Source organism: Stakelama marina, from assembly GCF_018122655.1.
In the GTDB taxonomy this organism is placed as follows: domain Bacteria; phylum Pseudomonadota; class Alphaproteobacteria; order Sphingomonadales; family Sphingomonadaceae; genus Sphingomonas; species Sphingomonas marina.
This window is the reverse complement of sequence record NZ_JAGRQC010000001.1, coordinates 792,868-908,210: the sequence shown is the minus strand read 5'-3', so window position 1 is coordinate 908,210 and position 115,343 is coordinate 792,868. Positions and strand designations below refer to the sequence as shown.

General features: G+C 64.6%; 95 protein-coding genes and 4 tRNA genes (2 of these 99 only partly in view). 41 read left to right on the top strand and 58 right to left on the bottom strand.

From position 1 onward, the window contains the following. The 7 genes in view from J7S20_RS04260 to trxA are tightly spaced (at most 50 nt apart) and all read left to right on the top strand, a layout consistent with a single transcriptional unit that may run on beyond the window. On the top strand, positions 1-334 hold the end of the coding sequence (locus J7S20_RS04260; RefSeq protein ID WP_430980900.1) for a sensor histidine kinase. It extends 2,015 nt beyond the left edge of the window; only the last 334 of its 2,349 coding nucleotides appear in the window; its start codon lies off the left edge, out of view; the stop codon is at positions 332-334. Continuing rightward, entirely contained in the window at positions 331-774 is a 444-nt protein-coding gene (gene tsaE, locus J7S20_RS04255; RefSeq protein WP_284052978.1) for a tRNA (adenosine(37)-N6)-threonylcarbamoyltransferase complex ATPase subunit type 1 TsaE, read from the top strand. The genes J7S20_RS04260 and tsaE overlap by 4 nt, the downstream gene beginning before the upstream one ends. Then, positions 771-1,742 carry an aminoglycoside phosphotransferase family protein gene (locus J7S20_RS04250; RefSeq protein ID WP_284053395.1) on the top strand — a complete coding sequence of 324 codons (972 nt, stop codon included), beginning with the start codon at positions 771-773 and terminating at the stop codon, positions 1,740-1,742. The genes tsaE and J7S20_RS04250 overlap by 4 nt, the downstream gene beginning before the upstream one ends. After that, on the top strand, positions 1,739-2,500 hold the full coding sequence (locus tag J7S20_RS04245; RefSeq protein ID WP_284052977.1) for a nucleotidyltransferase family protein: 762 nt from the start codon (positions 1,739-1,741) through the stop codon (positions 2,498-2,500). Before J7S20_RS04250 ends, J7S20_RS04245 begins: the two co-directional genes overlap by 4 nt. Next, entirely contained in the window at positions 2,493-5,459 is a 2,967-nt protein-coding gene (gene addB / locus J7S20_RS04240) for a double-strand break repair protein AddB (RefSeq protein ID WP_284052976.1), read from the top strand. The genes J7S20_RS04245 and addB overlap by 8 nt, the downstream gene beginning before the upstream one ends. Further along, positions 5,446-8,883, top strand: coding sequence for a double-strand break repair helicase AddA (addA, locus tag J7S20_RS04235; protein ID WP_430980899.1), 3,438 nt, complete (start codon positions 5,446-5,448; stop codon positions 8,881-8,883). Before addB ends, addA begins: the two co-directional genes overlap by 14 nt. 50 nt (positions 8,884-8,933) lie before the next feature. Beyond that, positions 8,934-9,257, top strand: coding sequence for a thioredoxin TrxA (gene trxA / locus J7S20_RS04230; protein WP_284052974.1), 324 nt, complete (start codon positions 8,934-8,936; stop codon positions 9,255-9,257). 45 nt (positions 9,258-9,302) lie between these two features. Here trxA and argJ read toward each other — a convergent pair whose 3' ends face one another. Next, positions 9,303-10,532 (bottom strand): bifunctional glutamate N-acetyltransferase/amino-acid acetyltransferase ArgJ, encoded by a 1,230-nt coding sequence (gene argJ / locus J7S20_RS04225; protein WP_284052973.1) that lies wholly within the window; start codon positions 10,530-10,532, stop codon positions 9,303-9,305. A gap of 49 nt (positions 10,533-10,581) precedes the next feature. Here argJ and J7S20_RS04220 point away from each other — a divergent pair, with 49 nt between their 5' ends. The 3 genes from J7S20_RS04220 to secA all read left to right on the top strand — a co-directional run bounded on the left by J7S20_RS04220 (position 10,582) and on the right by secA (position 14,444). Further along, positions 10,582-11,175, top strand: coding sequence for an energy transducer TonB (locus tag J7S20_RS04220; RefSeq protein ID WP_284052972.1), 594 nt, complete (start codon positions 10,582-10,584; stop codon positions 11,173-11,175). Positions 11,176-11,288: 113 nt separating this feature from the next. Then, on the top strand, positions 11,289-11,570 hold the full coding sequence (locus tag J7S20_RS04215; protein ID WP_284052971.1) for a hypothetical protein: 282 nt from the start codon (positions 11,289-11,291) through the stop codon (positions 11,568-11,570). 123 nt (positions 11,571-11,693) lie between these two features. After that, positions 11,694-14,444: a preprotein translocase subunit SecA gene (secA, locus tag J7S20_RS04210; protein ID WP_284052970.1), complete on the top strand. Its 2,751-nt coding sequence runs from the start codon at positions 11,694-11,696 to the stop codon at positions 14,442-14,444. An 88-nt stretch (positions 14,445-14,532) separates the two neighbouring features. Here secA and J7S20_RS04205 read toward each other — a convergent pair whose 3' ends face one another. Beyond that, positions 14,533-15,111 carry a CC0125/CC1285 family lipoprotein gene (locus tag J7S20_RS04205; protein WP_284052969.1) on the bottom strand — a complete coding sequence of 193 codons (579 nt, stop codon included), beginning with the start codon at positions 15,109-15,111 and terminating at the stop codon, positions 14,533-14,535. Between the two features lie 245 nt (positions 15,112-15,356). On the opposite strand from J7S20_RS04205, the gene J7S20_RS04200 reads away from it, so the two are divergent. Next, positions 15,357-16,022, top strand: a complete 666-nt coding sequence (locus tag J7S20_RS04200; protein WP_347709220.1) for a DUF6629 family protein — start codon at positions 15,357-15,359, stop codon at positions 16,020-16,022. Positions 16,023-16,068: 46 nt separating this feature from the next. Here J7S20_RS04200 and J7S20_RS04195 read toward each other — a convergent pair. The 4 genes from J7S20_RS04195 to moaA all read right to left on the bottom strand — a co-directional run bounded on the left by J7S20_RS04195 (position 16,069) and on the right by moaA (position 18,080). Continuing rightward, positions 16,069-16,143 (bottom strand) — tRNA-Asn (locus J7S20_RS04195). Positions 16,144-16,183: 40 nt separating this feature from the next. Beyond that, positions 16,184-16,258: transfer RNA gene (locus J7S20_RS04190), tRNA-Asn, on the bottom strand. A gap of 50 nt (positions 16,259-16,308) precedes the next feature. Next, the gene (locus J7S20_RS04185; protein ID WP_284052967.1) at positions 16,309-17,085 is read right to left on the bottom strand and encodes an NAD kinase; all 777 of its coding nucleotides are present in this window, start codon (positions 17,083-17,085) and stop codon (positions 16,309-16,311) included. Then, positions 17,082-18,080 (bottom strand): GTP 3',8-cyclase MoaA, encoded by a 999-nt coding sequence (moaA, locus tag J7S20_RS04180; RefSeq protein WP_284052966.1) that lies wholly within the window; start codon positions 18,078-18,080, stop codon positions 17,082-17,084. Before moaA ends, J7S20_RS04185 begins: the two co-directional genes overlap by 4 nt. Before the next feature lie 122 nt (positions 18,081-18,202). On the opposite strand from moaA, the gene J7S20_RS04175 reads away from it, so the two are divergent. Then, positions 18,203-20,197 carry a putative bifunctional diguanylate cyclase/phosphodiesterase gene (locus tag J7S20_RS04175; RefSeq protein ID WP_284052965.1) on the top strand — a complete coding sequence of 665 codons (1,995 nt, stop codon included), beginning with the start codon at positions 18,203-18,205 and terminating at the stop codon, positions 20,195-20,197. Continuing rightward, positions 20,194-20,649, top strand: coding sequence for a YybH family protein (locus J7S20_RS04170; RefSeq protein ID WP_284052964.1), 456 nt, complete (start codon positions 20,194-20,196; stop codon positions 20,647-20,649). The genes J7S20_RS04175 and J7S20_RS04170 overlap by 4 nt, the downstream gene beginning before the upstream one ends. Positions 20,650-20,787: 138 nt before the next feature. On the opposite strand, the gene mfd is transcribed toward J7S20_RS04170, so the two are convergent. The 7 genes from mfd to J7S20_RS04135 all read right to left on the bottom strand — a co-directional run bounded on the left by mfd (position 20,788) and on the right by J7S20_RS04135 (position 30,078). After that, on the bottom strand, positions 20,788-24,240 hold the full coding sequence (mfd, locus tag J7S20_RS04165; protein ID WP_284052963.1) for a transcription-repair coupling factor: 3,453 nt from the start codon (positions 24,238-24,240) through the stop codon (positions 20,788-20,790). Between the two features lie 117 nt (positions 24,241-24,357). After that, positions 24,358-24,624, bottom strand: a complete 267-nt coding sequence (locus J7S20_RS04160) for an FAD assembly factor SdhE (RefSeq protein WP_284052962.1) — start codon at positions 24,622-24,624, stop codon at positions 24,358-24,360. 234 nt (positions 24,625-24,858) lie between these two features. Further along, positions 24,859-24,934 (bottom strand) — tRNA-Glu (locus J7S20_RS04155). A 25-nt stretch (positions 24,935-24,959) separates the two neighbouring features. Further along, positions 24,960-26,489 carry an efflux transporter outer membrane subunit gene (locus J7S20_RS04150; RefSeq protein WP_284052961.1) on the bottom strand — a complete coding sequence of 510 codons (1,530 nt, stop codon included), beginning with the start codon at positions 26,487-26,489 and terminating at the stop codon, positions 24,960-24,962. Beyond that, complete coding sequence (locus tag J7S20_RS04145) at positions 26,489-28,093, bottom strand: DHA2 family efflux MFS transporter permease subunit (protein ID WP_284052960.1); 1,605 nt, start codon at positions 28,091-28,093, stop codon at positions 26,489-26,491. Before J7S20_RS04145 ends, J7S20_RS04150 begins: the two co-directional genes overlap by 1 nt. 4 nt (positions 28,094-28,097) lie before the next feature. After that, positions 28,098-29,246 (bottom strand): HlyD family secretion protein, encoded by a 1,149-nt coding sequence (locus tag J7S20_RS04140; protein ID WP_284052959.1) that lies wholly within the window; start codon positions 29,244-29,246, stop codon positions 28,098-28,100. A 175-nt stretch (positions 29,247-29,421) separates the two neighbouring features. After that, entirely contained in the window at positions 29,422-30,078 is a 657-nt protein-coding gene (locus J7S20_RS04135) for a hypothetical protein (protein WP_284052958.1), read from the bottom strand. Positions 30,079-30,286: 208 nt separating this feature from the next. Here J7S20_RS04135 and J7S20_RS04130 point away from each other — a divergent pair, with 208 nt between their 5' ends. After that, positions 30,287-30,859, top strand: coding sequence for an MFS transporter (locus J7S20_RS04130; RefSeq protein WP_284052957.1), 573 nt, complete (start codon positions 30,287-30,289; stop codon positions 30,857-30,859). Between the two features lie 24 nt (positions 30,860-30,883). Here the strand turns inward: J7S20_RS04130 and J7S20_RS04125 are convergent, their stop codons facing one another. From J7S20_RS04125 to J7S20_RS04100, 6 genes are all read right to left on the bottom strand, one after another. After that, positions 30,884-32,473 (bottom strand): class II 3-deoxy-7-phosphoheptulonate synthase, encoded by a 1,590-nt coding sequence (locus J7S20_RS04125; protein WP_284052956.1) that lies wholly within the window; start codon positions 32,471-32,473, stop codon positions 30,884-30,886. 172 nt (positions 32,474-32,645) lie between these two features. Continuing rightward, positions 32,646-33,581, bottom strand: a complete 936-nt coding sequence (locus J7S20_RS04120; protein WP_284052955.1) for a D-2-hydroxyacid dehydrogenase — start codon at positions 33,579-33,581, stop codon at positions 32,646-32,648. 49 nt (positions 33,582-33,630) lie between these two features. Continuing rightward, positions 33,631-34,755, bottom strand: coding sequence for a helix-turn-helix transcriptional regulator (locus J7S20_RS04115; protein WP_284052954.1), 1,125 nt, complete (start codon positions 34,753-34,755; stop codon positions 33,631-33,633). Between the two features lie 339 nt (positions 34,756-35,094). Next, entirely contained in the window at positions 35,095-36,552 is a 1,458-nt protein-coding gene (cysS, locus tag J7S20_RS04110) for a cysteine--tRNA ligase (protein ID WP_284052953.1), read from the bottom strand. 42 nt (positions 36,553-36,594) lie between these two features. Then, entirely contained in the window at positions 36,595-36,888 is a 294-nt protein-coding gene (locus J7S20_RS04105) for a hypothetical protein (protein ID WP_284052952.1), read from the bottom strand. 102 nt (positions 36,889-36,990) lie between these two features. Beyond that, positions 36,991-38,598, bottom strand: coding sequence for a phytoene desaturase family protein (locus tag J7S20_RS04100; RefSeq protein WP_284052951.1), 1,608 nt, complete (start codon positions 38,596-38,598; stop codon positions 36,991-36,993). An 84-nt stretch (positions 38,599-38,682) separates the two neighbouring features. Here J7S20_RS04100 and J7S20_RS04095 point away from each other — a divergent pair, with 84 nt between their 5' ends. The 3 genes from J7S20_RS04095 to J7S20_RS04085 all read left to right on the top strand — a co-directional run bounded on the left by J7S20_RS04095 (position 38,683) and on the right by J7S20_RS04085 (position 40,948). Beyond that, positions 38,683-38,856 carry a hypothetical protein gene (locus tag J7S20_RS04095; RefSeq protein WP_284052950.1) on the top strand — a complete coding sequence of 58 codons (174 nt, stop codon included), beginning with the start codon at positions 38,683-38,685 and terminating at the stop codon, positions 38,854-38,856. Between the two features lie 15 nt (positions 38,857-38,871). Continuing rightward, on the top strand, positions 38,872-39,252 hold the full coding sequence (locus J7S20_RS04090) for a YidH family protein (protein ID WP_284052949.1): 381 nt from the start codon (positions 38,872-38,874) through the stop codon (positions 39,250-39,252). Positions 39,253-39,319: 67 nt separating this feature from the next. Then, the gene (locus tag J7S20_RS04085; protein WP_430980898.1) at positions 39,320-40,948 is read left to right on the top strand and encodes an FMN-binding glutamate synthase family protein; all 1,629 of its coding nucleotides are present in this window, start codon (positions 39,320-39,322) and stop codon (positions 40,946-40,948) included. Positions 40,949-41,015: 67 nt separating this feature from the next. On the opposite strand, the gene J7S20_RS04080 is transcribed toward J7S20_RS04085, so the two are convergent. The 7 genes from J7S20_RS04080 to J7S20_RS04050 form a co-directional block, all read right to left on the bottom strand. Then, positions 41,016-43,010, bottom strand: a complete 1,995-nt coding sequence (locus J7S20_RS04080) for an acetyl-CoA carboxylase biotin carboxylase subunit (protein ID WP_284052948.1) — start codon at positions 43,008-43,010, stop codon at positions 41,016-41,018. Between the two features lie 260 nt (positions 43,011-43,270). Further along, the gene (gene bioB / locus J7S20_RS04075) at positions 43,271-44,407 is read right to left on the bottom strand and encodes a biotin synthase BioB (RefSeq protein WP_284052947.1); all 1,137 of its coding nucleotides are present in this window, start codon (positions 44,405-44,407) and stop codon (positions 43,271-43,273) included. Further along, entirely contained in the window at positions 44,404-46,536 is a 2,133-nt protein-coding gene (gene scpA, locus J7S20_RS04070) for a methylmalonyl-CoA mutase (protein ID WP_284052946.1), read from the bottom strand. Before scpA ends, bioB begins: the two co-directional genes overlap by 4 nt. A gap of 1 nt (position 46,537) precedes the next feature. Continuing rightward, the gene (gene mce / locus J7S20_RS04065) at positions 46,538-46,957 is read right to left on the bottom strand and encodes a methylmalonyl-CoA epimerase (RefSeq protein WP_284052945.1); all 420 of its coding nucleotides are present in this window, start codon (positions 46,955-46,957) and stop codon (positions 46,538-46,540) included. Next, complete coding sequence (locus J7S20_RS04060) at positions 46,951-47,757, bottom strand: hypothetical protein (RefSeq protein WP_284052944.1); 807 nt, start codon at positions 47,755-47,757, stop codon at positions 46,951-46,953. The genes mce and J7S20_RS04060 overlap by 7 nt, the downstream gene beginning before the upstream one ends. Before the next feature lie 2 nt (positions 47,758-47,759). Next, entirely contained in the window at positions 47,760-48,182 is a 423-nt protein-coding gene (locus J7S20_RS04055) for a hypothetical protein (protein WP_284052943.1), read from the bottom strand. Between the two features lie 6 nt (positions 48,183-48,188). Next, a complete protein-coding gene (locus tag J7S20_RS04050; RefSeq protein ID WP_284052942.1) occupies positions 48,189-49,721 on the bottom strand; it encodes an acyl-CoA carboxylase subunit beta in 1,533 nt (510 codons plus the stop codon). Positions 49,722-49,821: 100 nt separating this feature from the next. Here J7S20_RS04050 and J7S20_RS04045 point away from each other — a divergent pair, with 100 nt between their 5' ends. Then, entirely contained in the window at positions 49,822-51,246 is a 1,425-nt protein-coding gene (locus tag J7S20_RS04045) for a helix-turn-helix domain-containing protein (RefSeq protein ID WP_284052941.1), read from the top strand. A gap of 218 nt (positions 51,247-51,464) precedes the next feature. On the opposite strand, the gene J7S20_RS04040 is transcribed toward J7S20_RS04045, so the two are convergent. The 13 genes from J7S20_RS04040 to J7S20_RS03980 form a co-directional block, all read right to left on the bottom strand. Further along, positions 51,465-54,428 carry a bifunctional YncE family protein/alkaline phosphatase family protein gene (locus J7S20_RS04040; protein WP_284052940.1) on the bottom strand — a complete coding sequence of 988 codons (2,964 nt, stop codon included), beginning with the start codon at positions 54,426-54,428 and terminating at the stop codon, positions 51,465-51,467. Then, positions 54,425-55,072 carry a type 2 periplasmic-binding domain-containing protein gene (locus tag J7S20_RS04035; RefSeq protein ID WP_284052939.1) on the bottom strand — a complete coding sequence of 216 codons (648 nt, stop codon included), beginning with the start codon at positions 55,070-55,072 and terminating at the stop codon, positions 54,425-54,427. Before J7S20_RS04035 ends, J7S20_RS04040 begins: the two co-directional genes overlap by 4 nt. Beyond that, on the bottom strand, positions 55,069-57,114 hold the full coding sequence (locus tag J7S20_RS04030) for a phospholipase C (RefSeq protein WP_284052938.1): 2,046 nt from the start codon (positions 57,112-57,114) through the stop codon (positions 55,069-55,071). The genes J7S20_RS04035 and J7S20_RS04030 overlap by 4 nt, the downstream gene beginning before the upstream one ends. A gap of 222 nt (positions 57,115-57,336) precedes the next feature. Continuing rightward, the gene (locus J7S20_RS04025) at positions 57,337-59,778 is read right to left on the bottom strand and encodes a TonB-dependent receptor domain-containing protein (RefSeq protein WP_284052937.1); all 2,442 of its coding nucleotides are present in this window, start codon (positions 59,776-59,778) and stop codon (positions 57,337-57,339) included. A 245-nt stretch (positions 59,779-60,023) separates the two neighbouring features. Beyond that, entirely contained in the window at positions 60,024-62,075 is a 2,052-nt protein-coding gene (locus tag J7S20_RS04020) for a phosphocholine-specific phospholipase C (protein ID WP_284052936.1), read from the bottom strand. A gap of 182 nt (positions 62,076-62,257) precedes the next feature. Next, the gene (locus J7S20_RS04015; RefSeq protein ID WP_284052935.1) at positions 62,258-64,468 is read right to left on the bottom strand and encodes a protein-disulfide reductase DsbD family protein; all 2,211 of its coding nucleotides are present in this window, start codon (positions 64,466-64,468) and stop codon (positions 62,258-62,260) included. Positions 64,469-64,488: 20 nt separating this feature from the next. Continuing rightward, complete coding sequence (locus tag J7S20_RS04010; protein WP_284052934.1) at positions 64,489-65,199, bottom strand: DsbA family protein; 711 nt, start codon at positions 65,197-65,199, stop codon at positions 64,489-64,491. Positions 65,200-65,546: 347 nt separating this feature from the next. After that, positions 65,547-65,622: transfer RNA gene (locus J7S20_RS04005), tRNA-Glu, on the bottom strand. A 68-nt stretch (positions 65,623-65,690) separates the two neighbouring features. Next, positions 65,691-67,454 carry a single-stranded-DNA-specific exonuclease RecJ gene (gene recJ / locus J7S20_RS04000; protein ID WP_284052933.1) on the bottom strand — a complete coding sequence of 588 codons (1,764 nt, stop codon included), beginning with the start codon at positions 67,452-67,454 and terminating at the stop codon, positions 65,691-65,693. Positions 67,455-67,464: 10 nt separating this feature from the next. After that, a complete protein-coding gene (locus J7S20_RS03995; RefSeq protein WP_284052932.1) occupies positions 67,465-68,139 on the bottom strand; it encodes a prolyl hydroxylase family protein in 675 nt (224 codons plus the stop codon). A 90-nt stretch (positions 68,140-68,229) separates the two neighbouring features. Continuing rightward, on the bottom strand, positions 68,230-69,078 hold the full coding sequence (locus J7S20_RS03990; RefSeq protein WP_284052931.1) for an RcnB family protein: 849 nt from the start codon (positions 69,076-69,078) through the stop codon (positions 68,230-68,232). A 103-nt stretch (positions 69,079-69,181) separates the two neighbouring features. Then, positions 69,182-69,724 carry a (2Fe-2S)-binding protein gene (locus J7S20_RS03985; protein WP_284052930.1) on the bottom strand — a complete coding sequence of 181 codons (543 nt, stop codon included), beginning with the start codon at positions 69,722-69,724 and terminating at the stop codon, positions 69,182-69,184. Positions 69,725-69,755: 31 nt separating this feature from the next. Next, positions 69,756-70,517 (bottom strand): class II aldolase/adducin family protein, encoded by a 762-nt coding sequence (locus J7S20_RS03980; protein WP_284052929.1) that lies wholly within the window; start codon positions 70,515-70,517, stop codon positions 69,756-69,758. Positions 70,518-70,585: 68 nt separating this feature from the next. Here J7S20_RS03980 and J7S20_RS03975 point away from each other — a divergent pair, with 68 nt between their 5' ends. From J7S20_RS03975 to J7S20_RS03960, 4 genes are all read left to right on the top strand, one after another. Beyond that, entirely contained in the window at positions 70,586-71,371 is a 786-nt protein-coding gene (locus J7S20_RS03975) for an enoyl-CoA hydratase-related protein (protein WP_284052928.1), read from the top strand. Between the two features lie 236 nt (positions 71,372-71,607). Beyond that, on the top strand, positions 71,608-72,807 hold the full coding sequence (locus J7S20_RS03970) for an efflux RND transporter periplasmic adaptor subunit (RefSeq protein WP_284052927.1): 1,200 nt from the start codon (positions 71,608-71,610) through the stop codon (positions 72,805-72,807). Positions 72,808-72,813: 6 nt separating this feature from the next. After that, positions 72,814-76,008, top strand: coding sequence for an efflux RND transporter permease subunit (locus tag J7S20_RS03965; RefSeq protein WP_284052926.1), 3,195 nt, complete (start codon positions 72,814-72,816; stop codon positions 76,006-76,008). Next, the gene (locus J7S20_RS03960) at positions 76,005-77,519 is read left to right on the top strand and encodes an efflux transporter outer membrane subunit (RefSeq protein WP_284052925.1); all 1,515 of its coding nucleotides are present in this window, start codon (positions 76,005-76,007) and stop codon (positions 77,517-77,519) included. The genes J7S20_RS03965 and J7S20_RS03960 overlap by 4 nt, the downstream gene beginning before the upstream one ends. On the opposite strand, the gene J7S20_RS03955 is transcribed toward J7S20_RS03960, so the two are convergent. Together J7S20_RS03955 and J7S20_RS03950 are read right to left on the bottom strand one after the other, a co-directional pair. After that, on the bottom strand, positions 77,513-78,181 hold the full coding sequence (locus tag J7S20_RS03955) for a nitroreductase (protein WP_284052924.1): 669 nt from the start codon (positions 78,179-78,181) through the stop codon (positions 77,513-77,515). The two genes, J7S20_RS03960 and J7S20_RS03955, sit on opposite strands and share 7 nt — an antisense overlap. A 10-nt stretch (positions 78,182-78,191) precedes the next feature. Beyond that, positions 78,192-79,367, bottom strand: coding sequence for an acetyl-CoA C-acetyltransferase (locus J7S20_RS03950; RefSeq protein ID WP_284052923.1), 1,176 nt, complete (start codon positions 79,365-79,367; stop codon positions 78,192-78,194). A 145-nt stretch (positions 79,368-79,512) separates the two neighbouring features. Between J7S20_RS03950 and J7S20_RS03945 the strand changes: the two genes are divergently transcribed. The 7 genes from J7S20_RS03945 to J7S20_RS03915 are packed head-to-tail and all read left to right on the top strand — an operon-like array spanning position 79,513 to position 86,940. Beyond that, positions 79,513-80,739 (top strand): NAD(P)/FAD-dependent oxidoreductase, encoded by a 1,227-nt coding sequence (locus J7S20_RS03945; protein WP_284052922.1) that lies wholly within the window; start codon positions 79,513-79,515, stop codon positions 80,737-80,739. Positions 80,740-80,792: 53 nt separating this feature from the next. After that, positions 80,793-81,524 carry an enoyl-CoA hydratase/isomerase family protein gene (locus tag J7S20_RS03940; RefSeq protein WP_284052921.1) on the top strand — a complete coding sequence of 244 codons (732 nt, stop codon included), beginning with the start codon at positions 80,793-80,795 and terminating at the stop codon, positions 81,522-81,524. Beyond that, the gene (locus J7S20_RS03935; protein WP_284052920.1) at positions 81,521-82,255 is read left to right on the top strand and encodes an N-formylglutamate amidohydrolase; all 735 of its coding nucleotides are present in this window, start codon (positions 81,521-81,523) and stop codon (positions 82,253-82,255) included. The genes J7S20_RS03940 and J7S20_RS03935 overlap by 4 nt, the downstream gene beginning before the upstream one ends. Positions 82,256-82,264: 9 nt before the next feature. Beyond that, positions 82,265-83,986, top strand: a complete 1,722-nt coding sequence (gene ilvD / locus J7S20_RS03930) for a dihydroxy-acid dehydratase (protein WP_284052919.1) — start codon at positions 82,265-82,267, stop codon at positions 83,984-83,986. Further along, a complete protein-coding gene (locus J7S20_RS03925; RefSeq protein WP_284052918.1) occupies positions 83,967-84,344 on the top strand; it encodes a hypothetical protein in 378 nt (125 codons plus the stop codon). Before ilvD ends, J7S20_RS03925 begins: the two co-directional genes overlap by 20 nt. Beyond that, entirely contained in the window at positions 84,341-85,744 is a 1,404-nt protein-coding gene (locus J7S20_RS03920) for an NAD(P)H-hydrate dehydratase (RefSeq protein WP_284052917.1), read from the top strand. The genes J7S20_RS03925 and J7S20_RS03920 overlap by 4 nt, the downstream gene beginning before the upstream one ends. Continuing rightward, a complete protein-coding gene (locus J7S20_RS03915; protein WP_284052916.1) occupies positions 85,741-86,940 on the top strand; it encodes a class I SAM-dependent RNA methyltransferase in 1,200 nt (399 codons plus the stop codon). The genes J7S20_RS03920 and J7S20_RS03915 overlap by 4 nt, the downstream gene beginning before the upstream one ends. Here the strand turns inward: J7S20_RS03915 and truA are convergent. Continuing rightward, positions 86,930-87,685 carry a tRNA pseudouridine(38-40) synthase TruA gene (gene truA / locus J7S20_RS03910; RefSeq protein WP_284052915.1) on the bottom strand — a complete coding sequence of 252 codons (756 nt, stop codon included), beginning with the start codon at positions 87,683-87,685 and terminating at the stop codon, positions 86,930-86,932. The genes J7S20_RS03915 and truA overlap by 11 nt on opposite strands. Then, positions 87,682-88,584, bottom strand: a complete 903-nt coding sequence (gene fmt / locus J7S20_RS03905) for a methionyl-tRNA formyltransferase (RefSeq protein WP_284052914.1) — start codon at positions 88,582-88,584, stop codon at positions 87,682-87,684. The genes truA and fmt overlap by 4 nt, the downstream gene beginning before the upstream one ends. A gap of 58 nt (positions 88,585-88,642) precedes the next feature. Between fmt and recR the strand changes: the two genes are divergently transcribed. The 3 genes from recR (at position 88,643) to J7S20_RS03890 (ending at position 91,348) form a co-directional block, all read left to right on the top strand. Beyond that, positions 88,643-89,239, top strand: a complete 597-nt coding sequence (gene recR / locus J7S20_RS03900; RefSeq protein WP_284052913.1) for a recombination mediator RecR — start codon at positions 88,643-88,645, stop codon at positions 89,237-89,239. 31 nt (positions 89,240-89,270) lie between these two features. Further along, positions 89,271-89,798, top strand: coding sequence for a peptide deformylase (gene def / locus J7S20_RS03895; protein WP_284052912.1), 528 nt, complete (start codon positions 89,271-89,273; stop codon positions 89,796-89,798). A gap of 152 nt (positions 89,799-89,950) precedes the next feature. Further along, complete coding sequence (locus J7S20_RS03890) at positions 89,951-91,348, top strand: DNA recombination protein RmuC (protein ID WP_284052911.1); 1,398 nt, start codon at positions 89,951-89,953, stop codon at positions 91,346-91,348. Positions 91,349-91,351: 3 nt separating this feature from the next. Here J7S20_RS03890 and J7S20_RS03885 read toward each other — a convergent pair whose 3' ends face one another. The 8 genes from J7S20_RS03885 to J7S20_RS03850 form a co-directional block, all read right to left on the bottom strand. Then, entirely contained in the window at positions 91,352-91,795 is a 444-nt protein-coding gene (locus J7S20_RS03885; RefSeq protein WP_284052910.1) for an META domain-containing protein, read from the bottom strand. A gap of 77 nt (positions 91,796-91,872) precedes the next feature. After that, positions 91,873-92,676 (bottom strand): TrmH family RNA methyltransferase, encoded by an 804-nt coding sequence (locus tag J7S20_RS03880; protein WP_284052909.1) that lies wholly within the window; start codon positions 92,674-92,676, stop codon positions 91,873-91,875. Between the two features lie 13 nt (positions 92,677-92,689). Then, positions 92,690-92,962 carry an HPr family phosphocarrier protein gene (locus tag J7S20_RS03875; protein ID WP_284052908.1) on the bottom strand — a complete coding sequence of 91 codons (273 nt, stop codon included), beginning with the start codon at positions 92,960-92,962 and terminating at the stop codon, positions 92,690-92,692. Next, complete coding sequence (locus tag J7S20_RS03870; protein ID WP_284052907.1) at positions 92,959-93,366, bottom strand: PTS sugar transporter subunit IIA; 408 nt, start codon at positions 93,364-93,366, stop codon at positions 92,959-92,961. Before J7S20_RS03870 ends, J7S20_RS03875 begins: the two co-directional genes overlap by 4 nt. A gap of 22 nt (positions 93,367-93,388) precedes the next feature. Further along, positions 93,389-94,303, bottom strand: a complete 915-nt coding sequence (gene rapZ / locus J7S20_RS03865) for an RNase adapter RapZ (RefSeq protein ID WP_284052906.1) — start codon at positions 94,301-94,303, stop codon at positions 93,389-93,391. Between the two features lie 2 nt (positions 94,304-94,305). After that, entirely contained in the window at positions 94,306-94,746 is a 441-nt protein-coding gene (locus tag J7S20_RS03860) for an HPr kinase/phosphorylase (protein WP_284052905.1), read from the bottom strand. Between the two features lie 10 nt (positions 94,747-94,756). Continuing rightward, positions 94,757-96,319 carry a sensor histidine kinase gene (locus J7S20_RS03855; RefSeq protein WP_284053393.1) on the bottom strand — a complete coding sequence of 521 codons (1,563 nt, stop codon included), beginning with the start codon at positions 96,317-96,319 and terminating at the stop codon, positions 94,757-94,759. Further along, positions 96,300-97,007 (bottom strand): response regulator transcription factor, encoded by a 708-nt coding sequence (locus J7S20_RS03850; RefSeq protein WP_284052904.1) that lies wholly within the window; start codon positions 97,005-97,007, stop codon positions 96,300-96,302. The genes J7S20_RS03855 and J7S20_RS03850 overlap by 20 nt, the downstream gene beginning before the upstream one ends. A gap of 158 nt (positions 97,008-97,165) precedes the next feature. Between J7S20_RS03850 and J7S20_RS03845 the strand changes: the two genes are divergently transcribed. Next, positions 97,166-98,830, top strand: a complete 1,665-nt coding sequence (locus J7S20_RS03845) for a phosphoenolpyruvate carboxykinase (protein ID WP_430980897.1) — start codon at positions 97,166-97,168, stop codon at positions 98,828-98,830. 72 nt (positions 98,831-98,902) lie between these two features. After that, positions 98,903-100,090, top strand: coding sequence for a mechanosensitive ion channel family protein (locus J7S20_RS03840; protein WP_284052902.1), 1,188 nt, complete (start codon positions 98,903-98,905; stop codon positions 100,088-100,090). 17 nt (positions 100,091-100,107) lie between these two features. Here J7S20_RS03840 and J7S20_RS03835 read toward each other — a convergent pair whose 3' ends face one another. Genes J7S20_RS03835 through J7S20_RS03825 form a run of 3 tightly spaced genes read right to left on the bottom strand, consistent with a single transcriptional unit; the run spans position 100,108 to position 103,402 of the window. Further along, entirely contained in the window at positions 100,108-101,928 is a 1,821-nt protein-coding gene (locus J7S20_RS03835) for a DUF885 domain-containing protein (RefSeq protein WP_284052901.1), read from the bottom strand. 24 nt (positions 101,929-101,952) lie between these two features. Then, positions 101,953-102,417 carry an NfeD family protein gene (locus J7S20_RS03830; RefSeq protein WP_284052900.1) on the bottom strand — a complete coding sequence of 155 codons (465 nt, stop codon included), beginning with the start codon at positions 102,415-102,417 and terminating at the stop codon, positions 101,953-101,955. A gap of 4 nt (positions 102,418-102,421) precedes the next feature. Then, positions 102,422-103,402 (bottom strand): SPFH domain-containing protein, encoded by a 981-nt coding sequence (locus J7S20_RS03825; protein WP_284052899.1) that lies wholly within the window; start codon positions 103,400-103,402, stop codon positions 102,422-102,424. Between the two features lie 47 nt (positions 103,403-103,449). Between J7S20_RS03825 and J7S20_RS03820 the strand changes: the two genes are divergently transcribed. From J7S20_RS03820 to J7S20_RS03805, 4 genes are all read left to right on the top strand, one after another. Continuing rightward, entirely contained in the window at positions 103,450-104,268 is an 819-nt protein-coding gene (locus J7S20_RS03820; RefSeq protein ID WP_284052898.1) for an HpcH/HpaI aldolase/citrate lyase family protein, read from the top strand. Between the two features lie 66 nt (positions 104,269-104,334). Further along, positions 104,335-105,792, top strand: a complete 1,458-nt coding sequence (guaB, locus tag J7S20_RS03815) for an IMP dehydrogenase (RefSeq protein WP_284052897.1) — start codon at positions 104,335-104,337, stop codon at positions 105,790-105,792. 4 nt (positions 105,793-105,796) lie between these two features. Continuing rightward, positions 105,797-106,984, top strand: coding sequence for an RsmB/NOP family class I SAM-dependent RNA methyltransferase (locus tag J7S20_RS03810; protein ID WP_284052896.1), 1,188 nt, complete (start codon positions 105,797-105,799; stop codon positions 106,982-106,984). A gap of 32 nt (positions 106,985-107,016) precedes the next feature. Next, on the top strand, positions 107,017-107,532 hold the full coding sequence (locus J7S20_RS03805) for a tetratricopeptide repeat protein (RefSeq protein ID WP_284052895.1): 516 nt from the start codon (positions 107,017-107,019) through the stop codon (positions 107,530-107,532). 3 nt (positions 107,533-107,535) lie between these two features. On the opposite strand, the gene rsmA is transcribed toward J7S20_RS03805, so the two are convergent. The 4 genes from rsmA to J7S20_RS03785 all read right to left on the bottom strand — a co-directional run bounded on the left by rsmA (position 107,536) and on the right by J7S20_RS03785 (position 113,074). Next, positions 107,536-108,369: a 16S rRNA (adenine(1518)-N(6)/adenine(1519)-N(6))-dimethyltransferase RsmA gene (rsmA, locus tag J7S20_RS03800; RefSeq protein WP_284052894.1), complete on the bottom strand. Its 834-nt coding sequence runs from the start codon at positions 108,367-108,369 to the stop codon at positions 107,536-107,538. Beyond that, positions 108,366-109,376: a 4-hydroxythreonine-4-phosphate dehydrogenase PdxA gene (pdxA, locus tag J7S20_RS03795; protein ID WP_284052893.1), complete on the bottom strand. Its 1,011-nt coding sequence runs from the start codon at positions 109,374-109,376 to the stop codon at positions 108,366-108,368. Before pdxA ends, rsmA begins: the two co-directional genes overlap by 4 nt. Before the next feature lie 13 nt (positions 109,377-109,389). Beyond that, complete coding sequence (locus J7S20_RS03790) at positions 109,390-110,742, bottom strand: peptidylprolyl isomerase (RefSeq protein ID WP_284052892.1); 1,353 nt, start codon at positions 110,740-110,742, stop codon at positions 109,390-109,392. 82 nt (positions 110,743-110,824) lie between these two features. Beyond that, entirely contained in the window at positions 110,825-113,074 is a 2,250-nt protein-coding gene (locus J7S20_RS03785; RefSeq protein ID WP_284052891.1) for an LPS-assembly protein LptD, read from the bottom strand. Between the two features lie 168 nt (positions 113,075-113,242). Between J7S20_RS03785 and J7S20_RS03780 the strand changes: the two genes are divergently transcribed. From J7S20_RS03780 to ndk, 3 genes are all read left to right on the top strand, one after another. Further along, positions 113,243-114,718: a leucyl aminopeptidase gene (locus J7S20_RS03780; protein WP_284052890.1), complete on the top strand. Its 1,476-nt coding sequence runs from the start codon at positions 113,243-113,245 to the stop codon at positions 114,716-114,718. A 7-nt stretch (positions 114,719-114,725) separates the two neighbouring features. Then, positions 114,726-115,166 carry a DNA polymerase III subunit chi gene (locus J7S20_RS03775; protein WP_284052889.1) on the top strand — a complete coding sequence of 147 codons (441 nt, stop codon included), beginning with the start codon at positions 114,726-114,728 and terminating at the stop codon, positions 115,164-115,166. 80 nt (positions 115,167-115,246) lie between these two features. Further along, positions 115,247-115,343, top strand: the 5' portion of a protein-coding gene (gene ndk / locus J7S20_RS03770) for a nucleoside-diphosphate kinase (protein WP_284052888.1). It continues 326 nt past the right edge of the window; the window shows 97 of its 423 coding nt (coding positions 1-97); the start codon lies at positions 115,247-115,249; its stop codon lies beyond the right edge, outside the window.

Genomic DNA, 115,343 nt, shown 5'->3' with positions numbered 1-115,343 from the left:
CGATCAGCGACGGTTGCGCGAAGCCGTCGAGCATTTGCTGCGCCACTCGGTCAATTCGCTGAGTGAGGGCGGTCGCGTACTACTGCATGTCGACGGCGATGAGGAAAAGGCGCGGATCATCGTGTCCGACGACGGGCCGGGAATGGACAGCCGGACCGCGGAACGGGCGTTCGACCAGTTCGCACAGGTGGGGATCATGCCCGATGGCCAGCGCGCGCTGGGCCTCGACCTGCCGCTGGCGAAGCGCTTCGTCGAAGCGCATGGTGGAACGATCGGGCTGGTTTCGGAACCGGGCGAGGGTGCGCTGATCACGATCGAGTTGCCGCGCGGATGATCCTCGATTCACCAGAGGCGAGCGATGCGCTCGGCCGGCGGCTCGCCGACGTCGTGCAGCCGGGCGATGTCGTCGCGCTTTCGGGGCCGTTGGGCGCGGGTAAGACGAGCATCGCGCGGGGGCTGCTCTCGGCGCTCGGCCTCGCCGGTGAAGCGCCGTCGCCGAGCTTTGCGATCGTCCAGCCCTATGACCCGCCCGAGGTGCGGTTGCCGGTGCTCCACGTCGATCTCTACCGGATAGAGGATGATCACGAGCTGGACGAACTCGGGCTGGACGATGCGCGCCACGATGCGGTGATCGTCGTCGAATGGCCCGAGCGGGTCGACAACAATTATTGGCACGATGCGCTGTGGCTCACGCTGGAAATGCAACCGGACGGCACGCGCGCCTTGACAGCGCGGGTGCCGCAGGCATGGAAGGGGCGATGGCCGCTGACCTGAATCCCCCGCCCGCCGCTCCGCAATTCCTAGACCGCGCCGGATGGGGCGACGGGCAGATCCTGCCGCTGGCGGGCGATGCCTCGTTCCGGCGATATTTCCGTATCGCAGCGCCCGGACGCAGTGCGATCCTGATGGATGCTCCGCCCCCGCATGAGGACCCGAAGCCCTTTATCGACATCGCCGAATGGCTGGTCGAACATGGCTTTGCCGCGCCGCGTATCCTGGCGCGCGATCTGGATCGCGGGCTGGTGTTGCTTCAGGATTTCGGTGACGCGCGGATGCGCGAAACGGTCGATGGGGCGCCCGAAAGCGAGTTGCGACTGTACGAGGCAGCGGTTGATCTGCTGGTGAGGCTGCACAAAGCGCCGGCTGCGGATGTGCCGCCCTATGATCGCGCGGTGTACCAGCGCGAGGCGGGGCTGCTGACCGAGTGGTACTGCCCGGCGATCGGCATCGATGCCGATGTCGAGGGCTATGCGGCGGCTTGGGACGAAGTGCTCGCGCCGGTACTCGACGCGCCCGCGGTGACCGTGCTGCGCGACTATCATGCCGAGAACATCATGCTGATCGAGGGCAGCGAAGCGCTGGGCCTGCTAGACTTTCAGGACGCGCTTGCCGGGCATGCCGCCTATGATCTCGTTTCGCTGTTGCAGGATGCGCGCCGCGATGTACCACGTGATCTTGAGAATGCGATGCTCGACCGCTATCGCCGGATTACCGGCGCGAGCGACGATTTCGATACCGCCTATCACGTGCTCGGAGCGCAGCGGAACGCGAAGATCATCGGTATCTTCACACGGTTGTGGCAGCGCGACGGCAAGCCCCGCTACCCAGCGCTGTGTCCGCGGGTCTGGCGCTATCTGGAACATGATCTGAATCACCCGGCGCTCGCTCCCGTGGCGCGGTGGTTCGACGCCAACATACCGCCCGAAATGCGCGGCGACCCGATGGAGATCGCGAAGCCATGACGACCAAGCGCACGCTCGCGATACGGCCTGATCCCGGGGTTGCCGTCCCCGAAACCGCGATGGTGATGGCAGCGGGGCTCGGCAAGCGGATGCGGCCGCTGACCGCAACGCGTCCCAAGCCGCTGATCAAGGTGGCGGGCAAGCCGCTGATCGACCATGTCTTCGATCGATTGCGCGCGGCCGGCGTCAAGCGCGCGGTGGTCAATGTCCATTACCTCGCCGACGCGCTGGAGGCGCATCTGAAGCACCAGATCGACGGGATCGACATCGCGATCTCCGACGAGCGTGCGAAGCTGATGGAGACGGGCGGCGGGCTGGTCCAGGCGCGCGAGTTGATCGGCGATAAACCGTTCTTGTGCGTCAACAGCGACAATCTTTGGATCGACGGGCCGACCGACGCGATCCGTGCGCTGGCGGCGGAGTGGGACGACGAGCGGATGGATGCTCTGCTGCTGCTCGTGCCGCTGGCGCGCGCGAACAACCATCGCGGGCAGGGCGATTTCCACATCGACAGCTTCGGCCGGATCACGAAGCGGCGGATGCCGGGGCGGCTCGCGCCGTATGTCTTCACCGGCGTCCAGATGCTGTCGCCGCGCGTGATCGCCGACTGGCCCGAGGGACCGTTTTCGACCAACCTGTTCTGGGAGCGGGCGATCGCGGCGGGACGCGCCTACGGGCTGGTCCACGAGGGTCTGTGGTTCGACGTCGGCACGCCGCAAGCGATCGGAGCGACCGAGGCGATGCTCGCCGATGGCTGAGGCCGCGCGGCCCAGCCTCTATACGATCCCGGCGCACCGGGCCTTTGCCGATGCGCTGGTGGCCGGGTTGCTCAAGCGCTTCGGCGACGACCGGCTGGCGTTCGCGCGCGGCGTCGTGCTGCTCCCCAACAACCGCGCCAAGCGCACCATCACCGATGCGTTCGTGCGGGCGAGCGGTGGCGGATTGCTGCTGCCGCGCATGGTCGCGATCGGTGATCCCGAGCTCGACGAGGCGGCGGGGCCGCTGATCGACCCCGCAGGCGATGCCGATCCGATCCCGCCCGCAGTCGAGCCGCTGCAAAGGCGGATGATCCTCGCGCGGCTGGTGAGCGAGGAGCGGCAGCGCGCCGGGCAACCGGTCGACGCGTCGGAGGCGGTTCGGCTGGCGGGCGATCTGGCGCGGACGCTCGATCAGTTGCTCGTCGAGGAAGTGCCGCCCCGCGCGCTGCGCGATCTCGCGGTCGAGGAAGGGCTGTCGGCACATTGGCAGCGATCGCTGGCGCTGTTCGGGATCGTCCTCGATCGCTGGCCGGAGGAGTTGAAGAAGCTTGGCCGGATCGACCTTGCCGAGCGACGCAGCCGATTGCTCGCGCGGGTCGCGAGGCACTGGCGCGAACGGCCGCCGGCGGGGTTCGTCTGCGCCGCGGGTATCACCACTTCGGCGCCGTCGGTCGCGAAATTGCTGCGCAGCATTTCCGAGCTGCGGAACGGCATGGTCGTGCTTCCCGCGCTAGCGACCGAAATGGACGAGGCGGAGTGGCAGGCGCTCGGACCGCACGAACCCGACCCAAATACCGGCCGCCGTCCGCGCAGTATCGAGACGCACCCGCAATTTCACCTCAAGCTGCTCCTCGACCGGATGGGCGTGAACCGCGGCGAGTTCGCGACCTGGCGCGGCGGCAGCGATCTCGACGCACCACCCGCGCGACGCAAGGCGATCGACAATGCGCTGGCGCCCGCCGACTTCACGCATGGCTGGACCGACCTGCCGAGCAGCGAACGGCGGCTGAGCGGGGTGAGGGCGCTCAGCGTGGCGATCCCGGCGGAGGAAGCGCAGGCGATCGCCATCGCGCTACGCCAGGTGCTCGAGGAGGACGGCAAGACCGCGGCGCTGGTCACGCCCGACCGCGCGCTGGCGCGGCGCGTGGCGGCGCATCTGTCGCGCTGGGGCGTCGCGATCGACGATTCGGCGGGGCAGCCGCTGTCGGTGTTGCCGCCGGGGACGCTGCTGCTGGCGCTTGCCGATGCGGCGGCGCAGGATTTCGCGCCGGTGCCGCTTCTGGCGCTGCTCAAGCATCCGCTGGTGCAATCGGGCGATGCGCGCGCGCCGTGGTTGTCGGGCGCGCGTTCGCTCGACCGCGCGTTGCGCGGGCCGCGTCCGGCGGCGGGGCTGGAGGGGCTCGCGGCATATCTGCGAGAGGCCGATATTCGCGATGCAGCGATCCGCGAACGTGCGCTGAGTTGGTGGGAGCCGGTCAGCGCGTGGTTCGCGCCGCTGGCGAAGGTCTTCGGCGCGGATGCGCGGCCGCTCGGCGAGTTCGTCGCGGCGCTGCGCGAGACGGCGACGCTGCTGTGCGGCGACGCGCTGTGGTCGCGGCCGGAGGGACGCGCGGCGGCGGAACTGCTCGACGATCTGGAGCATCGCGCGGTCGACGGGCCGGCGCTGGTGTCGCCCGATTCGATCGCGCCGATGCTGCGGACGCTGATGGACGAACAGGCGGTTCGACCGCCGCAGGGCGGGCATCCGCGGCTTGCCATCTACGGCCTGCTCGAGGCGCGGTTACAGACCGCCGACCTGATGATCCTCGGCGGGTTGAACGAAGGCGTATGGCCGGGCTTGCCCGCGCCCGATCCGTGGCTCGCGCCGCGTATCCGCAGCGAGATCGGCCTTCCGGGGCTCGAACGGCGGATCGGGCTGTCGGCGCACGACTTCGCGGATGCGCTCGGCGCGCCCGAGGTGCTGCTGACGCGCGCGAGGCGGGACAGCAGCGCGCCGACGATCGCCTCGCGCTTCTGGCTGCGGCTCGAGGCGTTGTCGGGCGGGCTGGCGCAGGCCGAAAAACTTGCCGGCTGGTCGCATGCGCTCGACGCGCCGGGCGAGTATGCGCCGGTCGATCGGCCCGAGCCTGCGCCGCCGGTGGAGACGCGGCCGCGGCGGATTTCGGTGACCGAGGTCGACCGGCTGAAGGCCGATCCATATGCCTTTTACGCGCGACGCCAGTTGAAGCTGATGCCGCTCGATGCGGTCGATGCCGATGCGAGCGCGGCGTGGCGCGGGACCGAGGTCCACCGCGTGCTCGAGGTGTGGGCGCGCGAGGACGAATGCGACACGGCGAAGTTGCACGCCCGCGCGGCGGCGATGCTAGCCGATGCCCATCCGCTGTTGCGCGCGCTATGGGCGCCGCGGCTGATGGAGGCGATAGACTGGATCGCGCTGCAGATGGTGCAGCAGGAGGGCGAGGGGCGCCGCGTGCTCGGCGTCGAGCGCTCGGGGAAGATCGACATCGAAGGGGTCGAGCTGCGCGGGACGTTCGACCGGATCGACCGGTTGCCCGACGGAATGCTCGGCATCGTCGATTACAAGACCGGCAAGCCGCCATCGGCGAGGGCGGTGCGCGCTGGGTTCAGCTTGCAGCTCGGGCTGCTCGGCCTGATTGCAGAGCGTGGCGGATTCGAGGGAATTTCGGGCACCGCGCGCTGCTTCGAATACTGGTCGCTGTCGCGCAACCGCGATGGCGGCTTCGGCTATGTCGAATCGCCGGTCGATCCGAAGAAGCGCGAGCCGATCCCCGCGGAGGATTTCGTTGCCATCGCCGCTGACAATTTCCGCACCGAGGCGGCGAAATATCTGACCGGTGTCGAGCCGTTCATCGCCAAGCTGCATCCCGAATATGCGCCCTATGCCGATTACGACCAGCTGATGCGGCGCGACGAATGGTATGGTCGTGAGCGGAGCTAGGCCCGGCAACCTTCCGCCGCTGGCGGACACGCAGCGCGACGCGAGCGATCCGCGACGTCATGTCTGGCTGTCGGCGTCTGCCGGCACGGGCAAGACGCAGGTTCTGACGGCGCGCGTGTTCCGCCTGTTGCTGCGCGGCGTCGATCCGGGCGCGATATTGTGCCTGACCTTTACCAAGGCGGGCGCGGCGGAGATGGCGTCGCGGATCAGCGACCGGCTCGCGCGCTGGGTGCGGCTGCCCGAGAACGACCTGAAAAAAGACCTGTTCGCGCTGGGCGAGGATGCGAACGACGAGCGGTTGCGCGCACGGGCGCGGACGCTGTTCGCCAAGTTGCTCGATGCGCCGGGCGGAGGCATCCGCATCCAGACGATCCACAGTTTCTGCCAGACGCTGTTGTCGGCCTTTCCGGTCGAGGCGGAGCTGGTGCCGGGGTTTCGTCCGCTCGAAGCGCGCGAGGAAGCGGTCATGGCGCGCGAGGCGCTTGCCGAACTGCTGAGCGACGAGGCGGTGCGCGGCGAACGGTACTTCGCGGACGCGATCGGTGCGCTGAGCCTGCGGCTGGGCGAGGGGCAAGCCGAGGCGTTTCTTCAGACCTGTGCGCGGGCGCAGGACGCGATGGCGGCGCTGCCATCTGGAATCGAGCCGTATCTACGCCGCCAGCTCGATTTGCCGAGCGGCGACATCGAGGCCGAGATCGAGAATTGCTGCGGCGATGCTGCGTTCGATGTCGCAGCACTCAGGCGCATAGCCGACGCCAATCGCACATGGGGGACGGCGACGGGAACGGGCCATGCCGAAATCGTTGAGCGTTGGCTGGCAGCGGGCGGTGCCGACCGTGTCGAACAGCTGGCGACGCTGCGTAGCGTTTTTCACACCGGCAAGGGCGAACCGCGCAAATATTCGGCGAAGCTGAGCGCTGCCGATCCGGATTATGCAGAACTCGCCGGGGAGCTGGGCGCGCGCTGTGCCGAGCTGCTGTCGATACGGGCGCGGACGGAATATGCGGAACTGCTGGCGAAGGGTCTGGAGGCCGGGCGCGCCTATTCCGCGGCCTATGCGCTGGCCAAGCGGCGGGCAGGGGCGGTCGATTTCGATGACTTGATTCACCGTGCGCTGGCGCTGCTCCAGCAGCCGGGGATGGGCGACTGGGTTCGCTTCAAGCTCGACCAGGCGACCGAGCATGTCCTGATCGACGAGGCGCAGGACACCAATTGGGACCAGTGGTCGATCGTGCGTGCGATGGCCGATGAGTTTTTCGCCGGCGAAGGCGCGCCGCATGGCGGCATCCGCACGCTGTTCACGGTCGGTGACTACAAGCAGGCGATCTTCGGCTTTCAGGGTACCGATCCCTTTTATTTTGCGCTGGCGCATCGGCATTTCGAGCGACTGGCGGGCAATCCTCCGATTGATGCGGAGGCGCGACCGCTCGACACGATGTCGCTGACGGCGAGCTATCGCTCGACGCGGCCGGTGCTCGAATTCGTCGATGCAGCGATCGGTGCGCTGCCCGAACCGGGCATGGGTGCGTACAGCGATGCCGAGGCGCATGCGAGCGAGGTCGCCGGGCCGGGCCGGGTCGAACTGTGGCCGCCGGTGGTCGAGGGTGGCGACAGCGACGCGGACGAAGAAGCCTGGGTCGACGATGCGACGCGCGAGGTGGCGAAACGGATCGCCAGGCAAGTCCGGCGGTGGCTCGACGACGGGCTGATGCTCGAAAGCAAGGGCAGGGCGATCAGGCCAGAGGATGTAATGATCCTCGTCAAGCGGCGCGGTGAACTTGCCTCGTTGCTGGTCGCGCGACTTTATGCCGAGGGGGTGCCGGTGGCCGGTGTCGACCGGTTGCGGCTCAACGCGCCGCTCGCGGTGCAGGACCTGCTCGCGGCGGTGCGCTTCGTGCTGCAGCCCGAGGACGATCTGTCGCTGGCGAGCCTGCTCGTCTCGCCGCTGATCGGCTGGACGCAGGACGAGCTGATGGTTGCCGCGCCGCGCAAGCATGGCAGCCTCTGGAAGCACCTGCAGGATACGCAGCCGGGCGAGCGGCTGGAGCCGCTGCGCGCGATGCTGCGGCGCGCGGACATCGCGACGCCTTATCGCTTCCTTGAGGAAATCCTGTCGGGTCCGCTTGACGGACGGCGCAAGCTGATCCGGCGGCTGGGCGAGGAAGCGCGCGATCCAGTGGCCGAGCTGCTGAGCGCCGCGCTCGATTTCGAGCGGCTGGCAACGCCGTCGCTGCAACGCTTTCTCGACTGGTTCGACCGCGGCGAGGTGGAGATCGTCCGCGATCCCTCTCAGCCACGCGACGCGGTGCGGGTGATGACCGCGCACGGGGCCAAGGGCTTGCAGGCACCGGTGGTGATCCTCGCCGACGCGACGGTCGATCCGACCAACAACCGCCGCGACATATTGATGTGGAAGCAGGACGAGCTGGGCGATGTTCGCCTGCCGATCTTTCGCCCGCGCGGCGAGGAACGCGGCGGTCCGCTCGACGCGGTGCTGACGCAGGCCGATGCGCGCGAACTGGAAGAGCATTGGCGGCTGTTCTACGTGGCGGCCACGCGCGCCGAGGAACGGTTGCTGATTACCGGTGCGCTCGGCCCGCGCAGCAAGGGCGAAGTGCCGACGATGAGCTGGCATGCCGTTGCCGGGCTGGCGCTCGATGGTCTCGGTGTTCCGAAAGTCGAAGACGGGCCGCGCATATTCGAGGGGCGCGTTCCGCAGCGTCCAGTGGCGAAACAGGCGCGGGTGTCGCGCGAGAAGGCGGGCGTGATCGATCTTCCAACATGGCTGCGCAAGCCGGCCCCGGTCGAGGCGCGGCCGCCGCGTCCGCTGGCGCCGTCGTCGCTTGGCGAGGATGCGGTGGCCGATCCGCCGCCTTCCCCGGCGATGCGCGATGCCGCCGAGCGCGGGCGGATGCTGCACGGGTTGTTCGAACGCTTGCCGGCTGTGGCGGAAAGCGACCGGCCTGCGGCGGCACTGCGGTGGCTCGAACAGGCGCGGGGCGTCGCGGACGAGAAGCGGCGCGAGGACATTGCCGAGGCGGCGCTGGCGGTGATCGGCGATCCGCGCTTCGCCGAGCTGTTCGGGCCGGACTCGCTTGCCGAGGCACCGATCGTCGCGGTGGTCGAGGGCGAGGTCGTGTCGGGAACGGTCGACCGGCTGCTCGTCACCAACACGGCCGTGCGCGTGATCGACTTCAAGACCGGCAGGCGCGCGCCGTCGTCGCTGGAAGCGGTACCCGACTATCATTTGCGGCAGATGGCGGCCTATGCGGCGGCGCTCGGCGTCATCTTTCCCGATCGCGAGGTCGAGGCGGCGCTGCTCTATACCGCGACGCCGGTTCTGTTCACGCTGCCGCCCGAGTTGCTCGCGCGTCACAAGCCGGGGTTGCAGGAAGGCGAACAAAGCTTGGCATCGGAAGGTTGAGCCAGCGTTCAAGGCTTCATAGATAGAGGGTCAATCACAGGAGATTTGACATGGGTACGACCGCAATTACCGACGACAGCTTCGAAAACGACGTCATCAGCGCCGACAAGCCGGTGCTGGTCGATTTCTGGGCGGAATGGTGCGGCCCATGCAAGATGATCGGCCCCGCGCTCGAGGAAATCTCCGACGAACTCGGCGACAAGGTGACGATCACCAAGATCAATATCGACGAGAATCCCGAGGCGCCGGGCAAGTACGGCGTGCGCGGCATTCCGACGATGATCCTGTTCAAGGACGGCCAGATCGCCGCGACCAAGGTCGGCGCCGAGCCGAAGAGCCAGCTCAAGGCGTGGCTCGAAAGCGAGCTGGGATGATCCGCTGGGGCGGCATCGCGATCGTGATCGCGGCGGCGCTGACACTCAGCTCCGATAGTCGGCGTTGATCGAGATATAGCCATGGGTGAGGTCGCACGTCCAAACGGTCGCGCGGCCGTCGCCTAGGCCGAGATCGACGCCGATCTCTATTTCGCTTCCCTTTAGATGCGCGGCGACGGGGGCTTCGTCATAGCCCTCGACCGCCAGACCGTCGCGCGCGACCTGTGTCGTGCCAAAGCGGATGGCGAGTTTGTCGCGTTCGGCGGGCTCGCCGGCTTTGCCCACCGCCATGACGATGCGACCCCAGTTCGCGTCCTCGCCGGCGATGGCGGTCTTCACGAGTGGCGAGTTGGCGATCGACAGCGCCACGCGGTGGGCGCTCTCGTCGCTCTCGGCACCCTCGACATCGATGCGGATGAATTTCGATGCGCCTTCGCCGTCGCGCACGACGAGGTGGGCGAGTTGCAGGCAAAGGTCTGACAGCGCCGCGCGGAAGGCGTCGGCGCCGTCGCTGTCGTCATCCTCGAGCGGCGCATTGTCCGCGGCACCGGTGGCGAAGGCGAGCACGGTGTCGCTGGTCGAGGTGTCGCTGTCGACGGTGATGCAGGAGAAGCTGGCCTTGTTGGCGTCGTTCAGCGCGTGCTGAAGAAAGCCCGGCTCGACTGCGGCATCGGTGAAGATAAAGCCGAGCATCGTCGCCATGTCGGGCGCAATCATCCCCGACCCCTTGATGATGCCGACCAGATTGACTGTTTTGCCATCGACGACCGCGCTGGTGGTCGCGGCCTTGGCGAAGGTGTCGGTCGTCATGATCGTCGCAGCGGCGTCTTCCCAGTTACAGGGCGATGCTTCGAACGCGGCGACGAGGCCCGCTTCGGCCTTGTCGATTGGCAGTGGCACGCCGATCACCCCGGTCGAGGACACGAATACGTCCGACGGCTCGCAGTCGAGACGGCGCGCTACCTGAGCGGCAATAGTCTCCACCGCTTCACGTCCGCGATTGCCGGTAAAGGCGTTCGAATTACCCGCATTGACGACGAGCGCCCGCGCGGAGCCCAGGGGCAGCGCCCGGCGGCACCATTCGACCTCGGGCGAGGGGCATTTGCTTTGCGTCGTCACGCCTGCGACGGTGGTGCCGGGGTCGAGCGTGACGAACGTCAGGTCGCAGCGATCCCAGTCCTTGTACCGCGCGCGAGCGACGCGCGGGGTGACGCCAGCGATGGAAGGTAGTTCGGGAAAGCCATCCGGCGCGAGCGGGGAACGATCAGTGGACATGATTGCGGCTATAGTTATGGTTGTCGATCAACGGAATAGGGGGGATGGAATGTTCGTGATGGCGTTGGCCGTGATGGTGGCGATGCTGCAGGATGCGGTCACGGAGCCGGAACCCGTCAATCCGGCTGTCTGGGTGAGTGACAATGACTATCCGGCAGAGGCCAAACGTGCCGGCTGGACCGGGGCGGTCGAATTCAAGCTTGCCGTGTCACCAGAGGGCACGGTGTCCGAATGCACGATCGTCAAGTCCTCGGGGCATCAGTTGCTCGACGACCGGGCATGCGAAGTTATCAGCGAACGGGCGAAATTCAAACCGGCGCATGATGCTGCGGGACGTGCCGTCGCGTCAACCTGGTCGAGCAAATTCCGGTGGCAGTTGGATGATGTGAACCCGGGGCCTTTCGAACTCGGTGAGCCACCGGTTGGCCCGGTCTACTGGAAGTTTGACGTTCTCGTTGATGTGGATGGAACTCCGCTCAGTTGTGTTGCAAAGGATGCCGACGGCAACGTCATTCCGGGGGATCGCGGCCTTTGTCCGAGCGCGCTCAAGCACAAGGAACCCAAAGTCACAAAGGACGGCGAACCGATCCGATACCATGTGATCAGAACATTTCAGCAGACGGTGAAGCCGGATGATAATTAGGTCTGCCAGCCAATGTGGATAACATCTGCCGCTATTATCATTAGACGAACCGCCATCGCATCACTATGTCGTGCGCGTTCCGGCGTGTCCGGGGCACCGCTCAACGAACGGGGATGAACTTGCGTCTGCTGTTGCTCCTTACCGCGCTTCTGACCGGATTTTCCGGTGCGGCTGCGGCTGAGCGGACGGCGCAGCCGGTACAGATCGAACGGTCGAACCTCGCTGCCGCAGTGTACCTTCTGTCCGAAGCGCGGACCGCGCCGGCGGCGCATCGGATGTTTGTGGCGGAGCGGCACCATTCGCTCGTCACTCTTGCTACGTCGCCGGTTTTTGTAACGCCCGACAGCCGTCCGCTCGCTTCGCTGGCACCGGTCGACGAGCGCCGGCTGGAATAAGCCGTTCGCTGCTGCTTTTGCGGCGGCCTTTCACGTTTTTCGAGCCCCACCGGGCCATTCGGTTGCGCCGCGGCTTTACCCGCGCGGCGAGCCAAAGCGTCATCAGTTTCACAGGAAGAAAACATGTTCGGCAATCTCGCCAAATCGCTCTTCGGTTCGTCCAACGACCGCTATGTCCGGTCGCTGCAGCCGATCATCAGGAAGATCAACGCGCTCGAGCCCGATTGCCAGGCGATGAGCGACGAGCAGCTCGCGCACCAGACGGTCAAGTTTCGCGAACAGCTGGCGAATGGTGCGACGCTCGACGATCTGCTGCCCGAAGCGTTCGCAACGGTGCGCGAAGCGTCGGTACGTGTGCTGGGCATGCGCCATTTCGACGTGCAGCTTGTTGGCGGTATCGCGCTTCACCGCGGCGAAATCGCAGAGATGCGGACGGGTGAGGGCAAGACGCTGGTCGCAACGCTCGCCACCTATCTGAACGCGCTCGCGGAAAAGGGCGTCCACGTCATCACGGTGAACGACTATCTCGCCTCGCGCGATGCCGAATGGATGGGGCAGATCTATCGCTTCCTCGGGCTGACTGTTGGCGTCATCATCCCCGACCTGACCGACCAGCAACGCCGCGATGCATATAATTCGGACATCACGTACGGCACGAACAACGAATTCGGCTTTGACTATCTGCGCGACAACATGAAGTCGGATCGTGCGTCGATGGTCCAGCGTCCGTTCAACATGGCGCTGATCGACGAGGTCGATTCGGTGCTGATCGACGAAGCGCGGACGCCGCTCATCATCTCCGGCCCGACCGATGACCGATCCGAGCTATACATGGCGGTCGACAAGATCGTGAAGCAGCTCGGCGAGGACGATTACGAAAAGGACGAGAAGCAGAAGTCGATCGTGCTGACCGAGGACGGCACCGAGAAAGTCGAACGGATGCTGGAGGATGCGGGGCTGCTCGAAGGCTCCAACCTCTATGATTTCGAGAACACGCAGGTCGTCCACCACGTCAACCAGAGCCTGCGCGCGAACAAGATGTTCAAGCGCGACATCGATTACATCGTCAAGGAAGACAAGGTCGTCATCATCGACGAGTTCACCGGCCGCATGATGGATGGCCGGCGCTGGTCGGACGGGCTTCACCAGGCGGTCGAGGCGAAAGAGGGCGTCAAGATCGAGCCTGAGAACCAGACGCTCGCCTCGATCACCTTCCAGAACTATTTCCGCATGTATCCAAAGCTTGCCGGCATGACCGGTACCGCGGCGACCGAGGCGGCCGAATTCTACGACATCTACAAGATGAACGTCGTTACCATCCCGACCAACGTTCCGGTGCAGCGGATCGACAATGACGACGAGTTCTACAAGACGCTGAACGACAAGTTCATCGCCATCGCCCGCGCGATCAAGGAACATGCCGAGCGCGGGCAGCCGGTGCTGGTCGGCACGGTGTCGATCGAAAAGTCCGAGCTGCTGAGCGAATTCCTCGAGCGCGAAAAGGTGCCGCACAAGGTTCTCAATGCGCGCTATCACGAGATGGAGGCGCATATCGTGGCGCAGGCGGGCCGTCTGGGCGCGGTGACGATCGCCACCAACATGGCCGGTCGCGGTACCGACATTCAGCTTGGCGGTAACCTGGAATTCCGCGTCAACGACGAATTGGGCGATATGCCCGAAGGTCCCGAGCGCGATGCCGCGATCGAGCGCATCAAGCAGGAGATCGTCGAGGAAAAGCAGAAGGTGCTCGATGCCGGCGGCCTGTTCGTGCTGGGCACCGAACGGCACGAAAGCCGTCGCATCGACAACCAGCTCCGCGGTCGTTCCGGGCGCCAGGGCGACCCCGGCCTGTCGCGCTTCTATCTGAGCCTTGACGACGACCTGCTGCGCATTTTCGGCCCGGACACGCTGTTCGCGAAGATGATGCGCAACAATATCGGCGATGGCGAAGCGATCGGGTCGAAATGGCTGACCAAGGCGATCGAGACCGCGCAGAAAAAGGTCGAGGCGCGCAACTACGACATCCGCAAGCAGGTCGTTGAGTATGACGACGTGATGAACGACCAGCGCAAGGTGATCTACGAACAGCGCTCGGACATCATGGACGCCGATGCCAAGGACATCAGCGACATGGTCGTCGATATGCGGACTGAGGTCGTCAATGCGCTCGTCGCCGAGGCGTGCCCGCCGAACACCTATCCCGAACAATGGGATGTGGCCGGGCTGATGGAGCGCGCGCAGGAATATCTGAATGTCGAGGTTCACGTCGACCAGTGGATCCGCGAAGAGGAAGCGATCGAAGTCGAAATTCTGGAAGAGCGTATCCAGAAGGCGGCTGACGAGGTCGTCGACAAGAAGGCCGAAGAGCTGAACGACGCCGACACCTGGAGCCAGGTGGAGAAGTCGATCCTGCTGCAAAATCTCGACCATCACTGGAAAGAGCATCTTGCGATGCTTGATGCGCTGAGATCGATCATCCATCTGCGCGCCTATGCGCAGAAAACCCCGATCAACGAGTATAAGCAGGAAGCCTTTGCTCTGTTCGAGCGGATGCTCGAGGCGATTCGCGAGGATGTGACGCGCACGCTGGCGCATGCGCAGTTCAACATGGCACCGCCGCCGCTGCCCGAGGTTCCCGACTTCATCACGTCGCATTTCGACCCGCTGACCGGTGAGGACGACACCAACGATATCGATGCCGGCGCTTTCGCCTTTGCGCCGCAGACGATGCCGCCGTTCCAGACTGCCGAGCAGGGCGCATCCGATCTGGGCGACGATCCTGAACAGTGGAAGGGCAAGGTCAGCCGCAACGCGCCGTGCCCGTGCGGTTCGGGCCGCAAGTACAAGCACTGCCACGGTGCGCTGACCGCCTGACCGGTCAGCCTATCCACTCTGCACAAAGAAAGGGCCTCTCCGAGCGGATCGGAGAGGCCCTTTCACTTTTGGTGTCGATGTCGTCCGTTCAGCGGCGCGGCATCTCGATGGTCGGGCCGAGATGATCGACGACCGAGCGGGCATCGAAGGCGCGAAGATTGTCCTTGGGCTTCGGTCCCTTACCCATCACGATTTCCGCCATAGCCTGATATTTATCGACCGTGCGAACGTCGATGTCGCGGCCGAAGGGATCGCCATACGGTCCCCATGCGCCCCATCCCCAGGCCGGGCTGTAATAGCGCCAATAGGGATGCCAATAGCCATAGGGGCCGCCCCATGGATCGGCGCTGGCATAGGTGCGCGACTGTTTTTCCGTGTCGCGGTTTGACAGGATGAAATAGTCATAACCCTGCTGCAGGGTCAGTTCGGCGGCGCGGTAGAGCAGGTAGCGCTCGACCGTCTCGCGCGAGGTGACGCTGTTGCCCGAAAAGCTGACCTGATAGCGGTTCGCTTCGATCTGCTGGTCGGCATAGCCGGTCTGGTTGAAGCCATAGCCGGTCGCGGGGCGATACGGCGTTGGCGTGGCGCACCCGGCGGTCAGCAGCGCGCCGACAAGCGCGGTACCGATCAAGCCCTTTTTCAGGCGGTTGGTTCGGCGGTGGGACATGTGTTTCTCCAGTTGTCGGCGTGGATCGCAGGAATCGCGCCGACATGCTCGCAAGTCAAACGGATTGATTCGGAAACATTCCCGAACCCGTTGCGACGAACTGTGCCGGATCGAGGCTTGACGGAGCCTGAACAGAAGGGGATCATCGGAAAAATCGATGGGAGCACAGCAGTTTCGGCGATTGGCGAGCAATTTCGGCGGTAACTCGTTTCCAGCACGAGCGCTGAACCAAAAGGGGGCATGGCATCTGCTTTTCGGCAACCGCTAATTTCATCGCCTCAGCCGGAATAGGCGGTGTCGGCATCGCGACCTTGCGCGAGGTCAAACGGTCGCGGGCGCTCCTGTTCGGCGCGACTCCATTATTGTTCGCGCTGCACCAGTTTGTCGAAGCGTTCGTCTGGCTGGGACTTGAAGGCAGGATCGGAACGACGGCGTTCGAATGGGCCGTGTTTTTGTTCATGCTGTATGCGCAGGGCATCCTGCCCTTGCTCATGCCGCTTGCAGTGTTGCTGCTGGAGCCACGAGGCTGGCGCAGACATGCGATTGCCGCGTGTACCGCGCTGGGTGCGGTCGTCTTTGCGCGGGCGACATATGCGGTGCTTGCCAGGCCGACCCGGGCGGTGATCGAGCACCATTCGATCGCCTATCACAATGCCGGAACCGATGCGGCGTGGATTGCGGGCGCCTATGTCGTTGCGACGTGCGCGGCGTTGCTGCTGTCGAGTCACCGCGTGGTGCGATGGTTCGGTATCGCCAATGTTATCGGCCTTACCATCGTGCTGTTGGTAAAGGGCTATGCCTTCACCTCGGTCTGGTGCCTGTACGCGGCGGTGTTGAGCATCATGCTGTTCTGGCAGTTCCGCCACCACCATGTGAACATCGACCGACCGAATTGCCGCCCGGCGCAATAGATCGGCGTCGCAGCTTGAGAATCGAAACACGGACTGTCGAAGGAGGTGGCTCCCCGGGCCGGATTCGAACCAGCGACCGATCGGTTAACAGCCGATTGCTCTACCACTGAGCTACCGGGGAATGCCTGGATTTCCGGCCTGGTTGCCGCCACTGGGGCGGCTGGCTCCCTGAGTAGGATTCGAACCTACGGCCGCTCGATTAACAGTCGAGAGCTCTACCGCTGAGCTATCAGGGAACGAAGCCGTGCGCGGCTCTATAATGACGTGGCTTCGCGATGCAAGCCTATCATGCGATAAACTGTTCCATCGTGATGCGATCGTCGAGCGCATGTTCGGGATCGAACATCAAAGTAAGGTCGCGAACATGGTCGATCGCGATGTCGATCCGCGCCACGTCGCGTACCTCGCGCTGGTCGGCGACCGCACTTACCGGCCGCTTGTCCGCTTCGAGCACGCGAATGCCGATCCGCGCCTTTTCGGGCAGGATCGCACCGCGCCACCGCCGCGGCCGAAAGGGGCTGATCGGCGTTAGGGCGAGCAGCGACGATCCGAGCGGCAGGATCGGTCCGTTGGCCGACAGATTGTAAGCGGTCGAACCGGCCGGCGTGGCCACGAGCACACCGTCACAAACCAATTCGGGCAGCACGGTGCGATCGTTGACGGTGATTTCGAGCTTTGCCGTCTGGCGGGTCTCACGCAGCAGGGAAACCTCGTTGATCGCGGGGATTTCGCAGCGTTCGCCGTCGATCGTTTCGGCGCACATCACCAGCGGACTGACCTTGAACGGCTTCGCGCGATCGAGCCGGTCGATCAGACCCTCCGGCCGCCAGTCGTTCATCAAAAAGCCGATGGTGCCGAGGTTCATGCCGAAAGCAGGCACGATGCGGTGACGTTCGAGCATCGCGTGCAGCGTCTGGAGCATGAAACCGTCGCCGCCCAGGACGACGACCATATCGGCCTCCTCCAGCGGAACCCAGTCGAGCGCGTCGCGAAGCTCCGCCGCAGCGATTTGCGCCGGCTTGGCGTTCGACGCAACGAGAGCGCGGCGAGGCGGTTCCTTCATCCGCCGGTCACGCTCATATGGCGTTCGACGGCGGGTGCGGCGTCGCGTTCGATACGGAAGTCATGGCGTGCCGGCTTGTTCGCCATGGCGCGGTCAATGCCATCATCGACAGCGGTGATCCCGCCTTCGCGGAGCGCGCCCTTCAGATCGACCTGATCGTCATGGCCCAGGCACATGTAGAGCTTGCCCTCGGTAGTGAGGCGCACGCGGTTACAGCCATCGCAGAAATTCGCAGTCAACGGTGAGATCAGGCCTAGCCGGGTGCCGCTCCCCTCCACGGTCCAATATCGCGCGGGACCGCCGGTCGCGTGCGCGGAGGGGGCGAGGTCGAAGCGGGTGTCCAGATCATCCTTCACCGCGGTGAGCGGCAGGAACCGGTCGGTGCGATCCTCGTCGATGGCGCCCAAAGGCATCGTCTCGATCAGCGTCAGGTCAAATCCCTGCTCGACGCACCATGCGAGCATCGGAGCGATCTCGTGCTCATTCAGCCCCTTGAGCGCGACCATGTTGATCTTGACCGCAATCCCGGCATCGCGCGCCGCCATGATGCCGCCGATGACCTTGTGAATGTCACCGTGGCGCGTGATGAAGCGGAACGTGTCGGGGTCGCGGCTGTCCAGACTGACATTGATCCGCTTCATCCCCGCTTCGCGCAGTGCCCGCGCATGATCGGCCAGGCGATTGGCGTTGGTGGTCATCGTGATCTCGTCGAGACCGTTACCAAGATGCTTGCCGAGCCACCGCGTCAGTTCGACGACGTCGCGGCGCACGAGCGGCTCGCCGCCGGTCAGTCGGATCTTGCGCACGCCGCGCTCGATGAAACGCTCGGCGATCGTCGCGATCTCCTCGAGCGAAAGGAGCCGGTCGCGCGGCAGAAAGGTCATATGTTCTGCCATGCAGTAGCGGCAGCGAAGATCGCATCGGTCGGTAACCGAAATCCGCAAATAGCTGATCTTGCGGCCGTGACGATCGATGAGGGAGGGTGCGCTGGCCATAGATCAGACAGCTAAGCGCTTGAGGACAGCCATACAAGGCTGCGAGGGTGATTGGCGAGTGCGATGCTGTGCGCTAGACCTTAACACCCGCGGGTGAGACGCTCCGCGCGACAGGGGGACGGGTGAACGAAACCGAAGCGAACGGAGGCGCTGCCGCACCGGTATTCATTCTGTCGTTTCGGCAGCGTGACGAACTTGCCGCGACCTTGGCCAGGGCGGGCTGGCGCGTTGTCGCCGCGCGGCGCAGCGACGGCGTGGAACGGCGCTGGCTTGCGAGCGGAGCGTCGGTCGTCATCGTCGATGCGCGCGGTGCGCTCGATCCGGGGCTCGCCGCGACCGAAGCGCTTTCCGGACTCGTGGAAGCACAGGGCGGCGTCCTGTTGGTCATGGTGTCGCGCAATCAAACGGACCGGCTGGGCGATTTCCTGTCTGCCGGAGCCACGCAATTCCTGACAAGCCCGGTGTCGGAGGCGGAACTCGTCTATGCCGTTCGCTTTGCCGAGGCGCGCGCACGGCGCCGCGCCAATGCGTGGCTGGGCGGAGAGGCGGACGCGATCGATGTGCTTGGTTGGCGGTACGACCCGGCCCGCCGTCAGGTCGAATATACGCCGGCAATTTGCAGTGCGATCGAGGCGCCCGAGGCCGAGCCGCTTAGAATGGCGCTGCACCGAATTGCCCCGAATGACCGGCAGCTCGCGCTATCGGCGCTTCGGCATCTGCGATCGGGCGCGGTTACGACCGCCTTTGCGCACGAGATGCCGGGGATGGGACGCGTCGTTCAGCATCTTCAGCGCGATCCTCAGAACGGGCGCGTCGATGCGCTGGTCGAAGCGTTGGGTGAGGCGCCGGATGCCCGCATGGCGATCCGCGACGCGCTGACCGGCGCGCGCGATGCCGAGGGTGCGCGACACTGGCTGAACCGCAGGCTGGCGGCGCGGGGGCGGCCCGTCTCTGTCATCCTGATCGGGTTGTCGCGCTTTGCGCTCGTCAACACGACCTACGGCCGCGCGGCGGGCGACGCCTTGCTGCGTGCAGTGTCCCGGCGGGTGCAGGACGTTGTGCGCGAGGATTTCGGCCGAGACGCGCTGGTCGCCCGGATGGGCGGATCGGACTTTCTCGTTGCGAGCGAGGCCGAGCATGCCCGTGTCGAGGTTGCCGCGGCGCAGTTGCAGGAAGCGCTTGCGCGACCGTTTGCCACCTCGGGCGGCGACGCACCGCTTGGGGCGGAGGTGGTGTCCGTGACGTCGCAGGCGGAGGACGATGCCACGAGCTTGCTGCGGCGCGCGAGCGAGGCGCTTGTCGAGGCCCGGCATTCGGGTACGCAATCCTTTCCGCCGGGTGTCCATGTCGCGATCGATCAACTCGCCGTCGACCTGCGCGGGGCGTTGGAACAGGACGAAATCGAAATCCTGTTCCAACCGCAGGTGGAAATCGCGAGCGCCGCCATTACCGGCGTGGAAGCGCTGGCGCGGTGGCGGCACCCGAAGCTGGGTGAGCTGGGCGCCGAGATGCTTTTCGCCTCTGCCGACCGAGCGGGGCTGGGAATCGCGGTATCCGAGCACGTTCAGCGCGTCGCGCTGGAAGTGGCGGCGGGATGGCCGGCGGCGCTTCGCAAACTACGATTGTCGGTCAATATCACCGCGCAGGACGTTGGACGGCAGGGATTTGTCGACGCGCTGCTCGGGCGGATAGACGCGAGCGGTTTTCCGCGCGCTCGGCTGACCGTGGAGATTACCGAATCGGGGCTGATGTCGGAACTGGGCGAGGCGGCACAATTGCTCGCCGCGTTGCGAACCGCGGGGTGCCGCGTTGCGATCGACGATTTCGGCACGGGCTATTCGAGTCTTGCCTATCTGAAGGCGCTGCCGCTCGACTATCTGAAGATCGACAAGAAGCTCAGCCAGGACATTACCGGAACGGTGCGCGACCGCGTCGTGGTGCGCGGTGTGATCGACATGGCGCGTTCGCTTGGCCTCGCGGTCATCGCCGAAGGGGTGGAGACCGAAGAACAGCTCGACCTGCTGGCCAAGGAAGGCTGCCAGTATTTTCAGGGCTATCTGTGCGCCGAACCGCTGACGGTGGCGGCGCTGACCGAATTGGTGGGAGAGGGCGCATGATACGGATGATACTGGCGGGGCTGGCGCTGATGCTATTCGCGGTGCCGGCGGCGGCGCAGGACGCGCCGGCCAGGGCCGAGATCGAGGCTGCGATGGCAGCGTCGGCGGCGGGTTGGAATGCGGGCGATCTCGATCGCTTCCTCGCCGTATATTCGGACGATCCTTCGACGACCTTCACCGGCTCGAAGGGGACTGAGCGCGGCAAGGCGGCGATCCGCGCGCGCTATATCAAGAGCTATCCGGCAGTCTTCGGACCCGAAGCAGACGGCAAGCCGCAACGGCTTTGGTTCACGCCCGAGGATTTCCGCATGCTCGGCACCGACCACGCACTGCTGATCGCGCAATGGCACCTCGATGCCGCGGGCGACGAGGACGCTGCAGAGGGGATGACGAGCCTGGTGTTTCACCGCGAGGCGGGCGGGTGGAAGATTATCGCCGATCATAGCGACTAGGCCGGACGCAATCACCCGACACTATACCGGATCGTCACCCCGGACTTGACCCGCGGTCCATGGTGGGGCCGTCAGCCGGTCGCGACTGGCAAGTCTTGGTCCATGGATGCTGGATCAAGTCCGGCATGACGAAGGGGGTTAGCCTGCCGCCTTCGCCAGTCCGCGCGAGATCTGCAATGCGCCATTGAGTCGCGATTTGGGGTCGCCCCAGGCGCGGTTGATGACGAGCTTCATGTCGGGACGCAGTTTCGCCGTCTCCTTCAGCCGGTCGACATAGCCGAGCAGCCCTTCGACATTAGGAAAATTGTCCTCGTGGAAGGTCACCAGCGCGCCGCGCGGGCCGATGTCGATCTTGGCGATGCAGGCCTTCTTTGCGTTGAGTTTCGTCTCGATCAGGCGCAGCAGGTTCTCGGTTTCCTGAGGCAGCTTGCCGAAGCGGTCGATCAGCTCGGCAGCGAAGGCCTCGATCCCCTGTTTGTCCTCGACCTCGTTGAGACGCCGATAGAGGCCCATGCGCAGGTCGAGATCAGGGACATAGTCCTCGGGGATGAGGATCGGCGCGTCGACCGTGATCTGGGGCGAATATTCCTTCTTCGCGTCGGCCAGCCCGCCCGATTTCGCCTCCAGGATCGCGTCCTCGAGCATCGACTGGTAGAGTTCGTACCCGACCTCCTTGATATGCCCCGACTGTTCGTCGCCAAGCAGGTTGCCCGCGCCGCGGATGTCGAGGTCGTGGCTGGCGAGCTGGAACCCGGCGCCGAGTGAATCGAGATCGGATAGTACCTTCAGCCGCTTTTCGGCCGCATCGGTCATCTGCCGTTCCGAGGTGGTCAGATAGGCATAGGCGCGCGTCTTCGACCGGCCGACGCGCCCGCGAAGCTGATAGAGCTGGGCAAGGCCGAACTTGTCCGCGCGGTTGACGATCATCGTGTTGGCGCTGGGGATGTCGAGGCCGCTTTCGACGATGGTGGTCGACAGCAGCACGTCGTAGCGCTTGTCGTAAAAGGCCGACATGCGCTCCTCGACCTCGGTCGGCGACATCTGGCCGTGCGCGACGACATAGGTCACCTCGGGCACTTCCTCGCGCAGATATTGCTCGATATCGGGCAGGTCGGCGATGCGCGGAGTGACGAAATAGCTCTGACCGCCGCGATAATGTTCGCGCAGCAGCGCTTCGCGCAGCACCACCGGGTCCCATGGCATGACATAGGTGCGGACCGCGAGGCGATCGACCGGCGGCGTCTGGATGACCGATAGTTCGCGCAGGCCCGACATCGCCATCTGCAGCGTTCGCGGGATCGGCGTGGCGGTGAGGGTGAGGACGTGGACGTCGGCCTTGAGTGCCTTCAGCCGCTCCTTGTGGGTGACGCCGAACCGCTGCTCCTCGTCGACAATGACGAGGCCGAGGCGTTTGAAATCGACGGTCTTGGCAAGCAGCGCATGCGTGCCGATGACGATGTCGATCTGGCCGTTCGCCAGCCCTTCCTTCGTTGCCTTTGCCTCGGCCGCGGGGACCAGGCGCGAGAGGCGACCGATGTTGATCGGGAAGCCCTCGAACCGCTGGGTGAAATTCTGATGGTGCTGGCGTGCGAGGAGCGTCGTCGGGCACACGACGGCGACCTGCATTCCCGCCATCGCAGCGACGAAGGCAGCACGCAATGCAACCTCGGTCTTGCCGAAGCCGACATCGCCGACGACCAGCCGGTCCATCGGCCGCCCGGCGCCGAGATCCTCGAGCGCGTCGGCGATGGCGCGGTCCTGATCTTCGGTTTCCTCGAACGGGAAGCGGTCAACGAACGCCGGATAGCCGCCGGTGTCGGGTTCGACGGCTTCGGCCTTGCGCAGCGCGCGCTTGGCGGCGGTGGCGATGAGTTCACCCGCTATCTCGCGGATGCGCTCCTTCATCTTCGACTTGCGCCGCTGCCACGCCTCGCCGCCGAGCTTGTCGAGCGTGGCACCTTCCTCGCTCGATCCGTAGCGCGAGAGAACTTCGAGATTTTCGACCGGAACGTAGAGCTTGTCGCCGCCGGCATAGGTCAGCGCGACGCAGTCGTGCGGGCTCTGGCCGACGGGGATCGAGGTCAGCCCTTCGTAGCGGCCGATGCCGTGTTCGGTGTGCACGACGAGGTCGCCGACAGAAAGCGTGGCGAGTTCGCTGAGGAACGCGTCGGTCGATTTCTTGCGCTTGCGTCTGCGAACAAGGCGGTCGCCGAGCATGTCCTGCTCGGTCAGCACCGCGATGTCGGGGGTGGTGAAGCCGTGATCGAGCGGCAGCACCATCTGCGCCACGCCCTTCGCGGCGATACCCAGCGCCTTCTGCCAGCCATCGGCCTCGGCCAGCCCGATCATGCCGTGATCGCGAAGCAGACCGCCGAGGCGCTCGCGCGCGCCCTCCGAATAGCTGGCGAGGATCGGCTTGCGGCCCTGTTTCTGCAGGTCGGCAACATGCGTGACGACGGCGTCATAGACATTGGCGCCGCTCGCCCGTTCGGGGGCGAAATCGCGCGGGCCGTCGACGCCGAAATCCACGACCGTGGCGCTTTCGGGTTCGTGGAAGGGCGAGGTGAGATGCGCGGGCGCGGCGTCGAGCTTTGCCTGCCACTCGGTGGCCGACAGGTAGAGCTGGCTGGCTTCGAGCGGGCGATAGCTGCCTGGGTCGTTCGACTGCGCGCGCTCGCGGTTGGTGAAATAGTCGGCGATGGCGTCGAACCGCGCTTCGGCGGCACCGGCATCGCCAGCGTCGCGGACGATCACCGCGTCGCCCGGCAGGTGGTCGAACAGCGTTTCCAGCCGTTCCTCGAACAGTGGCAGCCAGTGCTCCATGCCGGCGAGGCGGCGGCCGTCGGAAATCGCCTGATAGAGCGGATCACCGGTCGCGGTCGCACCGAAGGTTTCGCGGTACCGCGCGCGGAACCGCTTGATGCTTTCCGCATCGAGCAGCGCTTCGGATGCGGGGAGCAGCGTGAAGCCGTCGATGCGGCCGATGGTGCGCTGGTCGGCGGGGTCGAAGGTGCGCACGCTTTCGATCTCGTCGCCGAAAAAGTCGAGGCGCAGACCGGTTTCGGAGCCCGAGGGAAACAGGTCGACCAGTCCGCCGCGGATCGCGAATTCGCCGGCGTCGGCGACAGTGTCGACGCGGACATAACCATTGGCCTGTAGCAGTTCGGCGAGCTTGGCGAGCGAGATGCGTTCGCCGGGGGCAAGGCGGGCAACGAGCTGGCGGACGCGGAACGGGGTGAGCGTGCGCTGCGTCGCGGCGTTGACGGTGGTGACGAACAGGCGGGGCTTGCTGCCCCTCGACTGGAGCGCATGGAGCGCGGCCAGTCGCTCGGACATCACTCGCAATGTCGGCGAGGCGCGGTCATAGGGCAGACAGTCCCACGCCGGATAGCCGATGACCTCGAGCTCGGGCGCGAAATAGGGCGCGGTCGAGAGCACTGCGCGCATCGCCGCCTCGTCGGGCGCGATGAACACCGCGCCACCCGACGCCGCGCGCGCCAGATCGGCGAGCAGCGACGGCAGAAAGCCGGTCGGCACGCCGGAAAGCGTAAGCGGCTTCGCAGCCGAGATGATGGTCTTCAGGTCGGGCATGTCGGACGTTGTTGGCGCCTCGGCGCTCGCGCTGAGCCTGTCGAAGCACTGCCTTTCTTGATTGGGGAATGGATGAAACGGCCTCGCGACGAGTTCAGGGCGAGCGCAGATCGATGGCTATTTCGCAATCGGGACGTAGGTCAGCGTCTTGAGGCTATCCATCATCGGACCCTGATATTTACGCGGGACCGGCTGCACGCCCATCGCCCAGGCCATGATGTCGACATCCTGTTCCTCGAGAAATGTCTCGAACCAGTCGATCTCGACATCGTCCCAGGCGAGGTGATGCGCGTCGAAAAAGCCGCCGATCATCAGGTCGGCTTCCTTCGTGCCGCGGTGCCAGGCGCGAAAGCGCAGACGCTTGAGGCGATTTTCGCGGTCCATCCTTCCTCCAATGACGACAGCCCGGCAGCGCGGAAAATGCGCCGTCGGTTGGTGATGCCGTGCGAGATAGGTCAAGTCCGCGGAATTCGCTAGGTCGCGTGTCGAAGAAATCGGGTGCTCGTCAAGAGCAGGTTGCGACGTGAAGCTGCGCGCGCTGCTTTAGCCAGCCGATCGAGCAGTGTTTATCGGCAAATCACGCGGTCGAATATCGAGGCAAGGCGCCCAGCCATGCTCTGGTGACCCCTACGGGACTCGAACCCGTGTTTTCGCCGTGAGAGGGCGACGTCCTAGACCGCTAGACGAAGGGGCCATTCGCTGATCGCGAAGGCGGGCGTTTAGGGCTGTTGTTGGGACGCGTCAAGCGGGGTTGGCTGCGTCGCTTCTATACCTTTGATCGTGGCTTCGTCCCAACCGCCGCCGAGTGCTTTGTAGAGCGACGCCAGCGCCTGTTTCAGCGCCCCATCACTTTCCGCCAACTGGTTTCGCGCGTCGAGCACCGATGCCTGCGCCTGCAATACCGCCGACAGATCGACAAGGCCGGTGTCGTACTTCGCGCGCACCGCTTTCAGGCCGCGCTCGGCATCGCTAACGCTGGCTTGAAGCCGCTTGTTGCGGTTCTGCTCGCCTTGAACGCGGACCAGTGCATCTTCGACATCCTTGAGCGCGCCGAGCACCGTCTTCTGATAGGCGATATAGGCCTGCTGCCTGTCTTCTTGCCGGATATCGACCTGCCCGCGCCGACGCCCGAAATCGAGGACCGGGAAGATCGCCTTTGCACCCGCAGTCGTTTGCAGGCTATCACTTTCGAACAGGCTGGCGAGGCTGGACGATATCAATTCCGCAACGCCGGTCAGGCTGAAATGCGGGTACAGATCGGCCACCGCGACGCCGACATCGCCCGTTGCAGCAGCCAGACGGCGTTCGGCCGCGCGGACATCGGGCCTGCGGCGGAGCAGGTCGGACGGAAGGCCTGGTGGCACGGGGGGCGGCGTGTCGGTGGCGTTCGTGGGCTGCGACAATTGGTCGATCAGCGCGCCGGGCTGCTTTCCGAGCAGCACCGCGATTGCGTGCATCTGGATGCGTTCCTGCACGATTACGGGCTCGATCGCCGCTTCGGTTGCGGATAGCGACGCTCGCTGGCGAATGGAGTCCGTCTCCGGGGTTAGGCCGACCTGGGCGCGGTGTGACTGGAGCAGCGAAAGCCTCTGCTGGCGCGCAGCTTCCTCGCGCAGCACTGCCTCTCGCTTCTGCAATGTCCGCAGCTGGAGATAGCTGTTGGCTACTTCGGCCGCGAGTGAAACCGCCGCATCGCGCGCGTTCCACTCGGCGGCACCGACACGAGCTGCAGCCGCCTCGGCGGAGCGGGTGCCGGCTCCGAACAGGTCGATTTCCCAACTCGCGTCGAAGCCCGCGGAGTAGGTGGTGATGCCGCCGCCGGGAAGCGCCACGCCACCCGAACTCCCCGCGCCGCCACCTCCGCCGCCCGAGCCGCTGAACAGACTCGCGAGCGAAGCGAACCCCGCATTTTTCGAAAAGTCCACGCGGTTCACGCCGCCGCTCGCGTTGATTTGCGGGAGGAAGCGCGAGCGGGCCGTCGCCTCGGCATAGCGTGCCTGGCGAATACGCGAAGCCGCCGCCTTGATGTCCAGCCCCTGATCGAGCGCCGTATCGACCAGGCGGTCCAGTTCAGGATCGCCGAACGCTGTCCACCAATGGGCAAGGTCGACACTGTCGGCACTCGCATTCACGGGCGTCGGCTCGGCGAAAGAGGCCGGCGTTTCGACCTTCGGCTGGGTATAGTCCGGACCGACCGTACATCCTGCAAGCAGGATGGCCAGGGTGACGGGGGCGACTGACTTTTGCATCAATGAGCTCCGGCGGGCGGCTTGGCACCCGGATTGCTGCGCAGAAGAAGCGCGATCGGGCTGACGATGAAGACAAACAGCATCAGCGTATGGAAGATGTCGAGAAAGGCGAGCATGGCGACCTGCTGCTGTACTTGATGGTACAGGATGCCGAGCCTTGCTTCCATGCTCTGCCCGAACCCGCCAAGCGCCGCGCCGGCCTGATTCATCCACTGAACATAATTCGGATTCAGCGGATTCAGGCCATTTACCATATGTGCCTGTTCGGTCTGCTGATACCCGGCCAGCATCGTCTGCGCCGCCGAAATGCCGACGGTGCCGCCAAGATTTCTGGAAACGTTCAGCATGCTCGATGCCTGCGCCGTCTTTCGCTGCGGAAGGCCCAGATATGCGACCGCATTGATCGGCACGAACAGGAAGGGCAGGGCAACCGATTGGTACATCCGCGCCATGGCTGCATCCATGAAGCTGATATTGGCGTTCAGCAGCGACAGATTCCACAGCGCGAAACCTTGCGCCAGCAGGGCGGGGAACAGGAGCATCCTGACATCGACCTTGTCCGTCAGCCGGCCTGCGATCGGCACGGCGACAAGCGTAGCGATGCCACCGACGGTCAGCGCCATGCCGGCATCGGTCGCGCTGTATCCCAGGACCTGTTGCAGCATCTGCGGGATCAGCTGCGTGGTGCCGAACAGGATCATGCCGACGGTGAACATCACGGCGTTTGCGACCGCGAAGTTGCGGTTCTTGAAGAGCTTCAGGTCGACGATCGGGTCGTCATGGTTCAGCTCCCAGATCACCAGTCCGATGAGTGCGAGTGCGGAAAGTGCGCTGGTCGTGACGATGAAGCTGCTCTGGAACCAGGCCTCTCTCTCGCCGCGATCGAGCGTGTATTCGAGTAGCCCGAGACCGACGGCGACGAGTGCGAAGCCGATATAATCGATCCGAACCCCGTTCTTCAGAAGCTCGCGGCGGTCCTGCTGTACCTGTTCGGGTTCGTCGACGAAGAGCTGGACGAGCACCAGCGACAGGATTCCCACGGGCACGTTGATCAGGAAGATCCAGTGCCAGCTGGCGCTGTCGGTGATGATGCCGCCAAGCGTCGGACCGAGGACCGGACCCACGACGACGACGATCGCGAACGTGGCGAACGCCATGCCGCGCTTCGATGGCGGAAAGGTGTCGGCGAGCATCGACTGTTCGACGGGCGCGAGGCCGCCGCCGCCGATCCCTTGCAATATTCGCGCGATGACGAGGAACTGAAGGTTCGGCGCCATGCCGCACAGAAACGATGCGCCGGTGAACAGCGCGACCGAGATCATGAAATAGCGCTTTCGTCCGATCACGTCCGACAGCCAGCCCGAGATCGGGATGATGACGGCATTGGCGACGAGGTAGCTCGTCAGCACCCAGGTCGCCTGATCGAGCGTGATCGACAGACCGCCCGCGATGTTGGTCAGCGAGACGTTGGCGATGGAGGTGTCGAGCACCTCCATGAAGGTCGGCAGGCTGATGATCGCGACGATCAGCCACGGGCTGTTGGCGCCCGCGACCGAACGGCCGGCGTCCCACCCGTGATGCTGATCGGCGGCGGCGCTTGCCATGGCGTCAGCGCACCCGGACGGTGGGGACGACCGACATGCCGGGGCCGATCGGATATTTGTGCCAGTCGGCGCCGCCATCCTTGCGATCGAAGACGATCCGCACGGGCACGCGCTGGACGACCTTCACGAAATTGCCGGTCGCGTTCTGCGGCGGCAGCAGGGCGAAGGCTTGGCCGGCGCCGCGCTGGAAGCTGTCGACATGGCCGTGGAACTTGATGTTCGGAAAGGCATCGACCTTGATATCGACGGGCTGGCCGCGCTTCATGCCGGTGATCTGCGTTTCCTTGAAATTGGCGGTGACCCAGATGTGGTCGGGCACGATTGCCATCAGCTGCGACTGCGGCGAGACGGTGCTGCCGACATTGACCGCGCGGTTGACGACCTGGCCGGCGATGGGGGCGGTGACCTGAAGATCGCCGACGGTAACCTTTGCCTGGTCGACCTTGGCCTGCGCTGCCTTGCGCTGTGCCTGGGCGGCGGCGACGGCGCGCTGGGCAACCAGGACATTGGCCTGAGCTGTGTCGACCTGGCGGCGGGCGGCGGAGGCCTGTGCGGCGCTGGCGCGTGCCTGGGCGCGGGCGGCGTCGAGCTGCGAGCCGGAGACCGCGGCGTCGTCGACCTTGTTGAGCGTCAGATAGCGGTCGAGGTCGCGGGCGTCCTTGGTCGCCTGCGCTTCGGGGGCGGCGGCGTTGGCCTGAGCCTGCTGCACCTGCGCGCGGGCGGCGATAAGGCGGCCGCGGGCCTGTTCGATCGCGGCCTCTGCCTCTGCCACGCCGGCCTGTGCCTGCTGGAGCTGGGCTTCGGGGCCGGTGGGTTCGATCTTTGCCAGTAGCTGGCCCGCCTCGACATGCTTGTTGTCGGCATCGGCGACCCAGGTCAGCTGGCCGGCGATCTGCGGCTGGAGGCGGACGATATGGGCGTCGATAAAGGCGTCGTCGGTCGATTCGAACTTGCGCGAATGGAGGTAGTAGAGCGTGCCGCCGATGAGGACGACCGCCGCCACGACCACCGCAATGACCCAGAAGAGCGGGCGCTTGTAGACCGGGGTCTTGCGCTGGTTGGCGTCCTGCGTGTCGGCGCCGTCATTGCCGTTGCCGTCTGCTGCCGACTCGGGTTGCTCGTCCCGGGGCTCTGCGTCGCTGTGCTGATCCATGCGGCTCCCTGCCTGTGCCATGCGCGCCGGCAATTAATGGACGCGCGCGTTCTCTATCAGCACGGGCAGGTAGGAGTGGAAAGCCGATTGTGCAACCGCGAAATTGAACCGGCGATGCGCTTAGCTTCACATGTTTCGCGCTAACGCTTTGCAAAAATTGCCGATGTTGGAAATTTCATATCCCGCGAACCTGGGGCGGGGCCGAGCGGGGCGGGGACTCCGCACCCCCACGCGCGGACAGGTTGAGCCGCACCGAGGCGCGGCCGTGGAGGCGGGCATATTGTTCGCGCAGATCGTCGGGCCAGAGCGCGGGCGCGCCGTAGCGGTGGCGCGCCTCCGCAAAGCGAATGGCCTGGACGCGCTTGCGCTCGGCAGCGGCTTCGCGGCGACGCTCGGCAGCGCGCGCCGCACCCTCTGCCAGCGAAAGCGCGGGCGGCGGGGCGGAGCGGGCATGGATCGCGCGCAGCGCGGCGATCAGGACGCGGTCGTTGACGCGCTCTCGCCAGCCGACGATGCGGCCGCGATAGAGGACGGGCACGCGCTCTGGCGCCATGAGGTGGTCGCGCGCGGCGCCGAGCGCGGCATCGCGGGCGCAGCGCATCGCCTGGTCCCAGGCGCGCGAAAAGTCCTGCGCACCGTCGCGGTCGCGCAAGGCATAGGCCGATCGCGCCGACTTTCCCACGCTGCGCGCGGCGCGGGCGACGACGCCGGTGCGCGCGAGCCCGTCGATAAAGGCGCGCTGCACCTCCGCCGACCACCCGTTCGCCCGCACGCGCCGCTGCGGCACGGGCTCGAAGAGGAGCAGGTCGGGCGGGTTCGCGGATGTGGACATACCGGGAACATGGCACAGGGCGGGGGTTGTAGGAAAGGCGATTGTGGCGACAGCTAAGCGCCCCAATATCGGTCATTTAGCTGGCCGACGTTGATCCCTGAAAGCCGACATTCATCATCAAGCGTCGAGTCTTATTGCTGCATTCTTACTGCGAGAACCAAGCTTAATCGGGCGGGATCACTTTCGAAAATGAAGGCTTCGATCATAAATGGATACCTCGCGGCCGTGCTGCTCGCCCCAGTTTGCCGATATATTTGCGAACCCGGCGCTGATCATCATCGTGATCGTGATGGCGATCCTGCTGGCGATCGTGACGTTCCTGGGGCTGCTGAGCGACAGGATCGGGCGCAAGCCGATCATGTGGGCGGGATCGCTGATGCTGCTGGTGCTGCCGATACCGCTGTTCCACCTGATCCAGAGCGGCAATTACGTGTCGGCGTTTATCGGGACGCTGCCGATCGGGCTGATGCTGGTGTGCTTCATGAGCACCGAGCCGTCGACGTTGCCGGCACTGTTCCCGACGCGGGTGCGGTACGGCGCGACGTCGGTGGGGTATAATATTTCGGTGTCGGTGTTCGGCGGGACGACGCCGCTGATCGCCGCCGCGCTGGTGGAGGCGACGGGCGACCTGATGATGCCGGCCTATATCCTGATGGTGGCGGGCGCGGTCGGGCTGGTGTCGATCTGGTTCATCCAGGAACCCGCGGGCAGGCGGCTGAAAGGATCGGCCCCGGCCGCGGCGAGCGAGGAAGAGGCGCGCGCGATCGCGGCGAGGGCGTGAGCCGCGGCGGGGCGGCGGGCCGGTTCAGGCCGCCGCCTTGCGCCGCTCCGCCATCTCCGCATTGAGCATTTCGGCCAGGAGGAAGGCGAGCTCGAGGCTCTGACTGGCGTTGAGGCGCGGGTCGCAGTGGGTGTGGTAGCGATCGGCCAGCGCCTGTTCGGTGACGGCGACCGCGCCGCCGGTGCATTCGGTGACGTTCTGGCCGGTCATCTCGGTATGGATGCCGCCGGCATAGGTGCCCTCCGCCCGGTGGACGGCGAAGAAGCCGCGCACCTCGTCGAGGATGCGGTCGAAGGGGCGGGTCTTGAAGCCGTTTGCGGCCTTGATGACGTTGCCGTGCATCGGGTCGCAGCTCCATACCACGGGATGCCCCTCGCGCTTTACCGCGCGGACGAGGGCGGGCAGGTGCTTCTCGATCTGTTCGTGGCCGTAGCGGGTGATGAGCGTCATGCGGCCGGGGACGCGCTGCGGATTGAGCGTGTCGAGCAGGCGCAGCGCCTCGTCGGGGTCGAGGCTGGGGCCGCACTTCATGCCGATGGGATTGCCGATGCCGCGCAGGAACTCGACATGGCCCGACCCTTCGAAGCGGGTGCGGTCGCCGATCCACAGGAAATGGGCGCTGGTGTCGTACCAGTCGCCGGTGAGGCTGTCCTGCCGGGTGAGCGCCTGCTCATAGGGGAGGAGCAGCGCCTCGTGGCTGGTGTAGAATTGCGTGGCCTTGAGCTGGGGCACGCTGTCGGCGTCGATGCCGCAGGCCTCCATGAACTCCAGCGCCTCGCCGATGCGGTCGGCGGTCTCGGCATATTTCTTCGCCCAGGGGCTGGCGCCGAGGAAATCGTGCGTCCAGCGGTGGACCTGGTGGAGATTGGCATAGCCGCCCTGCGCAAAGGCGCGCAGCAGGTTCACCGTCGCCGCCGACTGGCTGTAGGCGCGGATCATGCGCTGCGGATCGGGGGCGCGGGCCTCCGGCGTGAAGGCCATGTCGTTGACGATGTCGCCGCGATAGCTGGGCAGCTCGACATCGTCCTGACGCTCGGTGGGGGCGGAGCGGGGCTTGGCGAACTGGCCGGCCATGCGTCCGAGCTTCACCGTCGGCAGCTTCGACGCGAAGGTGAGGACGACCGCCATCTGCAGGATGACGCGGAAGGTGTCGCGGATATTGTTGGGGTGGAACTCGGCAAAGCTCTCCGCGCAGTCGCCGCCCTGCAGCAGGAAGGCGCGGCCCGCGGCGACCTCTCCCAGATCGGCGGTGAGGTTGCGCGCCTCTCCGGCGAAGACCAGCGGCGGGAAGGCGGAGAGCTGATCGGTGGCGGTCGAGAGGGCTTCGGCGTCCGGGTATTCGGGGAGCTGGCGCGCCTCCGCCGCGGTCCAGCTCGACGGCGACCATTCGCGCGCGTCGGCGGGGGCAGCGGCAAGCTCGACATACCAGTCGGCATGGTGCGCGATGCCGTTGGCCGCGATCTGGTTGACGACCTTCGCATTGGCGCGCTTGCCATGCTCCTCCCAGCCCTGAACGGTGCTGCCGGGCGTGTCGAACCACGCACCGAACGCGGCGCGGGTGATGGAGCGCTCCTCGCGGAAGCGGCGGATCTTGGAGCCTGCTAGCGTTGTCATGCGAGAACGTTTACCCCGGTTGGGTAATGATGCGCAAGAGGGATTGGCGCATTTACCCCAAATCTCGTTTCGTCATGCCGGACGAGGAAGAAGAAGCTGGATCCCGGATCAAGTCCGGGATGACGGTTTGGGGCGGGGGCAGCGTGGGGCGGGCGTCCCGTCGGACCGGGGGTCAGTAGCCGGCGGAGAGGTCCACCACGTTGTTCATCGGCCGGCTTTCGCGGAAGGCCTCAAGGTTTTCGAGAAACAGCGTGGCTGCGCGCTGGAACATCTTGGTCTGGCTGCGGCCGGCGAGGTGCATCGTCATCAGCACGTTGGGAGCGGACCAAAGCGGGTGGTCCTCGGGCATCGGCTCGGGCGTGACGGTATCGAGGAACGCGCCGCCGATGCGGTTCTTCTTGAGCGCACGGATGAGTTCATCCTGATCGACCATGTCGCCGCGCGCGATGTTCACGAGCCAGGCGGTCTTCTTCATCGCCTCAAGCTCGTCCGCGCCGATGATCGCATGTGTCTGGTCGGTCGAGGGGGCGGCGAGGATCACCCAGTCGAACTCGCCGAGCCGCTCGCGCCACTGGTCGGGGGTGAGCGTGTCGTCGCGACCCGAACGCGTGACGCCGGTGACGTCGACACCGAAGGCGGAGAGCCGGTCGCCGATCGCCTTGCCGATGGCGCCGTAGCCGATGACGAGCGCCTTGGTTTCGTAAAGCTCTACCTTTCCGGGGGCGTCGGTCATCCATTCATGGCCGTCGGCGTGGCGGACGACATCGTCGTAGCGCTTGGCGGCGACAAGGACGCCCATCACCGCATATTCGGCGACTGCGATGGTGTTGATGCCGACGCCGTTGGTGACGATCGTGCCGCGCTCGCGCAGCAGGTCGAGGTCGAACGGATCGACGCCGGCATAGATGGTGAACACCCATTTGAGGTGCTCGCCCTTTGCGATGGTGTCGGCGGTGTGCTTCGAACGCTGCATGTCGACCCAGGCGATGTCGGCATCGACGATCATCTCGCCGGCCTCTTCGCGATTCTCGAACCAGTGGGCGTCGAGATCGGACGGCAGCTTTTCTTCGAGAAGCGGACGGGCGAGCGCTGGGAGGACTGCTTTCATGACCGCTTGGCTATCGCGCACGGCGGCGTGCGGCAAGGCGGTTGTGGCGTCATGGTTGCCGGGGTTCGGCGACAAAGTCGCGCAGGCGCGCCGCGAGTTCGAGTTCGCGGTTGACCTCCACCTTGCCGAAAATGCTCTTCAGATGCGCGCGAATCGTGTGCTCGCTGATGCCGCGACGTTCGGCGATAGACGCCCGCGACGTGCCCGAGACGAGCGCTTGCGCGATCTCCGCCTCGGTTACAGTCAGGCCGAACGCCTCACGCAGGAGGATTGCCGAATCCTGCCCGGCAGGGCGATCGCGGCTCGTGACGATGACGCGCGGCCGGAAGTGCATGGTCCATTCGCGTGCGGGCATGACGACGATATCGGCGACACAGGGGCGGGGGCCTCCGCAGCCCTTCAGCACGATCGCGTGATGCGCCGACCCGTTCCCCTCCGCCGAGAGCGAGGCGGCAAGGAACGCCTGCAGCCGCTCGTCATCATCCGGATTATTAGCGACCAGCATGTTGTTGCGAAGGCGGAACGGCTTTCCGGTTGAGACCAGCCGGTCGGCCTCTGGCGTCATAGACTGGACGGTGCCCGCGCCGTCGATCACGAAGGCCGCGAGGTGCATCGCTTCCAACGTGCCGGCGACGAGCTGCGTCCCCTGATGGTCGAGCGCGGCCTGGATGCGCACGGCGGTTTGCGCATACGGAATTGCCTGGGTGAAAATCCGGCGCTGTTTGTCGGTCGTGACGTCGGGCCGCAGCGTGGCGAGTCCCACGATCTGACCGTTCCCCGTGCTGAGATTTGCCTGAAGACCCCAGGGAATGCCGTGTTCCTGGGCGAGGCGAACATAGTCCTGGGATTTCAGGCCGTCGATGATCGCGCGGTAATTGTCCTCTCCGATCACTTCCCGTTCTGGTGCTTTTACGCCGGCGATGATGCGATAATTGCTCGAAGGATCATGTGCGCTGGGATCGTGCAGAATCGCATTCAGACCGTCCGATCCGTCAGAGACCCAATTGAACATCACCGCTGCCGGGCCGCCAAGGCCAATCAACTGGCCGTGGGGGGCGCCGCATGCTTCGGCGAGTTTGTGGAGCGCATCCGCCCAACGCGCGGGCGTAAGCGCGGCCTCGTCAAACGCCGCGCGCAGCGCGGACAGTTGCATTGATGTCCCAATATCAGTCATTCGCGCCGACCCTCCCCCCAGATTCGTAAGGCGCCAAACAAGCTGTCGTAACCGAACAATATTCGGAAAGTGCAGAATTACAATACTGTAGATGGAATCGCGAAATTCACGGCGTTATGCTGCAGCGCAACCATATTGTCGCATTTTGGGACTCGCCAGCGTCTTGGTGCGCGTCGAACAACCAAAAGAAATAGGTTGCGGCCCCGGCGATGGGGTGCCGGGGCCGCGCTTTTGGTCGCAGGTCGATCGCTACACGCGGACAAGATCAGGCACATCGCCCGATCGCGCTAGGCAGTCACTTTGCAGTCCGCACTTTCGGGTTAGTCCGCATGCGCGGTGTCAGTCGAGCCTGACCTTCCAGTCCCAGCCGAACGGGTCGCCGTCCATGACCTCGACGCCGGCGGCGGCCAATTCGTCGCGGATACGGTCGGAGCTGGTAAAGTCCTTGGCCGAGCGCGCTTCCTGCCGCGCTTCGATGCGCTGCCGCACATCAAGCTCGGTGAGTGTCGCATTTTCGGGCTGAAGGCGAAGATCCTCGCGCCGCAGTTCGAGCAGTGTCAGGCCGAGGACGGCGTCGAACGGCTGGAGCGTGCCGAGACGCTCTTCGGGCGAGAGTTTCTTGTTCGCAAGCATCGTCTCGAGGATCGTCAGCGCCTTGGGCGTATTGAGATCGTCCGAGACCGCCGCGTCGAGTTCTTCAATCGTTTGCGCGTTCGGCGCCGGCAGCTCATCGCCGAGTTCCGCACGCTTGCGCAGCGCGTCGACCGCCATCACAAGCCGCTTGAGCCGGGTAAGCGCTGCGAGGATGTGCTCGGCGCCGAATTCGAGTTCGCTGCGATAATGCGCCTGAAGGCATAGCAGGCGATAGGCGAGCGGATGGATCCCCGCTTCGACCAGCGAGAACAGCGTCGAAAAACCGCCTTTGGACTTCGACATCTTGCCCGAGCGATCGACGAGGAAATTATTGTGCATCCAGAAATGCGCGCCCGTGAAGCCGGGTTGCGCATCCATACAGTCGCAGAATGCCTGATTCTGGGCAATTTCATTGGGGTGATGGATTTCGCGGTGGTCGATGCCGCCGGTATGGATATCGAACGGGAAGCCGAGATATTTCTCGCTCATCACCGAGCATTCGAGATGCCAGCCCGGTGCGCCCTTGCCCCAGGGGCTGTCCCATTCCATCTGCCGGTTCTCGCCCGGTGCGGATTTGCGCCAGATCGCGAAGTCCTGCGGATGACGTTTCCCCGCGACGGGATCGATGCGGCCCTCGCCGGCATCGTCGCGCGCGCCGGCGAGGCGGCCATATTCGGGCACCGTCGTCGCGTCGAAATAGAGGCCGCTGTCGATTTCGTAGCAATGGTCGGGCGCGATGCGCTTCGCGAAGTCGATCATTTCTTCGATATGGTCGGTCGCGACCGACCAGCGGGTCGGCTGGCGAATATTGAGCGCCGCGACATTGTCCTTGAATGCCTGGGTATAGTGCGCCGCAACATCCCAGATGCTCTGCGACTGCGCTTTTGCAGCGGCTTCCATCTTGTCATCACCGGCATCGGCATCCGAGGTCAGATGTCCGACATCGGTGATGTTGATGATATGGGTGAGGCTGTAGCCCTTCCACGTCAGAACGCGCGACAGCGTGTCGGTGAAGATATAGGCGCGCAAATTGCCGAGATGCGCGTAATTATAGACCGTCGGGCCGCACGAATATATCCGCACACCGGTTTCGGCGTCGAGGGGTTCGAAGCGTTCGAGGCTCCGCGAAAGGCTGTTGTACAGGACAAGGGGCGCAACGGTCATGCAGTGCGCCTTAGCCCGTGGCCCGGTCCGGGCGCAATGTGCTCAGTTTGGTTCGCCGAGCGCGACGCGGACCATCGCGTTCCACTTGTCGGCGGCGCTGCCTTCGGTGGAATCGCCGACCCGCGCCATTTCTTCGGTCGGCTCGCGGATCGTGCGCAATACTTCGGCGGCACGGACGATTTCGTCCTGCCAGGCCCGGTCGCAATGCGAGCTGACCGCGGCCGACATGGCGGCGCCCCGGCCGGGGCCGACCTTCTCGCCTTTTTCGTTGAAATCCTGCGCGCAGAGCACGCGCGCGATGCGTTCGACAGGCTGGGTGACGGAAAGATCGGTCATGAAGCGGGCTCCTGGTCGGTTCCGGTTGTCCACCATCAAGCGAACGTCCGGCGCGGAGAGGCGTTCCGGATTGTGTTGATGCAGCGCGATTGTTCGCGCCGTTCAGCGGCCGAGGAGCCTTGCGAAACGCGAATGGTCTCGCAGCACGGCACGCGCGGCATTGTGTCCGGGGGCTCCGGTGACGCCACCGCCGGGATGCGTGCCCGATCCGCACATATAGAGGCCTTTCAACGGCCCGCGATAACTGCCGGCCCCGAGCACCGGGCGCGCCGCCCAAAGCTGGTCGAGCGACATGCGTCCGTGGAAGATGTCGCCGCCGGTCAGCCCGAACTTTCGTTCGAGATCGAGCGGCGAATGGATCTGCCGCGCGATGACCGAGGCGCGGAAGCCCGGAGCGAAGCTTTCAATGAGGTCGAAGATCGTGTCTGCGGCAGCCTCTCGCATATCGTCCCAGCTGCGACCGTCGGGAAGCGTGGGCGCGAATTGCTGACAGAAGAGGCTGGCGACATGCTGCCCGGCGGGCGCAAGGCTGTCGTCGAGCGTCGAGGGGATGAGCATCTCTACGATCGGATGGCGTGACCAGCCATGCTGCCTGGCGTCGGTGAAGGCGCGGTCCATGTAATCGAGGCTGGGCGCCATGATGATGCCGCCCGAAAGATGCGGTCCCGGTTCGGGCCTGGCGGTGAAGCGCGGCAGTTCGGACAGCGCGACATTCATACGGAACGTCCCCGATCCGAACTGATAGCCGGCGATGCGCTCGGCGAAATCGGCGGGGAGGTCGTCGGAGTCGAGCAGGCCTTCATAGAGCAGCTTTGGCCCGACATTGGCGAGTACGGTGTCGGCGTGGAGTTCATCGCCGCTGCCCAACCGTACCCCGGTGACGCGCCCGGCCTCGGTCAGGATCCGTGCGACCGACGTTTCGGTGCACAGCGTCACGCCCTGTTCGCTGCACGCTGCCGCCATCGCGCCGGTGATTGCGCCCATGCCGCCGATCGCATGGCCCCACGCGCCGCGCTTTCCATTCACCTCGCCAAAGACGTGGTGGAGCAGCACATAGGCCGATCCGGGCGTGTCGGGGCTGGCATAGTTGCCGACCACCGCGTCGAATCCGAACAGCGCCTTGATGGCCTCGCTTTCGAACCAAGGATCGAGAAATTCGCGCGCGGATTTGGTGAAGAGCGCGAGCAGATCGCGCTGTTGTTCGAGCGTAAGCCGCGAGATGCGCCGACCGTCCTTGAGCGCGGATATGAGCGTGCGGATGCCGCCGTGGCCGATTTCGGGCGGAGGACTTAGCGCAAGGTCGCGCAGCACGTCGGCGATCGCTTCGAGGCGGGCGCCATAGGCGGACAGCCGATCGGCATCGCGCTGCGAGAATTGCGCGACCTGAGCGTGGTCGTCGGCCTCGCCACCCATCATCAGCGAGCGGCCGTCGGGAAGCGGCAGAAAGTTCGAGACGCGCCGTTCGACAATGCGCAGCCCGTGGCGGTGCAGGCCCATGTCGGCGATCACCTTCGGCTGCAACAGGCTGACCGTGTAGCTTGCCGTCGAATTGCGGAAACCGGGGTGAAATTCCTCGGTCACCGCCGCGCCGCCGAGGATTTCGCGGCGTTCGAAGACGCAGACCTTCCAGCCGGCGCGGGCTAGGTAGAAGGCGGAAACCAGGCCGTTATGGCCGCCGCCGACAATGATCGCGTCAAATTGGTTTCGCATAAGAAACAGATACCATGATCGACGCGGTTCCGCCATTCGTCGCGATGCGGGAACCCGATGCCGCTTCGACCGCTTTTTAGCAGCATGAGCGAAAACAATCCCCGCAAGCCCGACCGGAAAGGCGATTCCGCGCTGGCCGCCGAAGAGCGCCAGGCGGTGCGCAACCAGAGCGTGGTTTCACCCGATGATTATCCCGACAGCGATGGCGGCAAGCCCGATTACGGGAGTCCGCTTCGCCGGGGTCGCGACCGCGATTGAGCATATGGTGGCGCCATGAACCATGCCGACAATGCCAGCCGCGACGAACTGGCCCTCGACCGGACCGACCTGGCCGAGGACCGGACGCTGCTCGCCAACGAACGCACCTTTGGCGGGTGGCTGCGCACCGCGCTTGCGGCGGTAGGCATCGGCGTCGGCTTCAATGCGCTGTTTCGTACGATGCAGCCGGTCTGGGTGCCCAAGGCGATAGCCACCGTGTTCATCCTGCTCGGCATCGTGGTTGCCTTCATGGCATGGCGCCGCGCCGTGTCTGTGGCGAAACGGCTGGAATGGCACGAGATCGAGGGGATGCCGCGGACGCGCTTTGGCGTGATGACCTCGATCGTCGGTGCGGCCTCTGCCGCGCTGATCGCGGCGATCTGGGTGCTGCGATAAGCATGACAATCAACTTCAACAGGGGAGGGCGTCCGCGTTGCGCTATCTGAAATCATTCCTGTCTTTCGTGTCGCGTGCGCTGGTCTTTATCGGCGTGGTGGTGCTGTCGGCCGGCTTTGCCGTGCTGGCGTGGCTGGTGAGCCCATGGTGGCTGATCGGGCTGGCATTCACGCTGCCCCCTGCGCTGATGGGGGTGTACGACCTGATCCAGCGGCGCTGGACGGTGACGCGCAACTATCCGGTCGCGGCGCATCTGCGCTGGCTGTTCTTCGATCTGCGCCCCTATTTGCGCCAATATATCGTCGAGGGCGATCTGGAGGGGAAACCCTATAGCTACGAAGCGCGGTCGCTGGTCCATGCGCGCGCGCTGGGCGGCGAGGAGGCGCATCCCTTCGGCACCGAACTAGACGTGCTGCAGCCGGGATATCGCTGGGCCAACCATTCGATCGCGCCTGCCGAGAACCCCGAAAAGGAACCGCGGATCGAAATCGGCAACGACCAGTGTTCGCAACACTATTCGGCCTCGCTGCTCAACATTTCGGCGATGAGTTTCGGCGCTTTGGGTTCGCACGCCATTCAGGCGCTCAACAAGGGCGCGAAGCAGGGCGGTTTCTTCCACGACACCGGCGAGGGCGGGATCAGCCCCTATCACCTGAAACATGGCGGCGACCTCGTCTGGGAGATCGGTTCGGGATATTTCGGATGCCGCAACGACGACGGTTCGTTCGACCCCGAACTGTTCAAGGAGGGCGCCACCCGCGAACAGGTCCGCATGACCGAGATCAAGCTGAGCCAGGGCGCCAAACCGGGCCATGGCGGCATGCTGCCGGGTGCGAAGGTGACCGAGGAAATCGCGAAGACGCGCAAGGTGCCGGCGCATGAGGACTGCCTGTCGCCGCGCGGGCATACGGCGTTTTCGACACCCGTCGAAATGATGGAATTCGCCGCCCGGATGCGCGAGATGTCTGGCGGAAAACCGGTCGGTATCAAATTGTGTGTCGGCCAGATGCACGAAGTCTTCGCCGTGATGAAGGCGATGCTGAAGACCGGAATCCATCTCGATTTCATCGTCGTCGACGGTGCCGAGGGCGGGACCGGCGCGGCGCCGCTGGAACTGTCGAACCATGTCGGGATGCCGCTTCGCGAAGGGCTGATCCTGATGCGCAACGCACTGGTCGGCACGGGGTTGAAGGACAAGGTGCGGCTGGGGTCGAGCGGCAAGGTGTTTTCGGGATACGGAATCGCCGAAAATATCGCGCTGGGCGCCGACTGGTGCAACGCGGCGCGCGCATTCATGTTTTCGATCGGCTGCATCCAGGCGCAACGCTGCCATACCGGCACCTGTCCGACCGGCGTGACGACGCAGGACCCGATCCGCCAGCGTGCGCTGGTCGTCGATGTCCAGGCGGAACGGGCGGCGCGTTTTCACAAGAAGACACTGCACGCGCTCGCCGACATCGTTGCCGCAGCCGGTGTCGAGCATCCCCGCGACCTGCGTCCGCATCATATCTCAATCCGCGACAATCCCACCGATGCGCGCAGCTTCGACGCGGCCAAGGCATTTCTTCAGCCGAACGAACTGCTCGATGCGCCCGAGGACACGATCTATGCGCGGCACTGGCAGGCGGCGGACGCCGACAGCTTCAAACCGCGCCAGGACCTGCCGCACCCCGAAAAGGAAAGCGAGGAGGCCTGAGGCGAAGCGGGCAGTCCTGCCCGACCACTGCTGAGCAGGCAGCAGCGCTGGCGGGCAGCGGTCGGGCCTAGTCCTCGAACTCCATGATGACCGCGTCGACGGCGAGGCTGTCGCCCGCTTCGGCCTTGATTTCCTTGACCGTGCCGGCCTTTTCGGCGCGCAGGATGTTTTCCATCTTCATCGCTTCGACCACCGCGAGCGGCTGGCCGACCTCGACCTTGTCTCCCTCCGAAACCTCGATGCGGGTGACGAGGCCGGGCATCGGGCAGAGCAGCATCTTCGACAGGTCTGGCGGGACCTTTTCGATCATGTGCCGCGACAGTTCGGCGATGCGCGGCGACAGAATGCGGACGCTGTGCGACGCGCCGCGCGTGGTCAGGCGCCAGTCGGTGCGGCGGCGCTCGACCCGAACCGCGAGCGGTTCGTCGTCGAAGCTGGCCTCGACCAGTCGCTGACCCGGCGTCCAGACGATGTCGACCTCGACGGGCGTGTCATCGACACGAACGGTGCCGTTTTCGATGACGACGCGGTGATCGACCTTGTCGACCGACACGACCCAGTCGCGGCGCTGCAGCGTCTCGTCGCCGCGCGGCGATAGCTGGCCGTCGATCAGGCCATTGCGTGCGGTTTCGATGGTCGCGAGCACGCCCGCCAGCGCGGCGAGCTTCGTCAACAGCGCATCGTCGGCGGGGGCGCCGGTGAAGCCGTCGGGATATTCCTCGGCGATGAAGCCGGTCGTGAGCTTGCCCTCGCGGAAGCGCGGGTGCTGCATGATCGCAGACAGGAAATCGATATTGTGGCCGAGCCCGTCGAGCTCGAACCGGTCGAGTGCCTCGATCTGCTTGTCGGCGGCCTCGATGCGCGTGTCGCCATAGGTGACGAGCTTGGCGATCATCGGGTCGTAGAACATCGAAACCTCGCCGCCCTCGGCAACGCCGTCATCGACGCGCACGCCGTCGCCTTTTTCGGGCGGCCGGTAGCGGACGAGGCGGCCGGTCGAGGGGAGGAATCCGCGATACGGGTCCTCGGCATAGACGCGGTTCTCGATCGCCCAGCCGGTGAGTTTCACGTCGTCCTGCGTCATCGCCAGCTTCTCGCCGGCGGCGACGCGGATCATCTGTTCGACCAAGTCGACGCCGGTGACGAACTCGGTCACCGGATGCTCGACCTGAAGCCGCGTGTTCATTTCGAGGAAGTAGAAGCTCTCGCCGGTCTTGTCGGCGCCCGACACGATCAGCTCGACCGTGCCCGCGCTGTAATAGCCGACGGCCCTTGCCAGCGCGACGGCCTGTTCGCCCATCTTCTTGCGCATCGCCTCGTCGACAAAGGGCGAGGGGGCTTCCTCGACCACCTTCTGGTGGCGGCGCTGGATCGAGCATTCGCGCTCGCCCAGATAGAGGATGTTGCCGTGCTGGTCGCCGAGGATCTGAATCTCGATATGGCGCGGGCTTTCGATGAACTTCTCGATGAAGACGCGCTCGTCGCCGAAGCTCGCCTTGCCCTCGCGCTGCGTCGCTTCGAAGCCTTCGCGGACGTCCTGTTCCTTCCAGGCGAGCCGCATGCCCTTGCCGCCGCCGCCGGCCGATGCCTTCATCATCACCGGATAGCCGATCTCTCCGGCGACCTTCACCGCCTCCTCGGTATCGGCGATCGCGCCTTCGGAACCGGGCACGGTGTTCACGCCCGCATCACGCGCGAGCTTCTTCGATTCGATCTTGTCGCCCATCGCCGCGATGGCGTTCGGCGGCGGGCCGATGAAGGTGATGTCGGCGTCGGCACAGGCCTTTGCGAAGCTCTCACGCTCCGACAGGAAGCCATAGCCCGGATGGATCGCATCGGCGCCGGTCTCCTTCGCCGCGGCGAGGATCAGGTCGGCATTGAGATAGCTCTCCGCCGCCGGCGCGGGGCCGAGGCGGACGCTTTCATCGGCCATCTCGACATGCGGGCTGCGCGCATCGGCGTCCGAATAGACCGCGACGGTCGCAATCCCCATACGCTTCGCCGTCCGCATGACGCGGCAGGCGATCTCTCCACGGTTGGCGATCAGGATTTTCTTGAACATGACGGCCCCTATTTGGCGCAAAGCGAATATCGGCCGTCACCCTGAACCCGTTTCAGGGTCCACCGCGCCACATGCGCTGACGGCTCAAGTTGAAGAGTGGATGCTGAAACGAGTTCAGCATGACGGGTGTTCTGACCAATCATTCGATCACCAACCCGTCGTCATGCCGGACTTGATCCGGTTTCCCGCTTCTTTCGCGAGTAAAGAAGGAAGAAGAAGCTGGCCCCGGATCAAGTCCGGGATGACGGGCATGGTAAGGGTCACTCGGCGGCCTCGACGTGCGGGGTGCGGCCGCAGCCGGCGCGCATCGGTTCTTCGCTCTCCATCGGCTTCAGACCCAGCCGAGCCAGCATCGCGCTGTCGGCGTCGTCGCCGGCATTGGCGGCGGTCAGCAGCTTGTCGCCGGTGAAGATCGAGTTCGCACCGGCCATGAAGCACATCGCCTGCGTCGCCTCCGACATGCTCTCGCGGCCCGCGGACAGGCGGACCATCGAGCGTGGCATCGTGATGCGCGCGACGGCGATCGTGCGGACGAATTCGATATCGTCGATCTTGGCCATCGGCGTGTCGGCGAGCATGTCGCCGAGCGGCGTGCCCTTTACCGGCACCAGCGCGTTGACCGGCACGCTTTCGGGATGGCGCTCGAGTGTCGCGAGCGCGTGGACGAAGCCGACGCGGTGCTCGCGCGTCTCGCCCATGCCGACGATGCCGCCCGAACATACGTTGATCCCGGCGTCACGCACGTTCGACAGCGTGTCGACACGCTCCTCGAAACTGCGCGTCGAGATGACGTTTTCGTAATTCTCCGGCGCGGTGTCGATATTGTGGTTATAATAGTCGAGCCCCGCTTCCTTGAGCTGCGCGGCCTGTTCGGGCGTCAGCATGCCGAGCGTCATGCAGGTTTCCATGCCCATCTCGCGCACGCCCTTCACGATCTCGACGATCGCGGGCATGTCGCGGTCCTTGGGGTTGCGCCACGCAGCGCCCATGCAGAAGCGCTTCGACCCGGCATCGGCCGCCTGCGCCGCCGATTGCAGCACCTGGCGCACGTCCATCAGCTTCGTCGCCTTCACGCCCGAATCGTGATGCGCCGATTGCGAGCAATAGCCGCAATCCTCCGGACAGCCGCCGGTCTTGATCGACAGGAGCGTACAGAGCTGCACCTCGCCGGGCGCGTGATGTTCGCGGTGAACGGTCGCGGCGCGGTAGAGGAGCTCGGTGAACGGCAGGTCGAAGAGTTCGGCGATCTCCGCGCGCGTCCAGTCGGTGCGGGGCTCCCCTCCCGCCTGCGGGAGGGGTTGGGGGAGGGCCTGATTGTCGGAGGATGCGGTTGCCGCATTTCCCTCCCCTAACCCCTCCCGCAAGCGGGAGGGGGAGTTTGTTTCGTTCAGCGTCATTCAGCAGCCTCATCGATCGGGGGCATGTTGTGGCCGAGCAGTTTCAGCACGTCGCTGGCCGCGTTCACCAGATTGGTGCCGGGGCCGAAGATCGCCTGCACGCCGGCGTCGCGCAGGAAGCCGTAATCCTGCGGCGGGATGACGCCGCCGGCGACGACCTTGATATCGGCATGGCCGGCATCCTTCAGCTTGGCGATCAGCTCGGGGATCAGCGTCTTGTGACCGGCGGCAAGGCTCGACGCGCCGACGACGTCGACCTGCTTCTCGATCGCCAGTTCGGCGGCCTCTTGCGGTGTCTGGAACAACGGTCCCGAAACGACCTCGAAGCCGAGATCGGCGAACGCGCTCGCGACGACGTTCGCGCCGCGGTCGTGGCCGTCCTGGCCCATCTTGGCGACAAGGATGCGCGGCTTGCGGCCCATGCGCTGCTCGACCGCCTTCGTGCCGTCGACCGCGCGCGCCCAGCCGGCATCGTCCTTGTGCGCGGGGCCGTAGACGCCCTTCACCGGCGTCACGCTGACGCCGTGGCGGCCGAAGACGTCCTCCATCGCACTCGACATCTCCCCGAGCGTGCAGCGCGCGCGTGCCGCCTCTACGCAAAGCGCGAGGAGGTTGCCGTCGCCCTTCGCACCGTCGCGTAGCGCATCCAGCGCGGCCTGCGCCTTGTCCTCGTCGCGGGCACCGCGCACCTGTTCGATGCGGCGGATCTGGTCGGCGCGGACCTTGGCATTGTCGATGTCGAGAATGTCGATCTCGTCCTCGGTATCGCGGCGATACTTGTTCACGCCGACAATGACGTCCTCGGCACGGTCGATGCGCGCCTGACGTGCGGCGGCGGCGCGTTCGATATGCTCCTTGGGAATGCCCTTTTCGACCGCATGCGTCATGCCGCCGGCGGACTCGACCTCCTCGATCAGTGCCCATGCCTTGTCGGCGAGTTCCTTCGTCAGCGCCTCGACATAATAGCTGCCGCCGAGCGGATCGGCGACGTTGGTCATCCCCGTTTCTTCTTGCAGGATCAGCTGCGTGTTGCGGGCGATGCGCGCGGAGAAATCGGTGGGCAGCGCCACCGCTTCGTCGAGCGCGTTGGTGTGGAGCGACTGGGTGCCGCCGAAGGTCGCCGCCATCGCCTCGATCGTGGTGCGGATAACGTTGTTGTACGGGTCCTGTTCGGTAAGGCTTACGCCCGATGTCTGACAGTGCGTGCGAAGCATCTGGCTGCGGGCATTGCCGCCGAAATCTGCGATGATCCGGCTCCACAGCGTCCGCGCGGCACGGAGCTTTGCCACCTCCATGAAGAAGTTCATGCCGATGCCGAAGAAGAAGCTCAGCCGCCCGGCGAACTTGTCGATATCGAGCCCGCGTTCGAGCGCCGCGCGGACATAGGCCATGCCGTCGGCGAGCGTGAAGGCGAGCTCCTGCACCGCCGTCGCCCCGGCTTCATGCATGTGATAGCCGCTGATCGAGATCGAGTTGAATCGCGGCATGTGGTCGGCGGTATAGGCGATGATGTCCGACACGATCCGCATCGATGGCTCGGGCGGGTAGATATAGGTGTTGCGGACCATGAACTCCTTGAGGATGTCGTTCTGGATCGTGCCCGAAAGCTGATCCTGCGACACGCCCTGTTCCTCGGCCGCGACGATGTAGAACGCCATGCATGGCAGCACCGCGCCATTCATCGTCATCGACACGCTCATCTTGTCGAGCGGAATGCCGTCGAACAGGATCTTCATGTCCTCGATCGTGTCGATCGCGACGCCCGCCTTGCCGACATCGCCGGTGACGCGCGGATGATCGCTGTCATAGCCGCGGTGCGTGGCGAGATCGAACGCGACCGACAGCCCCTTTTGTCCGGCGGCGAGGTTGCGGCGGTAAAAGGCGTTCGATTCCTCGGCGGTCGAGAAACCGGCGTACTGGCGGATCGTCCACGGCCGGCCGGCATACATGCTGGCATAGGGCCCGCGCGTATAGGGCGCGAAACCGGGAAGCCCCGGATCGCCGGCGTCCTGAGCCGTATAGACGGGCTTCACGTCGATCCCCTCGGGCGTCGCCCAGGTGAGATCGCGGCCCTTCACTTCCTTGGTCGCGGCGGCCTTCCAGTCGTCGATCGTCGGCTTATCGGCCATCTCAGTGCGCGCCCTCCCTGGGCGTCTCCATGAATTCGGTCAGCATCCCGCCCATGTCCCTGGGGTGCGCGAAGATCACCGGCGTGCCGTGTGCGCCGATCCGCGGTTCGCCGAGGATGCGGACGCCCTTGCCTTCCAGCTCGGCCTTGGCGGCGTGGATGTCGGGCACCTCGAAACAGACATGGTGCTGCCCGCCGAGCGGGTTCTTTTCGAGAAATTTGGCGATCGGCGATTCCGGCCCGAGTGGTTCGAGCAGCTCGATCTGGCTGTTGGGCGTGTCGACGAAGCACACGCGCACACCCTGCGCGGGCAGGTCGAACGCCTCGCCGATCTGCGTCGCGCCGAGCACATCGCGGTAGCGTGCAACGGCATCGTCGATCGACGGCGTGGCGACGCCGACATGGTTCAGGCGGCCTAGCATGACTGCATCCTCGCTTTGCCCTCGACGACATATTGGTCGCCCTGGCGCATATAGTGGTCGGTGAAGGTCTCGGTTCCGGTGTAGCGAACGTCGAACGACTTGTTCTTGAGGATGTTCGCGATCGTGCCGTGGAGCCTCACCTTGGTATCGGCCATCACCGATCCGCTATTGTCATAGCTGAGCGGGATGCTGACCATCGTCTTCGGACCCGTATCGGCGAGCCGCGTAAGCGTCGCGACCGAGCAGGTATAGCCCTGCCATGTGCCGCCGCCGGTGGCATAGATGACGGGGTCGTCGGTGAACTTGTTCGACACGCGCCAGTTGGCGGGCGGGGCACCCCAGCTCGATCCGTCGATCGCCTCTGGCCATTTGCCGGTGACGGCGAAGGCATCGTCGCCCTTGGGCGCGAGATAATAGACGCCGAGCGCGCCCGAACAGCCATGACAGCCATCCTCGATCTGCATCGAGGTGATGAGGATCGCCCGGTCGCCGTTCCAGAACAGCTTTGCCGGACGGGTGATCGTGCGGTCGCCATTCTTCTCGCCGAATGACTGACCATCCTTGCCGAGTGCGGCCGTGGTCGCGAGCGCCTGCTGCTCACCCGCCGGCAGCGCGCGCACGCCGCTGGCCTCTGGCGTTGCCGTCGCGGTGGGAACGGGGGAGGGCTGTTCGACCGGCGTTTCCGAGGAGCGGTTGTCGATTTCGATCGACATCCAGATCGCGAGACCGACCGCCAGAACGACGACGACCCCCAGCGCGATAAGCATCGCCGGAATTGCGCGTTTGCGTGTCCTCGACATCGCTATGCCTCCCTTTGCTCAAAGAGGACTGAACGGGCCTTTCGTCTAAAACATTGAGACGATTTTCCGCCGACATCTTTGCGCATTGCTTCGACCAATGCACAAAAGTCTTCAAATGAAGTTTCGTCAGACAGAACTGCGTGGCGTGACTGTTTTTCGAGTGCGCGAACCACATTCAATGAACCATTCAGGAGTATTCTTGCTTTTCCTTCAATGGATTTAGCTACAGCAACTTTTCGCTCCGGCGAATCCATGGGTGCCTGTGACATTTGTGCGACAGCTTCAACGAACAGTTCGTAATCCCGCTGCCGCGATTCACGTTCGAACTGCCTATGCGACTGAAACCAGCTTACGGCTGATTGGAGAGAGCCCCCAAGAATAGCGGCGCCAAAACCAATAATTGCTGCACTTATCTCAGCCTGCATGATTCCTCACAAGGGAATGTTGTCGTGCTTCTTCCACGGATTTTCGAGCGCCTTGTTGCGAAGCTTGCGCAAGCCCAGCGCGATGCGACGGCGCGTCGAATGCGGCTGGATCACCTCGTCGACAAAGCCCTTCGACGCCGCGACGAACGGGTTGGCGAAGCGTGCCTCGTACTCCGCGGTCTTTTCCGCGATCTTCTCGGGATTGTCGGCGTCCTGGCGGAAGATGATTTCGACCGCGCCCTTGGCGCCCATCACCGCGATCTCGGCGGTCGGCCAGGCATAGTTGAGGTCGCCGCGCAGATGCTTCGACGCCATCACGTCATAGGCGCCGCCATAGGCCTTTCGCGTGATGACCGTGATCTTCGGCACCGTCGCTTCGGCATAGGCGAACAGCAGCTTCGCGCCGTGCTTGATGATGCCGTTATGCTCCTGCCCGACGCCCGGCAGGAAACCCGGCACGTCGACGAAGGTGATGATCGGAATGTCGAAGGCGTCGCAGAAGCGCACGAAGCGCGCGGCCTTTTTCGATGAATTGATATCGAGCACGCCCGCCAGAACCATCGGCTGATTCGCGACGACGCCGACGGTGCGCCCTTCCACGCGGCCGAAACCGCAAATGATGTTGGCGGCGTGGGCGGGCTGGATCTCGAAAAAATCGCCCTCGTCGAGCGTCTTTCGGATCAGCTCGTGCATGTCGTAGGGCTGGTTGGCGTTGGGCGGGACGAGCGTGTCGAGGCTTTCCTCGATCCGGTCCCAAGGGTCCTCGCTGGGTCGTTCGGGCACATGCTCGCGGTTGGAGGCGGGCAGGAAGTCGATGAAGTCGCGCGCGGCGAGAAGCGCCTCGATATCGTTTTCGAACGCGACATCGGCGACCGAGGACTTGGTCGTGTGCGTGACGGCGCCGCCAAGCTCTTCCTGCGTCACGACCTCGTTGGTCACCGTCTTCACCACATCGGGGCCGGTGACGAACATGTAGCTCGAATCCTTCACCATGAAGATGAAGTCGGTCATGGCGGGCGAATAGACAGCACCACCCGCGCACGGGCCCATGATGAGCGAAAGCTGCGGGACCACGCCCGACGCCAGCACGTTGCGCTGGAACACCTCGGCATAGCCGCCGAGCGAGGCGACGCCTTCCTGAATGCGCGCGCCGCCCGAATCGTTGAGGCCGATGACGGGCGCGCCGACCTTCATCGCCATGTCCATGATCTTGCAGATCTTCTCGGCATGGCGTTCGGAAAGCGACCCGCCGAACACGGTGAAATCCTGGCTGAAGACATAGACCAGCCGGCCGTTGATCGTGCCCGATCCGGTGACCACGCCGTCGCCGGGGATGACCTGATCCTGCATCCCGAAATCGACGCAGTTATGTTCGACATACATGTCGAGTTCTTCGAACGAACCGGCATCGAGCAGGACTTCCAGCCGTTCGCGCGCGGTTAGCTTGCCCTTGTTGTGCTGCGCATCGACGCGGCGCTGGCCGCCGCCGGCACGCGCGCCCGCACGGCGCTTTTCCAGTTCTTCGACGACATCGAGCATGGTCGGGCCTCCTTTGATCCTGCTTCTTTCAGATTTACAGGCGGGCGGGCAAATGTGAATTTGCAGAATCGATCATCGATGTTTGCAAATATGAGGGGTCATGGCACAACAACCGCGCCGCATCTTCGCCGGCGAGAAAGTCCGGGGATTGAGGAACAGGCTGGCGCTCACCCAGTCTCAAATGGCCGAACGCATCGAAATATCCGTCAGCTATCTGTCGCAGATCGAGAATAATGACCGGCCGATGACCGATGCGGTGCTGATGGCGCTGTCGCGCGAGTTCCCGAACGACTGGGCAGAGATTACGCCCGAGGACAACGCAGCGCTGCTGGCGGCGGCGACCGAAGCGCTGAGCGACCCGGCGATCGCGGGCGATCCGCTGTCCGACGATGGCATCCGCATGGCGATAAAGCGCCAGCCGCGGCTCGCCGAACGGATCGTGTCATTGCATGCGGCGCTGCGTCGGTCGCAGGAGCAGCTTCGCACCATCGACGACGCGCTCGATCGCGGCGGGGGCGAGGCGGCACCGCTGCCCTGGGACGAGGTGCGCGACTGGTTTCATGCCGAGAACAATTACATCGATACGCTCGACCGCGCGGCCGAGCGCATCGCCGAAGAACTGGCGACCGAGGGCGAGGGCATGTTGCCGGCGATCCGCCAACGCTTGCACGAGCGCCACGGCGTTCGGGTGACCTCCGAAGGCTTTCCGAAGCGCGACAACGAACTGCGGGAATATGATCCGGTGGCGCGGCTGTTGCTCATCAACCGGCTGGTGCCGCTCGAGACGCAGCAGTTCCAGCTCGCACATCAGCTCGTGCGGATGGAGATGATCGACCTGATCGGCGAGGTGGCGCGGCGCGCGCACTTCACCGCCGAACAGTCGCGCACGCTGTTGGAGGTCGGGCTGGCGAATTATGCCGCGGGCGCGCTGCTGATGCCCTATGGCCGGTTCCGCGCATCGGCGCGCGAGGTGCGGCACGATATCGATGCGCTGCGTACCCGCTTCGGCGTCAGTTTCGAACAGGTCTGCCACCGGCTGTCGACCCTGCAGCGGCCGGGGGCAAGCGGGGTGCCGTTCTTCTTCTGCCGTGTCGACATGGCGGGCAACATTACCAAGCGCCATTCGGCGACGCCGCTGCAGTTCGCACGCTATGGCGGCGCGTGTCCGCTATGGATCGTCCACGAGGCGGTGGCGATCCCCGACCGCATCGCGATCCAGCTTGCCGAAACGCCCGACGGTATCCGCTATGTTTCGATGGCGAAGGGGATCGTGAAGCCCGCGAGCACCTATGCGACGCCGCCGCGCCGCTATGCCGTGGCGCTGGGCTGCGAGGTGGGGGACGCGAAGAACTTCGTCTATGCCGACGAACTGGACCTGAGCGGCGGGCGCGATGCGACGCCGATCGGGGTGTCGTGCCGTATTTGCCCGCGATCGTCGTGCAGCCAGCGCGCCTTTCCGCCGGTCGCGCAGCGCATCGAACTCGACCCCGACCGGCGAACGGTGGTGCCGTACCGCGTTCCCTGAGCCCGTTTGCTCCGACTCGGGCGTTTAGCCTATCATCTGCGGTGATCCCGGTAGATCGGCCATAAGAGCCGGCCACCGGGCGGAGAGGAGCCTTATGGACCGCATGAGTCCTGACATCGGCACGTGCCCATTCATTTTCCTGCTGGGCCTGGCGCTGAGCGCTACCGCGCTGGTCGCGATCTTCCTTGCGTTTGTCGCCTGACGGGGGCGCGACCGGATCATCGTGAGTGGCCGCAAAGGCCTGCGCCGGGTGCACGAGTGTGGGCGAGCAGACGGGTGCGATCGGTTCGCAGGTCGGCGCCGCCGCGCGTTTGCGGATGGAAGCGCTGGCCGGTCAGTCCGCGCCACAACGCTGCGTTGAAGCGCGGCGTATCGAGCCGGTCTTCCTGTGAGAAGTCCTGGCCCTTCATGGCGGCGGCCCAGTAAGCGGCGTCACGCGGCGAATGCGTGCCGCAGGCATCTGCCGATGCGGTGATCTTGCCGGCGGGCAGCGGCAGTTCGGTCCCGCGCAACACGGCCGGGACGACGGCATCATAGGTCCAGTCGGCACGCGATGTGTCGAAGGCGTCGGTCATCGGCCTGGCGAGACCGTCGTTGAGGCCGAGCGGCGCGATGCCAAGCACATCCTCGATCGTGCGGAGCATGTTGACCGTGGTGTAATGCGTCGAAACGACGGCGTGGTGCTTTACATAGGGACCGACGATGAAGCCGACGCTGCGATGCGCATCGACATGGTCGGCGCCCGCCTGCGCATCGTCTTCGATCACGAAGATGAGCGTATCGTCCTTGTAGCGGCTGTGCGCGACATCGTCGATCACCCGGGCGACCGCATAGTCGTTGTCCGCCATCTGGGTGGAGACGGTGTTCACCCCGTCTGCGGCATCGGCGAAATTGCCGAAATGATCGTGCATCAACCGCACGAGGCTGAGCGTCGGGAGATCATTCTGCGCGGTGAAGAGGTCGAATTCGCGCTTCCATTCGCGGTAGCGCCAATAGTCGGCATATTTGTTGTCGAACCCGCGATAATAGGGGTCGCTGTGCGTCCTGAGCGCCGCCTTGGTAGGGAAATACTGGCGGACATGCGCGGCAAACGGGTCGTGCGGCATCGGCACGAACGCCGGGTCGTCGCGTGAATAGCGGGCGAGATCGCCGAAGAACCCGTAATTGCGCATGCTAAGCCCCGCGCGCAGCGCCGAGTTCCACAAATAGCCCTGGCCGGCTTCGCCCTCCCCAGGCCCGTCGAGTTCGGCGACGTCGCGCGCGCCCGGCAGCAGATCGGGGTCGTCGGGCGTGTCCGGATTGGCGCGGCGGCGCTGCGCAAGGTCGCCATAACCGACATTGATGTTGCGGTTGGTGCCTTCGGACGGATAGGTCAGCCCGCGTCCGGCATAGTTCACCGGCGCATTTTTTTCGAGATAGTCGTTGGTGCGCGCGGCGGTCGTCCAGTCCCAGCCGGTATTGCTCGCTTCTCCGCTGTCGTAGAAATTGTCGAAATCGACGAACTGGTCGGCCCAGCGATGCGCATTCGGCGCGAAGGGCGCGAGGATCGCAAGCGACGGATCGCCATTGCCCTTGTCCAGATCGCCCAGCACCTGATCGTAGGTGCGGTTTTCACGAACGATATAGATGACATGGTGGATGTGCTTGCGCAGGAACGCCATCATATCGGCATCGCGCGCATCTTCATCCGCGCGGTCGAACCCGTTGTTCGCCGCTACCTGCCGGGTGAGCTTCGCCAGCGCCGCACCGTCGGGCATCGGCATGTCGAGCATCCCGGCCTTTTCGAGCTGCATGACATATTGGTTCTTCGTGTCGCAGGGGCCGACGACCTGCTTGTAGCTTTCGGTATTGCAGTGACCCGGATTGGGGCCGGGCGGGCTTTTGGCATTGAAGACGATAAGCCGGTTCGAACCCGGCGCCACGGCGACCGCGTCGGGATACCAGCCGGTCGGGATCAGGCCGATGACATGGCTGGCGGTGGCAATACCCGCGTCCTCGTCATCGTCCTGCCGGGCATCGGAGGCATTCCCTATCGCATCGCTGCCAAGCGCGACGACCGCCACCGCATTGGTGCCGCCATTGGTGACGAACATCGTCCTCCCATCGGGAGAAAGCGCGAGGTTGTTCGGGTTGGCGCCTTTCAGCCCGGTGCTGTCGGGGAAGACATTGGGGGGTGCGACCGTGGGAACGCTTTCGACAATGCGGTTGCGGGCCGTGTCGATGATGTCGAGCGTGTCCGAATTGTCGGAAGTGACGAACAGGCGGGTGCCGCTGCGGTTCAGCAGCAGATGGTTGGGTTGCCCCTTGAGGTGGATTCGCGCTGTGACGCGGACGTCCGCGGGGTCGATGCCGAGTATATCGACTTCCCGGTCGCGCAGGCTCGACACATAGGCCCGGTCCGGACCGGCAAAGGTGATGTCGAACGGATATTCGCCGCCGGGAATGCCGTGGCGGGCCGGATCGATCTTGCCGGGACGCAGATCCTGCTCGGCCAGAACCTTGCGCGTGGCGACATCGATCAGCGACACCGAATCGTTGGCGAGATTGGCGACCAGCATCCGGGCGCCGTCTGGGCTGACCGCCAGCCCGGCAGCCATCGGCTTGTCGCCTATGCCAAGCCCTGCCGAATGGCCGAGCGCGATCGGTGTGCCGTCCTCCCGCCATTCATCGCCATCCTGGCGGTAGACATGGACATTGTCGTCAACGCCGCCCGCAACGTAGAATTCCGGGTGGTTCGTCTGGTCGGGATTCCACGCGATGCCGCTGAACGTGTCCGGTACCTGGATGACTTGCGCCAGCACCGGACGGTCGCCGCGGTCCAGCGCGTAGACGAAGACATATTCGTTCGACGCATCGGCGATCGTTTCGCCGGTCGGATAGATGAAGACGAACTGGCCCTTGTCCTTGTCATAGGTTTTTACCGGCGGGCGATATATTCGGTTGTATCCGCTGGTCAGGACGAGCAGCGTCTTGCCGTCCGGGCTGAGCGCGGTGTTGACGGCGTGATCGGCGGTATAATTCGGAAAGCGTTCGAGGCCCGGGTTGAGCGGTTGGAAATGCGCGCCCGGCGCGGCTGTCGGCGTGATCCGCTTCGACGTGGATAGCATCGCGGTATGCGCGGCATCCTGCGGCGGGGCTGCCTGAGATGCGGTTGCGAGCGCCAGGGCGGCCAGAGCGATCATCGATTGCGTTCCTTCAAGACATTTGCGGCATCGCGTACACCGCGTACCCATTCGGGGCTTGCCGATTCCGGTGTCGCGGCGAAGATTGGCGTTTCCGCCAGCGGCTGCGCAAGTGCGCGATCGCGCGGCCCCGTCGGAGCATGAGCCGCATCGACCGCCATCGCCGCGCATTTTCCGGCATCATAGGCGTCGCGCATTTCGACCGGTTCCTGAAAGGCAAGCCGTTCGATCGGCGTGCGCGTTTCGTCCGCCCATTCGTCCAGCGCATCTTCGGCGCGTGTTCCGACGATAAAGCAGATCATCGTTCCGGCAAGGTCTTCCGGCCGGCGCACCGCCGACGCGGCGGGAACCACCAGAAGCTGACGCTGAACCGCGATCACCGGACCCGCGCGCCAATGCGCCGCCTGGGGCAGGTCCAGTTCGGCGCGCGACAGAAATGCGATGCGGTCGTTTGCCGATGCGATGTCGGCTGCGCTCGCATAGTCTTGGAACGCGACCGGCGCGCCGTCGGCGAGCGTCCGGCACAGATCGACCGCCCGGCCGCGCCAGATGCCGTCCGCCCCCTGATCGGCAATGCCGGGGCGCGGTACCGCGCCGCAAGACAGCGGCGCGCTCGCGGCGAGCAGCAGCGCGAGACCGATCATGGCGCCGGATGGTTATATTGGGGAAGCGTTGCGGGAAGCGTGTTGAAACCGGCCGGGATGCGGGTGTTGATGCCCTGGCGAACGTCCTCGGGCGTCATGCCGATGCGCTGGCATCCCTGACCACCGTAATGCGGCAGGCTGGCGACCACGTCGGTCGGGATCATCGCATAGCTGCCCGGCAGGATCGGCGCCGTACCCGCCAGCCGCTTCGGATCGAAGGCGGAGAGCAGACTGTCGGTAACCGGCGAATTGATGTCGCGCGGGCCCAGATGGCGTTGGTGAAATCCCGGCGGGCCGAACTTGTTGAACCTGGGGCTGTCGCCGGCCTTCAGCGCGGCCTTTTCATCCGGAAGGCTGGCGAGCGGGCGAAGGCCGAAAATGTCCTCGATCGTTTCGATCACGGCATTGTGGTCGCCCTCGGCGTGCGACACGACATGCGCCCGCGCATAGGGGGAGATCACGAGCAGGGGCACCCGGACTCCGCGTGACAGCGGCAGACCATCGGGACCGTAGGACAGGATCCGTGGCGGGACATGGTCGTAATAGCCGTCCGATTCGTCATAGGTGATGACGATAGCGCTTTGCGACCACAGCTTCGGATTCGACGCGATGGCGTTGATGACGCGTGCGTTCATCGCCTCGCTGATCTGACGGTCGGCATAGCTGGGATGGTCGTCGTCGCCACCCTTGGCATCGCGAATGGCCTTCACGTCCGAAGGGGTGAGCTTTGCCGGGAAATCGGGGTTCTGGATCGGCACTTTCATGCCGTCGATATTCCCGAGCCCGCCGCGGATGTAGATGATGCCGCCGCCCGCAGGCAGCGCGTCATGCGCGACATCGTGGAAAAAGTCGCCAAGCCCCTTCAGCGACGTGCGCGCGATCGTGTTGTCGGCGAGATAACCGAAATATTGCGGGCCTTCATGGTGCGCGACGAAATGATCGTGGGTGGCGACGCCGGGCGGGTCGGTCGGTTCGTGGTCATATCCGTTCTGGTACCAGCGCCATGCGACCGGAGCGTGTCCGCTAGCCGCGATGGCCGGGATGTCGTGCCGGATATCGGCCTGGTTCTGTTCGGGATGGCGATCGCCCGACAGCGTCTTGCGAATGCCCGATCCCATCGCGGTCAGCGGCACGGTCGCGAAGGTCAGGTTGGTCGATATGTTGTACGGGCCATCGCCGTGCTTGCCGTAATTTTCATGTGGCGATGTCGGTTCCGGCGCTGCGTTCGGCGGCGTGAACTGCGACCCCCAATAGGGATTGGGATCGTTGACGACGGGCACGCCCTGCATCGCGCCGGTTCCCGAATAGCTGTCGCCGTTGATCGTCCCCGTCATCGCGCCGTTATGGCCAGAGGGGCCGTGCTTCACCCATTGGGTTTCACCGGCCTGCCCCGCGATCATCGCGATCGCGTTGGGAGTGGAGGGCGTGTCTTCGGTCGCGAAGATATTGTCGAACAGCGTGAAGCGGTTGGCGTAGCGCCAGAAGAAGGGGATGGTGTCGCAATCGAGATAGGACATCACGAGATTGGCGAATTCACGCCCCCGCGCGATCTGCGCCTTGGTCTTTGCTGGACCTGACTTGCCCGAGAACTCGGCTTGCGCGAACCCGTCCATCCGGGCGACGCCGCCCGTCACATCGAGCTTGCGCGCCAGCGCCTTGTGGCTGTGATCGACGCTGTCGAGAACGGTGGCGTTCTGTGCAGGGCCGAGCCGGAACGGCCGAACGCTGACGCGCGTGCCCGTCGCCGGGTCGGTATAGCTTTGCACGAAGCCCGGGGTGTGCGCTGCATCGCGCGGCTTCTGGCCGTTCGAATACAGACCGTTCGCGCCGGGGAAGGTGCCGTATTCGTGATCGAACGATTCGTTTTCGTTGAAGATCACGAAGACATATTTGACCCGCTTGCGCAGGAGCTGAATGATCTTGTCGCGCGCCGGCGAATTTTCGGTGGCGGGGTCGATGAAATAGCGCGCCGTCTCTTTGTCGGCGGACGGTGGCTGCGCCGTGACGATCCGGCTTTGCGCGCCGGCGGGAAATGCCGTCATCAGGGCGAGAGGAAGGAGACAATAGCTGTGTCTGCGGACGCGTGCGATTTTCGACATGCCTCGCAGCTAGGCGCGCAATATGTTGGAGATGTTACGGTTCGGCCGTTCGGGCAAATTTTTGTCCGCGATACGTAGCGCCGCCCATTTTATCGCGACAGGAAGAAGACCGCGCCGGAGATAATCTCCGACACGGTCCCTTCGTCTCCGCAATGCGGGCGTTCGTCAGAAGTCGAACGTGGCGGTCAGCACGGTGGTGCGCGGTGCACCGATCCAGGCACCGCCGCCCGAGATGCCGCCCAGATAGTCCTTGTCGAGCAGATTGTTGACGTTGAGCGTCAGCTCCATGCCCTTGAGCGTCTGGGAAATCCGTTCGCCGCGAACCCCGACATACAGGTCGGCGAGGAAATACCCGTCGGCCTTCCAGCTATTGGCGAGATTTACCTGACCATTCGCGTCGGCGCGGTAATTCACATAGCGCGAGCCGGTGTACTTGCCCGAAATTCCCGCGCGGAACGGCCCGTTGTGCCAGTCGAGCGAGGTGACGAACATGTTCTTGGGAATGCCGGTGACCTGCGTGCCGGGGTAGATGTTGTTGGCAAGGTCGATTTCGGTGGCGCCGGTGCCGAGATAGGTCGAGTCGGTGTAGGTGTACGACCCGTACAGCGCCAGCGTCGGCAACAGGTGAACATTCGCCGCCAGTTCGACACCGCGGCTCTTGATACCACCGGCGTTGAAATAGCTGCCGTCGAGCGGATTCAGATAATTCGGACCGCCCGTCGCACCCGGCGCGAGATAGACCACGCGGTTGTTGAACTTGATGTCGAAAAAGGTCGCTGAGGCCGAAATGCCGTGGTGGTTGTACCGGACGCCGGCGTCGATATTGCGCGCCGTTTCGGGCTTGAGCCGGGTGAAATCGGTCGTCGAAACCTCGAGCAGGTTGTCGCTGAGCGATTTGAAGTTTTCCGCATAGCCCGCGAAGAATTCCAGACCGCGAACTGCGGGGCGCCACTGGACGCCGCCGGACAGCAGCACCTTCGACTTCGAATTGACCGAGATGTTGCTCGATTCACCGAACAGATCGTTGCGCTTGAGGGTGGTCGAGAACTGCTTCAACCCGCCGGTGAGCGTCAGGCTGCCAAGCGTGACCTGATCTTCCGCATACCATTTGAACACGGTCTGCGGATAGACGCGGCTATACTGGATCCAATAGGGCTGACGGTCCCAATTGTCGCCGATGCGCGCGTCGATAACCTTGTGCCATTCGCGCGATTCGGTGCGGCGGGTATCTTCGTACCAGACGCCGCCGCGCAGCAAATTGTCGGCGGCTCCGAGCTGCGTTTCCCAGTCGAAATCGGCGGTGAAGCCAAGCCGCCGCTTCTTGTAGACCGTATTGCGGTAGGACTGCACCGGGATCGCACCGGCCGGATAGCAGGAAGGATCGTACTTCGGTCCCGCGCCGCCATAGGGGAAGGTGATGGTCGACGTGCATCCGTCGGCGGGCGAAAGCGCAGCGCCGTTGGAGTCGACATAGACGAAGGTGCCGAGAGGCGCGCCGCCCTTGTAGGTCACGCCGCCGGTATATTCGCTCTGCGGATTTCCCGCGCCGTCATTATGGACGTCGACGAGATAGGGAGGCGCCCAGTCGCCGCGCCCGTTATTGTGATGATAATAGCCGCCGAGGTGGAGGTTGAACGTGTCGCTCAGCCGTGCATCGGCCTTCAGATAGGCGAAATAGTTGGTGCGCAGCGTTCCCCAGGCCGGGCGGTAAAGCTGGTCGACATAGGGCACGCCGGTCCAGTTTCCGATCAACTGGTCCCAATGCGGGTCGGCGGCATAGTCGGCGGCGCTGAAGAGCCGCTGGTAATTGTTTTCGACCGCGTCATCGTAAGAACCGTAGCTGGTGAGTTTGACGCTGCCGAGATCGGCCTGGATCTTGGCCGCGATATTGTCGCGACGATTGCCCGCCGACCCGTTCACCCAGTCGGTCGCTTCCTGATGCGAAGCCGAAATCCAGGCCTTGAACTGGTCGTTGAACAACAGGCCGGTGTCGTAACGGGCATAGGCGCGCTTCGACTGGAACTGGCCCAGCGACCCCGATACGCGCATCCGCTGCGTGTCGAGCGGATCGCTCGTGCGGTAGTCGATCGTACCGCCCAGCGCCTCGGTCGATCGCGACGCGATGTCGCTGGTGCCCTGAGCGACGGCGATTCCGCCGATATTCATCGAATCGATATACCGGTTGGCCTTGGAACCGCCGCCATAGTTCGAATTGCCGTTGGGCATGCCGTCGATGGTCATGCCGATCTGCTGTTCGTTCAAATTGTCCTGAAAGCCGCGGATTTCGACCGCTGCGGACCAGTCGTCAAAGCCGAACGTGTCGCCTTCGTTGACATTGACGCCGGGCAGTTTGTTGATCGCCGAAAGCGGGCCGGTGAGCGGCGGCACCTGCATCAGCATTTCCTTGCTGACTTCGGAATTGTTGTAGGTGGTCGCCTGCCCCGTCACGACGATATCGGTCGACGGTGTGGAAGCAGTATCGGAAGCGTTCACGGTAGCCGCATCGGCATTTGTCGTACCTGTGGTGCTCTGCGCGTGCGCCGCGACCGGAACCGCGAGCGCCAACAGGCTTGCAGTGAAACAAAGATACGACTTGCCGAATGTCATTGCGTGAGCTCCCTGGTGCGCCGCTGTCGGCGGCGATGTTTGTGCGGCGCCGCATTGGGGGGTGAGTGCTTCACAGCGATGACGGTTCGCGGTCATTCCTGTGACCATTCCGAAAATTGTCGCGAGCCGCCCCGCATGAGCAAGGGATCACGCCTCGCGCGTGGCTGTCTGGCCAGGCGGCGATAAAGGACTTGTGAAGGTGGCGGCAGTTTTTGGCGGGTTGGCGTCGGTTTTACGCTTCTGGATTATCCAAGCGCCGGGTCCGAACGACTGGCACGCCCCGTTTCGATGTGCCCCGAAAAGCGGCGGACGAAGTGCGCGTTCTGCTGGACAAGGCGGAGGTCGTACCAGTGGTCGTTCGCGGCGAGCGGCACGTTCACGAGGCGGCGTGCGCCGGGAAGCAGGGTGAAGCGATCGGCGGCAATTTCGCCATAAGTCGGCGCGTCGAGCACGAAACTTTGTGGCTGCTCGCCGTGGTTGGCGATCGCCAGTTCGAGCATGTCCTGCGACTTCCGGCGGAGCGTCGCGATCGGCGCGGCGGCATCGTGTTCCGATATTACGCCGACAAATTGGCGGAAAAATCCGTTTGGACCATGGACGCGTATGTCGTGGCGACCGTCGACCGGATGGCCAGGCAGGCGATCGGTCAGTTCACCGCCTGCGCCCACCGTATAAAACCACGGCCCCGCATCGCCATCCGCATAGACGTTGAAGACTGCGGCTGCAGCACCGTGGTTGACGAAGCGAAAGTGCAGCCCGTCGTCCCGGGCCTCCGCCTCGACTTCCAGCTCATAGGGCAGCGGACGGGCAGGGCGGCGACCCGGTTCCTGGCGCGGGACGGATTGCCGGGCCGGGATGGCGGGTGGCGGCAGCTTCGCCTCGGCAGCAACACGCTCCAGATACCCCGTCGTGTCGGGAAAGGCGTGAAGCGCGGCGCCATCGGGATCGGCGAAGTCGAACATGCCCGTCAGGTCGCCGGTGACCGCACGCCGCCACGGAGTGATATTGGGTTCCATCACGCCGAAGCGGCGCTCTAGAAAGCGAATGACCGATGTATGGTCATGCACCTGCGAATTCACCCAGCCGCCCCGCGACCACGGCGATACCACGATCAGCGGAACCCGGACGCCGAGTCCGACCGACTGCCCCTGATAGACCTCTCCCCGCGTATCGATGCTGCTCAAACCCATCGCGCGGTTGGTCGCGGGAAGCGGGGCGGGCATATGATCGAAAAAGCCGTCATTTTCATCATAGTTGATGATTAGGGCGGTCTTTTCCCAGACATCGGGGCGCGCCAGAAGCGCGTCGATGATCCGCGAGGTGAGCGACTCGCCATATGCAGGCGGGGCTTCGGGATGCTCGCAATATTTGGTCGGCGCGACCAGCCAACTGACCTGTGGCAGACGATCCGCTTCGACATCGGCGGCGAAGGCGGCGATCAAATGTTTTGCCTCGCTGTCATCGGCGTTTTCCGCCGTCGATCCGGGGACGATGGCGCGACCGCGCCGGTATAATGGCGACGCCGGGTCGAGGCCGCGAAACTGCCTGAAATAGGCGAGCGAATTGTCGCCGTAATTGTCATATTCCTGATAGAGCCGCCAACTGATGCCCGCCGCCTGCAACCGCTCGGCATAGGTCGTCCACGTTCCCGGCGAATAGCCTGGCTGCGCATCGTTGTCGCGCGATGCATCGGCCGTCCAGTTGCCGTCATCCGCATTCGAGACGGCCTGTGGCCCGGCGTTGCCTGCCGCCAGTCCGCTGGTGCCTGAAAACAGGAACATCCGGTTGGGATCGGTCGGGCCGTGGATCGAGGCGTAATAGGCGTCGCAGACCGAAAATGCGTCGGCAAGCGCGTAATAGAAGGGGATGTCGGCGCGCCGGAAATGGCCCATGGACATGGCCGTCTTGTGCTTTATCCACACATCGTAATCGGCCCATTCGGCAGTATCGCCCTTCCAGCTGTGATCGAGGCTTTTGAGCAGTTGTGCGCTGGTCGTTCGGCTGTCGAGGTGGAAGGGAAGGACGGCGCCGCCCGCGGGGTCGGGCTGGTGAAATACCGATTGTCCATTGCGCAGCCGCATCGGGCGTGGATCGCCATAGCCGCGTACCCCGGCGAGCGTTCCGAAATAATGATCGAACGAGCGGTTCTCCTGCATCAGGATGACGACATGTTCGACATCGCGGATCGTGCCTGTCCGCGGTTTCGCAGGCCGGGCGAGCGCGCGGGCGATAGGGGCGGGAAGCGCTCCCGCCGCGGCCAGCGAAGAAATCCTGTGCAGAAACGCGCGACGGTCCATCGGGAAAATTCCAAGAAGACGGCTGGAGGAGCGGAGTGCTCCCCCTAGGCGGCGCGGGTGACCGATTTGTTGCAACTGCACCGGCGATCGTCTGCGCCCGGTCGCTGTGAGTCGATTGGCTCGGCGTCGGGCTTACCCGACTGAACGGTGCCGCGTTATCCGACGTGTTCGGGCCAGACTATTCAGGCATCGCCTTTTGCTTGCCGCGCGAGCAGTTCGGGCGAAAGCAGTTGCGGCAGAATGCGAGGTTCGCCGTGCGGCGGATAATAAAGGTAAAATGGGATGCTGTTGCGCCCATGATCGGCAAGAAACCGGGTGATCCTGGGATCGCCGTCGGTCCAGTCTCCCGTCATCGTGACAACGCCGGCCTGCTGGAACGCGCGGCGCGTCGTGCTCGTGTCGATGGCCAGTTTCTCATTCACCTTGCAGGTCATGCACCAGTCGGCGGTGAAATCGAGAAAGACGGGCGTTCCGGCGGCGCGCAATTCGGCGAGTTTTGCGGTATCGAACGGTTCGTGCAGTGCATCGGCAGCGGGGGCCGCTTCGGCGCGCGGCGCGGGAAGTTCGACCATCATCGCTGCGGCAATCGCAAGCGCACCCGGAACCAGAACGTACCAGGCCCGCGCACCGCGGCGCTGGCGGTGCCCGAACCACCAGAGCGTCACACCGCCCAACACCGCGAGTACAAGCCCGATCGTCATGCCGCCGACGCCGGTCTGACGCCCGAGCACCCAGGCGAGCGCGATGGCGGTTGCGAACATCGGGAGCGAGAGGATGCGGCGGAAGGTTTCCATCCAGCCACCGGGCTTCGGCATGCGACGCTGCAGCGCAGGTATCCAGGCGATCGCGACGAATGGCAGCGCCATGCCTAAGCCGAGCCCGGCGAAAATCGCGAGTGCGGCCCCCGGCGAAAGAACGAGCGCGGCGCCGAGCGCCCCGGCCATGAACGGGCCGCTGCACGGCGTGGCGATGATGGCCGCGAGCGCTCCTGTCGCGAAGGCGCCTTTCCATCCCGACTGCATCGCGGCGCCACCCGACAGCGACGGTGCGCGAAATTCGAAGAGTCCGGCGAGGTTCAGCGCGATTGCCGTCGTCAGGATCAGCAAGACGAGAATCATATGCGGCGATTGAAGCTGGAACGACCAGCCAACCTGTTGCCCCATCGCGCGCAACGCCAGCAGTACGCTGCCCAGCGCCAGCGCGGTGGCGATGCTGCCTGCCGCATAGGCGAGTCCTTCGCGGCGCGCTTCCTCGCGGTCCGCGCCGGCGCGGGCAAGGCTGAGCGCTTTCAGGCTGAGGATCGGGAATACGCACGGCATCAGGTTCAGGAGCAATCCGCCGATGATCGCGCCGAGCAGTGCCGTCAGAAGGATTGGTCCGTTTGCCGGGCCGTTTTCGCCAGCAGGCGCGGCAGTGGTACCGGCAGCGGAATCGGTTGCGGGGGAAGTCGCCTTTGCTTCGGGAGAACCGGCTTCGCGACCGCTTTCGAGGTTCGTTGTGGCCGCGCCGTTTCCGTTCGCGTCGCTGCGCGTGTCGCTTTTCGATGCGGGTGTGCCGACGCCCGGAAGCGAAGCGGCGACTTTCCCGACGCGGACGCGGTAGGATTTCGAACCATCCGAAACCACGCCGATAAACGGCGGCTTGGCTGAACCCTCGGTGGCGACGCGGATCAGGACGCCGCGGTCCGATCGGCTTGCATGTTGCCGGGAATCGGCACTGAACCAGCCGTCGCCCGCCGGGAAAATATGGGTTTTTGCAGGGTCGAGACCCGCGGCGGCAGGCAGCAGAAACGAAAGCGTGCCGTTGCCGCGCGCCAGGTGCGCGTCGCCGGGGAGCGGCTTCGGCAACCGTGCCACGGCTTTGGCAATGGCGGCCGCTCCATCGGCCGACGGCGCACCATCGCCGACCGTAAGATTCGCCGTGAGCACGGCGCGTTCGGGAACACACAGCGTATCCGAACAGGCCAGCCAGCTCAGCGACGCCTTGATCGGCAGCGTCGTGCCCTTTTTCATCGCGTCGGGTATTGTGATGTTCCCGACCAGGGCGAACGGCCCTTCATGGACGTAGCTGCGAATACCGCCGATATCGAGAAGGGCCGGCGCCGGGTGCTTCAACGTCCCGAACGAAACGCCGTCCGGCGCAGACCAGTCCACCGAAACCGGCAGACCGCTATCGCCGGGATTGATCCAATAGCCATGCCAGCCTGGTTCCGGGGTCATCCGGATGACGAGCCTGGTGGTGCTTCCCGGCTCGGGACGCTGCGTGGCGACTTCCAGCGATGCCGCGATATGCCGCGAACCGCCGCCAATCTGGGCCGTGGCCGGCGGCGCCGCGATCAACGGCGCCAGCGCGGCCAGCAGCGACAGGAACCGCACGAGAAGCTTCATGACCATTGGTTCGGTTCCACGGCCGATCAGGAGTCGGCGGGTGCGTTGCCGTTCGGATATTTGCGGGCCAGGGCCACCGCCTTGACGAGCTGGTCGTAATCAAGCGCGCCGGGGACCAGATACGGACCGATCAGGACCGCCGGCGTACCGCTCAGCCCCATCATGGCGGCCTGTTGGCCGGTGCGGGCGAGGAGCCCGTCAATCTCGCTCGAATGCTTTTTGAGATCGGCCTGCAGCCGGTTCCAGTTCACACCGGCCTTGTCGGCGGCGGCGCGAATCTTTTCACTGCTGAGCTTCCCCTGGATCTGCATCAGCGCGTCGTCGAACGCCTTGTGCTTGCCCTGCCATTGCGAGGCGATGGCCAGTTTCGCCGCCTCGACCGACGGGGCGCCGAAGATGGGCCAGTCATGATAGACGACGCGCACCTTCTTGTCGTTCGCGATCAGCTTGTCGAGCGCAGGGTGCATCTTGCGGCAAAAGGGGCATTGATAGTCGGTATAGGTCACGACGGTGACGTCATAGCCCTTGGGCGCGACCTTCGGCGCAACCGGATCGTCGGTCACCTTCTTGCGTGCCGCGGCGACCTCTGCGGGATCAGGCTGCTGCTGTTGCTGCTGTTGCTGCTGGGCTGCGACGGGCTTTGCGTTGGCTTTGTCGGGTGTGCCCTGCCGGAACAGCAGCGCCGCGCCGAACACCAGGACGGCGCCGATCAGGACGAATATCGAGGTCCGTTTCATGTAAAATCCTTTGCGCAATATTGCTCGCCAGACCGATCCGCTCGCCGCCGCCAACAGGGCGGGAAGAGCGGCACGCAGCCAGCATTCGGCGCGGAGATGAAGTCGTCGTCTTAAGAGGCGCTTATATTAGGTAAGTTGGAAGTCGGCTTGAGCGAGTGGGGGCCTGTCACGGACCACGCATGTGATGTCTTGCAGCGATTTGGTGCAGCGTGCGCGGCGCAGCGTCGTTGCGCTGGTGTGCGTCCAGACTTGAAAATCGCTTATGACTACTGAGGTCCGGTTTTGCCGCTCGGCGACGGCGGCGCCATCGCATAAAAACCGCCAGCCCCGGAAGTTCCGGGCGGAGGTGGTGACCCCTACGGGAATCGAACCCGTGTTTCAGCCGTGAAAGGGCCGCGTCCTAGACCGCTAGACGAAGGGGCCATGCCGAAGCGTGGAGCCGCGACCTAGGCAAATGCGCTGGCGGGGTCAAGCGCCTGTGCAAGAAAATTTCAGTCGGCCCAGGCGGCGTCGTCTATGTGCAGTTCGGCGGCGGGCCTCGCCCCCCAATCGTCGATCTTCGCGCGGCCCGCGAGCCATAGCTTGCGGTGCTTCGGAGCGCCGAGAAGTGCAAGGCCGAGTTCGGTTTCCGCCTGGCGGAACGCCATCGCCTTGATGCTCGGTCCGTCATCGCCTGCGACGATGGCGCGGACATGGCCGTTGCCGACGACATCCGCGCGAATGATGCGCACAGGACCGGCGGCGACACGCGGGGAGGGCCATCCCATCCCGTAGGGACCACCGGCTTCGAGCGATTCGACAAGGCTGGGATTGACGCCGCCGGGTGCGAGAACCGCATCGAGCAGCAATGCGCGGTCGGCGATCGAACGCGCGACCGCATCGGAGAGCCATTCCTCGAGGAAATCGGCAAAGGCGGGGATGGCGTCTTCGGCGATGGTGAGGCCGGCCGCCATCGCGTGTCCGCCGCCTGCCTGGAGCAGGCCGCTGTCCTTTGCCGCGAGGACCGCCGCGCCGAGATCGACCCCCGCGATCGATCGGCCCGACCCTTTTCCGATGCCCTGATCGTCGAGCGCGATGACGATGGCGGGGCGGCCGAATTTTTCCTTCAACCGTCCGGCGACGATACCAATGACGCCGGCATGCCATTCGCGTCCGGCGACAACCGCCACGGAGTGACCTCCACCGGTCGTACAAAGCGCTTCGGCGGCTTCCTGAACCGCGGCTTCGATCGCGCGGCGTTCTTCGTTCAGATGATCGAGTTCGGCAGCGATCGAGCGGGCTTCTTCGGGATCGCGCGTGGTGAGCAGGCGGACGCCGAGGTCCGACCGGCCGACGCGGCCACCGGCATTGATCCGGGGACCCAGCGCGAAGCCGAGGTCGCTGGCGGTGGGGGCGCGGGTCAGGCGCGATGCCTCGATCAGCGCGTTCATGCCGATATTGCGGCGCTGCGCCATCACCTTGAGCCCCTGGGCGACGAATGCGCGGTTCAGCCCTTTCAGTGCGGCGACATCGGCCACGGTGCCCAGCGCGACGAGATCGAGAAGCTCGATCAGGCGCGGTTCTTTCCGGTTCGCGAAAAAGCCGCGGTTGCGAAGCGTGCGGACGATCGCTGCGCCGAGCAGGAACGCGACGCCGACCGCCGCGAGATGGCCATGTGCCGCACCCTCTACCTCGTCGAGGCGGTTGGGATTGACCAGTGCGTGCGCGAAGGGAAGTTCGGAGGCGCATTTGTGGTGATCGACGACAATTACATCGACGCCCGCCTCGCGCGCCATGTCGAGCGCGTCGAATGCCTGCGCGCCGCAATCGACCGTCACGATCAGCTCGGCGCCTTCCTGTTTCAGGCGCACCAGCGCTTCGCCGGAGGGGCCATAGCCTTCCATCAGGCGATCGGGGATGTAGGGGCGCGCTTCGGTACCGAGATCGCGCAGCAGGCGGATCATCAGCGCGGCCGACGTGGCGCCGTCGACGTCATAGTCGCCGAACACCGCGATCTGCTCGCCCTTTTCGACCGCATCGGCGATCCGCTCCGCAGCGCGGTCCATGTCTCGGAAAATCGATGGGTCGGGCATGAAGCCGCGAATGCTGGGCGTGCGATGCGCATCGAGATCCTCGCGCGCGCAACCCCGCGTCAGAAGGAGTTGGGTGACGAGATCGTCGGGCGCGAATCCCGGATCGCGAGCATCCGCAGCGAGCCCGCGCCAGCGCCAAGGCTGACCGAGAATCGACTTTTCGATGTTGAGGACAGTGGCCACGACGTTCAGTCTATTTCAGCCAGACGTCCTCGCGAAACCATTTGGTGACGATGTACTTGGTGCCCTTGACGACGGCCATGCCCTCATGGAGCGTGAGGTCGTTGGGGCTGCCATCGGGTTTCATGTTATTCCACATCAGCAAGAGACCGCGCTTCGGCGCGACGCGGATGCCGGCCTGCGGGAACCAGGTCGCGCCGCCTTCTTCGACATCGTTGAGGTAGATCATCGCGGTCCAGGTGCGCTGACCACCCTCCTGCTTCATCCGCTCCCAATAGCTTTCGGTGGTGTGGAAATAGTCGTGGTGCGCGCGGAATTGCTGACCGGGCGCATAGCGTTGCCCCTGCAGCGTTTCGCCCTTCACCGTGTCGATGCCGAGCAGATTGGATATACGCTCGTCGATCGGGCGGATTTCGGGCGACCAGCGATCGAGATCGCAGCTGTCGCTGGTGCGGAAATAGGGGTCGTGCGTGTCGGACAGCAGCGTCGAGCGGCGCCGGCCGGCGTCGATCTTGTCGATCAGCATGTCGCAGTCGCGATCGCTGAGATAATTGGGATAATAATAGACGTCGGCGGCGGTGATCTTCGCCTTCTTTACGCCGGGGTTCGCCTCCAGCCGTTGAGAAACGCTCTGCCCGATCTGGGCACGGAGCGGCGAGGCGGGGTTGTTCTTGCGGGTACCTAACATAGCGCGCGCAATCTGCTCTTTTGCGCACCAAATGCAAGAGGCCCGGCGACCTGAAGCCGCCGGGCCAGAGCACCTGTCGTTCAGGCGATCTTACCAGAAGATGTCGTAGATCACGTCGACGACCATGCCGTCGCGAACATCGACGAGCAACGCGTCATTGTAATAGCGCACCCAGCGATAGGGACCATAGGCCGGCGGCAGCCGGTAATAGCCCGGATCGTTGATCCAGTAGCGATCCTGATAAAGCATCGACCCGATCGTCAGGCCGATCGAAAAGCGGCGATAGCCGTAATCATATCCTCGCGGCGCGTAATAACGCGGCAGGCGATAGGCATAGCGATTCTGCGCGCGGTAATCGCGCCAGTCATAGCGATGATTTTCCCGCCAGTTGCGGTTCCAGCGCGCCCGGTCGTGGAAGTCGTAGCGGTTGCGCGCCTGTTCCACGCGGCGTTGGTAGCGCCGCTCTGCCTGACGATAGCGATCGTTGCGGTCGTCATGGCGATAGCGGCGCTCGCGGTCGTGATCGCGGCGTTCCGCCCGCTGCTGATCGCGGCGGGTGTTGCGATCCCAGTTGCGACGTTCGCGATCATGGCGCTGCTGCGCCCGCGCCGCGTTGTAACGATCGGTCGCCGAGCCTGCCCGCGCTTCGCGTGCACTGCGCACGGTAACGTTCGAGCGGGGTGCCGTGCTGGCGGGCGGAGTGACGGTGCGCGGGCGCTCGGCACGGCGCGCCTGGCGTTCGACGCGCCGATTGCGGCGCTCGACACGAGCATCGTTGCGGCCAATGTTCGCGCGCTGGCGCACCTGGGCGGGGCGTTCGGGACGGTCGGCGCGCTGATGATGCTCACGCTGCGCGCGGTCGTGACGGTTCTGGGCCATCGCGGTCGCCGGCGCCAATGCCGTGGCGGCAAGCAATGCCAGGATAAAGGTCTTCTTCATGGTGTTTCTCCGCTGGCCGGCGCAAGCCGGTGGTCAGTGGATACGGTATGCCATGGCGGCGATGAGCCGTGGCTGAATTCGGCTGAAAGCAACCAGCAAGTATTCACTTGCCGCCGGGACTGAGCGCGGGCACCGATTTCGCCGCCTCGGCCGGGTCGATGCCGGGTCTGGGCGGCGGCGGAATGGTTTCATCGCCGCGCGCTATGCGTCCCGCCCGCTGGATCGCATCGACCAGCCGCGGATAGATCCCACAGCGACAGATATTGGTGACGGCCTTGTGGATATCGCTGTCCGACGGATTGCGGTTCTTGCGCAGCAGGGCAGCGGCAGCCATGACGATACCCGGGATGCAATAGCCGCATTGCGGAACGTTCGAGGCGATGAGCGCTTCCTGCACCGGATGCGAGCGGTCGCGCGAAAGCCCTTCGATCGTGGTCACAAACGTGCCTTCCGCCTTGGCGATCGTCATCTGGCACGATCGCACCGCTTCACCGTCGACATCGACCGTACAGGCACCGCAATCGCCGGTCCCGCAGCCATATTTTGTGCCGGTGAGGTTCGATGCGTCGCGCAGCGCCCAGAGCAGCGGCGTCTCCGGGTCCATCTTGTAATGCACCGGCTGGTTGTTGACGGTGAAGCGAGTCATGTGCGCCGGTCTATTGCATCCGCGCCGTCAATCAATCCCGCCAGCTCTTGTCGATGCGGTCGACCAGACGAACCATCGCGTCGAAGTCCGCCTTGCCGGGGCCGCCCGGTATCGAGACCTTCGAAAGATCGCGCTGGTGCACGGCGACGACCTCGTCCGAAATCTCGACCGGGGCGCCCATCGACATCGTCGCGATCTGAATCTCGCACGCGCGCTGGAGCGCCCAGTGCTTGATGAACGCTTCGGGTAGCGTGCGGCCCATGACGAGGATGCCGTGGTTCCTGAGCAGCATCGCGCGCTTGTCGCCGAGATGTTCGATCAGCCGCTCACCCTCTTCCGAGCGCACCGTGACGCCTTCGAAATCGTGATAGGCGAGCTGGCCGATGAAATTGCAGGCATAGAAATTGGTCGGACGCAGGCCGCCTTCGACCGAACTTACCGCCATTCCGGCGGTGGTGTGGGTATGCATGATGCAGTGCGCATCGCTCAAATGGCGATGAAAAACCGAGTGCTGCGTGAAACCGGCCTGATTGACCGGATAGGGATTGTCGTCGAGCTTGTTGCCGTCGATGTCGATCTTGACGAGGTTCGACGCCTTCACCTCGCTGAAATGCAGCCCGAACGGATTGATGAGGAATGCACCGTCCTCACCAGGAACCTTCAGCGTGATATGATTGTAGATCATTTCCGACCAGCCGAGCATGTCGAAAACGCGGTAGCAGGCCGCGAGCTGTTGACGGGCTTCCCATTCGGCCTCGCTGATGCCTGACTTTTCGAGAATTGCGGTCGCCATTGCACTCTCCCGGATATATGCGAATTTGAAGATCGAGTATCGCACGGACGAGAAGGGACGGCAAACCGATGAGCGAAGAAAAGATGATCCTGACCGAACGGCGCGGCGACGTGCTCATCATCACGCTCGACCGGCCCGACCGGCTGAACGCAGCGCCGCCCGTGATGTTCGACCGCGTGCGAGAGGTGCTGGATGATCTGTCGGGGGCGCGGGCGGTGCTGTTGCGTGGCGAAGGGCGGGCCTTTTGCTCTGGCGCGGATGTCGCGGGTGGAGCGCTGGGTTCGGACGATCCGCAGGCCGCGACCTACAAGGCGCTGACCGAACATTACAATCCGACGCTGAAGGCAATCGCGGAGCTGCAGGTTCCCGTCGTGAGCGCGGTACGCGGACCTGCGGCGGGCATCGGGTGCAGCCTCGCGCTGTCGGCCGATTTCTGCATCGCGGCGAGCTCGGCCTATTTCCTTCAGGCGTTCGTCAATATCGGGCTGGTTCCCGATGGCGGCGCAAGCTGGATGCTGCCGCGCATCATCGGACGATCGCGCGCGCTGGAGATGATGATGCTGGGCGAGCGTGTTCCCGCCGAACGCGCGCTGGAATGGGGGCTGGTCCACCGGCTCGTCGCCGACGACGTTCTTGACGATCAGGCGTTCGCGCTGGCGGAACGGCTCGCCGCCGGCCCGACGGTCGCGCTGGGACTGATGCGACGCAACGTCGCCTACGCGCTGGAACACAGTTATGATGAGGCGATGCTGCGAGAGGCGGAGAGCCAGCGCGATGTACGCGGCACGTCCGACGCGATGGAGGGCGGGCGCGCCTTCCTGGAGAAGCGGGAGGCGGAATTTTCCGGTCGATGATCGTTGCCGCGGGAAAAGATTTTCTACCGCAGGCAGGATTGTGAACGCGAGCGTTTTGTTTTAGGGGCCGCCGATGCTGCGGCGCAATAGGGGGATGCGCGCGACAGCAACCTGACCGTCGGCGTTGGCTGGCGGTCGCTGTTATTCGTTTCGCAAAGGCCGTCATGATCCCTGCGTTTTCCCAATCGATCGCAACCGTTCGCCATGGACGGCCAACAGCCGCGCTGGCGAAGCTTGTGCGGTCTGCATTCATCGGCGTCGCGGTGCTTGGATTGGCCGGCTGCGGCGGTGGTGATGACGCCGCCAAGGGCGGCCCGGCTGGCCCCGGTGCGCAGGGGCCGGTTACCGTCGGATATGTGACGGTGCAGCCGACCAGCGTACCGATGGTCACCGAACTCGCGGCGCGCACATCGGCTTATGAAACCTCGCAGGTCCGCCCTCAGGTGTCGGGCGTGATCGAGAAACGCTATTTCACCGAAGGTTCGGTCGTGAAGAAGGGGCAGACGCTCTATCGCATCGACCCGAGCCTGTACGAGGCTTCGGCCAGCCAGGCCCGCGCCAACCTGCACAGCGCGCAAGCGACGCTTGCCGCCGCGCAAGCGAAGGCGGATCGGTACAAGCCGCTCGCCAAGATCGAGGCGGTCAGCCAGCAGGACTATACCGATGCCGAGGCACAGGCACGACAGGCGGCGGCGGCTGTCGAACAGGCCAGGGCGGCACTTCGCACCGCGCAGATAAACGTCCGGTTCACACGCGTTCCCGCACCGATTACCGGCCGGATCGGAAGGTCGCTGGCGACGGTCGGCGCGCTCGTCACGCAGAACCAGAGCGATCCGCTTGCCGTGATCCAGCGGCTCGACCCCATTTATGTCGATATCCGCCAGTCGAGCGCCGATCTGCTGGCGCTGCGGCGGTCGTTGCAGCACGATGACGGCGTCGTCCCGGCAAGCGCAAGCGTTCGGCTGCGGCTGGAAGATGGCAGCATGTACGGCCAGACGGGCACGGTCGAGTTCGCCGAGGCGATGGTCGACGAAAGTACCGGCACCGTCACGCTGCGCGCGCGCTTTCCCAATCCCGAAGGCGTGCTGCTGCCCGGCATGTTCGTCCGCGCGATCTTTTCGCAGGCGGTCGACACCAAGGCATTCCTCGTGCCGCAGGCGGGCGTGACGCGCGATCCCAAGGGCAATGCGAGCGTCCTGATCGTCGGCAAGGACAACAAGGCGGTGAAGCAGGGCGTTACCGCGCCGCGCACCCAGGGCAACAAATGGGTTGTCACCAAGGGGCTGAATGCGGGCGACAAGATCATCGTGCAGGGCACGGCAAAGATTCGCCCGAACCAGCCGATCAAGCCCGTTCCGGCGGACACTCCGCAAAAGCTGCAGGTGAAGCAGCCGGGTGACGAAAAGGCGAACGCTGCCGCCAACGCGGGGGGCTGATCGCCGATGTTGTCACGCGTATTCATCGACCGCCCGATTTTCGCGTGGGTGATCGCGATCATCGTGATGCTGCTCGGCGTGGGGGCGATCTACACGCTGCCGGTCGAGCAATATCCGGATGTTGCGCCGCCAGAGGTGAACATCAGCGCCAACTATCCGGGTGCATCGGCCGAAACGCTGGAAAACAGCGTGACGCAGGTAATCGAACAGCAGCTTACCGGGATCGACGGTCTGCTGTATTTCAGTTCGTCGTCGAGCTCGCGCGGGCAGGCGCGGATTACCGCGACCTTCCGCAAGGGCATCGATCCCGACATCGCGCAAGTGCAGGTGCAGAACAAGGTGCAGCAGGCGCTGCCCCGACTGCCGCAGCAGGTCCAGCAACAGGGCCTGCGCGTCACCAAGTCCAATCCCGATTTCCTGTTGATCGTCGCGGTCTATGACAAGACCGACCAGCGGACCAATCAGGACGTATCCGATTATATCGCGTCGAACCTGCAGGACCCGATCGGGCGGGTGAACGGCGTCGGCGATACGCGCGTGTTCGGATCGCAATATGCGATGCGCATCTGGCTGAACCCCGACCGGCTGGCAAGCTATTCGCTGATGCCGGGCGATGTCATCCAGGCGATACAGGCGCAGAATACCGAGGTCGCAGCGGGTGAGATCGGCGGCCAGCCGATGCCCGATTCGCAGATGCTGAACGCGACCGTTACCGCGCAGTCGCGTCTTCACACACCCGCGCAGTTCGCCAACATCATTCTGAAAAGCGATCAGAGCGGCGCCACCGTGCGTCTTTCGGACGTCGCGAGGGTCGAACTCGGCGCCGAGAGTTACGGCGTGGTCAGCCGCGTCAACGGCCATCCGGGTGCGGGCATGGCGATCTCGCTCGCCCCCGGCGCCGACGCGCTTTCCACGGCGGCCCTGGTGAAGCAGGAAGTCGCCAAGCAGGCGAAGAACTTTCCGCCCGGGCTCACCTATTCCTATCCGCGCGACAGCACCGATTTCATCCGCCTGTCGATCGACGAGGTGGTCAAGACGCTGATCGAGGCGATCATCCTGGTCGTGATCGTGATGTTCGTCTTCCTCCAGAGCTGGCGGGCGACGCTGATCCCGACGATCGCGGTGCCGGTCGTCATCCTCGGCACCTTTGCGATGTTCGCGATCGCCGGCTTTTCGATCAACACGCTGACCTTGTTCGGGCTGGTGCTCGCGATTGGCCTGCTGGTCGATGACGCGATCGTCGTCGTGGAAAATGTCGAGCGGTTGATGGAGGAAAATCCCGAGCTGACGCCGCGCGAGGCGACGATCGAATCGATGCGCGAAATCCAGGTCGCGCTGGTGGCAATCGCGCTCGTGCTGTCGGCGGTGTTTCTGCCGATGGCCTTTTTCGGCGGATCGACGGGCGTGATCTATCGGCAGTTCTCGCTGACCATCGTGTCCGCGATGGTTCTGTCGGTTGCGGTGGCGCTGATTTTGACGCCCGCGCTGACGGCCACGCTTCTCAAGCGCAAGCAGGATGAAGGCGAGGGGTGGTTCAATCGGCGGTTCCCGGCGGTCCGGCGGACCGGGGAGCGGTTCCGCACCCGGTTCAACCGCGGCTTCGACTGGACCGTGCACCATTATACGGCCGCGATCCGGACGGTCGTCGATCGCAAATATATCTTCCTGCTGATCTATGCCTGCGTCGTCGCGGTGCTGGTCGTCCTCTTCTTCCGCCTGCCGACGAGCTTTCTGCCGGTCGAGGATCAGGGCAGCGTGTTCATTCAGTTCCGCCTGCCGCCCGGCGCGACCCAGGCGCGCACACAAGACGTGCAAATGTCGGTGGAGAAATATCTCCGCCAGCAGGAAGGCGGCAACATCAAGACGATGTTCACCGCAAGCGGGACCGGCGGTGGCGGAAGCGGCGGACAGAATACCGGCATCGGCTATCTGGCGCTGAAGGATTTCGATCAGCGCAAGGGGGAGCAGAACAGCGCGGGCGCCATTGCCGAGCGGGCGCGAAAGGCACTGTCGGGGCTGCGCGATGCGCAGGTATTCGCGCTGGTGCCGGGTGCGATCCGCGGGCTTGGCGATACGAGCGGGTTCACCATGGAGTTGCAGAATGCCGGTTCGCTGAGCCGCGAACAGTTTGCCGCTGCGCGCGACAAGGTACTGGCGGCGGCGGCGAAGGACCCGGTACTGACGAGCGTGCGTCCCAGCGAGCTACCCGATGTGCCCACGCTTCATGTCGAGATCGACCAGCAGAAGCTGGAGGCGCTGGGGCTGAGCCAGAGCGACGTGAACACCACACTGTCGGCGGCCTGGGGCGGCCGCTACGTCAACGACTTCATCGACCGCGGACGCGTCAAACGTGTCTATGTCGAGGGCGATGCGCCCTATCGGTCGGCACCCGAGGACCTTGGCGACTGGTATGTTCGCTCGAAAGATGGCCAGATGGCGCCGTTTTCGTCCTTCGCCAAAACGTCCTGGTCGCAGGCGCCGACCGAGCTTTCGCGCTTTTCGGGGCTGCCGGCGTTTGAAATCCAGGGGCAGGCGGCGCCGGGATATAGTTCGGGCGAGGCGATGAACCATATCGCAGCGATCGCGCAGAAAATTCCCGGCATCTCGATCGCCTGGGCCGGCATCTCGTATCAGGAACGCCTGTCGTCGGGACAGGCGCCGATCCTGTACGGATTGTCGCTGCTGGTCGTGTTCCTGTGCCTTGCCGCGCTGTACGAAAGCTGGTCGATTCCGGTGGCGGTGTTGCTCGTCATCCCGCTCGGTCTGGTCGGCGCGGTGTTCGCGGTGACGCTGCGCGGACTCGATAACGACGTGTACATGCAGATCGGACTGCTGACGACGATGGGGCTCGCCTCTAAAAACGCCATCCTGATGATCGAGTTTGCCGAACAGGCGGAAAAACAGGGCATGCGCGTCATCGATGCGGCGATCGAGGCGGCACGGATTCGCTTGCGGCCGATCCTGATGACGAGCTTTGCGTTCATCTTCGGCGTGCTGCCGCTTGCGATTTCGACAGGAGCGGGTGCGAACAGCCGCATCGCGATCGGTACGGCGGTGATCGGCGGGATGCTGACCGCGACGATCCTTGCGGTGTTCTACATCCCTCTGTTCTTCGTGATCGTTCGCAGATCGACGCGCGATGTGCTCAAAAAGCTCCATCATGACGATGACGGCGGGCAGCCGGCAGGAGAGGGCGCATGATGCGCAGGGCGATCACGCTGGCAGCGATGGGTGCGCTGGGCGCCTGTTCGATGGCGCCGACCTATGTCCGCCCCGAAGCGCCCGTACCGGCTTCGTGGCCTGTGGGCGATGCGTATCTGAAGCAGAGCGAGGAAGGCCTGCCCACGGTCACGTTCAAGCAGGTGTTTCGCGATCCGCGATTGCAGAGCCTGATCGAACAGGCGCTGGTCAACAATCGCAACCTGCGTCAGGCAGCCGCGAATATCGCCTCGGCCCGCGCGCAATACCGCATCCAGCGCGCCAACCGGCTGCCACAGGTCGATGCCAGTGCGGGCGCCTCTGTCAGCAAGGGTACTACCCGTAACGTGACGACCGGCACGGGCAACAATGCCGGCGGCGGGACCGTCACCTCCGTCGGCGGCGGCGTGAATGAATATTACACCGCCGATGTCGGCGTGAACGCATTCGAAATCGACCTCTTCGGTCGTGTCAAATCGCTTAGCGACGCGGCGCTCAACCAGTATTTCGCGACTGCCGCGGGCGCGCGTGCGACGCGGCTGACGCTGGTCGGCGATGTCGCCAATGCCTGGCTGAACCATGCCGCCGATGCGACGCTGCTGCGCATCGCGCAGGAAACCGTCGACAGCGCCGAGCAGAGCGTGAAGCTGACCCAGGCGCGTCTCGACGGCGGGATCGCGCCGCGAACCGACCTGCGCCAGGCCGAACAAATCCTCGATCAGGCGCGCGCCGATCTTGCGTCGAGCAGGACTGCGGTGGCGCAGGATGTCAACGAACTCCGCCTGCTCGTCGGCGGTCCGGTCGATCCGGCGCTGTTGCCGAACAAGATCGAGGGCGCGGTGGCGACACTGTCCGAAGTGCCGGCGGGGCTCGGCTCATCGATCCTGTTGCGGCGCCCCGACGTGGTTCAGGCCGAATATCGATTGCGCGCGCAAAACGCCCGTATCGGTGCGGCGCGGGCGGCGCTCTTTCCACGGATCACGCTGACCGGGCTGGTCGGCTTCGCGAGCACCGCCCTGAAGGATCTCTTCACCGGCGACGCATTCAACTGGTCGGTGCGGCCCAGCGCCACGGTTCCGATCTTCGATGCGGGGGCAGGGGCGGCAGGCGTGGCGCAGGCCAAGGCCGATCGCGACGCAGCCATCGCCAATTACGAGGGCACGATCCAGACCGCCTTTCGCGAGGTAGCCGATGCGCTCGCGCGGCGCGGCACGATCAGTGAGCAGGTCGGCGCGACACGCGATCTGGTCGCGGCGTCGCAGGACAATTACAAGCTGTCCTATGCGCGGTACAAAGGCGGGGTCGACACCTTTCTGCAAAGCCTCGATGCGCAGCGATCCTATTATTCGGCGCAGCGCACGCTGGTCGCGGCCGAGCTGACCAAGGGTACGAACCTTGTGACGCTCTACCGCGTGCTGGGCGGAGATTCGCTGCTCAATGCAACCGCCCAGGGGCCGAAGCCTGTCGCACCCGAGGCCCGATCGCCAAGCGACCGGCAGGCTGCTTCTCAATAGTGGAATGTCGCCCATTCATCGATGGGCGCGCGCGGAACGGCGAAGCGGTTCACGGGGGCTTCGGGATCGCGCCATCCGATCGCCATACCGGTGAATAGCATCTTGTCGGGTGCCGCGCCGACGAATTGATCGACGGTGCGGTGGTGGACGGCCCATGCCTCCTGCGCGCAACTATCGAGACCGGCTTCGCGCAGGAGCAGCATCAGGGTCTGGAGATACATCCCGCAATCGGACCATTGTGGCGGACCGTGCGAGCGCTCGACATAACAGAATACCCCGACCGGCGCGTCGAAGAACTGCCAGTTCTTCGCAAACCAATGCAGCCGGGCGGCCTTGTCCTCCCGCGGAATGCCGAGCGGAGCGTAAAGCGCCTCGCCCACCGCGAACCGACGGCTTCGATAGGGTTCGGCGAGCCCTGGCGGGTACACATCATATTCGCTGCCATCGCCCATCACCGCTTCTTCCATGCGCCGCCGCATGATCGCCTTGAACCGCGTCATCGCGTCGCCGGCAAGCACATGGATATGCCAGGGTTGAAGATTGCCGCCCGATGGCGCGCGCCCGGCGCGTTCGACAAGGTCGCGCAAAAGAACGAGGTCGACGGGGCGGTCGAGATAGGCGCGCACCGAGCGGCGCGTCTCGACCGCCTCGCTGACGTTCATGGCTGCTGTCCTACAGCCGTTCGACGATCGTCACATTGGCGATGCCGCCGCCTTCGCACATCGTCTGAAGACCATATTTGCCGCCGCGTTTACCGAGCGCGTGGACGAGTGTCGCCATCAGCTTGGTGCCGGTCGCGCCCAGCGGATGGCCGAGCGCGATGGCACCGCCATTGACGTTGAGCTTTTCGGGGTCGGCGCCGGTGTGTTTCAGCCACGCCAGCGGGACCGGCGCGAACGCCTCGTTCACCTCGTAAAGGTCGATATCCTCGATCTTCATGCCCGCCCGCTTGAGCGCCTTGTCGGTGGCGAAGAGCGGTTCTTCGAGCATGATGACGGGATCACCGGCGGTGACCGTAAGATTATGGATGCGCGCGATCGGCGTCAGGCCGTGATCCTTCAGCGCCTGTTCGCTCACTATGAGTACCGCGCTCGATCCGTCGCAGATCTGGCTGGCATTGGCCGCGCTGATGACGCCGCCATCGGCGAGCAGCTTGACCGACTGGATGCTTTCGAACGACGCGTCGTAGCGGATGCCTTCGTCGCGATCATGGATCGCCGGACCATCGGGGGTTTCGACTTCGAGGGGGACAATTTCCTCTCGAAAATCACCGCGTTCGGTCGCGGCGGCGGCGCGCTTGTGGCTTTCCAGCGCGTACTGGTCGAGCTGTTCGCGCGAAAAGCCGTGTTTGCGCGCGATCATCTCTGCGCCCATGAACTGGCTGAACTGGATGTCGGGATAGCGTTCGTCCTGACGCGGCGACTTCGCGCGGCCCAGCCCCTCCTTGGCGAATAACGCGCCGGTCGAACCCATCGGGACGCGCGTCATCGATTCGACCCCGGCGGCGATCACGACATCCTGCGTTCCCGACATGACTGCCTGCGCAGCGAACTGGATCGCCTGTTGCGAGCTGCCGCACTGCCGATCGATGGTGACGGCGGGGACGCTTTCGGGAAGGCGCGAGGCAAGTACCGCGTTACGGCCGACCTGAAAGCTCTGTTCGCCGCCCTGGCTGACACAGCCCATGATGACGTCCTCTATCGCATCAGGCGCGATTCCCGTGCGATCGACGAGGTTGTTCAGGACCTCGCCCGCCATGTCTGCCGGGTGCCATCCGGCAAGCTTTCCGCCGCGGCGGCCGCCCGCGGTTCGCATTGCATCGACGATATAAGCGGTGGGCTGTGCCATGGCGGTCTCTCCGAACGGTGCGTTATGCTTGGTTGCAAATTGCTACCAGCCTCCCGCATTGCTTTCAATCATGTCAGTAGCGGGCTGCGCGAGATTGACGCGCTGCCGCCGATCGCCGAGAGCGGCGCGCGCAAGGAGGACGCAAATGCGGCATTTCGATGTGCTTATCGTGGGCGGCGGCCATGGCGGCGCGCAGGCGGCTATCGCGCTGCGCCAGGCCGGTTTCGAGGGCAGCCTGGCGATCGTGACCGAGGAAAACGAACTGCCCTATGAACGGCCTCCGCTGTCCAAGGATTATCTTGCGGGCCAAAAGCCGTTCGAACGGATGCTGATCCGGCCCGCGGCGTTCTGGGAAGAGCGCTCGGTCACGTTTCTGACAGGCACGCGCATCGAAGCGGTCGATGCCGATGCGCATGAACTGACCTCTGCCGCCGGCGAGCGAATCGGATATGGCAAGTTGATCTGGGCGGCGGGCGGCGATGCCCGGCGCCTCAGCTGTGCGGGCGGCGATCTGGTCGGCGTGCATACGGTTCGCACACGCGCGGACGTCGACCGTATGATCACCGAGCTTCCCAGCGTCGAGCGTGCGGTCGTTGTCGGTGGCGGTTATATCGGCCTCGAGGCGGCATCGGCGCTCGTCAAACAGGGCAAGCAGGTCGTTCTGATCGAGGCGCTGGACCGGGTCCTCGCTCGCGTTGCCGGAGAGCCGCTGTCGCGCTTTTACGAGCATGAGCATCGCAGCCATGGGGTCGATCTGCGGCTCGGCGCGGTCGTCGATCATGTCGTCGGAGAGGACGGCAGCGTTACCGGCGTGCAGATGGCGGACGGCGAGCTGCTCGCCTGCGACATGGTGATCGTGGGTATCGGCATCGAACCGGCGGTTGCTCCCCTGATTCGCGCCGGAGCAAAGGGCGACAACGGCGTTGCGGTCGATGCCCAGTGCCGGACGAGCCTGCCCGACATCTTTGCGGTCGGTGACTGCGCGCTCCACCGCAATCGCTGTGCCGGCGGGGGCGAGGTCAGGATCGAGTCGGTCCAGAACGCGACCGACCAGGCCAATGTCGCGGCCAGGACGATCATGGGTCAGGACGTGTCCTATGATGCGGTGCCGTGGTTCTGGTCGGACCAGTATGACCTGAAACTGCAGACGGTCGGGCTGTCGAACGGCTATGACGATATCGTCATGCGCGGCGATCCGGCGGCGCGCAAATTCTCGCTGATTTACCTGCGCGAGGGCAGGGTGATCGCGCTCGATTGCATCAACAATACGCGTGATTATGCGCAAGGCCGCAAGCTGGTGATGCTCGGCGCCTCGCCCGACCGCGGCGATCTGGCGAACGATCAGGTGCCGTTGAAGGAACTCGCTAGCTGATCCGAATCGCAACGGGGTGACAAGTCGCGGCTGTTGCGGCAGGGCGGCGGGCGATGTTTCGCCTGACCCATGAAGACGGCATTGCGACCGTCGCGATCGACCGGCCCGCGGCCAGAAACGCAATCGGCGTCGCCGACTGGAAAACGCTCGCCGAGCTATGCGCCGGGATCGCTGCATCGGATGCGGGCGTCGTCATGCTGACATCGGCGCATGACGGCATTTTTTCCGCGGGCGCCGATATAAGCGAGTTCGACGAACTTCAGAGCGATGCCGGTGCGCGCGTAGCCTTTCGCGATGCGATGCGTGCCGGGATCGATGGCATTCATGCGCTGCCGGTCCCGGTAATCGCGGTGATCGGGGGTGGCTGTTACGGAGCGGCCGTTGCTCTGGCGCTGGCGGCAGACATTCGCATCGCCGGCCCTGATGCCCGCTTTGCGACGACACCGGCAAAGCTGGGCCTGAGTTATCCGCGCGAGGATGTGAAGCGATTGGAAGCTGCGGTCGGCGCCGGGTGGGCGGCGCACATGCTGTTTTCCGGTGAGCCGGTCGGCGGCGAGCAGGCGGAGGTGATCGGGCTGGTGCAGCGTGTCGAACCGGTGCCCCTTGCCGCGGCGCGGGTGCTTGCCGGAAACATCGCGGCGAATGCGCCGGAAGCGATGCGGGTTCTGAAGCGCACGTTGCGGGGAAATGGCGACGATCTCGACTTCGCGTTCGACGCGCGGTTTGCGAGCGAGGAATTTGCCGAACGACTCTCCGCCTTCCGCAACCGGAAGCGTGGCGAATGAGTACGGTGCCGACCTTCATCCCCGGCAGCGACTCGGGCGTCCTTCTGCTGTGCGATCACGCTTCGAATCATGTTCCCGACGACATCGATCTGGGCGTGACGCGCGATATCGTGAACAAGCATATCGGCGTCGATATCGGTGCTGGGCCGCTCACGCTGGCGCTGGCGGAGCGGTTGAATGCGCCGGCGATCCTCGCGACCGTATCGCGGCTGGTCGTCGATCTCCACCGCGAGCCCGACCATGCCGGGCTGATCCCGGTGGCGAGCGACGGGCACGAAATCCCCGGCAACCGGTCGGCGGATCGTGACGCCCGGATCGCCCGGTTCTTTGCACCTTATCACGGCGCAATTGCCCGGCGCGTGGCGGAGGTGCGGCCCGAGTTGATCGTCGCCATCCACAGCTTCACACCCGAACTGGAACGGGGCGGGGAGGAGCGCCCCTGGGAGGTCGGCATCCTCTATAACCGCGATGACCGGGCGGCATCGCTAGCACTGTCCGCGCTGCGCGAGCGCAAGGTGAATACCGGCGACAACGAACCCTATTCGGGGCGAAAGCTGAACGCGACGCTCAACCGGCACGGCGAGGCGAACGGCATCCCCTGCATCTCGATCGAAGTGCGCAACGACCTGATCTCCGACGCGCCCGGCGTGCGGCTCCGTGCCGAGCTGCTCGAAGATGTTCTGAAAGAAGTGCGCAATGGTCTTGCGTCAAAGGGTGCATCCGCGACATAGGCTGTCGCCATGACCCGCAAATTCGACAAATCCCGCCTGCCGAGCCGCCATGTGTCCGTCGGACCCGAGCGCGCGCCGCATCGAAGCTATTATTACGCCATGGGGCTGAGCGAGGAAGATATCGCCAAGCCGTTCGTGGCGCTTGCCAGCGCCGGCAATGACAGTGCGCCGTGCAACACCACGCTGAACGCGCAGGCCGACGCCGCGCGCGAGGGTGTGACCGCCGGGGGCGGGATGCCGCGCCGCTTCAACACGATCACCGTCACCGACGGGATCGCCATGGGCCATCAGGGGATGAAATCCTCGCTCGTCAGCCGCGAGGTGATTGCCGATTCGGTCGAGCTGAGCGTGCGCGGCCACTGCTATGATGCGCTTGTCGGCTTTGCGGGATGCGACAAGTCGCTGCCGGGGATGATGATGGCGATGCTCCGCCTGAATATCCCGTCGATCTTCGTCTATGGCGGCTCGATCCTGCCGGGACGTTTTCACGACAAGGACGTGACGGTCGTCGATGTGTTCGAGGCGGTAGGCCAACACGCGTCGGGCAACTGCCCGCTGTCGGAACTGACTGCGCTCGAAAAGGTGGCGTGCCCCGGCCACGGCGCCTGTGGGGGGCAGTTCACCGCCAACACCATGGCGTGTGTCGGCGAAGCGATCGGGCTTTCGCTACCCAATTCGAACATGGTTCCGGCGCCCTATCGCAGCCGCGAGGAGATCGCGATTGCCGCGGGCGCGCAGGTGATGGAAGTGCTGGCGCAGGATCTGCGGCCGCGCGACATCTGCACGCGTGAAGCATTCGTCAACGCCGCGCGTGTGGTGGCGGCAACGGGCGGTTCGACGAACGCCGCGCTTCACCTGCCCGCAATGGCCAACGAAGCGGGAATCGAGTTCGATCTGTTCGACGTGGCGGAGATATTCAAATCAACGCCTTATATCGCAGACCTGAAACCGGGCGGCAGATATGTCGCAAAGGACATGTACGAAGCGGGCGGCGTCTACATGCTGATGAAGACGATGCTGGAGGGCGGTTTCCTCGATGGCGAGTGCAAGACCGTAACCGGGCGCACGCTTGGTGAGAATATCGATCGTGTCACCTGGAACCCCGACCAGAAGGTGATCCACGATATCAAGACGCCGCTGTCGCCGACGGGCGGCGTGGTCGGGCTGAAGGGCAGCCTGGCGCCCGAAGGCGCGATCGTGAAAGTCGCGGGGATGCACCGCCTGCAGTTCGAAGGGCCAGCACGTGTTTTCGACTGCGAGGAGGAGGCGTTCGAGGCGGTCGAAAACCATCAGATCGACGAAGGGGCCGTTATCGTGATCCGCTATGAAGGACCGCGCGGCGGGCCGGGCATGCGCGAGATGCTGGCGACGACGGCCGCCCTGTACGGGCAGGGCATGGGCGAGAAGGTCGCGCTGATTACCGATGGCCGCTTTTCTGGCGGCACGCGCGGTTTCTGTATCGGCCATGTCGGCCCCGAAGCAGCAGCAGGCGGCCCGATCGCGCTGGTCGAGGACGGCGACACGATCCGCATCAATGCCGAAGCCGGGACTATCGATCTTGACGTGGAAGACGACGTTCTCGCCGAGCGGAAGGCGCGGTGGGAGCAGCGCGTCAACGATTACCAGTCCGGCGCGCTGTGGCGCTATTCGCAAAATGTCGGTCCTGCCTGTAAGGGGGCGGTGACGCACCCCGGAGCGAGGACCGAACGCCATGTTTACGCGGATATCTAGCGCAATCCTGATCTGCCTGCTGGCGACGGGCTGCGGCGAGGGGCTGAACGGGACCGATGGCGACCCGTCGAACCAGAAGCAGACCAAGGTCGCCTGCGCGTTGGACGGTACGGACGACTTCAAGCCGCAATGCTCGTTCGACGAGGTCGCTGGCGACAAGGGTACGATCCTTACGCTTCACGAGCCCGATGGCGGCTTTCACCGCCTGCGCATCACGCGCGACGGCCGCGGCGTGGTCGCGGCTGACGGCGCGGCACCCGCGATCGTGAAGGTGGTCGGCGACCACCAGATCGAGGTCACGATAGACAACTCGCGCTATCGCCTGCCCGCGACGATCGGCCCGGTGCGGGCGAAATGATCCGCGTTCCGCGCGGTACCCCGGTTCTGACTGCCGAACAGATGCGCGCGGCCGAACAGGCCTGTTTCGACGCCGGGGTTTCGCAGGAGGAACTGATGGAGCGCGCCGGCACGGCGGTTGCGCGAGAGGCTGCGCGCTTTGCGTTCGGACGGCCGGTGCTCGTACTGGCAGGGCCGGGAAACAATGGCGGAGACGCCTATGTCGTTGCCCGCCTTTTGCGCCAATGGGGCCATGACGTCATCGTCGCTGCGCTTGGCGGAAAGGAAGCGGGCGCGGCGGGTATGATGCGATCGCGCTGGGACGGCGAGACGGTGACGCTGGACGATGCAGAGCCGCGCCCGGTGCTGGTCGACGGGCTGTTCGGAACGGGCATGTCGCGGGCGCTGGAAGGAGAGGCGCGCAAGGCGCTCCACCGCCTGTCGCAAGCCGCGGCGTTCGTTCTCGCGATCGACCTGCCATCGGGGTTTGCCACCGATAGCGGCGAAGATCTCGGCGGCGCGCCAGCGACCGCCACCGTTGCTCTCGGCGCGCTGAAACCCGCGCACCTGCTTATGCCTGCGCTCGAGCGGTGCGGGACGGTATTGCACGCCGATATCGGTATTCCGGGCGAAAGCGATATTTGCTCGCTGAGCCGGCCGCATCTCGTAGCGCCGGCGCGTGACAGCCACAAATATAGTCGCGGACTGGTGCTGGTCGTCGAGGGCGAGATGCCGGGAGCCGCGCGGCTTTCGGCGCGGGCGGCGCTGCACGGAGGCGCGGGTTATGTGATGCTCGCCGGGCAAGGCGGTGGCGGAAACGGACCGGATGCCCTCGTCCACCGCTCGGTCGAAAGCGCCGATGATTTGCAGCACCTGCTTGGCGATGACCGCATTTCGGCGGTGGTCATCGGCCCTGGGCTCGGGCGTGGAGAACGCAGCCAGGCGCTGCTCGGCGTTGCAATCGCGTGTGAACATCGGCTCGTAATCGACGGCGATGCGCTTACCTTGCTCGGTCGCGACGCCGAGCGCCGGATTTCGGGCCGTACCGCAGAGACGGTTCTGACACCGCACGAAGGCGAGTTCGGACGGATGTTCGACGATGGCGATGGCGGCAAGCTCGACCGGACCGTCAGCGCGGCGCGGCGCATCTGCGCCACTATCGTGCACAAGGGGCCTGACACCGTGATCGCGCATCCCGACGGACGGGTGGTGATGTCGGGTGACAGCAGCCCGTGGCTGTCGACCGCGGGCACCGGCGACGTGCTGGCGGGGCTTTGCGGTGCGCGGATGGCGAAGGGGAACGCGCACGCTGCCGCCGAGGCGGTATGGCTTCACACGCGCGCTGCGGCGCTTGCCGGGCCGGCGTTTTGCGCCGATGACCTGATCGGGCGTATCCCGGATGCAATCGGAGAATGTGTATGAGTGACGAGGGCGAGCGGGTAATCGGCGTGGCGGCGCGCGGCGACGGAATTACCGCCGACGGCCGCCATGCGCCGCTTGCAGCGCCGGGCGACAGGGTCAGAGCCGACGGCAGCATCATCGAAGGCGCACATCATCAGACGCCGCCTTGCCGGCATTTTCCCGAATGCGGCGGCTGTCAGCTTCAGCATCTCGACGACCCGAGCTACGCCAAATTCCTGTCGGACCGTATCGGCAGCGCGCTCTCTCAACATGGTATCGAGGCCGATATACGCGACGCCGCATTGTCACCGCCGCGTTCGCGCCGCCGCGCGACGCTGCACGCCGAGCGGCGAGGGCGGCAGGTGCATATCGGCTTCACGGCAGAGCGCAGCCATCAGCTTGTCGACATGATGGAATGCGAAATCCTGCATCCCGAGCTTTTCCGGCTATTGTCGCCGCTGCGCGGGCTGCTCGCGGCGATGTTGCCGCGCACCGGGCGCTCCGATGTTGGGTTGACGCTGACCGATCAGGGCGTCGACGTGCTGCTGACCGGCATGAGCGCGGACGATCTGGCGACGATCGAATCGATTACCGGCTTTGCCCGCCGCCATTCGCTTGCGCGCTTGTCGATCGACGAGGGACTCGGCCCCGAAACGCGCTGGGAGCCGGAACCGGTCACGATCACGCTGGGCGGTGTTCCGGTGGCGATGCCCGCCGGCGCGTTCCTTCAGGCAACGGCCGAGGGTGAAGCCGCGCTGGTCGAGACGATGCGCGAGATCGTCGGCGATGCAATGATGGTGGCCGATCTGTTTGCCGGACTGGGCACCTTTGCATTCGCGCTTCCGCCCGCAACCAAGGTCTATGCCGCGGAGGCAGCGCGCGACGCGATTCTGTCGCTGAAGACTGCGGCGAACCGTGCGCAGCGCCAGATTTTCGCCGACCACCGCGATCTGTATCGGCGGCCATTGACGGCGCAGGAACTCGGGCGCTTCGCCGCGGTCATTCTCGATCCGCCCCGCGCCGGCGCGAAGGAGCAGGTTGCCGAGCTGGCGCGCTCCACGACACCCAGAGTGGCCTATATATCGTGTAACCCCAGCACCTTCGCACGCGATGCTGCGACGTTATGCGAAGGCGGAATGCGGCTCGACTGGGTCAGGCCGGTCGGGCAGTTCCGCTGGTCGACGCATGTCGAACTCGCGGCGTCGTTCAGTCGCTGACATCATCGGGGTAAAGCGCGCGGACGAAGAACAGGCCGTCGGGCGGCGCATTCAGTCCTAGCGCCTGACGATCGCGCGCCTCAAGCGCCGTTCTGATATCGTCAGGCTGCCATTTTCCGCGCCCGACAAGCGCCAGGCACCCGACCATCGAGCGGACCTGATGGTGAAGAAACGAACGCGCCTCCGCCTTGACGACGATCCGGTCTCCGGTGCGTGAAACGTCGAGGCGGTCGAGGCTTTTGAGCGGGCTGGCCGCCTGACACTGGACCGAACGGAAGGTCGTGAAGTCGTGGCGCCCGACGAGGTGTTGCGCCGCCTCGTGCATCGCATCGTGATCGAGCGGTTTAGGGACGCGCCACGCCAGCCCCGATTCGAACGTCAGCGGCGCGCGCCGGTTGACGATGTGGTATTCATAGGCCCGGCCGATACAGGAAAAGCGCGCGTGCCAGTCATCGGCGACCGGTTCGCACGACAGGATCGCAACCGGGTGCGGGCGAAGCTTGGCGTTGATGCCCTCCATCAGGCGAAACGGCTCGATCTCGCGCTCGATCTCGATATGGGCGCGCATTGCCAGCGCATGTACGCCCGCATCGGTGCGGCCGGCGGCATGTGCCACTACGCTTTCCCCCGTGATCGCATGCGCGGCGGTTTCCAGCGCCTCCTGAACGCTCGGACCGTGCGCCTGGCGTTGCCAGCCCATGAAAGGGCGGCCGTCGAACTCGATCGTCAGTGCGAACCGCGTCATGCGATTCGAGCGCCCTTGGGGATCGCAAAACCGCGCAGCAGCGCATCGGGCGTCATGACGCCACGCCCCGCGCGCTGTACGGAAACCGGGCGGATCGCGCCGGTGCCACATGCTATGGTGAGCGCGTCGTCGAGCACGGTGCCGGGTTCGCCGCTCTGCGCAGCGACATCCGCCTCGAGAATGCGGATGCGTTCGCCGTCATGTTCGAAAAACGCGCCGGGAGGGTTGAAGGCGCGCACCTGACGTTCGACCGCCTCGGCCGGTTGGGAGAAGTCGAGCCGCGTCTCTTCCTTGCGGATCTTCGCGGCATGGGTAACGCCGTCTTCGGCTTGCGCTAGTGCGGGATGGGCATCGGGATCGGCAAGGACCTCCACCATCAGCGCCGCGCCCATGCGCGCGAGCTCGTCGGTCAGTTCCCCTGCGGTCTTGCCGTCGATCGGCGTGCGACCTTCCAGACGCACCGGTCCCGTGTCCAGCCCGGCCTCCATCTGCATGATGCCGACGCCCGTTTCGGTATCCCCGGCAAGGATCGCGCGCTGGATCGGCGCAGCGCCCCGCCAGCGCGGCAGCAGCGAGGCATGGATGTTCAGGCAGCCGAGCCGCGGCGCGGCCAGCACTGGTGCCGGGAGCAGCAGGCCATATGCCGCCACAACTGCGACATCGGCCTGATGCGCGGCGAACCCCGCCTGCGCATCCGCGTCGCGCAAGCTGACGGGCGTGAACACCGGGATGCCGAGCGCGTCTGCACGCTGGTGCACGGGGGAGGGGCGCAACGCCTTGCCGCGGCCGGCTCGCCGTGGCGGCTGGCTGTATGCCGCAACGACGTCATGGCCTGCTTCGACCAGTGCATCGAGCGCCGGAACGGCGAAATCGGGGGTGCCCATGAAAATGATCCGCATGGCGGACATGCTCAAACGCTTGGCAGGCGCGAGCGCAACCCCTTATCTAGCTGTCACCATGGCTTCTCCCGAGATCGATACGCTAACCCAGGCGCTCAGCAGGCTTCCCGGTCTTGGGCCACGCTCGGCGCGACGGGCGGTCCTGCACCTCGTCAAGCGGCGCGAAACCGCCCTCGACCCGCTGCTCCGCGCACTCGAGGCGGTGGCCGAAAAACTGGCGACATGCTCGATCTGCGGCAATGTCGATACCACCGATCCGTGCGGTATCTGTTCGGACACGCGCCGCGATTCGCGTTCGATCTGCGTGGTCGAGGAGGTGGCGGACCTGTGGGCGCTCGATCGCTCGCGCCTGTTTCCGGGTCGGTTTCATGTCCTGGGCGGGCGATTGTCCGCGCTCGACGGCGTGCGGCCCGAGGACCTGACGATAGACGCGCTGCTTCGCCGGATCGAAGCCGGCGGGATCGACGAGATCGTGCTGGCGATGAACGCAACGCTCGAGGGGCAGACGACCTCGCACTATATCGCCGAGCGGATCGAGGCGTTTCCGGTACGCGTGACGCAATTGGCGCACGGCCTGCCGGTGGGCGGAGAGCTCGATTATCTCGATGAAGGCACGCTTGCCCAGGCGCTGCGCGCGCGGCGTCCGGTCGCTTGACGAAAACGAGCGCAATTCTTAGCTAACAACCATGACTGTGATGCCCATTCTGGAGGTGCCGGACCCGCGGCTCCGCGTCGTGTCGAAGCCCGTCGAGACGTTCGACGATGCGCTGCGCACGCTGGTCGCCGATATGTTCGAGACGATGTACGATGCGCCGGGCATCGGCCTCGCCGCGATTCAGGTCGGCGAGGAAAAGCGCTTGCTCGTCATTGATCTTCAGGAGGAAGAGGATGAGGACGGCAAGCCGATCAAGGACCCGCAAGTCTTCGTGAATCCCGAAATTCTCGAAACTTCCGACGAGGTGTCGACGTACAAGGAAGGCTGCCTCTCGATCCCCGAGCAATTTGCCGATGTCGAACGGCCTGCGCGGTGCAAGGCGCGCTGGCAGGACGAACATGGCGAGACGCATGAGGCGGAGCTAGACGGGTTGATGGCGACGTGCCTGCAGCATGAAATAGACCATCTGAACGGCGTGGTTTTCACCGACCATCTGTCGCGGCTGAAGCGCGACATGGTGCTCAAGAAGCTCGCCAAGATGCGCAAGGCCGCAGCCTGAACGGGCTGCGCCCAAACAAATGATCATTTGAAATTATCGGGCTGGCGTTATCCGTTGCATGGCCGCGGATAAGCCGTGTTCTTGCTCATTTCGCGGTTGCGGGAGCGCACTCCGACCGGTAAGTTCGCATTCTGTTCCTTTGGGGAGGTGATGTGGACTCGGTTGCTGTTGTTCTGATCCTGGTTGCGATCGTGCTCGGGGTGCTCATCGGCTGGTTTCTCGGCAGCCGGGGAACCGCCCAGGCGCGGGCCGAGCGAGATGCCCGCGCGGAAGAGTTCAAGGCGGCGATCGCCGATCTCGCTCGGGCGCAGGAGCAGGCGGCCGAAGCAGGTGAGCTGCGAAATGCTGCCGAGCGGTTTCGCGAGGAGCGCGATGCGGCGCGGATCGAATCGACCAAGCTCAGGACACGGCTCGAGGCCGAGGATGAACGGCTCAAGGAATTCGTCGGAGCGCGCGAGGCGATGGCCGGGCAATTCCGCGAGGTCGCCAACAATCTGCTCGGCGAGGCGCAGAAGAGCTTTTTGTCGCGTGCCAGCGATCGGTTCACTGAAGAGGGTAAGGCCAATGAGGCCAAGCTGAAGGCACTGCTCTCGCCGGTTCAGGATGTTCTCAAACGCTATGAAGAAGGGCTGCAGCGCGTCGAAAAGGAACGCGTCGACAGCTATGCCGGGCTGCGCGAAGCGGTCGAACTGGTTCGCGCGGGTCAGACACAGGTGAAGGAAGAGGCGGCGCGGCTCGTCAATGTGTTGCGTGCCAGCCCCAAGGCACGCGGTCGTTGGGGCGAACAGTCGCTGCGCAACGTGCTCGAGCAGGCGGGATTGTCGCCCTTTGCCGATTTCCAGTCCGAAGTTTCGGTCGATGGTGCCGAGGGGCGGCTTCGTCCAGATGTCGTCGTTCGCCTGCCGGGCGGACGGCAGCTTATCGTCGACGCCAAATGCTCGCTCAACGCCTATCTCGACGCGGCGGACGCGGTCGACGATGCGGGCCGCGCGAGTGCGCTGCGGTCGCACGCGTCGGCGATTCGCACCCATGCGCAGCAGCTCGGTTCGAAGGCTTATTGGTCGGAATTCGGCGACTCGGCCGATTATGTCGTCATGTATATTCCCGGTGAACAGTTCCTCTTCGCCGCGCTCGAACAGGACCCGGAACTGTGGGAATGGGCGATCGAGCGGCGCGTTCTGCTCGCGACGCCGACCAATCTCGTCGCCATTGCCAAGACGGTCGCGAATATCTGGCGCCAGGAAAAGCTCGTCGAGGATGCGCGCAAGGTCGATGCACTCGGCAAGGAACTGCATGACCGGCTGGCGACCGCGGCGAGCCACCTGAAGCGCGTCGGCGGCGGCCTGAACAGCGCGGTCGAGAATTACAACAAGTTCATCGCGAGCTTCGACGGCCGCGTGCTCGTGTCGGCACGCCGTTTCCGCGAGCTCAACGTCGATGTCGGCAACAAGGAGATCGAAGAGATCGAGCCGGTCGATGCGGTCGCACGGGCACCCGTGGGAGAGCTTCCGGCACCTGCGCCGAGCGATGACGCGGAGGCCGCCGAATAGCCCTCAATCAGCGCGCCGCAATGTAATTTGATGACCGCTACCGGTAAGCGTGAGTTGCTCGGCCGAAATGCGGTCGACAACCAATGTGCCGAGCAGCGCTGGAAACAGCGTCAGCTCGGTGTCCATTCCGCCCCCGACGCACGCCTTCTTGCTCGACATGAGCGGTCCTACGCTCAAGCTGTCGCCATCCAGCGAATAGGGACCCGAATAGCTGTTGCAGCCAGCATTGCCGCTGATCCACCCCCCGGCGAACATCATCGTCGGTTGCCTGGCCCCGGTAGCATTCTTGCCGTCGATGGAAACGATCCGCCAATTGGTGTCGGAGATGTCGACATTGGGTGCGGGACTGGCTGACGCCTTGGGAGGTCGCGCCTGGCCTGGCGACCGGGAAGGCTGAGCATTGCTGGCCGCGCAACCAGTCAGAATAGCGAGCGCCAATACCGCCATCGTCCTTCGTATGGGCAACGCCTCTCTCCGTGCCACCAGCGACACGAGCCTATCACTGGAATAGAATATCGGCCAGCCTAACGCCGCGGCAGGCGGTCGAGCACGGTATAGGCCATCACGGCCGTCGCGATCGCCGCATTCAGGCTGTCCGCCTTGCCATGCATCGGAATCTTCACGAGCAGGTCGCATTCATCGGCAAATTCCTGCGGCATGCCCTGTGCCTCGTTTCCGGTGAGCAGGAACACCGGCGCGGTATAGGCCGGATCGCGATAATCATGGTCGGTGTCGAGGCTGAGCCCGACAAGCTGACCCGGCCCCTGGCGAAGCCATGCGATGAACTCGTCTCGCGACGCTCGCGCGATCGGTACCGTGAAAAGCGCGCCCATGCTTGCGCGGACGGCCTCTACCGAGAACGGATCGGCGCAGTCGTCGACAAGGATCAGGCCGCCTGCGCCGACGGCATCGGCGGTCCTGAGAATGGTGCCGAGATTGCCGGGGTCGCGAAGTCGTTCGGCCACCAGCCAGATATCCGCCGCGCCGCGGTCGAGCCGGGGCAGTCCGGTCGGGAGTTCCTGGTAAATGCCGACCACCGCACCCGGATTATCCTTGCCCGAGAGCTTGGACAGGATATCGGCATTGGTTTGGATGGCGTCTCCGCCCGCCGCCTCGGTCGCCGCGACGAGCGCTTCGACCAGCATATGGTCGGCAGAGCCGGCGGTGAAGAACAGATATTGCGGAAGGTGGCCGGCCTCTCGCGCTTCGGTCAGAATGCGCAGGCCTTCGGCGAGGAACAACGCTTCGGTGCGGCGATGGCGCTTGTCGCGCAGCCGGCGCATCCGCTTAATGAGCGGGTTGGAAAAAGCGGTTATTTCCCTGGGCATTACGGACCGGTGTTCAGTCTTCGCCGAAGCGCCCCGCGACGAGGGCGGCGAGTTCTTCGACGGCGGTGTCGGCGCCTTCGCCGCGAGCCTTGATCGTGATCGAATCGCCCTTTGCCGCACCAAGCATCATCAGGCCCATGATCGAAGTGCCGGTCACCGACGATCCGTCCTTTTCGACGGTAATCTCGACCGACTGGGCCGATGCGATGGTCACGAACTTCGCGCTGGCGCGTGCATGAAGCCCGCGGCGGTTGACGATCTCGACAGTGCGGCTCGCTTCGCTCACGCAGCGGCCTCGCCAAGCACTTCGGATGCGACGGAGATATATTTGCGGCCCGCATCGCGCGCGGCGGCAACGGCATCTGCCACCTTCATCTTCTTTCGCGCACCGCCCAGGCGAATGAGCATCGGCAGGTTGATGCCGGCGATCACCTCTATCTTGCCCGGCGACATCAGCGAGATCGCGAGGTTCGACGGAGTTCCTCCGAACAGATCGGTCAGCAGGATCACGCCGGTCCCTTCATCAACGGACTCGATCGCCCTGGCGATGTCGCTGCGGCGTTCCTCCATATCGTCTTCGGGGCCGATGCAGATCGGTACGATCTTTTCCTGCTTGCCGACAACATGCTCCATGGCAGTGACGAATTCTTCGGCCAGACGGCCGTGTGTCACCAATACCAACCCGATCATGCGAATATGCTTCCCGTGCGTTTCAACGTTCGGCTGGCGTGCCTTCGAGCGAGTCCTGGGGCGCCGTGCCCAGATCGCGATGTCCCACCGTGGGCGAAAATCCCGCGTCGCGCAACCGTGCCGCGACGCGTTCGGCGACATGGACCGACCGATGTCTCCCTCCGGTACAGCCGAAGGCGACCGTGACATAGGATTTTCCCTCCGCACGGTAGCGGGGCAAAAGCGTCAGCAACAGCTCCTCTATCCGACCTACGGCCTCGCCATAGGCAGGGTCCTCGGCGATATAGGCGGCGACTTCGGGGTCCTGGCCCGTGCCTGGCCTGAGTTCGGGGACCCAGTGCGGATTACGCAGGAAGCGCATGTCGAACACGAGATCGGCATTGTTCGGCAGCCCGCGCGCGAAACCGAACGACATGACCGAAAGCGTAGGACTGCCAAGGCTCTCGGTCGCGAAGCTATTGCGGATGCGCTGTGCCAGATCGTTCGTCGAAAGGTTGGTGGTATCGATCAGCCGGTTGGCCCAGCGGCGCAGCGGCGCAAGCAGCTCGCGCTCGCGGATAATTCCGTCGCTGGCGGGACGATCGGCGGCAAGCGGATGGCGTCTGCGCGTTTCCGAATAGCGACGTTCGAGTTCGGCGCCGCCGCAATCGAGAAACAGCACGCCGATATCGTGTCCATGCACCTCGCGCAGCTTCTTCATGCGGCGGACGATGTCGGTGGGGTCGAAACCTCGCGTTCGCGTACCGATCCCCAGCGCGAGCGGGCGGTGGTTCCAGTCGGTCCCTTCCGGGTTGGATGTTCCGAGCAGCCGGTCGAGCAGCAATAGCGGCAATTGATCGACGACTTCCCACCCAATGTCCTCCAACGTCTTGAGGACGGTCGATTTCCCGGCCCCAGACATGCCGGTGACGAGCAGGATTTCCTTGGGATCGGCCATGGTCAGCCGGCGTCTTCGATAATCTTGGAAAGAATGAGTTCGGCCTTGATCGGAGCCGACGCTTCGAGCGCGGCGATCGGGTGAACGGGAATGGCGACGCCGGCGATCCGTCGCCCCGAACCGGGTTCGGGCAGCCGGTCGGGCCGATCCTCGATCGTCAGCATCAGGGCAACCGGGACGTCGGTCTGCGCGGTCATTTCGACGACGCCGACGCCGCGTACTTCGATCTTGCCGGTGATGCGTTCGGGGGCACTGGCGTTCAGCGCCTGACCGCTCCGCGTAACAAGCGTATAATCGTCGCTGACCAGCACCGCGCCGCGATCGATGAGGCGCAGCGCCAGATCGGACTTTCCACTGCCCGAGCGGCCCTCGATCAGCACGGCCCGGCCGTCGATCGCGACGCAGCTGGCGTGCAAGGTTTCGGACGACAGTTCGGCCATCAATGCTCCGTCTTCAATGCGCGCCCGTGGCAGGCAACCTGACCACGAACCGCGCGCCCCCGATCCGGTCTTCCCTCGATTCGACCGCGATCGTTCCTTGATGCCCTTCGACAATCGTCCGGGCAATGGCCAGTCCTAACCCCGAATGTTTGCCGAATTCTTCGCTTTCCGGCCGGACCGAGTGAAAGCGGCGAAACACCGCCTCTCGCGCTTCCTCGGGAACGCCCGGACCTTCGTCCTCGACGCGCACGACGATGGTATCGCCCTCCTGATCGGCCGAAATCACGACCAGACCACCATCCGGCGAAAATGAAATTGCATTGTCGACCAGGTTTTCGAACACGCGTTCCAGCCGCGCACCTTCGCCCATGACGACGATCGGCCCGCTTGCCTGACGGTCGAATTGCACGCGGACGCCGCGTTCGATGCCGCGCTCGCTACGCTGGGCGAGCAGGGCGTCGATCATCATGCCGATATTGACCGGCTCGAAAGCAGCTCGGCTGAGCTGTGCGTCGATCCGCGATGCGTCGGAAATGTCACCGATCAGCCGGTCCAGCCGGTGAATGTCGTCGCGCACGATGGTGAGGAGGCGTTCCTGCAATTGCGGATCGTGGACATTTGCGAGCGCATCGATCGCCGATCGCAGCGACGCGAGGGGGTTCTTGAGTTCGTGCGTCACATCGGCGGCAAAGGCTTCTGTCGCGTCGATGCGGGCGCGCAACGCCTGGCTCATGTCCGACAGCGCCCGGGCAAGCATGCCGATTTCGTCGCGGCGCGAGGGCAGGCGGGGCACCACGACCTCGCGCGCACGGCCCAGCCGCACCCGAACCGCTGCGCGGGCAAGGCGCCGCATCGGGCGGACGATGGTGCGCGCAAGGAACAGCGAAAGCAGGATCGATACCAAGGTCACGATCAGGAGCACGATGCCGAGCCGGAATCGTTCGAGCCGCACGGTCTGTGTCACGTCGCGCGCGTTCACGGTCGTCATCACCACGCCGTCGCCGCCGATCGATGCCGCGGCGGTGATGACCGGCGTCCGGTCGGGCGCGCGCCACACCGTTGCGGGCGCTCCGCGGGTCGTTCGCGCGGTGCGGACATCGGGCCAGGCAAGTCCGTTTTTCGGGGAGGTGCGGGGATAATCCGGCGCGATGGAGGCGTTGGCGACGGTATCGAATACCTCGTCGAGAAGCCGCGCCGATTGCTCCTGCCAGGTTTCGTTCGCCGGATCGCGTAGCGCGAAATTGCGCACCCCCATCGCCAGACTGTCGGCGACGAGCGCGCCGTCATGCCCATAGACCCGGATGCGCGTGCCGGTGCTCAGCGCCAGCCGGAGGATCAGCGGGCGGCGGGCATCCGGCGGCACGGTCTGCAACGCCTGCGAGATGAGCTGGACCTCGCGTCCCGACTGCGCGACCCGGTTGTCGAGCAACCGCGTGCGATAGGAGTCGAGATAGAAGAATCCGCCGGCCAGCAGCGCCAGCGCGAAGATGTTTACGGCAAGGATTCGCGGCGTGAGCGAGACACGGCCCGACCAGCGCAGCGAAAGCTCGCTTTCCTCATTCCTCCGAGAAGCGATAACCCGCCCCGTACAGCGTTTCTATCGCGTCGAATTCCGGATCGCCCTGCCGGAACTTGCGCCGAATCCGCTTGATATGACTGTCGATCGTGCGGTCGTCGACATAGATATCGTCCTGATAGGCGGCGTCCATCAACTGGTTGCGCGTCTTCACGATGCCCGGCCGCTGGGCAAGCGTTTCCAAAATCAGGAACTCGGTGACGGTCAGCGTCACATTCTCACCCTTCCAGGTGACGCGGTGGCGCGCGGGGTCCATCGTCAGCGGGCCGCGCTCGAGCGGCGGAGCAGCAGCCTCATCGCCATCCTGGCCGTCGGGCTGCGCCTGTTCGGTCCGCCGCAGGATCGCGCGTATGCGGGCAATCAGCAACCGCTGCGAAAAGGGTTTGGATATATAGTCGTCGGCACCCATCGCGAGCCCGAGCGCCTCGTCGAGCTCATCGTCCTTCGACGTCAGGAAAATTACCGGAATCGTGCTTTTTTCCCGCAAACGGCGAAGCAACTCGAGACCGTCCAGCTTCGGCATCTTGATGTCGAGGACCGCGAGGTCTGGCGGGTTTTCGACCAGCGCCTTCAACGCCGCCTCTCCATCCGAATAGACGCGGGTGAGAAATCCTTCCGCCTGAAGCGCGATGGAAACCGAAGTCAGGATGTTGCGGTCGTCATCGACGAGGGCGATGGTGTCGGTCATCGGCGTACCCGCGTTGTTCCGGTGTTTCCGCCAACTAGTCGAAAGCAACGCGAGGCTCAACCACCTCGCCACATCGCGCGGCAAATAGGTGCCGATTAAAGACAACGATGGACAATTTTTGGCGGTTTGACGCGACTTTGAGCGCGTCTTATGCGCAAATGACAAACCACAGAAAAAATGCGCACCGCAAAAAAGGTCGCGTGGGGAGAACAGAGTTGACAGAGCCGAAGTCGGGCTCGGCCCTCGGTGCCATGGGCGTCGAGACACGAGCCGCCATTTTCCGGAATTTGAATACGCCGCAACTGGTCGAACAATCGCTTGCGCGCGGCGAGGGAAAGCTCGCCAAGGACGGTCCGCTGGTCGTTTCGACCGGCAAGCACACCGGTCGTTCGGCGCAGGACAAGTTCATGGTCCGCGACGCCGAAACGGAATCGTCGGTTTGGTGGGGCAAGATCAACAAGCCGATGTCGCCGGAAGCCTTTGCCAATCTGAAGGCCGATTTCCTCGCTGCGCTGGAGGATAAGGACGCCTTGTTCGTGCAGGATCTGTACGGCGGGTCGCAGCCCGCCCACCGCGTCAATGTCCACGTCATCAACGAGCTCGCCTGGCACAGCCTGTTCATCCGCACGATGCTGGTTCGGCCCGACGCCGCAGAACTCGCGAGCTTCGACCCCGAATATACGATCATCGACCTGCCGAGCTTTCGCGCAGATCCTGAGCGCCATGGCTGCCGCTCCGAAACGGTGATCGCCGTCAATATCAGCGAAAAGCTGATCCTGATCGGCGGTACCGAATATGCCGGTGAGATGAAAAAGTCGGTGTTCGGCGTGCTCAACTATCTGCTGCCGGCAAAGGGCGTCATGCCGATGCACTGTTCGGCCAATATCGGCCCCAGGGGCGACACAGCGGTCTTTTTCGGCCTGTCGGGCACCGGCAAGACGACCTTGTCGGCCGATGCCTCGCGCACGCTGATCGGCGATGACGAACATGGCTGGTCGGACAGCGCGGTCTTCAATTTCGAAGGCGGCTGCTACGCCAAGATGATCCGGCTTTCCGAAGAGGCGGAGCCAGAGATTTTCGCAACTACGCGGCGCTTCGGCACGGTCCTGGAAAATGTCGTGATGGACGATACGACGCGCGAGCTCGATCTCGACGACAACAGCCTCGCCGAAAATACGCGCGGCGCGTACCCGATCGATTTCATCCCCAATGCTTCCGACGAGAATATGGGGCCGGTTCCGCATAATGTCGTCATGCTGACGGCCGATGCGTTCGGCGTGTTGCCACCCATCGCGCGGCTGACGCCCGAACAGGCGATGTATCACTTCCTGTCCGGGTATACCGCAAAGGTGGCGGGCACCGAGATCGGCGTCACCGAGCCGGAAGCGACGTTTTCGACCTGTTTCGGGGCGCCGTTCATGCCGCGGCACCCCTCGGTTTATGGCAATCTGCTGAAGGAGCGGATCGCCAGGGGCGGGGTCAATTGCTGGCTCGTCAACACCGGCTGGACCGGCGGGAAATATGGCGTGGGCAGCCGTATGCCGATCAAGGCGACGCGCGCGCTTCTGAATGCGGCGCTCGATGGAAGCCTGAACGATGCCGAATTCCGCACCGACCCCAATTTCGGATTCGACGTGCCGGTCAGCGTGCCGGGCGTCGATACCGCAATTCTCGATCCGCGCGGGACCTGGGACGACGAGGCGGAATATGACGCGACCGCGCTAAAGCTGGTTGAGCTGTTCGTGGAGAATTTCCGCCAGTTTGCCGATGCGGTCGATGCCGAGGTGGTCGACGCCGGTCCCCGTCAGCGCGAGACGGCCTGACCGGCATTGCTGCGACGCAGCAATTTTTTGGCGGCCGGTGGAACTGTTTCCGCCGGCCGTCTTTGTTAGGGCATGACGGACCTTATCATCGGCGGCTGGAAAGTGCCGATCCTCGTCATGGATGTCGCGATGGTCCTGCTCGCAGGGCTGGTCGCGATAATTCTCCATGTCATCGTGATGAAGATCCTGCGTCGGATCGCGCGGAGCACGGCGGGCGAGCACGATCAGGTCATCATCCGGCTGGCAGCGCGTCCGCTGCGCTGGATCATGATCGCTGTCGCTCTGGCGTTTATCCGTGACGCGCTGCACCTTTCGGACAAGCTGAACGCGATCTGGGCACAGGCGGCCGGGCTGATCGTTCCGTTGCTCGTCGGGTGGCTTGCGATCGTCATCGTGCGCGCGCTGGCGAAGATCGTCGAAATCGAATCGGATATGTCGGTCGCCGATAATTTGCGCGCGCGACGGCGGCGGACCCGTTCCGCGATCCTTACGCGCATTGCGATCCTGACGATCGGATTCGTCACGATCTGCGTGATGCTGCTGAGCATTCCCAGCGTCCGGAGCGTCGGTGTCACGCTGATGGCCTCGGCAGGGCTCGCCGCGCTTGCCGTGGGCGCAGCCGCGCAGCCTGCACTCAAGAACCTGATCGCGGGTATCCAGATGGCATTCACCGAGCCGATCCGGCTCGACGATGTCGTGATTATCGACGGGGAATGGGGAAAGATCGAAGCGATCCATCTGACCTATGTCGTGGTCGCGATCTGGGACGAGCGGCGGCTGGTCGTGCCGGTCAGCAAGTTTCTGGACGAATCCTTTCAGAATTGGACGCGCAAGACGAGCAGTCTGCTCGGTTCGGCCTTTTTCTATCTCGATCCAACCGCAGACATTTCACGCCTGCGCACCAAATATGAGGAAATCGTCAAGTCCAACTCGCGCTGGGACGGGCGCGGTTTCGTGATGCAGGTCACCGACACCAAGCCCGAAGCGATAGAAGTTCGGGTGCTGGCCACGGCCAAGGATGCACCGACCGCCTTCGATCTGCGCTGCGACATTCGCGAGGCGATGCTCGCCTTTATCCGCGACGAGATGCCGGAGGCGTTGCCGCGCAACCGCACGCGTCTGGAGCCCGGCCGCAGTATCGAGGAAGAACGCGGCACGCGCCAGGCGCGGCGCAACGGTCATTCGGAGCGCAGCGGCCTCGGCGATGTCAGCGATATGGGTGAGGACGACCCCGGCGACCCGCAGGACGCCGACGCCTGATCCTCGCCATTTGCCGGCTATGCGGTGTGCTGGGCGATATAATGTTCGATATTCTGCTCGAGCACATTCATCGGCACACCGCCGCCGGTAACGACGACATCGTTGAAGCCCTTGAAATCGAACTTGCTGCCCAGCGCCTGCTTCGTGCGGTCGCGCAAGCGGTTGATGGTCGTGTGACCGACCTTGTACCCGCAGGCCTGACCGGGCCACGAACAATAGCGGTCGACTTCGCCCGACACCTCATCGACCGTCGAACCGTTGGCGGTGGCGAACCAGTCGATCGCATGCTGTCGCGTCCAGCGCTTTGCATGCAGCCCGGTATCGACGACGAGGCGGCAGGCGCGGAACGCCAGACTTTGCAGATAGCCGAGCCGCCCGAGCGGATTGTCGTCATAGGCGCCCAGTTCATCGGCAAGCTGTTCGGCATATAGCGCCCAGCCTTCGGAATAGGCGTTGAACGCGATGAGCGAGCGGATCCGGGGCAGCTTGAACGTATATTCGCCCTGCCAGACATGGCCCGGAATCGTTTCGTGATAGGCAAGGTCGGGCAGCGAATATTTCGGCCAGATCTTGGTCGTGCGCAGATTGATCCACAGCCGTCCCGGAACCTTGCCGTCGATCGTGCCCGGCCCGCCATAGGCGCCGGGCGCGCCGGGTTCGACTTCGGGCGCCATGCGCTTCACCTCGGCATTGCCGGGCACCAGCGTATGGAAGGCGCGCGGCATCTTCGCGCGCATATCGTCGATCGATTTCTGCAACAGCGCAATGATTTCGGCGCGACCCTGGTCATTGTCGGGGAAGAGATATTTGGGGTCCTTGCCCAGCGCGGTCATCCGCTCGCCCACGCTTCCGCGGGTATAGCCTTCCTGCTTCAGAATCACGTCCATCTGCGATTGCAGATCGGCAAGCTGGTCGAGGCCCATCTGGTGAACTTCGTCCGGCGACAGCGTCGTCGTCGTACCCGCCTGAAGCGCCCAGGCATAGTATGCGTCGCCGTCGGGCAAATCCCATACGCCGGCATTGTGGTTCGCCCGGGTGCGGTGCGACTTCAGTTCGGCGATCTGGCGGTCGAGCGCCGGCGCGACCAGATCACGCGCAATCGTTGCGGCGCGGGCGCGGTAATCGCCCTTCATATCCTTGGTCCGGTCGGCGAGCGATGTGACGATGGTCCAGTCCGCAGGCTCGCCCGACCGTGCGATGGCGAGTTGCTTGAGCGCCTTGTCGAGCAGGAAGTCGGGCGCGATCACGCCTTGCGCTGCGTCGTGCTTCAGGCGCTGCGTCTCGCCATCGAGTGCGTCGGCATAGGCTTCGAGGCGCGACAGATAGGCGTCGGCATCGGCGTTGTCTTCGACAGTATGCTGGCTGTCGAGGAATTGCGGCACGTCAAGGAAGGCGCCGACATTCTGGATCACGACATAGGGCGAGTTGCGGTAGCTGCCGACCGAGACATCGCCATAAGGGAAGGAAAATCCCTTCAGCGCCAGATCGAACGAGGTCCGCGCCACCGCCACGTCGGTGCGCGTCGCATTGTCGAGCGCATCCATGTCGATCGTGTCGAGCCGCTCGACATTGTGGCGCAGATGGTCGGCAATGAGCTGTTGGCCCAGTGCAGAACGGTCGGTCAGCCGGGCCTTGAGCGGTGCGCGCGCACCCGTGTCGATGCCGAGTCCGGTGGCCTGTTCGGGAAAGTCGATCAGCATCACGTCGGCCATTTCCGACAGCATCTTTTCCGCCGCCTTGTTCGGATCGCTCTCCGCAGCGAGCAGGCGCGACGGCATGGCCGAAAGCGCGGTCCCCGCCCCGAGGGCGGCAAGAAGGGTGCGGCGGTTGGTCTGCATGAAATACTCCGGATTTTTGGAAATTTACTCGGGAAGCTGTGGCGTATCGTTGATCGGTTCGACGATCAGGATGCCCTCGCTGGCCCCGGAAACGCAAACGCGCGTGCCGACCGGGACATCGGGACCGCGCGCCGGCCATTCGCCATCGCCCACGCGAACCCGGCCGTATCCGCCCTCTATGGCGTGGGTGACGGTCACATGTTCACCGATCAGCCGCGCGATACGGTCGTTGAGACGCGGGTCGGCGCTTGGCCCGTCGTCATTGCCGTACCAGCGCCGTCCGATCAGTACGGCGACGACCGACCATGCGCCAAAGCTGATCAACTGGCCGGGCAAGCCAAGTTCGGGAAAGAGCAAGGTGAGAACGCCGGTGATGCCGGCGGCAAGCGCGACGAAGACCAGAAATACGCCCGGTATCAGCAGCTCGGCGATACCGAGCAGTGCGGCCGCGATCAGCCATAGCGCACCGGCGCCGGGTAGCCAGTCCACCGCTTCAGTCGCCCTGCTGCTCGAACGGACCGCGCCGACGGGCGGGTGGAGCCGCGGGGGGCGATATGGGAGCGGTCTTGTCGAGCGCTTCCTTGGCAAGCTCGCCGATGCCGCCAAGCGTGCCGATCAGTTGCGTGGCCTCGACCGGGAACAGGATCGTCTTGGCATTGGGCGAGGTTGCGAACTTGCCCACCGCCTCGACATATTTCTGCGCGACGAAATAGTTGATCGCCTGTGTCGAGCCCGCCTCGATCGCCTCGCTGACCGATTTGGTCGCTTTCGCCTCCGCCTCGGCGGAACGCTCGCGGGCTTCGGCGTCGCGATAGGCGGCCTCGCGCCGTCCTTCGGCCTCAAGAATCTTGGCCTGTTTCTGACCTTCGGCGCGCAGGATTTCGGACGCGCGATCACCTTCGGCATCAAGGATGTTGGCGCGCTTTTCGCGCTCCGCCTTCATCTGTCGCGCCATGGCGTCGACGATGTCGCGCGGCGGGCGAATGTCCTTGATTTCGACGCGCGTGATCTTGACGCCCCACGGCGTTGTCGCATGATCGACGACCGACAGCAGCCGCGCGTTGATCTCGTCGCGCTTCGACAGCGTTTCGTCGAGGTCCATCGACCCCATCACCGTGCGCAGGTTGGTGGTGGCGAGGTTCATCAGCGCGTTCTGAAGGTCGGAGACCTCATAAGCGGCCTTGGCGGGGTCGAGCACCTGGAAAAACACGACGCCGTCGGTAGAGATCATCGCATTGTCGCGGGTGATGATTTCCTGACCGGGAATATCGACGACCTGCTCCATCATGTTGACGCGGCGGCCGACCCGGTAAAGAAACGCCGGGTAGAAGTTGAAGCCGGGCCGGGCGACGGTCGTGAAGCGGCCGAAATGCTCGATCGTATATTCATATCCCTGGCGCACGATCTTGACGCTGGCGGCCAGATAGAAGAGCGCCAGCAGCACCAGAAAGAAAATTGCAGCCGTCGTGCCCATCCCGACTCTCCCCAAAGCACTGATTGTCCTGTTACCATAGCGAAGCCATGACCACAGTCCACGCGATAGCGCCGAGAACCGCGCTTTTTCTTCCCGCATCGAACCCGCGCGCGATCGCCAAGGCGCGAACGCTCGAAGCCGATATCATCCTGCTCGACCTCGAAGACGCCGTGCCCGCCGCGCAGAAGGAGGCGGCGAGGGATGCCGCCGTGGCGGCGGCGCAAGACGGCTTTGACGGAAAGCTGCTCGCCATCCGGGTCAATGGTGCGGAAAGCGCAGAGCATGGCGCGGACATCGCGGCGGTGGCCAACTCCGCCGCCGATTTCGCGATATTGCCCAAGGCGGAGGAGGCGGAAGGCGTGAAGAAGGTTGCCGCTGCGGTCGGCAAGCCGTTGATGGTAATGATCGAAACACCGAAAGGCGTGCTGAATGCGTCGGCGATCGCAGCGCTCGACGGCGTGACCTGCCTGATCGCCGGCACCAACGACTTGCGAAGCGAATTGCGTATCCCGGCAGCGGCGCCGCGCGACGGGCTTGCGCTTGCATTGCAGACCATCGTGCTCGCGGCGCGCGCGGGCGGGTGCTGGGCGCTCGACGGCGTTTTCAACGCGCTGGATGATGTCGAGGGACTTGAGCATGAGTGCGTTCAGGGCCGGGCGATCGGGTTTGACGGCAAGACGCTGATCCATCCGGGGCAACTTGCGGTCGCGCGCCGCGCCTTTTCGCCGACGCCCGAAGAGGTGGAGGAGGCGAGGGCGCTCGTCGCTGCCGCTTCGGACGGCGCGGAGCGGTTTCGCGACCGGATGATCGAGGCGATGCATGTGCGACAGGCACGGGCGCTGATCGATCGTATCGACACCCACTAGCGCAGCGCGCCAGCCTTGGTTACATGGGCCGCCACTATCCCCACGCGATCAGGAATTGGCGACCCCATGGAAATCCCTCTCGGCCTCACTTTCGACGATGTCTTGCTGTATCCGGCGGAATCAGAGGTGTTGCCGAGCCAGGCGGACACGCGGACACGGGTAACCAAGGGCCTTTCGCTCAACATTCCCATCCTGTCGTCGGCGATGGACACCGTTACCGAATCCGACATGGCCATCGTCATGGCGCAGCTCGGCGGCATCGGCGTGCTCCACCGCAACCTGACGGTCGAACAGCAGGTCGCGGCGGTTCGCCAGGTCAAGCGGTTCGAATCCGGGATGGTCGTCAATCCGATCACCATCACCGCCGATCGTCCGTTGTCCGACGCACAGACGCTGATGGAGCGGAACCGGATCAGCGGTATTCCGGTCACCGATCATGGCGGCAAGCTCGTGGGTATCCTGACCAACCGCGATGTACGCTTCGCCGAAAACCCGAACCAGCCCGTTTCGGAGCTGATGACGCGCGAAAATCTCGCCACCGTCTCCGCCGGGGTTTCGCAGGAAGAGGCGCGCCGGATGCTGCACCAGCGCCGGATCGAGAAACTGCTCGTCGTCGACGACGATTACCACTGCGTCGGCCTGATTACCGTCAAGGACATCGAAAAGGCGGTCACATACCCCAACGCTACGAAGGATGCGGCGGGCCGGCTGTGCGTTGCCGCCGCGACCACGGTCGGCGACAAGGGCTATGACCGCAGCGCCGCCCTGGTCGATGCCGAGGTCGATCTGGTCGTCATCGACACCGCGCACGGTCATAATCGAGAGGTCGCGAGGGCGGTCGAGCGCGTCAAGCAACTGTCCAATTCGGTGCAGGTCATTGCCGGCAATGTCGCCACGGCCGATGCCACTCGCGCGCTGATCGACGCTGGTGCCGACGGCATCAAGGTGGGGATCGGGCCGGGGTCGATCTGCACGACGCGCGTCGTTGCCGGCGTCGGTGTGCCGCAGCTTACCGCCGTGCTCGACGCGGCGGCGGAAGCGCGCCAGTCGAACGTGCCGGTGATCGCCGATGGCGGCATCCGCACCTCGGGCGACGTCGCGAAGGCGCTGGCGGCGGGTGCTTCCGCCGTGATGATCGGGTCACTGCTCGCCGGTACCGAAGAGGCGCCGGGCGAGACGTTCCTGTATCAGGGGCGTGCGTACAAGAGCTATCGCGGCATGGGCAGCGTCAGCGCGATGGCGAAGGGGTCGGCCGACCGCTACTTCCAGCAGGACATCAAGGATCAGCTCAAGCTCGTTCCCGAAGGGATCGAGGGACAGGTGCCGTTCAAGGGGGCCGCGCGCGACGTCATCCACCAGCTCGTCGGAGGCGTGAAGGCGGCGATGGGCTATACCGGTTCGAAAACGCTCGCCGAGCTTCGCGAACGCGCCCGCTTCGTGCGGATCACCAATGCCGGGCTGCGCGAAAGCCATGTCCACGACGTGGCGATCACCCGCGAGGCGCCGAACTACCCGACCCGGTGACCGAATGACGCCAGCCGCACGGACGCAGGCGGGGATCGAGATCCTCGACAAGATCATCAAGGCCGCGCGCGACCAGGGCGCGGCGGCCGATACGATCATCGCACGCTATTTCGCCAGCCGTCGCTACGCCGGATCGCAAGATCGCCGGGCGATCCGGTCGCTGGTCTATGACGCGGTGCGGTTGCTCGGCGACTGTCCGGAAAACGGCCGTGCCGCTATGCTGGCGCTTGCCCGGCGGCGGCCCGACCTGCTCGAACATTTCGGCGCCGAACGCTATGGTCCGTCGACGATCGCCGCAGAGGAAACACCCGCCGAAGAGGGACGCGCCCCCACCTGGATGGCCGATCCGTTGCAGGAATCGAACATCGGTGAGTGGGACCAGACTTCGCTGCTGGCGCGTGCGCCGCTCGACATCCGCGTCAATCCGCTCCGGGCGACGATCGAAGAGGTCGAACGCGAGCTAGAGGATGCCGAGAGGCTCCACCACGCGCCGATGGGGTTGCGGCTACCGCCCGACACGATGCTCGACAAGCATCCGCTGTACCGCAAGGGCGCGTTCGAGATTCAGGACGCCGGAAGCCAGATCGTCTCGCTGGCGGCTGGCGCTGCTCCCGGGATGACGGTCGTCGACCTGTGCGCCGGCGGCGGTGGCAAGACGCTCGCACTGGCGGCGCTGATGGCCAATCGCGGGCGTATCGTAGCAAGCGATTCGGACCGTGGGCGGCTGCGCAAGCTCGAACCACGCGCCAATCGGGCAGGCGTTTCGATCGCCGAGACGCGGTTGCTCAATCCGGGCGAGGAACGCGATCAGCTCGCCGATCTCGCGTCCGCGGCCGATATAGTGCTGGTCGATGCGCCCTGTTCGGGAACCGGGACATGGCGTCGCAACCCCGAAGCGCGGTGGCGGCTGACGCCCGGACGGATCGAGAATTTCGTGTCGCTGCAGGAAAGGCTGATCGAGGTCGGTGCGGAGCTTGTGAAGCCCGGTGGTGCGCTGGTCTATATCGTGTGTTCGTTGCTCGACGATGAGGGCACCAAGCAGGTCGAGGCGTTTCTGGAACGCCACCCCGACTGGACGGCGGAAAAGCCCGAACTGCCGGCGGGCACGGATCGCGGCGGGGGCGTTCGTCTGACGCCGGCGAAGGATTCCACCGACGGCTTTTTTGTCGCGAAGCTGGTGCGCCCGTGCTAGCGCTGGGCGCGCGTAATCTATCGGAGACGATCATGCGGTTTACCGCCATTTCGGCTGCTATTGCCCTGACGTTGGTCAGCGTATCGACCTCGCTCTACGGCCAGCGGCCCGACAACCAGATCGACGCGCGTTCGGTCGCCCTGGTGAAGAAGGGCGAGGCCGCACAGGCCGCCGGCAAGCTGGAAGCGGCGAACGACAATTACGAAACCGCGCTTGCCGTCGATCCGCGCAACCGTGCTGCCTTTGTCGCGCTGGGCGGCGTGGCGCACGCACAGGGACTGAACGGCAAGGCGATCCGTTTCTACCGCGAAGCGCTCAAGCTCGACCCGAACGACGTTACCGCGCTGCGCGGTCAGGGCGAAGCGATGGTTGCCAAGGGCGCGGTTACCAAGGCTGAAGAGAATCTCGCGAAGATCAAGAAAATCTGCGGCAGCAAGGGGTGCGGCGCCGCCGATCAGCTCGCCGCGGTCATCGCCAAAGGGCCGCCCGCGAACGTTGTCGCCGAACAGACGGTGAAGCCCGAGCCGACGTCGGAAGACAAGAACTGACGATCAGCCGCTCAGACAGCGTGCGATCGAAAGAAATTCGGAGATAGAGAGCGTTTCGGGCCGCCGCGTCGGATCGATCCCGATAGCGGCCAGCGCGTCGAGCGCACCGGGCAGTGCTTTCAGGCTCTGGCGCAGCATCTTGCGCCGCTGCCCGAACGCGGTCGCGGTCAATCTCTCCAGCATGGCGGGATCAATGCCGTCAGGCATCACCCCCGGCGTGATATGAACGACGGCCGACATGACCTTGGGCGGCGGCGTGAAGGCGGAACGGTGTACCGGCATCGCGATCCGCGCGCTCGTCCGCCACTGCGCCAGAACGGCCAGTCGCCCATAATGGTCGCTGCCGGGTCGTGCGACGATCCGTTCGGCGACCTCGCGCTGGAACATCAGCGTCAGGCTTTCCCACCATGGTTCCCAGGCGCTCGACAGCCATCCGACGAGGAGCGCGGTACCGACGTTATAGGGCAGGTTGGCGACGATATGCGGCCGCTGCGAAAAGAGCGAAGGGGCGTCGATGTCGAGCGCGTCGCCTTCTATCAGGCGCAGCTTGCCAGGATAGGCGGCTGAGAGCTCCTGAAGGGCCGGAATGCAGCGGGTGTCGCGCTCTATGGCGGTGACGTTCGCGCCGGCAGCGAGCAGCGCACGCGTCAATCCGCCGGGTCCGGGGCCGATTTCGAGGACATCGCGATCGCGCAGATCGCCCGGCACGGCAGCTATCCGCGCGAGCAGTTGCGAATCGAACAGGAAATTCTGGCCCAGCGACTTCTTTGCCGCGAGGTCATAGCGGCGAATGACGTCGCGCAGCGGAGGAAGATCGGGCGCCCCGGGCGCGTTCATTTGTCGCGGCAGCCCGCGGCATATTCCTCTCGCAACTGGGCAGCGCTCGCCGCCAGTCGGATCGCGGCGATCATTGCCCCCGGCTCGGCTTCGTCGGTTCCGGCAATGCCGAAGGCGGTGCCATGGTCGGGCGAGGTGCGGACGATGGGCAGGCCGAGCGTGATGTTGACGCCTTCATCGAAATGGAGCGTCTTGATCGGGATAAGCGCCTGGTCGTGATAAAGGCACAAGACGGCATCGAAGGTTGAACGCGCCCGCGCATGAAACATCGTGTCGGCGGCAAAGGGCCCGGTTGCGTCGATGCCCTCGGCACGAAGGATCTCGATCGCGGGGATCAGATAGTCGATTTCCTCGGTCCCGATCGCGCCATTCTCACCCGCATGCGGATTGAACCCGGCGAATGCGAGGCGCGGCTTGTCGATGCCGAAATTGCGTTGCAGGCCGCGTGCGGTTGCCCGGCCCTTGGCGACGATCAACTCGACCGATAGCGTCGATGCGACGTCGGCCAGCGGCATGTGCGTGGTCACGGGCACGACGCGCAGCGTGGGGCCGGCAAGCATCATCACCGCATTGTCGCGCGAAACACCGCACCGTTCGGCAACGAATTCGGTCTGCCCGGGGTGGGTGAAGCCGATGTCGTAGAGACGGTGTTTCGCGACAGGGCCGGTGACGAGCGCACCCGCGGCATGCGACCGCGTCAACCCGACAGCAAGCTCGAGCGACTGCAGCGCGCACCGCGCGCCGTCACGGTCGGGATTACCCGGACGAATCTCGCTCGAACTGTCGACCGGCAATACGGGGATCGCCTCATCGAATACCGAGGCGGCCTGTTCCGGACTGTCGATCCTCCGGACAGGCGTATCCGCAACTGCCGAAATCGCGCGCGTGTCGCCAATCGCGAAGAACGGCGCGAGCGAATGAAGCTCGCGCGCCGTCCACGATTTGGCGATGATCTCAGGACCGATCCCGGCGGGATCGCCCATTGCGATCGCCAGCGGCCGAACCATCGCTTACCTCCTCTCAGCGATATTCGATGATCGCGTCGCGCCGAAGGTCGCGCAGCATTCGGTCGGCGCGAAGATTGACGCGCTGCTGCTCGAGGTTCGACTGGATCTGGTCTGCCGAGGGCAGCGATGCGCTCTTGGGATCGTCGCGGCCGCACATCACCAGGACACGCACGCCCTGGTCGGGTGAGCCGAACGGCGGCGTGGCCTGACCGACCTTCAGCTTGAGCATGATTTCCTGAAGCTGTGGCGGCAGATCGCGAATCCGGATCTGATCGTTGTCGACGACCTCCGCATTCAGCTTCGCGGCGGCGTTCGACACGTCGCCGCAGCCCTGCATCGACTGGGTGACCTTCCCGAACTCGGCAGCCTTGGCCTGCGCCTGCGCTTCGGTCGTGCCCTTGGGGAAGTTGATCGTCAACTGGCGCAGGCTGAGGCGCGCGTCGCGCGGATCGGCGGTCAGAACCTGACGGCTGTCGACCAGATAGAGGATCGAGAATCCGCCGGGAATCTGGATCGGCCCGGCAACCTGCCCGATCTGCATCGAGCCCGCGGCCTCTGCGAGCTGCTGCGGCAGCATGGCGGGGCGGACCCAACCGAGATCGCCATTCTTGGCGCGCGTCGTCGCCTCGGAATAGGTGCGGGCGAAATATTCGAACGGCGCGCCCTGCTTCATCTGCTGGATCATCTTCTGACCCTCGGCATAGACCTGCTGTTCGTTCGACGGATTGGCCGAGAGGTAGATTTCCTTGAGGTGATATTCCTCGGTGCCCTTCGAAGCCTCCATCCGCTTCAGGATCGCCTGAACTTCCTCGTCGCCAACATTGACGAAGGGTTCGACCTGCTGGCGAAGGAGCCGGCCCCAGGCGAGCTCGCCTTCAATCTGCCGCCGCAGCGAAGCCACCGAAGAACCGGACTTCTGAAGAAAGTCGGTGAGTTCATCGGGGGTCTTGTTGAACCGCTTGGCAAGGCGGGCATAGGCCTGGTCGATTTCCCCCTTCGACACCGTGATGTCGTGCGCCTTGGCCGCCTGAATCTCGAGCGTTTCGTCGATCAGCGAGCGCAGGATCTGCAAGCGAAGCTGCTGGCGCTGTTCTTCGCTGGTGACGGTAATGTTGTTGAGCGCCGCGACCATCGCCAGACGGCGATCGACATCGGTGCCGGTGATGACCGCATTGTTGACGATCGCGGTGGGCTTGCGAACATTGGGGTCGGTCTTGCCGAACACCTGCAGATTGTCGGGCAGGTCTAGATTCGCCGCCGGCGTCGCATCGTCCGGAACCGTCTGCGCGACCAGCGCCGTCGTGGCGAGCAGCCCCCCGGCAATCGCGGCAACCGAACCCAATCGCGTCAGTTTCGAAATCTTCATAGTCAGCAAAATCACAAACCTTTTTCGTGCGGCGCCGGAGCGCGTGACGGCGGTCTATCGCAAAATCCGCCTGAACGCCCGCTTAGCGGCCGAGATTCTTGAACGCCAATGTCAGCAGATAGCTATTTCCCCGCCGAGCATCCCCGGTGTCTTCATAGTCGCGCTTCCACGTGAGGCCAAGCTTTAGGCAGTCATCCTCATATGCAATGCCAAGACGGTGACGGATCGGCGTGAAACCGTCGGATAGCGAAAGCACGTCTTCGCTGCGGTCGGTAAGGTCGACCGTCGCCGATCCGAACACCGACCAGAAATTGGTGAACTGCACGCGCCCACCGACGCGCGCCTCTTCACGATCGCGCAGGTCCTCCAGCGAAGGATCGATATTGCGGTTGAGCCGCAGATAACCGAGCATCACATAGGTCTTGCGCGATCCGATCGTGGCGTCGATTTCGTTCCGGCGCACCGCGAGACCGTCCTTGTCGAGCCGGTAGCGGTGGATGACCGAGACGAAATCGCGGTAGCGAAGCTCGGTCCTGCCGACGATATCGGAAAAGCGATCGGTCAGCCCGGTTCCCTGCGGAAAGATGGTCGGTCGTGTCGACAGGCGATAGCTTTGCCCCACCGTCGCGTTCAGCTCGAATCCCGGCAGGCTGACCGCCCAATCGACGCCGTAGGTGAAGCGGGTCGAATCCTCGAACCGGTCATATCCGGGAAACCGGTTGAGCGCGAACAGGTTCGAATCCTCGAGATCGACCGCGCGGGCGTCTTCGTTGGGGATGTCCATGTTGTTGACCTTCGGCGATGCGACGATCTGGAATCGCGGCGTGATGCGCTGCGTCCCGTTCATGAACTTGCCGATGAACGGCCATTTTACGTCGAGCGCGAGCGCACCGATCGCGCGTGCATGGACCCCGTCTTCACCACGATAACTCGGCACCGTGGTGAGAAGCGTATTGTTGGCATGATAGACATCGCCGCGGGCATAGGCGGTGAGCGTGACCTCCTGACCCATTGTGGTCACGCGGCGCAGGCTCCAGCGTGCGGAAGCGAACGCGCGCTGCGTGTCCTGGCCCTCGGTTCTCGAAATGCCGAGCGTATTGAGGTGCAGCAGCACGTTGCCGCCCAGCAGCGCATTGGCGAAACGATGGCGATAATCGATCTCGGGCAGCGCGATCGGCTGCATCGACTGGCTTTCTCCCGCGCGCAGCGTCTGAACGTACCAGCCCTGAACCGAGAGATAGCTGTCGCGGTCGATCCGTTCTACATTCAGATTATTGCGGAGCCGGTCGTCGCGCGAAATGTCGTAGCGGCGCAGAAAGGTATCGTCCGACGTGAGCCGGACGGAGCCGCTGACGCTCCATTTCGGCGTGAACTGGTACCGCCCGACGGCGTCGATATAGCCGCGAAAGTCGTTCTGGCTGTTGGCCGGCGTGGCGCTGGTCAACAGGTCGTCGCTGCGCCGGCTATAGGTTCCGTACCCCGTCACGCGGAACGCGCCGATTTCGTTCAGTTCGCGGTATTCGGCCTCCAGCATCGGCAGCGCGCTGGTGAAGATATGCGGTGTGACCGTCAGGTCGCGGTTCGGGGCGAGGCTGAAGAAATAGGGCAGCGCGGCTTCGAACCCGTTGACCCGGTCGTACCGGACATCGGGCGCGAGCAATCCGCTATCGCTGGTATCGCCCACCGGATGCGAAAAGGCGGGCAGGGGGATCGGCAGGCCGAACACTTCCAGGCTGGCGCCGCTATAGCGGATGCGCTGCTTTACCGGGTCGTACACGACCTTGGCCGCGGTAATCTTCCATGACGGTTTTTTGGGGCAGCCCTTCGAATCGGTGACCGAGCAGGGCGTGTAGGCCGCGTCCTCGACGCGGATCGTGCCGTCTTCGTTGCGCGTGCCCTGCCTTGCGGCGATGCGTCCGCCCTGTTCAAGGACGACCAGCATGTTTTCGACCATGCCGTCGCGCAGCGAGTCGGTCAGCTCGATCCGGTCGCCATAGGCGGTGTCGCCCTGCGGGTTGGTGACGGCGATATTGCCGGTCGCGACGATCTGGCCGGTCTTGCGGTTCCACACGACCTTGTCCGCGCGCAGACGGTCGCCGCGCCGATACAGCCGCACATCCCCGCTGACCGTGACGATATCGGCCTTGCTGTCATATTCGAACGTATCGGCGCTGAACTGAATCTGCTCGCTGTCGGTGGGCAGCGGGTCCTGCGAGGGAGGAGGCGCTTCGACCGAACGGTCTTGCAGATCCTGCGCATGGGCCGCCGTTGCCGCGCACAGCGACAGCGACAGCGACAGCGCGCCGGAAAGCAACAGGGCCTTGCGCGTCACGACTGGAACAACTCCCCTTGGTCCGCGGTTGCGGTCAAAGCCGGCCCTATCGCACTAGCAGGGCGATCCCGCAATCTCACGAAGCAGGCTTTGCCGTTTCGCGTTCACTTCCCTACATCGGGCGCCTGTGCAAGCAACCAAAGCGAAAAGACAAGGAAATACGTCCGCATGCAAATCCAGTTCGCCGCCAATCGCCCCAGCGATGCTTCCGTCGTCATATTCCCGGTTCCCAAAGGCGGTCTTGCCGGAAAGGACCTGAGTGCATTTGGCGAAACCGCGGGAAAGCTGCTCGGCAACGCTGCAAAGGCCAGCCGTTTCGAGGGCGATGCCGGCACGCTGGTAGAGGTGTTTACCGATGGCAGCGACGCGGTATCGCAATATGCGCTGGTCGGTATCGGCAGCGGAACCGAGCGTGACCTGGAACGTGCCGGCGGTGCCGTCGCGGCTAAATATCTTGCCTCGGGCGCGGCCTCCATCGCGGTCGATATGGCGGGTCATGCCGATGTCGACGCGACCGGCACCGCGCGGTTCGCAGCAGCCGCGGCGCAGCGCGCATGGCGTTATGACATCTATCGCACCACGATGGCCGATCGACAGAAGCCGACGCTGAAGACGCTGACCGTCGTAGGAGCCCCGCAGGGCACGGAAGCGGCGTGGCAGGCGGCGAATGCCGTGACCCAGGGCATGGAGCTGACGCGTGAACTCGTCACCGAACCGGCCAACGTTCTGTACCCGGAAAGCTTCGTCGAGCGCGCCGAAAAGCTGAAGGAAGCCGGGATCGAGGTCGAGGCGCTCGACGAGAAGCAGATGCGCGAACTCGGCATGCTTGCGCTGCTCGGCGTGGCGCAGGGATCGCGCCGCGCACCGCGACTGCTGGTCATGCGGTGGAAGGGCAATCCCGACAGCGACAAGTTCGACCTCGCGCTCGTCGGCAAGGGCGTGACGTTCGATTCGGGCGGCATTTCGCTGAAGCCCGGCGCCGGCATGGAAGACATGAAATGGGACATGGGCGGTGCCGGTGCCGTAACCGGCACGATGAAGGCGCTGGCGCTGCGCAAGGCGAAGGCGAACGTCATCGGCGTGTGCGGGCTGGTCGAAAACATGCCCGACGGCAACGCACAGCGGCCCGGCGACGTCGTGAAGTCGATGTCGGGTCAGACGATCGAGGTCATCAATACCGATGCCGAAGGACGCCTCGTGCTGTGCGATGCACTGTGCTGGGTGCAGAAGAACTATTCGCCCCAAACGATCATCGATCTCGCCACGCTGACGGGCGCGATGATCATCGCGCTCGGCCACGACCATGCCGGTGTGTTTTCGAACGACGATGCGCTAGCCGACCAGCTGCTCGAGGCGGGGCAGGCGTCGGGGGACAAGCTGTGGCGGCTTCCGGTCAATGCGACCTATGACAAGCTGCTCGACAGCCAGATCGCCGACATGAAGAATGTCGGCCCGCGTGCGGCGGGTTCGATCACCGCGGCGCAGTTCCTGCAGCGCTTCATCAACGACGGCGTGCGCTGGGCGCATCTCGACATCGCCGGCATGGCATGGTCGGACAAGCCCGGTCCGAACTACGACAAGGGCGCGACGGGCTTTGGCGTGCGCGTTCTCGACCGGTTCGTCTCGGACAATTTCGAGAAGTGATGGACGGGTGCAGGTCGATTTCTATCACCTGACCCTGATGCCGCTCGACCGCGCGCTGCCGCGTATTGCGGAGCGCGTGGTCGAAGGCGGCGGCCGGCTGCTGATCGTCAGCGAAAGCGAAACGCAGCGCGGCCTGCTCGACAAGCTCTTATGGTCCTATGCCGCCGACAGCTTCCTGCCGCATGCGCAGGCGGGGGCGGGCAGCGACACGGTCCAGCCGGTACTGATCGCTGGCGAAGCATCGGCAGGAAACGAGGCGCGGAACATCGCGCTTGTCGACGGCGTGTGGCGCGACGACGCGCTCGGTTTCGACCGCGTGTTTCACTTCTTCGACGAGGAACGCATCGTCGAGGCGCGACAGGCTTGGAAATCGCTTGCGGAGCGGGAGGGTGTCGAGCGGCGCTACTGGAAGCAGAACGAGCAGGGGCGCTGGGAGCAGGCGGCCTGACGCCGCTTGCATCAGCGGGCAAGCGCGACTAGGGAACCGCCACCTTTCATTCACAATCAAATTACAGGAGCCGCACGGCCATGGCCGCGAACCGGACCTTTTCGATCATCAAGCCCGATGCCACCCGCCGCAACCTGACCGGTGCGGTCACCAAGATGCTGGAAGACGCCGGCCTGC

Excerpts from the sequence above, each read along its gene's own strand:
- cysS (WP_284052953.1), bottom strand. The coding sequence starts at position 36,552 with ATGACCGTTGCGCCCCTTGTCCTGTACAACAGCCTTTCGCGGAGCCTC.
- J7S20_RS04050 (WP_284052942.1), bottom strand. The coding sequence starts at position 49,721 with ATGCTCGATGTCGTCGAAGAACTGGAAAAGCGCCGTGCGGGCGCGCGT.
- J7S20_RS03885 (WP_284052910.1), bottom strand. The coding sequence starts at position 91,795 with ATGGCGGTATTGGCGCTCGCTATTCTGACTGGTTGCGCGGCCAGCAAT.
- J7S20_RS04105 (WP_284052952.1), bottom strand. The coding sequence starts at position 36,888 with ATGACCGATCTTTCCGTCACCCAGCCTGTCGAACGCATCGCGCGCGTG.
- J7S20_RS03780 (WP_284052890.1), top strand. The coding sequence starts at position 113,243 with ATGCAAATCCAGTTCGCCGCCAATCGCCCCAGCGATGCTTCCGTCGTC.
- J7S20_RS04170 (WP_284052964.1), top strand. The coding sequence starts at position 20,194 with ATGATACGGATGATACTGGCGGGGCTGGCGCTGATGCTATTCGCGGTG.
- J7S20_RS04150 (WP_284052961.1), bottom strand. The coding sequence starts at position 26,489 with ATGCAAAAGTCAGTCGCCCCCGTCACCCTGGCCATCCTGCTTGCAGGA.
- J7S20_RS04135 (WP_284052958.1), bottom strand. The coding sequence starts at position 30,078 with ATGTCCACATCCGCGAACCCGCCCGACCTGCTCCTCTTCGAGCCCGTG.
- J7S20_RS03990 (WP_284052931.1), bottom strand. The coding sequence starts at position 69,078 with ATGAAGAAGACCTTTATCCTGGCATTGCTTGCCGCCACGGCATTGGCG.
- J7S20_RS04215 (WP_284052971.1), top strand. The coding sequence starts at position 11,289 with ATGAACTTGCGTCTGCTGTTGCTCCTTACCGCGCTTCTGACCGGATTT.
- addB (WP_284052976.1), top strand. The coding sequence starts at position 2,493 with ATGGCTGAGGCCGCGCGGCCCAGCCTCTATACGATCCCGGCGCACCGG.
- J7S20_RS04220 (WP_284052972.1), top strand. The coding sequence starts at position 10,582 with ATGTTCGTGATGGCGTTGGCCGTGATGGTGGCGATGCTGCAGGATGCG.
- J7S20_RS04045 (WP_284052941.1), top strand. The coding sequence starts at position 49,822 with ATGGCACAACAACCGCGCCGCATCTTCGCCGGCGAGAAAGTCCGGGGA.
- J7S20_RS04060 (WP_284052944.1), bottom strand. The coding sequence starts at position 47,757 with ATGTCGAGGACACGCAAACGCGCAATTCCGGCGATGCTTATCGCGCTG.
- J7S20_RS04125 (WP_284052956.1), bottom strand. The coding sequence starts at position 32,473 with ATGACAACGCTAGCAGGCTCCAAGATCCGCCGCTTCCGCGAGGAGCGC.
- secA (WP_284052970.1), top strand. The coding sequence starts at position 11,694 with ATGTTCGGCAATCTCGCCAAATCGCTCTTCGGTTCGTCCAACGACCGC.
- J7S20_RS03825 (WP_284052899.1), bottom strand. The coding sequence starts at position 103,402 with ATGGGCACGACGGCTGCAATTTTCTTTCTGGTGCTGCTGGCGCTCTTC.
- J7S20_RS04245 (WP_284052977.1), top strand. The coding sequence starts at position 1,739 with ATGACGACCAAGCGCACGCTCGCGATACGGCCTGATCCCGGGGTTGCC.
- J7S20_RS03820 (WP_284052898.1), top strand. The coding sequence starts at position 103,450 with ATGACCACAGTCCACGCGATAGCGCCGAGAACCGCGCTTTTTCTTCCC.
- rsmA (WP_284052894.1), bottom strand. The coding sequence starts at position 108,369 with ATGAACGCGCCCGGGGCGCCCGATCTTCCTCCGCTGCGCGACGTCATT.
- fmt (WP_284052914.1), bottom strand. The coding sequence starts at position 88,584 with ATGCGGATCATTTTCATGGGCACCCCCGATTTCGCCGTTCCGGCGCTC.
- J7S20_RS04040 (WP_284052940.1), bottom strand. The coding sequence starts at position 54,428 with ATGATCGCTCTGGCCGCCCTGGCGCTCGCAACCGCATCTCAGGCAGCC.
- J7S20_RS04115 (WP_284052954.1), bottom strand. The coding sequence starts at position 34,755 with ATGACTGATATTGGGACATCAATGCAACTGTCCGCGCTGCGCGCGGCG.
- trxA (WP_284052974.1), top strand. The coding sequence starts at position 8,934 with ATGGGTACGACCGCAATTACCGACGACAGCTTCGAAAACGACGTCATC.
- J7S20_RS04185 (WP_284052967.1), bottom strand. The coding sequence starts at position 17,085 with ATGAAGGAACCGCCTCGCCGCGCTCTCGTTGCGTCGAACGCCAAGCCG.
- J7S20_RS04025 (WP_284052937.1), bottom strand. The coding sequence starts at position 59,778 with ATGACATTCGGCAAGTCGTATCTTTGTTTCACTGCAAGCCTGTTGGCG.
- J7S20_RS03915 (WP_284052916.1), top strand. The coding sequence starts at position 85,741 with ATGAGTGACGAGGGCGAGCGGGTAATCGGCGTGGCGGCGCGCGGCGAC.
- J7S20_RS04100 (WP_284052951.1), bottom strand. The coding sequence starts at position 38,598 with ATGCGAAACCAATTTGACGCGATCATTGTCGGCGGCGGCCATAACGGC.
- J7S20_RS03790 (WP_284052892.1), bottom strand. The coding sequence starts at position 110,742 with ATGAAGATTTCGAAACTGACGCGATTGGGTTCGGTTGCCGCGATTGCC.
- J7S20_RS03935 (WP_284052920.1), top strand. The coding sequence starts at position 81,521 with ATGAGTACGGTGCCGACCTTCATCCCCGGCAGCGACTCGGGCGTCCTT.
- J7S20_RS03835 (WP_284052901.1), bottom strand. The coding sequence starts at position 101,928 with ATGCAGACCAACCGCCGCACCCTTCTTGCCGCCCTCGGGGCGGGGACC.
- J7S20_RS04030 (WP_284052938.1), bottom strand. The coding sequence starts at position 57,114 with ATGACGGCATTTCCCGCCGGCGCGCAAAGCCGGATCGTCACGGCGCAG.
- J7S20_RS04010 (WP_284052934.1), bottom strand. The coding sequence starts at position 65,199 with ATGAAACGGACCTCGATATTCGTCCTGATCGGCGCCGTCCTGGTGTTC.
- J7S20_RS04095 (WP_284052950.1), top strand. The coding sequence starts at position 38,683 with ATGAGCGAAAACAATCCCCGCAAGCCCGACCGGAAAGGCGATTCCGCG.
- J7S20_RS03945 (WP_284052922.1), top strand. The coding sequence starts at position 79,513 with ATGCGGCATTTCGATGTGCTTATCGTGGGCGGCGGCCATGGCGGCGCG.
- J7S20_RS03975 (WP_284052928.1), top strand. The coding sequence starts at position 70,586 with ATGAGCGAAGAAAAGATGATCCTGACCGAACGGCGCGGCGACGTGCTC.
- J7S20_RS03870 (WP_284052907.1), bottom strand. The coding sequence starts at position 93,366 with ATGATCGGGTTGGTATTGGTGACACACGGCCGTCTGGCCGAAGAATTC.
- mfd (WP_284052963.1), bottom strand. The coding sequence starts at position 24,240 with ATGCCCGACCTGAAGACCATCATCTCGGCTGCGAAGCCGCTTACGCTT.
- recR (WP_284052913.1), top strand. The coding sequence starts at position 88,643 with ATGGCTTCTCCCGAGATCGATACGCTAACCCAGGCGCTCAGCAGGCTT.
- def (WP_284052912.1), top strand. The coding sequence starts at position 89,271 with ATGACTGTGATGCCCATTCTGGAGGTGCCGGACCCGCGGCTCCGCGTC.
- J7S20_RS03955 (WP_284052924.1), bottom strand. The coding sequence starts at position 78,181 with ATGAACGTCAGCGAGGCGGTCGAGACGCGCCGCTCGGTGCGCGCCTAT.
- J7S20_RS03805 (WP_284052895.1), top strand. The coding sequence starts at position 107,017 with ATGCGGTTTACCGCCATTTCGGCTGCTATTGCCCTGACGTTGGTCAGC.
- J7S20_RS03880 (WP_284052909.1), bottom strand. The coding sequence starts at position 92,676 with ATGCCCAGGGAAATAACCGCTTTTTCCAACCCGCTCATTAAGCGGATG.
- J7S20_RS03850 (WP_284052904.1), bottom strand. The coding sequence starts at position 97,007 with ATGACCGACACCATCGCCCTCGTCGATGACGACCGCAACATCCTGACT.
- bioB (WP_284052947.1), bottom strand. The coding sequence starts at position 44,407 with ATGACGCTGAACGAAACAAACTCCCCCTCCCGCTTGCGGGAGGGGTTA.
- moaA (WP_284052966.1), bottom strand. The coding sequence starts at position 18,080 with ATGGCCAGCGCACCCTCCCTCATCGATCGTCACGGCCGCAAGATCAGC.
- J7S20_RS03980 (WP_284052929.1), bottom strand. The coding sequence starts at position 70,517 with ATGGCGACCGCAATTCTCGAAAAGTCAGGCATCAGCGAGGCCGAATGG.
- J7S20_RS04130 (WP_284052957.1), top strand. The coding sequence starts at position 30,287 with ATGGATACCTCGCGGCCGTGCTGCTCGCCCCAGTTTGCCGATATATTT.
- scpA (WP_284052946.1), bottom strand. The coding sequence starts at position 46,536 with ATGGCCGATAAGCCGACGATCGACGACTGGAAGGCCGCCGCGACCAAG.
- J7S20_RS04055 (WP_284052943.1), bottom strand. The coding sequence starts at position 48,182 with ATGCAGGCTGAGATAAGTGCAGCAATTATTGGTTTTGGCGCCGCTATT.
- J7S20_RS04020 (WP_284052936.1), bottom strand. The coding sequence starts at position 62,075 with ATGGACCGTCGCGCGTTTCTGCACAGGATTTCTTCGCTGGCCGCGGCG.
- J7S20_RS04035 (WP_284052939.1), bottom strand. The coding sequence starts at position 55,072 with ATGATCGGTCTCGCGCTGCTGCTCGCCGCGAGCGCGCCGCTGTCTTGC.
- tsaE (WP_284052978.1), top strand. The coding sequence starts at position 331 with ATGATCCTCGATTCACCAGAGGCGAGCGATGCGCTCGGCCGGCGGCTC.
- J7S20_RS03920 (WP_284052917.1), top strand. The coding sequence starts at position 84,341 with ATGATCCGCGTTCCGCGCGGTACCCCGGTTCTGACTGCCGAACAGATG.
- J7S20_RS04160 (WP_284052962.1), bottom strand. The coding sequence starts at position 24,624 with ATGGACCGCGAAAATCGCCTCAAGCGTCTGCGCTTTCGCGCCTGGCAC.
- J7S20_RS04205 (WP_284052969.1), bottom strand. The coding sequence starts at position 15,111 with ATGTCCCACCGCCGAACCAACCGCCTGAAAAAGGGCTTGATCGGTACC.
- J7S20_RS04120 (WP_284052955.1), bottom strand. The coding sequence starts at position 33,581 with ATGAAAGCAGTCCTCCCAGCGCTCGCCCGTCCGCTTCTCGAAGAAAAG.
- guaB (WP_284052897.1), top strand. The coding sequence starts at position 104,335 with ATGGAAATCCCTCTCGGCCTCACTTTCGACGATGTCTTGCTGTATCCG.
- ilvD (WP_284052919.1), top strand. The coding sequence starts at position 82,265 with ATGACCCGCAAATTCGACAAATCCCGCCTGCCGAGCCGCCATGTGTCC.
- argJ (WP_284052973.1), bottom strand. The coding sequence starts at position 10,532 with ATGTCCACTGATCGTTCCCCGCTCGCGCCGGATGGCTTTCCCGAACTA.
- J7S20_RS04080 (WP_284052948.1), bottom strand. The coding sequence starts at position 43,010 with ATGTTCAAGAAAATCCTGATCGCCAACCGTGGAGAGATCGCCTGCCGC.
- truA (WP_284052915.1), bottom strand. The coding sequence starts at position 87,685 with ATGACGCGGTTCGCACTGACGATCGAGTTCGACGGCCGCCCTTTCATG.
- J7S20_RS04015 (WP_284052935.1), bottom strand. The coding sequence starts at position 64,468 with ATGGTCATGAAGCTTCTCGTGCGGTTCCTGTCGCTGCTGGCCGCGCTG.
- mce (WP_284052945.1), bottom strand. The coding sequence starts at position 46,957 with ATGCTAGGCCGCCTGAACCATGTCGGCGTCGCCACGCCGTCGATCGAC.
- J7S20_RS04145 (WP_284052960.1), bottom strand. The coding sequence starts at position 28,093 with ATGGCAAGCGCCGCCGCCGATCAGCATCACGGGTGGGACGCCGGCCGT.
- J7S20_RS03995 (WP_284052932.1), bottom strand. The coding sequence starts at position 68,139 with ATGTTAGGTACCCGCAAGAACAACCCCGCCTCGCCGCTCCGTGCCCAG.
- J7S20_RS03940 (WP_284052921.1), top strand. The coding sequence starts at position 80,793 with ATGTTTCGCCTGACCCATGAAGACGGCATTGCGACCGTCGCGATCGAC.
- J7S20_RS03985 (WP_284052930.1), bottom strand. The coding sequence starts at position 69,724 with ATGACTCGCTTCACCGTCAACAACCAGCCGGTGCATTACAAGATGGAC.
- J7S20_RS03845 (WP_430980897.1), top strand. The coding sequence starts at position 97,166 with ATGACAAACCACAGAAAAAATGCGCACCGCAAAAAAGGTCGCGTGGGG.
- J7S20_RS03965 (WP_284052926.1), top strand. The coding sequence starts at position 72,814 with ATGTTGTCACGCGTATTCATCGACCGCCCGATTTTCGCGTGGGTGATC.
- J7S20_RS03960 (WP_284052925.1), top strand. The coding sequence starts at position 76,005 with ATGATGCGCAGGGCGATCACGCTGGCAGCGATGGGTGCGCTGGGCGCC.
- J7S20_RS03950 (WP_284052923.1), bottom strand. The coding sequence starts at position 79,367 with ATGGCACAGCCCACCGCTTATATCGTCGATGCAATGCGAACCGCGGGC.
- J7S20_RS03810 (WP_284052896.1), top strand. The coding sequence starts at position 105,797 with ATGACGCCAGCCGCACGGACGCAGGCGGGGATCGAGATCCTCGACAAG.
- pdxA (WP_284052893.1), bottom strand. The coding sequence starts at position 109,376 with ATGGTTCGGCCGCTGGCGATCGCAATGGGCGATCCCGCCGGGATCGGT.
- J7S20_RS03840 (WP_284052902.1), top strand. The coding sequence starts at position 98,903 with ATGACGGACCTTATCATCGGCGGCTGGAAAGTGCCGATCCTCGTCATG.
- J7S20_RS04090 (WP_284052949.1), top strand. The coding sequence starts at position 38,872 with ATGAACCATGCCGACAATGCCAGCCGCGACGAACTGGCCCTCGACCGG.
- J7S20_RS04140 (WP_284052959.1), bottom strand. The coding sequence starts at position 29,246 with ATGGATCAGCACAGCGACGCAGAGCCCCGGGACGAGCAACCCGAGTCG.
- J7S20_RS03925 (WP_284052918.1), top strand. The coding sequence starts at position 83,967 with ATGTTTACGCGGATATCTAGCGCAATCCTGATCTGCCTGCTGGCGACG.
- rapZ (WP_284052906.1), bottom strand. The coding sequence starts at position 94,303 with ATGGCCGATCCCAAGGAAATCCTGCTCGTCACCGGCATGTCTGGGGCC.